At 53.3% G+C, this 115,343-nt stretch carries 110 protein-coding genes, 3 tRNA genes and 1 pseudogene (2 of these 114 cut by a window edge); 37 read left to right on the top strand and 77 right to left on the bottom strand.

Going from position 1 to position 115,343, the window contains the following annotated elements; genetic code table 11:
* The 6 genes from AC2IBB_RS12855 to AC2IBB_RS12830 form a co-directional block, all read left to right on the top strand.
* On the top strand, positions 1-865 hold the 3' end of the coding sequence (locus AC2IBB_RS12855; protein ID WP_486333236.1) for a TonB-dependent receptor family protein. It extends 1,220 nt beyond the left edge of the window; 865 of the gene's 2,085 nt are visible here — the last part of the coding sequence; its start codon lies beyond the left edge, outside the window; it ends in the stop codon at positions 863-865.
* 148 nt (positions 866-1,013) lie between these two features.
* Entirely contained in the window at positions 1,014-2,228 is a 1,215-nt protein-coding gene (locus AC2IBB_RS12850) for an ATP-grasp domain-containing protein (protein ID WP_486333235.1), read from the top strand.
* Entirely contained in the window at positions 2,225-4,102 is a 1,878-nt protein-coding gene (locus AC2IBB_RS12845) for an IucA/IucC family protein (RefSeq protein ID WP_486333234.1), read from the top strand. The genes AC2IBB_RS12850 and AC2IBB_RS12845 overlap by 4 nt, the downstream gene beginning before the upstream one ends.
* Before the next feature lies 1 nt (position 4,103).
* Positions 4,104-5,342, top strand: coding sequence for an MFS transporter (locus AC2IBB_RS12840; protein WP_486333233.1), 1,239 nt, complete (start codon positions 4,104-4,106; stop codon positions 5,340-5,342).
* Positions 5,343-5,366: 24 nt separating this feature from the next.
* A complete protein-coding gene (locus AC2IBB_RS12835; RefSeq protein ID WP_486333232.1) occupies positions 5,367-7,205 on the top strand; it encodes an IucA/IucC family protein in 1,839 nt (612 codons plus the stop codon).
* Between the two features lie 20 nt (positions 7,206-7,225).
* Positions 7,226-8,440: a type III PLP-dependent enzyme gene (locus tag AC2IBB_RS12830; protein ID WP_486333231.1), complete on the top strand. Its 1,215-nt coding sequence runs from the start codon at positions 7,226-7,228 to the stop codon at positions 8,438-8,440.
* Positions 8,441-8,698: 258 nt separating this feature from the next.
* Here AC2IBB_RS12830 and AC2IBB_RS12825 read toward each other — a convergent pair whose 3' ends face one another.
* Positions 8,699-8,836, bottom strand: coding sequence for a hypothetical protein (locus tag AC2IBB_RS12825; protein WP_486333230.1), 138 nt, complete (start codon positions 8,834-8,836; stop codon positions 8,699-8,701).
* 255 nt (positions 8,837-9,091) lie between these two features.
* Here AC2IBB_RS12825 and pdsR point away from each other — a divergent pair, with 255 nt between their 5' ends.
* Complete coding sequence (gene pdsR, locus AC2IBB_RS12820; protein ID WP_486333229.1) at positions 9,092-9,793, top strand: proteobacterial dedicated sortase system response regulator; 702 nt, start codon at positions 9,092-9,094, stop codon at positions 9,791-9,793.
* An 8-nt stretch (positions 9,794-9,801) separates the two neighbouring features.
* On the top strand, positions 9,802-11,763 hold the full coding sequence (gene pdsS / locus AC2IBB_RS12815; protein WP_486333228.1) for a proteobacterial dedicated sortase system histidine kinase: 1,962 nt from the start codon (positions 9,802-9,804) through the stop codon (positions 11,761-11,763).
* Positions 11,764-11,772: 9 nt separating this feature from the next.
* On the opposite strand, the gene AC2IBB_RS12810 is transcribed toward pdsS, so the two are convergent.
* Complete coding sequence (locus tag AC2IBB_RS12810; RefSeq protein WP_486333227.1) at positions 11,773-13,359, bottom strand: GAF domain-containing sensor histidine kinase; 1,587 nt, start codon at positions 13,357-13,359, stop codon at positions 11,773-11,775.
* A gap of 156 nt (positions 13,360-13,515) precedes the next feature.
* The gene (gene mtnA / locus AC2IBB_RS12805) at positions 13,516-14,541 is read right to left on the bottom strand and encodes an S-methyl-5-thioribose-1-phosphate isomerase (RefSeq protein WP_486333226.1); all 1,026 of its coding nucleotides are present in this window, start codon (positions 14,539-14,541) and stop codon (positions 13,516-13,518) included.
* A 166-nt stretch (positions 14,542-14,707) separates the two neighbouring features.
* Between mtnA and AC2IBB_RS12800 the strand changes: the two genes are divergently transcribed.
* From AC2IBB_RS12800 to AC2IBB_RS12780, 5 genes are all read left to right on the top strand, one after another.
* Positions 14,708-16,042 carry a TRZ/ATZ family hydrolase gene (locus AC2IBB_RS12800; RefSeq protein ID WP_486333225.1) on the top strand — a complete coding sequence of 445 codons (1,335 nt, stop codon included), beginning with the start codon at positions 14,708-14,710 and terminating at the stop codon, positions 16,040-16,042.
* 71 nt (positions 16,043-16,113) lie between these two features.
* Positions 16,114-16,830, top strand: a complete 717-nt coding sequence (ubiG, locus tag AC2IBB_RS12795; RefSeq protein ID WP_127971952.1) for a bifunctional 2-polyprenyl-6-hydroxyphenol methylase/3-demethylubiquinol 3-O-methyltransferase UbiG — start codon at positions 16,114-16,116, stop codon at positions 16,828-16,830.
* The gene (locus AC2IBB_RS12790; RefSeq protein ID WP_486333224.1) at positions 16,830-17,510 is read left to right on the top strand and encodes an HAD family hydrolase; all 681 of its coding nucleotides are present in this window, start codon (positions 16,830-16,832) and stop codon (positions 17,508-17,510) included. The genes ubiG and AC2IBB_RS12790 overlap by 1 nt, the downstream gene beginning before the upstream one ends.
* Before the next feature lie 70 nt (positions 17,511-17,580).
* A complete protein-coding gene (locus AC2IBB_RS12785) occupies positions 17,581-18,330 on the top strand; it encodes a YciK family oxidoreductase (RefSeq protein ID WP_486333223.1) in 750 nt (249 codons plus the stop codon).
* Between the two features lie 62 nt (positions 18,331-18,392).
* Entirely contained in the window at positions 18,393-18,839 is a 447-nt protein-coding gene (locus AC2IBB_RS12780; RefSeq protein WP_486333222.1) for a DUF1499 domain-containing protein, read from the top strand.
* Between the two features lie 14 nt (positions 18,840-18,853).
* Here the strand turns inward: AC2IBB_RS12780 and ccmI are convergent, their stop codons facing one another.
* From ccmI to ccmA, 9 genes are all read right to left on the bottom strand, one after another.
* Complete coding sequence (gene ccmI, locus AC2IBB_RS12775) at positions 18,854-20,104, bottom strand: c-type cytochrome biogenesis protein CcmI (RefSeq protein WP_486333221.1); 1,251 nt, start codon at positions 20,102-20,104, stop codon at positions 18,854-18,856.
* Between the two features lie 12 nt (positions 20,105-20,116).
* Positions 20,117-20,602, bottom strand: a complete 486-nt coding sequence (locus AC2IBB_RS12770; RefSeq protein ID WP_486333220.1) for a cytochrome c-type biogenesis protein — start codon at positions 20,600-20,602, stop codon at positions 20,117-20,119.
* Entirely contained in the window at positions 20,599-21,162 is a 564-nt protein-coding gene (locus AC2IBB_RS12765) for a DsbE family thiol:disulfide interchange protein (RefSeq protein ID WP_486333958.1), read from the bottom strand. Before AC2IBB_RS12765 ends, AC2IBB_RS12770 begins: the two co-directional genes overlap by 4 nt.
* A complete protein-coding gene (locus tag AC2IBB_RS12760; RefSeq protein WP_486333219.1) occupies positions 21,162-23,183 on the bottom strand; it encodes a heme lyase CcmF/NrfE family subunit in 2,022 nt (673 codons plus the stop codon). The genes AC2IBB_RS12765 and AC2IBB_RS12760 overlap by 1 nt, the downstream gene beginning before the upstream one ends.
* 11 nt (positions 23,184-23,194) lie before the next feature.
* On the bottom strand, positions 23,195-23,644 hold the full coding sequence (ccmE, locus tag AC2IBB_RS12755) for a cytochrome c maturation protein CcmE (protein ID WP_486333218.1): 450 nt from the start codon (positions 23,642-23,644) through the stop codon (positions 23,195-23,197).
* Entirely contained in the window at positions 23,641-23,820 is a 180-nt protein-coding gene (ccmD, locus tag AC2IBB_RS12750) for a heme exporter protein CcmD (RefSeq protein ID WP_486333217.1), read from the bottom strand. Before ccmD ends, ccmE begins: the two co-directional genes overlap by 4 nt.
* Entirely contained in the window at positions 23,817-24,575 is a 759-nt protein-coding gene (locus AC2IBB_RS12745; RefSeq protein ID WP_486333216.1) for a heme ABC transporter permease, read from the bottom strand. The genes ccmD and AC2IBB_RS12745 overlap by 4 nt, the downstream gene beginning before the upstream one ends.
* An 89-nt stretch (positions 24,576-24,664) precedes the next feature.
* The gene (gene ccmB / locus AC2IBB_RS12740; protein WP_486333215.1) at positions 24,665-25,297 is read right to left on the bottom strand and encodes a heme exporter protein CcmB; all 633 of its coding nucleotides are present in this window, start codon (positions 25,295-25,297) and stop codon (positions 24,665-24,667) included.
* A 50-nt stretch (positions 25,298-25,347) separates the two neighbouring features.
* Complete coding sequence (gene ccmA / locus AC2IBB_RS12735; protein ID WP_486333214.1) at positions 25,348-25,983, bottom strand: cytochrome c biogenesis heme-transporting ATPase CcmA; 636 nt, start codon at positions 25,981-25,983, stop codon at positions 25,348-25,350.
* A 257-nt stretch (positions 25,984-26,240) separates the two neighbouring features.
* On the opposite strand from ccmA, the gene fliK reads away from it, so the two are divergent.
* The 5 genes from fliK (at position 26,241) to AC2IBB_RS12710 (ending at position 30,397) form a co-directional block, all read left to right on the top strand.
* Positions 26,241-27,626: a flagellar hook-length control protein FliK gene (gene fliK / locus AC2IBB_RS12730; RefSeq protein ID WP_486333213.1), complete on the top strand. Its 1,386-nt coding sequence runs from the start codon at positions 26,241-26,243 to the stop codon at positions 27,624-27,626.
* A complete protein-coding gene (locus tag AC2IBB_RS12725) occupies positions 27,623-27,973 on the top strand; it encodes an EscU/YscU/HrcU family type III secretion system export apparatus switch protein (RefSeq protein ID WP_486333212.1) in 351 nt (116 codons plus the stop codon). The genes fliK and AC2IBB_RS12725 overlap by 4 nt, the downstream gene beginning before the upstream one ends.
* Before the next feature lie 250 nt (positions 27,974-28,223).
* Complete coding sequence (locus tag AC2IBB_RS12720; protein WP_279503073.1) at positions 28,224-28,517, top strand: DUF1244 domain-containing protein; 294 nt, start codon at positions 28,224-28,226, stop codon at positions 28,515-28,517.
* Between the two features lie 240 nt (positions 28,518-28,757).
* Positions 28,758-29,261: a Dps family protein gene (locus tag AC2IBB_RS12715; RefSeq protein WP_486333211.1), complete on the top strand. Its 504-nt coding sequence runs from the start codon at positions 28,758-28,760 to the stop codon at positions 29,259-29,261.
* 215 nt (positions 29,262-29,476) lie between these two features.
* Positions 29,477-30,397 (top strand): mechanosensitive ion channel family protein, encoded by a 921-nt coding sequence (locus tag AC2IBB_RS12710; RefSeq protein ID WP_486333210.1) that lies wholly within the window; start codon positions 29,477-29,479, stop codon positions 30,395-30,397.
* 148 nt (positions 30,398-30,545) lie between these two features.
* On the opposite strand, the gene AC2IBB_RS12705 is transcribed toward AC2IBB_RS12710, so the two are convergent.
* A complete protein-coding gene (locus AC2IBB_RS12705) occupies positions 30,546-31,199 on the bottom strand; it encodes an endonuclease/exonuclease/phosphatase family protein (RefSeq protein WP_486333209.1) in 654 nt (217 codons plus the stop codon).
* Between the two features lie 359 nt (positions 31,200-31,558).
* On the bottom strand, positions 31,559-32,398 hold the full coding sequence (locus tag AC2IBB_RS12700; RefSeq protein ID WP_486333208.1) for a substrate-binding periplasmic protein: 840 nt from the start codon (positions 32,396-32,398) through the stop codon (positions 31,559-31,561).
* 381 nt (positions 32,399-32,779) lie between these two features.
* Between AC2IBB_RS12700 and AC2IBB_RS12695 the strand changes: the two genes are divergently transcribed.
* The gene (locus AC2IBB_RS12695) at positions 32,780-33,418 is read left to right on the top strand and encodes a BON domain-containing protein (protein WP_486333207.1); all 639 of its coding nucleotides are present in this window, start codon (positions 32,780-32,782) and stop codon (positions 33,416-33,418) included.
* A gap of 134 nt (positions 33,419-33,552) precedes the next feature.
* Here AC2IBB_RS12695 and AC2IBB_RS12690 read toward each other — a convergent pair whose 3' ends face one another.
* The 7 genes from AC2IBB_RS12690 to AC2IBB_RS12660 form a co-directional block, all read right to left on the bottom strand.
* Positions 33,553-34,482 (bottom strand): hypothetical protein, encoded by a 930-nt coding sequence (locus tag AC2IBB_RS12690; protein WP_486333206.1) that lies wholly within the window; start codon positions 34,480-34,482, stop codon positions 33,553-33,555.
* Positions 34,467-35,963: a L,D-transpeptidase family protein gene (locus AC2IBB_RS12685; RefSeq protein WP_486333205.1), complete on the bottom strand. Its 1,497-nt coding sequence runs from the start codon at positions 35,961-35,963 to the stop codon at positions 34,467-34,469. The genes AC2IBB_RS12690 and AC2IBB_RS12685 overlap by 16 nt, the downstream gene beginning before the upstream one ends.
* Positions 35,964-36,253: 290 nt before the next feature.
* Positions 36,254-37,090: a metallophosphoesterase family protein gene (locus tag AC2IBB_RS12680; protein ID WP_486333204.1), complete on the bottom strand. Its 837-nt coding sequence runs from the start codon at positions 37,088-37,090 to the stop codon at positions 36,254-36,256.
* 9 nt (positions 37,091-37,099) lie between these two features.
* Positions 37,100-38,065 carry a diacylglycerol/lipid kinase family protein gene (locus AC2IBB_RS12675; protein WP_486333203.1) on the bottom strand — a complete coding sequence of 322 codons (966 nt, stop codon included), beginning with the start codon at positions 38,063-38,065 and terminating at the stop codon, positions 37,100-37,102.
* 156 nt (positions 38,066-38,221) lie between these two features.
* Positions 38,222-38,425, bottom strand: a complete 204-nt coding sequence (locus AC2IBB_RS12670; RefSeq protein ID WP_486333202.1) for a hypothetical protein — start codon at positions 38,423-38,425, stop codon at positions 38,222-38,224.
* Between the two features lie 83 nt (positions 38,426-38,508).
* Positions 38,509-38,679 (bottom strand): DUF1328 domain-containing protein, encoded by a 171-nt coding sequence (locus AC2IBB_RS12665; RefSeq protein WP_011398159.1) that lies wholly within the window; start codon positions 38,677-38,679, stop codon positions 38,509-38,511.
* 418 nt (positions 38,680-39,097) lie between these two features.
* Positions 39,098-39,874, bottom strand: coding sequence for a ferredoxin--NADP reductase (locus tag AC2IBB_RS12660; protein WP_486333201.1), 777 nt, complete (start codon positions 39,872-39,874; stop codon positions 39,098-39,100).
* A gap of 115 nt (positions 39,875-39,989) precedes the next feature.
* On the opposite strand from AC2IBB_RS12660, the gene AC2IBB_RS12655 reads away from it, so the two are divergent.
* Positions 39,990-40,871 (top strand): LysR family transcriptional regulator, encoded by an 882-nt coding sequence (locus AC2IBB_RS12655; protein ID WP_486333200.1) that lies wholly within the window; start codon positions 39,990-39,992, stop codon positions 40,869-40,871.
* A 24-nt stretch (positions 40,872-40,895) separates the two neighbouring features.
* On the opposite strand, the gene AC2IBB_RS12650 is transcribed toward AC2IBB_RS12655, so the two are convergent.
* The 3 genes from AC2IBB_RS12650 to AC2IBB_RS12640 form a co-directional block, all read right to left on the bottom strand.
* Positions 40,896-41,408 (bottom strand): GNAT family N-acetyltransferase, encoded by a 513-nt coding sequence (locus AC2IBB_RS12650; protein ID WP_486333199.1) that lies wholly within the window; start codon positions 41,406-41,408, stop codon positions 40,896-40,898.
* Positions 41,409-41,510: 102 nt separating this feature from the next.
* Complete coding sequence (locus AC2IBB_RS12645; RefSeq protein WP_486333198.1) at positions 41,511-41,960, bottom strand: hypothetical protein; 450 nt, start codon at positions 41,958-41,960, stop codon at positions 41,511-41,513.
* 1 nt (position 41,961) lies between these two features.
* Positions 41,962-42,828 carry an AraC family transcriptional regulator gene (locus AC2IBB_RS12640; protein WP_486333197.1) on the bottom strand — a complete coding sequence of 289 codons (867 nt, stop codon included), beginning with the start codon at positions 42,826-42,828 and terminating at the stop codon, positions 41,962-41,964.
* Positions 42,829-43,030: 202 nt separating this feature from the next.
* Between AC2IBB_RS12640 and AC2IBB_RS12635 the strand changes: the two genes are divergently transcribed.
* Positions 43,031-43,996: a phytanoyl-CoA dioxygenase family protein gene (locus AC2IBB_RS12635; RefSeq protein WP_486333196.1), complete on the top strand. Its 966-nt coding sequence runs from the start codon at positions 43,031-43,033 to the stop codon at positions 43,994-43,996.
* Here AC2IBB_RS12635 and AC2IBB_RS12630 read toward each other — a convergent pair.
* The 10 genes and pseudogenes from AC2IBB_RS12630 to AC2IBB_RS12585 all read right to left on the bottom strand — a co-directional run bounded on the left by AC2IBB_RS12630 (position 43,993) and on the right by AC2IBB_RS12585 (position 51,860).
* Positions 43,993-44,463, bottom strand: coding sequence for a lipocalin-like domain-containing protein (locus AC2IBB_RS12630; RefSeq protein ID WP_486333195.1), 471 nt, complete (start codon positions 44,461-44,463; stop codon positions 43,993-43,995). The two genes, AC2IBB_RS12635 and AC2IBB_RS12630, sit on opposite strands and share 4 nt — an antisense overlap.
* Before the next feature lie 227 nt (positions 44,464-44,690).
* Positions 44,691-45,008, bottom strand: a complete 318-nt coding sequence (locus AC2IBB_RS12625) for a hypothetical protein (protein ID WP_486333194.1) — start codon at positions 45,006-45,008, stop codon at positions 44,691-44,693.
* A gap of 302 nt (positions 45,009-45,310) precedes the next feature.
* On the bottom strand, positions 45,311-46,039 hold the full coding sequence (locus tag AC2IBB_RS12620; RefSeq protein ID WP_486333193.1) for a hypothetical protein: 729 nt from the start codon (positions 46,037-46,039) through the stop codon (positions 45,311-45,313).
* 239 nt (positions 46,040-46,278) lie between these two features.
* Positions 46,279-46,563, bottom strand: coding sequence for a hypothetical protein (locus AC2IBB_RS12615; RefSeq protein ID WP_486333192.1), 285 nt, complete (start codon positions 46,561-46,563; stop codon positions 46,279-46,281).
* A gap of 136 nt (positions 46,564-46,699) precedes the next feature.
* Positions 46,700-47,630 (bottom strand): annotated as a pseudogene (locus AC2IBB_RS12610) (IS3 family transposase).
* A 77-nt stretch (positions 47,631-47,707) separates the two neighbouring features.
* Positions 47,708-48,106 (bottom strand): hypothetical protein, encoded by a 399-nt coding sequence (locus AC2IBB_RS12605; RefSeq protein ID WP_486333191.1) that lies wholly within the window; start codon positions 48,104-48,106, stop codon positions 47,708-47,710.
* A gap of 13 nt (positions 48,107-48,119) precedes the next feature.
* Positions 48,120-49,775: a hypothetical protein gene (locus AC2IBB_RS12600; RefSeq protein ID WP_486333190.1), complete on the bottom strand. Its 1,656-nt coding sequence runs from the start codon at positions 49,773-49,775 to the stop codon at positions 48,120-48,122.
* The gene (locus tag AC2IBB_RS12595) at positions 49,772-50,308 is read right to left on the bottom strand and encodes a hypothetical protein (protein ID WP_486333189.1); all 537 of its coding nucleotides are present in this window, start codon (positions 50,306-50,308) and stop codon (positions 49,772-49,774) included. Before AC2IBB_RS12595 ends, AC2IBB_RS12600 begins: the two co-directional genes overlap by 4 nt.
* A complete protein-coding gene (locus AC2IBB_RS12590) occupies positions 50,309-50,746 on the bottom strand; it encodes a DUF4123 domain-containing protein (RefSeq protein WP_486333188.1) in 438 nt (145 codons plus the stop codon).
* A 253-nt stretch (positions 50,747-50,999) separates the two neighbouring features.
* A complete protein-coding gene (locus AC2IBB_RS12585; RefSeq protein WP_486333187.1) occupies positions 51,000-51,860 on the bottom strand; it encodes an MBL fold metallo-hydrolase in 861 nt (286 codons plus the stop codon).
* A 214-nt stretch (positions 51,861-52,074) separates the two neighbouring features.
* On the opposite strand from AC2IBB_RS12585, the gene AC2IBB_RS12580 reads away from it, so the two are divergent.
* Together AC2IBB_RS12580 and AC2IBB_RS12575 are read left to right on the top strand one after the other, a co-directional pair.
* Positions 52,075-52,356: a peptidylprolyl isomerase gene (locus AC2IBB_RS12580; RefSeq protein ID WP_011398176.1), complete on the top strand. Its 282-nt coding sequence runs from the start codon at positions 52,075-52,077 to the stop codon at positions 52,354-52,356.
* A gap of 159 nt (positions 52,357-52,515) precedes the next feature.
* Positions 52,516-54,300 (top strand): ABC transporter transmembrane domain-containing protein, encoded by a 1,785-nt coding sequence (locus AC2IBB_RS12575; RefSeq protein ID WP_486333186.1) that lies wholly within the window; start codon positions 52,516-52,518, stop codon positions 54,298-54,300.
* 11 nt (positions 54,301-54,311) lie between these two features.
* On the opposite strand, the gene AC2IBB_RS12570 is transcribed toward AC2IBB_RS12575, so the two are convergent.
* Positions 54,312-54,716 carry a YbaN family protein gene (locus AC2IBB_RS12570; protein ID WP_486333185.1) on the bottom strand — a complete coding sequence of 135 codons (405 nt, stop codon included), beginning with the start codon at positions 54,714-54,716 and terminating at the stop codon, positions 54,312-54,314.
* 281 nt (positions 54,717-54,997) lie between these two features.
* Between AC2IBB_RS12570 and AC2IBB_RS12565 the strand changes: the two genes are divergently transcribed.
* Positions 54,998-56,272, top strand: a complete 1,275-nt coding sequence (locus tag AC2IBB_RS12565; protein WP_216737447.1) for an O-acetylhomoserine aminocarboxypropyltransferase/cysteine synthase family protein — start codon at positions 54,998-55,000, stop codon at positions 56,270-56,272.
* Positions 56,273-56,342: 70 nt separating this feature from the next.
* Here the strand turns inward: AC2IBB_RS12565 and AC2IBB_RS12560 are convergent, their stop codons facing one another.
* Positions 56,343-56,780, bottom strand: coding sequence for an SMI1/KNR4 family protein (locus AC2IBB_RS12560; protein WP_486333184.1), 438 nt, complete (start codon positions 56,778-56,780; stop codon positions 56,343-56,345).
* Positions 56,781-56,962: 182 nt separating this feature from the next.
* Here AC2IBB_RS12560 and AC2IBB_RS12555 point away from each other — a divergent pair, with 182 nt between their 5' ends.
* The gene (locus AC2IBB_RS12555; protein ID WP_486333183.1) at positions 56,963-57,328 is read left to right on the top strand and encodes a cupin domain-containing protein; all 366 of its coding nucleotides are present in this window, start codon (positions 56,963-56,965) and stop codon (positions 57,326-57,328) included.
* Between the two features lie 58 nt (positions 57,329-57,386).
* Positions 57,387-58,271 (top strand): DUF2971 domain-containing protein, encoded by an 885-nt coding sequence (locus AC2IBB_RS12550; RefSeq protein ID WP_486333182.1) that lies wholly within the window; start codon positions 57,387-57,389, stop codon positions 58,269-58,271.
* An 8-nt stretch (positions 58,272-58,279) separates the two neighbouring features.
* Here the strand turns inward: AC2IBB_RS12550 and AC2IBB_RS12545 are convergent, their stop codons facing one another.
* Both AC2IBB_RS12545 and AC2IBB_RS12540 read right to left on the bottom strand, forming a co-directional pair.
* Positions 58,280-58,930, bottom strand: a complete 651-nt coding sequence (locus AC2IBB_RS12545; protein ID WP_486333181.1) for a hypothetical protein — start codon at positions 58,928-58,930, stop codon at positions 58,280-58,282.
* Positions 58,931-59,087: 157 nt separating this feature from the next.
* Positions 59,088-61,517 carry an acyl-CoA dehydrogenase gene (locus AC2IBB_RS12540; RefSeq protein WP_486333180.1) on the bottom strand — a complete coding sequence of 810 codons (2,430 nt, stop codon included), beginning with the start codon at positions 61,515-61,517 and terminating at the stop codon, positions 59,088-59,090.
* 322 nt (positions 61,518-61,839) lie between these two features.
* Here AC2IBB_RS12540 and AC2IBB_RS12535 point away from each other — a divergent pair, with 322 nt between their 5' ends.
* The gene (locus AC2IBB_RS12535; RefSeq protein WP_486333179.1) at positions 61,840-62,631 is read left to right on the top strand and encodes an alpha/beta fold hydrolase; all 792 of its coding nucleotides are present in this window, start codon (positions 61,840-61,842) and stop codon (positions 62,629-62,631) included.
* Positions 62,632-62,899: 268 nt separating this feature from the next.
* On the opposite strand, the gene AC2IBB_RS12530 is transcribed toward AC2IBB_RS12535, so the two are convergent.
* Entirely contained in the window at positions 62,900-64,120 is a 1,221-nt protein-coding gene (locus tag AC2IBB_RS12530) for an RICIN domain-containing protein (RefSeq protein WP_486333178.1), read from the bottom strand.
* A gap of 372 nt (positions 64,121-64,492) precedes the next feature.
* Between AC2IBB_RS12530 and AC2IBB_RS12525 the strand changes: the two genes are divergently transcribed.
* Positions 64,493-64,660: a hypothetical protein gene (locus AC2IBB_RS12525; RefSeq protein ID WP_486333177.1), complete on the top strand. Its 168-nt coding sequence runs from the start codon at positions 64,493-64,495 to the stop codon at positions 64,658-64,660.
* A 246-nt stretch (positions 64,661-64,906) separates the two neighbouring features.
* On the opposite strand, the gene AC2IBB_RS12520 is transcribed toward AC2IBB_RS12525, so the two are convergent.
* From AC2IBB_RS12520 to AC2IBB_RS12505, 4 genes are all read right to left on the bottom strand, one after another.
* On the bottom strand, positions 64,907-66,358 hold the full coding sequence (locus tag AC2IBB_RS12520; protein ID WP_486333176.1) for an RICIN domain-containing protein: 1,452 nt from the start codon (positions 66,356-66,358) through the stop codon (positions 64,907-64,909).
* A 104-nt stretch (positions 66,359-66,462) separates the two neighbouring features.
* The gene (locus AC2IBB_RS12515; protein WP_486333175.1) at positions 66,463-67,287 is read right to left on the bottom strand and encodes a hypothetical protein; all 825 of its coding nucleotides are present in this window, start codon (positions 67,285-67,287) and stop codon (positions 66,463-66,465) included.
* A gap of 595 nt (positions 67,288-67,882) precedes the next feature.
* Positions 67,883-67,958 (bottom strand) — tRNA-Glu (locus AC2IBB_RS12510).
* Between the two features lie 337 nt (positions 67,959-68,295).
* Positions 68,296-68,371, bottom strand: a tRNA-Glu gene (locus AC2IBB_RS12505).
* 282 nt (positions 68,372-68,653) lie between these two features.
* Between AC2IBB_RS12505 and AC2IBB_RS12500 the strand changes: the two genes are divergently transcribed.
* Together AC2IBB_RS12500 and AC2IBB_RS12495 are read left to right on the top strand one after the other, a co-directional pair.
* A complete protein-coding gene (locus AC2IBB_RS12500) occupies positions 68,654-69,865 on the top strand; it encodes an EAL and HDOD domain-containing protein (RefSeq protein ID WP_486333174.1) in 1,212 nt (403 codons plus the stop codon).
* An 89-nt stretch (positions 69,866-69,954) separates the two neighbouring features.
* Positions 69,955-70,737: a TatD family hydrolase gene (locus tag AC2IBB_RS12495; protein ID WP_486333173.1), complete on the top strand. Its 783-nt coding sequence runs from the start codon at positions 69,955-69,957 to the stop codon at positions 70,735-70,737.
* Between the two features lie 47 nt (positions 70,738-70,784).
* On the opposite strand, the gene AC2IBB_RS12490 is transcribed toward AC2IBB_RS12495, so the two are convergent.
* Positions 70,785-71,159 carry a hypothetical protein gene (locus AC2IBB_RS12490; RefSeq protein ID WP_486333172.1) on the bottom strand — a complete coding sequence of 125 codons (375 nt, stop codon included), beginning with the start codon at positions 71,157-71,159 and terminating at the stop codon, positions 70,785-70,787.
* A 232-nt stretch (positions 71,160-71,391) separates the two neighbouring features.
* Here AC2IBB_RS12490 and AC2IBB_RS12485 point away from each other — a divergent pair, with 232 nt between their 5' ends.
* The 3 genes from AC2IBB_RS12485 to pta all read left to right on the top strand — a co-directional run bounded on the left by AC2IBB_RS12485 (position 71,392) and on the right by pta (position 77,328).
* Positions 71,392-73,812 carry a bifunctional diguanylate cyclase/phosphodiesterase gene (locus tag AC2IBB_RS12485; protein WP_486333171.1) on the top strand — a complete coding sequence of 807 codons (2,421 nt, stop codon included), beginning with the start codon at positions 71,392-71,394 and terminating at the stop codon, positions 73,810-73,812.
* A gap of 105 nt (positions 73,813-73,917) precedes the next feature.
* Positions 73,918-75,120, top strand: coding sequence for an acetate/propionate family kinase (locus AC2IBB_RS12480; protein ID WP_486333170.1), 1,203 nt, complete (start codon positions 73,918-73,920; stop codon positions 75,118-75,120).
* Between the two features lie 60 nt (positions 75,121-75,180).
* Entirely contained in the window at positions 75,181-77,328 is a 2,148-nt protein-coding gene (pta, locus tag AC2IBB_RS12475) for a phosphate acetyltransferase (RefSeq protein ID WP_486333169.1), read from the top strand.
* Positions 77,329-77,376: 48 nt separating this feature from the next.
* Here the strand turns inward: pta and der are convergent, their stop codons facing one another.
* The 13 genes from der to trmJ all read right to left on the bottom strand — a co-directional run bounded on the left by der (position 77,377) and on the right by trmJ (position 90,361).
* Entirely contained in the window at positions 77,377-78,795 is a 1,419-nt protein-coding gene (gene der, locus AC2IBB_RS12470) for a ribosome biogenesis GTPase Der (protein ID WP_486333168.1), read from the bottom strand.
* Between the two features lie 74 nt (positions 78,796-78,869).
* Entirely contained in the window at positions 78,870-79,976 is a 1,107-nt protein-coding gene (gene bamB, locus AC2IBB_RS12465) for an outer membrane protein assembly factor BamB (RefSeq protein WP_486333167.1), read from the bottom strand.
* A 55-nt stretch (positions 79,977-80,031) separates the two neighbouring features.
* The gene (locus AC2IBB_RS12460; protein WP_486333166.1) at positions 80,032-80,685 is read right to left on the bottom strand and encodes a YfgM family protein; all 654 of its coding nucleotides are present in this window, start codon (positions 80,683-80,685) and stop codon (positions 80,032-80,034) included.
* 37 nt (positions 80,686-80,722) lie between these two features.
* Positions 80,723-81,970: a histidine--tRNA ligase gene (gene hisS / locus AC2IBB_RS12455; RefSeq protein ID WP_486333165.1), complete on the bottom strand. Its 1,248-nt coding sequence runs from the start codon at positions 81,968-81,970 to the stop codon at positions 80,723-80,725.
* A 147-nt stretch (positions 81,971-82,117) separates the two neighbouring features.
* Positions 82,118-83,230, bottom strand: coding sequence for a flavodoxin-dependent (E)-4-hydroxy-3-methylbut-2-enyl-diphosphate synthase (gene ispG / locus AC2IBB_RS12450; protein WP_486333164.1), 1,113 nt, complete (start codon positions 83,228-83,230; stop codon positions 82,118-82,120).
* A 12-nt stretch (positions 83,231-83,242) separates the two neighbouring features.
* The gene (locus tag AC2IBB_RS12445) at positions 83,243-84,226 is read right to left on the bottom strand and encodes a RodZ domain-containing protein (protein ID WP_486333163.1); all 984 of its coding nucleotides are present in this window, start codon (positions 84,224-84,226) and stop codon (positions 83,243-83,245) included.
* Between the two features lies 1 nt (position 84,227).
* Positions 84,228-85,016 (bottom strand): type IV pilus biogenesis/stability protein PilW, encoded by a 789-nt coding sequence (gene pilW, locus AC2IBB_RS12440; RefSeq protein ID WP_486333162.1) that lies wholly within the window; start codon positions 85,014-85,016, stop codon positions 84,228-84,230.
* Positions 85,017-85,114: 98 nt separating this feature from the next.
* Positions 85,115-86,251: a dual-specificity RNA methyltransferase RlmN gene (rlmN, locus tag AC2IBB_RS12435; protein WP_486333161.1), complete on the bottom strand. Its 1,137-nt coding sequence runs from the start codon at positions 86,249-86,251 to the stop codon at positions 85,115-85,117.
* Positions 86,252-86,321: 70 nt separating this feature from the next.
* A complete protein-coding gene (gene ndk, locus AC2IBB_RS12430) occupies positions 86,322-86,750 on the bottom strand; it encodes a nucleoside-diphosphate kinase (RefSeq protein WP_011398231.1) in 429 nt (142 codons plus the stop codon).
* A gap of 250 nt (positions 86,751-87,000) precedes the next feature.
* A complete protein-coding gene (locus tag AC2IBB_RS12425; RefSeq protein WP_486333160.1) occupies positions 87,001-88,182 on the bottom strand; it encodes an IscS subfamily cysteine desulfurase in 1,182 nt (393 codons plus the stop codon).
* A 73-nt stretch (positions 88,183-88,255) separates the two neighbouring features.
* Positions 88,256-88,735, bottom strand: a complete 480-nt coding sequence (gene iscR / locus AC2IBB_RS12420; RefSeq protein ID WP_486333159.1) for a Fe-S cluster assembly transcriptional regulator IscR — start codon at positions 88,733-88,735, stop codon at positions 88,256-88,258.
* A gap of 78 nt (positions 88,736-88,813) precedes the next feature.
* Positions 88,814-89,575, bottom strand: coding sequence for a serine O-acetyltransferase (cysE, locus tag AC2IBB_RS12415; RefSeq protein ID WP_486333158.1), 762 nt, complete (start codon positions 89,573-89,575; stop codon positions 88,814-88,816).
* Positions 89,576-89,587: 12 nt separating this feature from the next.
* Entirely contained in the window at positions 89,588-90,361 is a 774-nt protein-coding gene (gene trmJ, locus AC2IBB_RS12410; RefSeq protein WP_486333157.1) for a tRNA (cytosine(32)/uridine(32)-2'-O)-methyltransferase TrmJ, read from the bottom strand.
* A gap of 218 nt (positions 90,362-90,579) precedes the next feature.
* Here trmJ and AC2IBB_RS12405 point away from each other — a divergent pair, with 218 nt between their 5' ends.
* On the top strand, positions 90,580-91,377 hold the full coding sequence (locus tag AC2IBB_RS12405; protein WP_486333156.1) for an inositol monophosphatase family protein: 798 nt from the start codon (positions 90,580-90,582) through the stop codon (positions 91,375-91,377).
* 85 nt (positions 91,378-91,462) lie between these two features.
* On the opposite strand, the gene secF is transcribed toward AC2IBB_RS12405, so the two are convergent.
* From secF to queA, 5 genes are all read right to left on the bottom strand, one after another.
* Positions 91,463-92,380 (bottom strand): protein translocase subunit SecF, encoded by a 918-nt coding sequence (secF, locus tag AC2IBB_RS12400; protein ID WP_486333155.1) that lies wholly within the window; start codon positions 92,378-92,380, stop codon positions 91,463-91,465.
* Between the two features lie 12 nt (positions 92,381-92,392).
* A complete protein-coding gene (gene secD, locus AC2IBB_RS12395) occupies positions 92,393-94,258 on the bottom strand; it encodes a protein translocase subunit SecD (RefSeq protein WP_486333154.1) in 1,866 nt (621 codons plus the stop codon).
* 110 nt (positions 94,259-94,368) lie between these two features.
* Complete coding sequence (yajC, locus tag AC2IBB_RS12390) at positions 94,369-94,737, bottom strand: preprotein translocase subunit YajC (RefSeq protein ID WP_127972116.1); 369 nt, start codon at positions 94,735-94,737, stop codon at positions 94,369-94,371.
* Between the two features lie 36 nt (positions 94,738-94,773).
* Positions 94,774-95,883, bottom strand: a complete 1,110-nt coding sequence (gene tgt / locus AC2IBB_RS12385; protein WP_486333957.1) for a tRNA guanosine(34) transglycosylase Tgt — start codon at positions 95,881-95,883, stop codon at positions 94,774-94,776.
* Between the two features lie 51 nt (positions 95,884-95,934).
* Positions 95,935-96,990: a tRNA preQ1(34) S-adenosylmethionine ribosyltransferase-isomerase QueA gene (gene queA / locus AC2IBB_RS12380; RefSeq protein ID WP_486333153.1), complete on the bottom strand. Its 1,056-nt coding sequence runs from the start codon at positions 96,988-96,990 to the stop codon at positions 95,935-95,937.
* A 187-nt stretch (positions 96,991-97,177) separates the two neighbouring features.
* On the opposite strand from queA, the gene AC2IBB_RS12375 reads away from it, so the two are divergent.
* Positions 97,178-97,262 (top strand) — tRNA-Leu (locus tag AC2IBB_RS12375).
* 75 nt (positions 97,263-97,337) lie between these two features.
* Here the strand turns inward: AC2IBB_RS12375 and AC2IBB_RS12370 are convergent.
* From AC2IBB_RS12370 to AC2IBB_RS12310, 13 genes are all read right to left on the bottom strand, one after another.
* Positions 97,338-97,664, bottom strand: coding sequence for a hypothetical protein (locus tag AC2IBB_RS12370; RefSeq protein ID WP_486333152.1), 327 nt, complete (start codon positions 97,662-97,664; stop codon positions 97,338-97,340).
* Positions 97,665-97,750: 86 nt separating this feature from the next.
* Positions 97,751-98,989, bottom strand: a complete 1,239-nt coding sequence (gene flgL / locus AC2IBB_RS12365) for a flagellar hook-associated protein FlgL (protein WP_486333151.1) — start codon at positions 98,987-98,989, stop codon at positions 97,751-97,753.
* A 25-nt stretch (positions 98,990-99,014) separates the two neighbouring features.
* Positions 99,015-101,693 carry a flagellar hook-associated protein FlgK gene (gene flgK / locus AC2IBB_RS12360; protein ID WP_486333150.1) on the bottom strand — a complete coding sequence of 893 codons (2,679 nt, stop codon included), beginning with the start codon at positions 101,691-101,693 and terminating at the stop codon, positions 99,015-99,017.
* A gap of 11 nt (positions 101,694-101,704) precedes the next feature.
* Complete coding sequence (gene flgJ / locus AC2IBB_RS12355; RefSeq protein ID WP_486333149.1) at positions 101,705-102,793, bottom strand: flagellar assembly peptidoglycan hydrolase FlgJ; 1,089 nt, start codon at positions 102,791-102,793, stop codon at positions 101,705-101,707.
* A 28-nt stretch (positions 102,794-102,821) separates the two neighbouring features.
* Positions 102,822-103,958 (bottom strand): flagellar basal body P-ring protein FlgI, encoded by a 1,137-nt coding sequence (locus AC2IBB_RS12350; RefSeq protein WP_486333956.1) that lies wholly within the window; start codon positions 103,956-103,958, stop codon positions 102,822-102,824.
* 50 nt (positions 103,959-104,008) lie between these two features.
* Positions 104,009-104,692, bottom strand: coding sequence for a flagellar basal body L-ring protein FlgH (flgH, locus tag AC2IBB_RS12345; protein WP_486333148.1), 684 nt, complete (start codon positions 104,690-104,692; stop codon positions 104,009-104,011).
* A 36-nt stretch (positions 104,693-104,728) separates the two neighbouring features.
* Positions 104,729-105,514 (bottom strand): flagellar basal-body rod protein FlgG, encoded by a 786-nt coding sequence (gene flgG / locus AC2IBB_RS12340; protein WP_486333147.1) that lies wholly within the window; start codon positions 105,512-105,514, stop codon positions 104,729-104,731.
* A 105-nt stretch (positions 105,515-105,619) separates the two neighbouring features.
* Positions 105,620-106,366: a flagellar basal body rod protein FlgF gene (locus AC2IBB_RS12335; RefSeq protein WP_486333146.1), complete on the bottom strand. Its 747-nt coding sequence runs from the start codon at positions 106,364-106,366 to the stop codon at positions 105,620-105,622.
* A gap of 81 nt (positions 106,367-106,447) precedes the next feature.
* On the bottom strand, positions 106,448-108,403 hold the full coding sequence (locus AC2IBB_RS12330; RefSeq protein WP_486333145.1) for a flagellar hook protein FlgE: 1,956 nt from the start codon (positions 108,401-108,403) through the stop codon (positions 106,448-106,450).
* A 17-nt stretch (positions 108,404-108,420) separates the two neighbouring features.
* Complete coding sequence (locus AC2IBB_RS12325; RefSeq protein ID WP_486333144.1) at positions 108,421-109,098, bottom strand: flagellar hook assembly protein FlgD; 678 nt, start codon at positions 109,096-109,098, stop codon at positions 108,421-108,423.
* 24 nt (positions 109,099-109,122) lie between these two features.
* Positions 109,123-109,560: a flagellar basal body rod protein FlgC gene (gene flgC, locus AC2IBB_RS12320; RefSeq protein ID WP_486333955.1), complete on the bottom strand. Its 438-nt coding sequence runs from the start codon at positions 109,558-109,560 to the stop codon at positions 109,123-109,125.
* Positions 109,561-109,562: 2 nt separating this feature from the next.
* The gene (flgB, locus tag AC2IBB_RS12315; RefSeq protein WP_486333143.1) at positions 109,563-109,958 is read right to left on the bottom strand and encodes a flagellar basal body rod protein FlgB; all 396 of its coding nucleotides are present in this window, start codon (positions 109,956-109,958) and stop codon (positions 109,563-109,565) included.
* A 274-nt stretch (positions 109,959-110,232) separates the two neighbouring features.
* Positions 110,233-110,799, bottom strand: coding sequence for a nitroreductase family protein (locus AC2IBB_RS12310; protein WP_486333142.1), 567 nt, complete (start codon positions 110,797-110,799; stop codon positions 110,233-110,235).
* 590 nt (positions 110,800-111,389) lie between these two features.
* On the opposite strand from AC2IBB_RS12310, the gene AC2IBB_RS12305 reads away from it, so the two are divergent.
* Together AC2IBB_RS12305 and AC2IBB_RS12300 are read left to right on the top strand one after the other, a co-directional pair.
* Positions 111,390-112,793: an adenylate/guanylate cyclase domain-containing protein gene (locus AC2IBB_RS12305; RefSeq protein WP_486333141.1), complete on the top strand. Its 1,404-nt coding sequence runs from the start codon at positions 111,390-111,392 to the stop codon at positions 112,791-112,793.
* A gap of 226 nt (positions 112,794-113,019) precedes the next feature.
* The gene (locus AC2IBB_RS12300) at positions 113,020-113,646 is read left to right on the top strand and encodes a hypothetical protein (RefSeq protein WP_486333140.1); all 627 of its coding nucleotides are present in this window, start codon (positions 113,020-113,022) and stop codon (positions 113,644-113,646) included.
* A 123-nt stretch (positions 113,647-113,769) separates the two neighbouring features.
* Here AC2IBB_RS12300 and queF read toward each other — a convergent pair whose 3' ends face one another.
* Both queF and AC2IBB_RS12290 read right to left on the bottom strand, forming a co-directional pair.
* A complete protein-coding gene (gene queF / locus AC2IBB_RS12295) occupies positions 113,770-114,594 on the bottom strand; it encodes an NADPH-dependent 7-cyano-7-deazaguanine reductase QueF (protein ID WP_486333954.1) in 825 nt (274 codons plus the stop codon).
* A gap of 19 nt (positions 114,595-114,613) precedes the next feature.
* A protein-coding gene (locus tag AC2IBB_RS12290) for an ABC transporter permease (protein WP_486333139.1) crosses the window boundary here: on the bottom strand, positions 114,614-115,343 show its 3' portion. It continues 41 nt past the right edge of the window; 730 of the gene's 771 nt are visible here — the last part of the coding sequence; the start codon falls outside the window, past its right edge; it ends in the stop codon at positions 114,614-114,616.

Here is a 115,343-nt window from a genome sequence, read left to right as displayed (position 1 = left end):
AGTATACGCCAGCGATAGCATTCGTCTGATGGATAATCGCCTCATTATTACTCCCGGACTGCGTTACGAGCATGTGGATATGGACTTCAAAGACATCCGTAGCGACAGCAGTGAAGACAACTTGGCGAAAGAGTGGCTTCCTGGTTTGACTGTGGGCTATCAAGCCACGGATGCGATATATCTTTTCGCCAACACGCAACGCTCCCTGACGCCTGTGCAAATTGCTCAAGCAACAAGGAAAAACGATGTAGCAAACGAAACAGCCTGGAACCATGAACTAGGGGGCCGTTTTCAAGTCACTGAATCTTGGCGGACATCCGCTACCTTGTTCCGGATCGACTACAGCGACCAGATACAGTTCAACAAAGCCGCCGACATCTACGAAAACCTGGGGAAGACGCGCCATCAGGGCTTTGAGCTTGAGAATCGCTGGCAGGCAGCCCCCAACTTCAGCGTCGGCCTTTCATACAGCTACCTGGAGACGAAACAGCTTGCCGGTGACAACCAGGGCAAACATCTCCCAAACGCGCCACGTCACCACCTGAGTGGCGACATGGCCTATCAGAATGGCCCCTGGAGCGGTAGCCTGGCCCTGCACTATGCCGGCGCCAGCTATAGCGACGCCGCCAATACCGAAGATGAAACAGATAATGGCGCTGCTGGCAAGCTGCCCTCTTACATGCTGTCACACATGAGAATCGCCAGAGACATTGCAATGGGACCCGACGCCGCACTCAATCTGGCGTTCAGCGTAAACAATATGTTTGACGAAGATTATTACTTCCGCGGAGTCGATGTCAGCCCGGTCGGCAGACTACCTGGAGCGGGCAGATCTTATCGCCTGACGGCGCAGGTCGATTTTTAGCTTCCCCATCTCTTCCAATAAAAATTTCGCTTTGCGATAAAGCAAAGCTTCCTCAGCTGTGGATAGCTGATTCAACACTAACGAGACCCATGCTCAGCATCGGTCTCCAGAGACGCTATGCGTCAAGAAAAGTGAAGAAAGGACCCTTATGCTCAACGAAATTATGATATTAACTCATGTATCCACCGATGCCGTTAATATTGGATTCATCCCTGCAGCGAAAAAGCTGGGACTACGGGTCGTCATCGTGACTGACGAACCTGAGTCTCATAATCGCTATTTTAGCCAGCCCGGACTGGAAGCCTATCCAGACGAAGTATTGGGCTGCGACGTCTTCAACCCGCTGGCTGTATTGCAACTACTTGAGCGCCGCCCTAAACCCAAAGCGATATTTAGCAACAGCGATCATCTACAGACAGTGGCGGCGATTTCAGCGGAATACTGTGGGCTGCCCGGCAAAGACTGGAAGGTTTGCTACCGCGCGAAAAATAAAGCGGCGATGCGCAGACACTGCTCAGAGAACGGAATTGAAACACCTTGGTATCAGGAAGCCGTCAGTGCCGAGGATATCGCGCAAGCCGCAAGAAACGCTGTTTTTCCACTGGTAGCCAAACCTAGAGAAGGCGTCGCCAGCATGAATGTTGGTCTGGTTCGCACCGCACAAGAGCTGGAGGCGTACAGTGAAGCCTTCTGGCGAACACGTCATGGTGACAGCCTGCTTCTGGAAAGTTATCTGGAAGGCCCGTTGGTGACACTGGAAACCCTGGGCGACGGCGAACAAATGAGTGTGCTTGGAGGATTCAGGGTAGAGCTGTCACAGCCGCCATACTTCCTTGAAACGGCCGCGGAGTGGGACCCGTCGCCAGATTCCGAACTACTTGATGAAATGCTCCGCCAGATCAAGGCGTTTGGCGTCAATTTTGGCGCCTGCCATACAGAGTTCGTACTGACTGAACAGGGCCCCAGGCTCATTGAAATCAACTACCGCAGCATTGGCGACGGTCGCGAGCTGATGCTCAACAACATGATTGGTTTCCCCCTGTTTGAGACGATTATCCGTCTGTATCTGGGAGAGCCCCTCCCTTCCCTGCCTCTGTCAAAGAAGCATGCCGTAATCAAATATCTGATTGCGCAGGAGAGCGGCGCCGTGATTTCAGCGCCACCTTCTTTCCGCAAAGAAACGGAGAGCGCCTGCGTTGAGTTTCACCCCATCCAGAAAGCTGGATCGACCATCCGAATCAGCCATTCAAATAAAGACTATCTGGGCGTCTTGAAAGTGTATGGCGAAAGTCGATCCCTACTGGATGACCTGATATTAGAGCACAGCCGTGAACTAGGTAATGCATGGGAGGTGCGCCCATGATTACAAGCAGCGCAACCAAAGCAGTCAATGCGACTCGCTCCGACCGCTCACTGGAGGAGTGTGAACGCTATCTGCTAATTCGAGTTCTCGACGCAATGCTGCGGGAGAACGTAGACGGGTTAGCGGATAACAATGAGTTGACTGATTTTTACCAGGCTCCGGAAGAGTTAATCTTGCAGGTTCGCAATACCAACGTAAGCAGGGATGCTTCCTGGATTAGCCATCCCTGCGGCGATAACGGAGTATTGTGGTTACTAGTACGGGACGCTGTTTTTATGCAGTGTAAACGTAGCGAGTCCGGCGTCATCTTTCACCAAGCTGGCGTCGGGGAATTCAGGAGCGTTTCGGGCTGTGGAGAATTACTTCATATTCTAGCCTCAAGCCTCAGCGAAGAAGCCTCGCATCTCTATCAGCAATATTCTGAGGAATGTGATACCGCCATTGAACATCGGAGGTTATGCGAGCAGGAGAAATCCAGATGGTTTGCGAATCTCAAGCATGAGGGAGAGGCTTGGCCCCATTTTGAAGGCTGGGGGGACCGCTTACTCTTTATGGATCGAGTCGCGGCGTTTCTTGACCACCCATTTTACCCTAGCGCCCGGGCCAAAACCGGCCTGACGCCACAACATCTTCACGCCTATGCGCCTGAGTTTCAACCAGAGTTTGAGCTGCGATGGGTCGCCGTTGAAAGGCAAAAGATGTATAACCTGAAAAATGAAGCGCCTGACTTTTGGCCGAGTTTTTCTGATGTAGGTCTATCTTCCGAACTGGCTGGGACTCATCAGCTGGCGCCAGTTCACCCACTTATGTGGGAATCCCAGCTGGATGTCTATCTCTCTCAATCCGGCCTTGGTGAAAAAGTCATTCGAGCGCCGAAACCTTGGCTTAACGTACGCCCTACTCTCTCTGTCAGAACTCTGGTTATTTCCTCCCATCCGTCATGTCATATCAAGCTGCCAATGCCAATGCGAACATTGGGCGGTCGAAATATTCGTACAGTGAAACCCAGTACGATTCATGATGGCGCGCTCATGCAGCGCATCCTGGCTGCTCTTATCGCTGGGGAAAGCGGAGTAAATAATGACGTCCTGTTTACCGATGAATCCTCTGGAGGATGCTTTGCTGGCTCGTCCGACCTTGGCTACATACTACGTAGCTTCCCAATACAGGCCCAGCGAGGAACTTTATCCAGCGTAGCCGCTCTGGCGGGTGCAGGCGCTGACGGACTCACCGTGATGGAAGTGCTGGCTCGCCAGATGAAACTAACAACGGAAGACTTCTTTAAAGCCTATGCCCGGCTTACACTGGCGCTTCACCTCCCTCTTTGGTTGAAGTATGGGGTGGCTCTGGAATCCAATCAGCAAAACAGCATGGTGCTGGTTGAAACTGGCCAGCCTTTGCGTCTACTGCTCAAGGACAACGATGCGCCTCGCATCATGCTCCAGCGGCTACAATCCGCCTCTCCTTCTCTGGCTGGCGCCGCAGAGCAACTGCAGGACCAGCGTATCATCGCCGCGGACGACAACGCATTAGCGCAGATGTTCGTGACCATCACCCTGCAACTTAATCTGGCCGTGTTAATCGAAGCACTGGTAGACCGAGGCTTGGGCAATCGCCCGGACTACTATGGCTTTCTACGTGAAGAGATTTTGATGCGCCTGGATACGCTTGAGGCGGAAGGGGTTGAGGTAACGTTCGCTCGCAGAATATTGTTAGAGGAAACCTGTCTGCCAGTGAAGTATCTGCTAAGGGCCGGAAGCCTTGAAAGCAAGGAAAGCACCGGCGCCAGCGATATCAATAAGTTTTACGGGTGCAGCGCCCCTAACTTTTTGTTGACCTCAAGGGAACCACGCAGCAACGCTGGCGAACATTGAAATGGGGCCATTGACTGCAACACAACGAACCCGCATAGCAGTGGTGCTGGGTTGCCACTTCACCGCTTCCCTGGCGGCGCTGGGAATGCCGCCTTTTTTCGGTTTGATTCTGGCGGACAGCCTGCAGGTAGACGCGGGCTATCTGATTGGCTGGCTTTATATTACTCCCACATTGTGCACTGCACTGGCGGCCCCCTGGTGGGGAAGGTTCGCCGACCGTTGGGGGAAAAAACTTTCCCTCCAGCGCGCGCAATTAGGGCTGGCAGTTGGCTTCCTTATGGCCGGAACGGCCGACTCAATCGCCTGGTTTGTGGCCGCGCTGATTGTTCAAGGAGCCTTGGGAGGGGCTTTTGCCGCCTCCAATGCCTATCTCAGCACCATTGCGACAGGAGAAACCTTCGCGCGCTGCCTGACATTAATGCAGGCGTCCGCAAGGACATCAATGGTCGTGGCGCCAGTACTTTTCGGCTTTCTGATGACGCAGGTCGATCCTCTAAAAATGTACCTGTACCTGACGCCGCTGCCATTAGTTGCAGCATTGGCGTTGTGGCTGGCTTCAGAACCCCTCACCACCTCGGACCGTTCTGAAAAAGGAGACCGCCCTGCAGTGACCAGCGACGGCGAGAGTCCGTGTGAGCGACAGAGTTCCATCAGCCGCAATCGCTTGTATCTCCTGCAATTCAGCTTTGCATTCTGCACTGTTGTAACTTTTCCCTACTTCATCCCGTTCAGCCAGTCCCTGGATATTTCCGTGTTCTGGTCTGGAGTGATGTTCAGCCTGCCTCACCTGGCTTACCTACTGGCGGCATGGCCTTTAAGCAGGATGACGCCGCAAAGCAGTCCCGTCCCTACGCTGATCCAGGCGCTGCTACTTCTGAGTATCGCGCTTCCACTACAAGCGCTATGCACGGAATGGCCCTGGCTGGCGGCAGGCAGGCTCATTATGGGGATCGCGATGACTCTGGGCTTTATCAGCTTGCACCGACTCATGAGTATGGCGACCTGTGAAGACAGTAGCGGCCGCTTTTTCGGCTCTATGGACAGCGCCTCCAAATGGGCGGGAGTAACCGCAGGTTTGGCGGCGGGGATTGTGATGGCGCCCTTAGGTCTTACCGCCCCGTTTTGGATTGGAGCCCTCGGTGCAACCGTTACACTTGGATTTATCCTTCTCACCACTGTCTCTATGCGCCAATTACCGGCGATCAAAAATACGGATGATCATATAAAAAATTCCGAATAAACAACCCTTTATGGAGTCCTCTTAATGGAACTTGCCTTACCTGAACCAAACACTTTTACCCGCCACTTCTACTCGCAAACCAATCGCGAGCTGGCCCAGCAGCGTTCTATCCACGCCCTGCTCAATTGTTACTGCCGGGAAGTGGCCGCTCCGGCTGGCGAGATACGACTTTTATCTCTGAAAGACGATCACTGGCCTCATGGATTATCCCAACGCGCAACCACCCAGGAAACCCCTGAACTAAAAGTACTGGAGATCAGCGCACCCGAAATCAGCGGCCGTATTGCCATCCTGGTGGCGAATGCTTCTATCACCCTGAACTTCAAGTATCTGTCCGCCCCTTTCGGAAAATTCAGAGGACAGGCATGGGCCCCGCTGGACCACGTGACTCTGGCCTCCCGGCTCCTTGACTTGTTCGCAAAACGATACTCCCAACCTTACAACGTCGAACTTTACCGGCAGATTCGAAACAGTGCAGAAACCATTGAGAGACTGCTGGAACACTCACCCAGGAAACCAAACTGGGGGAGCGGCGCTGATGGATACATCGTTTCAGAACAGGCGCTAACATTCGGGCACCCCTATCATCCAACGCCCAAAAGCCGAATCGGATTCACAGAAGATGAGATAGGGCGATACTCTCCGGAAACAGGGGCGGCCTTCCAGCTGGAGTACTTTGCCGTCAGACGTGAGGACGTCATTGCAGATGCCGTTTTTGATGGCGATTTTGAAAACTGGTTCGAAAAACTCTCTCCACAAGTCATTGCCGCCCCGGAAGGCTACGTTGTCTTACCGACTCACCCCTGGCAAGCTCGATACCTACGCACACTGCCAGCCATGCAGAAGATGCTCACAGACACACGCATCAAGCCGCTCGGCTTACAGGGACCTGTCTACTTTCCTACAGCATCGGTCAGAACGCTTTACCACCCCGAACATCCATATTTTCTGAAGTTTTCCCTCAATGTGAGACTAACCAATTGCATCCGCAAAAACGCTTATTACGAGTTGGAAAGCGCAGTAGGTTTAACCCGCTTCCTGCAGCCCGTGTTAGCAGACCTGCCAGAGCGGTTTCCAGGATCGGGCTTTTTATGGGAGCCTGCCTATGTCTCCGTCAAGCCTGCAGACCTGACGGAGGAAGATCAAATTCAACTCACCGAAGGTTTTGGTCTGCTGTTCCGCGACAGTGTACACAGCTATGTGGATCAGGGGCTGACGCCAGTCGTCGCCGCATCGCTGTTTCAGTTGGACTGGTCTGGTGAATACCCAGTTCGCCGATTTGTACAAGAGTTAGCCGCACGTACAGGCCTCACGACAATCAACGCCACCCTGGCGTGGTTCGACGCCTATCTGCAACGGTTACTGCAACCCGTTCTGTACAGCTATTTCCACCATGGCGTTGTGTTTGAGCCGCATTTACAAAACGTCACCGTAGCGTTAGACGGAGGCCTGCCAGCCGAAGTCATGATTCGAGATCTTGAAGGAACCAAACTAGTCGATGAAAAATGGGAGAGCGTTTCTATTATCGGGATGAGTGAACGTGCGATGTCCTCTGTATTTTATAATGCTGAAAAGGGATGGTCGCGGGTGGCTTATTGCCTGCTGGCCAACAACCTCTATCAGGCTATTCATTGCCTGAGCGTCGGGGACTCGCACCTGGAGAAAGGCCTGTGGCAACAGCTACGCACCTACCTCGTTTCATACCTCGCCCGTTATGGCTGCTCAGAATCCTGGATCTACCTTAACCGGTTACTGTCTGGCGAGCCTCAGCCTTATAAGACCAACCTGCTGACCAGAGCTTTCAAGCGTGCGGATAAAGAGTCTCAATATGTAGAGTTAGCGCACCCTTTGGGTAGCCTTTGATAAATAGAGGAAGCATCCTAATGAGTATGATCAATGAGTTAACCCAATCCAGTCTCACCAGAATCGAAAACGCGGCTACGACTTTAAGAGCTAACCAAAGCGACCCATTATGCGCTTACATTTTCGACCTTGAGGCGCTTCGCAACCATGTTCTCAACCTACGCGAAACACTTCCCTCTCAGTGTGAACTATTTTATGCAATTAAGGCCAATGCCGAATTGCCGATCCTTCAAGCCCTGGCAGGTCTGGTGCATGGCTTCGAAGCGGCATCCGGCGGCGAAGTTGATTGGATCAGGGAGCATTTTCCCGACATGCCTCTGATATTTGGGGGCCCAGGGAAGCTGGAGTCCGAATTAACCGCCGCTCTGGAGAAGAACGTCGAGCTGGTGCACGTAGAGAGTCGCCTTGAGTTGGAGCGACTTGCCGCCATCGCAGAGCAACGTGGGCAAGTCGCCGACATACTTCTGAGAATTAATCTGTCGCTCAAAGAGTTGCCGCAAACCACGTTGACGATGGGCGGCCGCCCCACTCCCTTCGGATTAGACGAAAACGAGCTGGATGAGGTATTAGCGCGGATCAGGTCTCTTCGCTCCATCAATCTCAGGGGATTCCACTTTCACCTTATATCTCACCAATTAGACGCCGCTGCGCACCTGGCGCTGCTGGGAGCTTACTTCCGAAAAATACACACATGGAAGCAGTGCTTTGGACTGGACATCCAACATGTGAATGTTGGCGGGGGCATTGGAGTTAACTATCGCAACCCAGAGAAACAATTCGACTGGCGAGCCTTTACTCATGGGCTTGCGCCACTGATAGCAAAGGAGGGTATGGAGGAGTTCACTATTCGCTTTGAGTTCGGTCGCTATATCGCCGCAGCCTGTGGGTTCTATGTATCAGAAGTCATCGACATCAAACAGAATCTGGGTGAGTTTTTCGCCATTTCCCGTGGCGGCACACACCACTTCCGAACTCCGGCGGCCCAAGGACACGATCACCCAGCGACGGTATTAAAAGGAACTGCTCGCCGCCTCGATACAGAGCTGATTAATGAGCAGATAAACCTGGTTGGGCAGCTCTGCACGCCTAAAGACGTTTTTTCCAGACAGGCGGAGTTGAAATCCCTTGCGGTTGGGGACTTACTGCTCTTTTCCTATGCTGGAGCCTATGCCTGGAACATATCACACCAGAACTTCCTCCGGCATCCTGCGCCCAGGTTTCTCTACCTGCCTTAAAAGCCGTCACAGGTTGTAGAGCATCCACCTGCGTCTTACAGTAATAGTTGTTATCAGACAGACGAATAATTTCCTTTTATTTGTCTGCAACGACAGGGCCTGCACATGTCAGGCCCTGTCTCACGGGGCCAGCCGCGCAGGCGTGGGACACAAATCCCCCAGAATTGGAACAGCTCAGGAAGGGAGGTAACTCAACCGCAATGACCTGGGCGCGGTTGAGTTCCAGGAAAGCGTTCGTGCATCTTGTCGCAGTATTAATCAGATCATTTGGTTGTCGATCATGAAACAAAGGTTTTGTGCGCAGACAATCGCGGCGAAGGTTAGCAGCGCCAAGCCATAACGCATGGCTTTCGATTGTGATGGCGGGTTAGAGGCGTTTTGAAGTTTCTCGCTCATAGCGTATCTCCTCTTGGGTACAGCAGTGATGTTCCGGTTAAGCGACTGCGGGACACTCAGACTGTTTCTGTCAGTTTAGTAACCGTTTTGTTGCAGTCGTTTTACATTTCACTCAAGAATTAAGCGGTTTATCTGCTAAAAAACCGTCAAAGCATCGATCAAAAAATGACGAATTGTGGCAATGCGTCCCGCATCTCTTGAGCAGAGAAATTCAGCCGTGCTCTAATAGCGCCATTCTTTGTCGACAGGTGTGAAATGACCCGCAGAATTGCCTTAGTAGAAGACGAGCCTCTGATCCGCGCCAATTACAGTGAAGCGTTGAAAAAACACGGCTACCAGGTGGAAACCTATGATTCACGCCCCTCCGCCATGGAGCGCTTTCGCGTGCAACTGCCGGATCTGGTGATTATTGATGTGGGTCTGGGTTCTGATGTAGAAGGCGGATTTGAATTATGTCGGGAGGTGCGGTCTCTATCTTCACAGGTGCCAATCATTTTTCTGACTGCCCGCGACAGCGAATTCGATCAGATATCCGGACTGCGCCTGGGCGCCGACGATTATCTGACTAAAGACATCAGCATCCCCTACCTGCTTACCCGCATCGTCGCCCTGTTCCGTCGCCTTGACGCATTACAGGCCGCCAATCAGAAGCAGGACGAATTGATTACCCGTGGGCAGCTTAAGCTCAACATCGACCGTATGCAGGCGTTCTGGAACGATGAACCCATCATGCTGACGGTCACCGAGTTCTGGATCGTGCATGCGTTGTCCCGTCACCCCGGGCACGTCAAAAACCGCACTCAATTGATGGACGCCGCCAACGCCGTTCTCGACGACAGCACCATCACCTCGCATATCAAACGCATCCGCAAAAAATTCCAGGCGGTGGACCCGGACTTCCGGGCGATCAATACCGCCTACGGCATGGGATACCGCTGGGATTCCACACAACCTTAGGCTGACGCATGAAACTACGTCGCCAGCTTATCCTGATCGCCTGCGTCATGCTGTTGCTGCCGTGGGCGGTCGTTCAGTTCGCCAAGCAGATAGAACAGAGTTTGCGGGACTCCCAGCAGCAGAATCATATCCAGCTGGCGGGTTTTATCGCCTCCCTGTTGCGTCCGGAATGGCCGACGCCAGCGTCGATAGGCGGACGCATTCTCAACGTGCGCCAATACGATACGCCTGTTTATCTGGACGGCTATCAGGACGACTGGGCGGAAATTCCTGCATTGTCAGTCCCCAAGCCGGACGCCATTCGCACAGTCAAGGCCGCCACTGACGGGCAAGACCTGTATCTCCTGGTCGCCGCCAATGACGATTCGATTCAGTACCGCCAACCGAGCGCCCGCAGCCAGCCGGCGGACCATTTCGAACTGATCACTGGCTATCTTGCGGACGGCAAAGCCGTAACGATGCTGGAAACCGAAGGACCGGGGCAAATCAAGGCCCGTCTGGCGGGATCATGGAACAGCGTGTATGGAATGTGGCAGGAGGACGGCGCCGGTTTTATTCTGGAGTTGCGCATCCCTCTCCCCTCCTTGCATGACGGCTTCAGTCTGCGCTGGGTCGACATAGACAAGTCCGCCGCCTGGGTGTTCAATCGCCATACGCTGAATGTGCTTGGCTCTGACGAGGAGCCCATGCTGTTGAATTTCGCCCCGCCGGCTTTGATTGACAAAGCGCAGGAGCTGACCCCTGAGTTCACGCGCTTGCGACTGTCCGACGCACAAGGCGCGACGCTGCTGGAATACGACAATGATTTGATGCGCGACATTGTCATGCAGGATGATGTCTGGCGAGTGGCCATGCGACGCCTGCTGCGCTGGGCTGTGGACGGCGTCTCCCAAGCGTCCGAAGCACAGCCGCCAGCCGAAGAGGCTCCCCGCTCCACCTGGGACGCCAGCGCCGCATCCGAACTCGCCAACTTGGTTACCCGCTATCCCGTTAGAAGCGAAACTGGAAAGCTACTGGGCTGGGTGCAGTTGGAGCAGCGCACGCCGCAAATCGCCGCCGTGGCCAACGACGCCCTATTCGCCGCTGTCGGCGGCTCCGTAGCGCTACTGCTTGTCATTATGCTCATCTTGTTCGGCTATGCATCCTGGCTATCCTGGCGCATTACTCAATTGAGTAAAGGCATAGTCTCCGCCCTGGACACGGAGACCAAGTTCAGCGGGCGTTTCCAGGCTTCACGCCTGCCGGATGAGCTGGGAGACCTGTCGCGCAGCTTCAGCGAAATGCTGACCCAGTTACGCAGCTATTCCGATTATATGGAGTCTTTCGCCAGCAAGCTGACCCACGAATGCCGCACGCCTCTGGCTATCGTCAGCTCCTCTTTGCAGTTGCTGGAGAGCGCCGACAATGAGCAGGAAAAGCAAGAGTACCTGGGGCGGGCCCGCGCTGGCGCTGAACGCATCAGCGCCTTGCTCACCGCCATGCGGCAGGCGTCGCGTCTGGAAGCCACCATTCAGTCACAAAGCCTTGAAACGTTCGATTTGAGTGAGCTTATCAGTGAGCTGCAGCAGTCTTACCGGCCCCTTGTGGAGCCGCGCCGACTGGAGCTTGAGCTGCCGGAAACGCCTATCGTGGCGGAGGTATCCGCCGAGCTGATCGCCCAGGCGGTGGACAAATTACTGGAGAACGCCAGAGACTTTACTGCACCGGATGGCGCGATTTACATCGGCGTCGAAGAAACTAAACAGGAGCGCTGGATCTACGTTGAAAACGAAGGCGACCCCATTCCGGAAGACCTTAAGGAAAAGCTGTTTACGCCATTTATGAGCGTACGCCAGGACGGTGGACAGGAATTGCATCTGGGATTGGGGCTGGTCATCGTTAAACTGATCGCCGAGTTCCATCAGGCGCGCATCAAGGTGGACAACACTCCCCGCGGCGTTCGCTTCGCGATTGGACTGCCACGGGCTTAAAAGCCGGTTTCAAGCCCGGGCTTGCCGACGCCGGGCGGGCAGGCGAATGGTGAAGCAGCTACCTTGATGCAATTGCGATTTCACGCTCACTCCGCCCCCCATCTGCTCCATCAGAGCCCGCACAATACTGAGCCCCAACCCTGTGCCCGCCACCGTCTGCCGGCCGGAAGGCTGCGCCTGAAAAAACTTATCAAAGATGCGGGCCTGATCTATTTCGCTAATCCCCACGCCTTCGTCCACAACATCTATTAACACCTCTCCGCCACCGGACAGACGGCTGCGAACTCTTACCTGTCCTTGCGCTGGAGAGAACTTCGCCGCATTCGAAATCAGGTTGCTCATCACTTGCTGAAATCGACGCCTGTCGACCTCAACAATCACGTTCCTTGCGTCGTGTTCCAGGTGCAATGTTACGTTACGGGCTCTCGCATAGGGTCCATTGAGACTCATCGCCTGCTCCAGCTCCACCAGCAACTCCGTCTCTTCCAGCGCCATGTCCACATGGCCCGCCTCCAGCTTCTCGACATCGAGAATATCGTTCACCAGCGCCAGCAGACGTTCACTGTTATTCGAGGCGATCGTCAGCAACTTCGCCGACTGGTCGTTCAACTCCGGCCCCAATGTCGCGGAAAGCAACCCCAAAGCGCCCTTGATGGATGTCAGCGGCGTGCGCAGTTCATGACTAACCACTGACACGAACTCTTTTTTCATGACTTCCGCGCGCTTACGGTCAGAAATATCCGCCACGCTGCTAACCCATTTCGTCTCCCCATCCATTTCCACCTGGCGAAAGCTGAGCTGGGCGGGAAAGGACTCGCCGCTGCTTCGCACCAGCTCCACCTCCAGGCGATGGACGCCATCCCTGACATCAGCGTCCTCGTCCCGCCCCCGCTGTAATAAGTCCAACAGCGGACCGTCATTCTTTAGCCAACGAGAGATATGGGCGCCTTTCAGCGGTTCGCTGGCGACCCGCAGCATCTCCTTCATCGATTGATTGGCGGCTTCAATGACGCCTTCAGCGTTCACCGTCACGATGCCTTCGACAACCGCCTGCAGAATGGAAGTGAGATAGGCCTCCTGATGGGCGTTCAGGTGCGAGAGTTCCGCCAGACGCAGCATATGCAGCTCTCTTTCCACCCAGCCGGCCAAATCCTGCAAACGCTGCAATTGCTCCCTACTGAAACGGCGCGGACGAAAATCAATCAGGCAAAGCGTACCAAGACGATGCGTCTCATCCAGACTTAACGGGACGCCAGCGTAAAAACGAATATGAGGAGGACCGCTGACCAGTGGGTTATCGAAAAAACGGGGGTCTTTCAGGGCGTTCGGCACATAGAGCACCTCCCGCTGCAGGATGGCGTGGCCGCAGAAAGAGATGTTGCGCCCAGTTTCCGTCGCGTCCAGCCCTACTCTCGACTTGAACCACTGCCGCTCGGCGTCCACCAGCGACACCAGCGCGATGGGCGTATTGAACAGCGAGGCCGCCAGTTTGGTGATGCGGTCAAAACGCTGCTCCGGCTCCGTATCCAGAATGCACAATGAATGCAAACAGGCGAGCCGTTGCGCTTCATTTTCAGGGATGATGGGTTCCTGCATAGATAAACACTCGCCACTGGCGATGAAAAACGCTGCTCTCGCGGTTTTACATTCTGCTGTAAACCGCCCTCCCCTGATAAAGATAGCAGCCCGGGAGGGAATATCATCCCTCCCTTATTCGCCGACGCTTGCACCGTGGAGCGCGCGGGTGCGCCGTTACTGCAGTTTACGCATTTTCTCCGCGTTCGGACGCAACACCACGCCCCGCTCAGTCACGATGGCGTCAATCAATTCCGCCGGCGTGACGTCAAACACGGGATTAAACGCGTTGGCTTTTTCTGGCGCTAACGGCGTTCCCTGCACGAACTTCAGCTCATCGGACGTACGTTCTTCAATGGGGATATCCGCACCGCTGAACAGCTCAAAATCGATGGTGCTGGACGGCGCCGCCACCATAAACTTGACCCCATGATGACGCGCCAGAACCGCCAGCCCATAGGTGCCGATCTTATTGGCCACATCGCCGTGCGCAGTGATGCGGTCAGCGCCGACGATCACCCATTTCACCGCACAGGTTTTCATGACATGCGCCGCCGCGGAGTCCGCAATCAGTTTGACGGGAATATCGTCCTGGCAAAGCTCCCAGGCGGTTAATCGGGCGCCCTGCAACCAGGGACGGGTCTCATCCGCAAACACTTCCGTCACCAGATCACGCCGATAAGCGGAGCGAATCACCCCCAGAGCGGTGCCGTAACCACCGGTAGCCAGGCTGCCGGTGTTGCAGTGAGTCAGTAAGGCGCCGCGACCGCTTTCCGCGATCAGATCAGCGCCCAGCTCGCCCATGGTCAGGTTGGCTTGCAGGTCTTCTTCATGAATACGCGTCGCCTCTTCCACCAGCAGTGGAAACAGATCCGCAACGGAAGAACCGTCGATCAGATCCCGCATACGACGCAGAGCCCAGAACAGATTCACCGCCGTCGGCCGCGAATCAGCCAGAGTCTCCAAAGCGCGGTGAATGCGATCCCGGTCGGAGCTGTATTCCGCCGCCGCCAACGCCACCCCATACGCCGCCGCAATGCCTATTGCAGGCGCTCCGCGCACTACCATTTGTTTAATAGCGTCAGCCACTTCGACATGAGTGGAGCAGTGAACGTAAGCTTCCTGCAGCGGCAGTGTGCGTTGGTCTAGCAGAATAAGTTGATTGTTCGCCCAGCGAATGGCGGAAACGGAAGATTGCGACATGTGGCGCGCCCCAATAAGTTGATCAAGTGGTCAGAAAACAGGACCGGGCGAATATCTGCTGGTCCGGGCCGGCATTATACGCCATTTAAGCCCTGCGCCCTACTTATCCCCTTGTATTATAGGTATACTTGGCCGCTGATTTTGAATAGATATAGGAAGTGTAGCTGTGGCTCAAGAAAGCGTTGATTTATTGATAAATGCGCGTTGGGTTATCCCCGTCAGACCAGCGGGAGTCGTACTTGAAAACGCATCCGTCGCCGTCGCTGAAGGCAAAATTGTCGGCGTCTGCGAAGCCGCCGAGGCCAAGACGCGTTATGTCGCCAAAGAAACCGTCGACCTGCCGAACCATGTTGTGGCGCCCGGTCTGATCAACACCCACGGCCACCTGGCCATGTCTCTGTTCCGCGGCATGGCGGACGACCTGCCTTTGATGGAATGGTTGAGCCACCACATCTGGCCCGCTGAAGGCAAATGGGTCAGCGACGTGTTCGTACGCGACGGCTCCAAACTGGCCATGGCGGAGATGCTGCTGGGCGGCACCACCACTTTCAGCGACATGTATTTCTATCCAGACGCCGTGGCCGAAGAAGCCACCCGTCTCGGCATGCGTTGCCAGATCGTATTCCCGGTCATCGACTTCCCAGTTCCTGGCGCCGCCACTGCTGAAGAGTCCATCCACAAGGGCCTGGCGCTGCATGATGAGTACAAGCACAGCGACCTGGTGCGAATCGGCTTTGGTCCACACGCCCCCTATACCGTGTCCGACGACAAGTTTGAGAAAATTGTAACCCTGGCTAATCAGCTGGACATGCCAGTGCAGGTTCACCTCCATGAAACGGCTGGCGAAGTGCAGGAAGGCCTGGAGAAAACCGGTAAACGTCCTACCGAGCGTCTGCATGAGCTGGGACTGTTGACGTCCAACACTCAGTGCGTGCACATGACCCAGATTAACGACCGCGACCTGGAAATCCTGCAGGAAACCGGAGCGCATGTCGTTCACTGTCCGGAATCCAACCTGAAACTGGCCAGCGGCTTTTGCCCTCTGGACCGTCTTCTGAAAGCCGGTGTGAACGTGGCCCTTGGCACCGACGGCGCGGCCAGCAACAACGATCTGGACATGCTGGGCGAGCTGCAAACCGCTGCGATGCTGGCGAAAGCCGTGGCGCAGGACGCCGCCGCCGTCAGCGCATTCCAGGCTCTGGAAATCGCCACCATCAACGGGGCCAAGGCGCTGGGCATGGAGTCCGTCACCGGCTCTTTGGAAGCTGGCAAGTGGGCGGACATCATGGCGGTAGACCTGAGCGGCATCGAAGTACAACCGGTGTATCACGTCGCTTCGCATTTGGCTTATTCCACCAAATCCAGCCAGGTCAGCCATGTCTGGACTTCCGGTGTGGCGCAAGTGAGAGAACAGAAGCTGCTCAATATGGACGTCCGCGAGCTACGGACAAAGGTTGACGCCTGGCGCGAGAGAATCGCCAACACCGCCGAAGCCAATTAAAATAGCCCGCCGAAGCGAACGCGTGGGGCCGCATCACGGCCCCTTCCGACCAATTCAGAGGAAACGGATACATGACTCCCGTTGAGAACGTCGATCTGAGTGAAGTGAAAAAGTTTGAGGATCTCGCCCATCGCTGGTGGGATGCGGAAAGCGAATTCAAACCCCTGCATGAGATCAACCCGCTGCGACTCGACTTTATTGACGAGCGCGCCGCCCTGCCCGGCAAAAGAGTGTTGGACGTAGGCTGCGGCGGCGGCATTCTCAGCGAGAGCATGGCGCGTCGCGGCGCACATGTGGTCGGCATCGATATGGGCGAAGCGCCGCTGTCCGTGGCGCGTCTGCATGGACTGGAATCTGGCGTCAGTGTGGATTATCGCCGCACCACTATCGAGGAGCTGGCGGAAGCCGAAGCAGAGTCTTTCGATGTGGTGACCTGCATGGAAATGCTGGAACATGTTCCCGACCCCGCATCGGTGATCGCCGCCTGTGCGCGCGTCGCCAAACCCGGCGCCGACCTGTTCTTTTCCACTATTAATCGCAATCCCAAGTCCTTTCTGTTCGCAATCGTCGGCGCTGAATATGTGCTGAAGATGCTGCCGCGCGGGACGCACGAATGGAAAAAGTTCATCAAGCCCAGCGAATTGGCGGCCTGGTTGCGGCGCACTGATCTCGATCTGTGCGAAATGCGAGGCATGACCTACAATCCGTTGCTGAAAGAATACAAGCTGGGCGACGACGTGGACGTCAACTATCTCATGCACGCGGTCAAACCGCTCAAGGACGCCTGATGACGGATACGCGACTTTACCGTCCAGAGGCCGTGTTCTTCGATCTCGACGGCACCCTGATCGACACCGCCCCCGACTTCTTTCGGGTGATGAACATGCAGCGCAGTCAGCGCGGCATGCCTGACATGGCGTACGAAACCGTGCGTAAAACGGTGTCCGATGGAGCCCGCGCCATGGTGAAGCTGTCTTTCGCCATGGAAGAGACAGACGCCGACTTTGAACCGTTGCGCCAGGAGCTGCTGGACCTGTATCTGCGCCACATCGCCGTCGACAGCCGCCTGTTCGCAGGCTTTGAAGCGCTGCTCACGTTAATGGAAGGCCAAGGCGTTCGCTGGGGCGTCATCACCAACAAACCCAGACTGTACAGCGAAGCGCTGCTGGAAGCGCTGGGCTTGAGCTCCCGCATGGCGGCGCTGGTCTGCCCTGACGACGTCTCCCGCACCAAACCGGACCCCGAGCCCATGTTGCTGGCTTCGCGTCTGGCGGACTGCGACCCACAGAAATGCTGGTATGTCGGCGATCATATACGCGACATTCAGGCCGGCGCCAATGCAGGCATGCTCACCATCGCCGCCGCTTACGGCTATCTGGATGAACCCGAGGCGGCCCTGGCTTGGAATGCGGACCACGTGGCGCACTCTGTGGAGGATGTCGCCGCCCTGCTGAAACAAGTGCTTTGATTTCCCCTCGGGTTATAATCAAAAGTCACCGCACTTTAAAGACAGACCACGACGAGAGAAAACACGCATTATGTATTCTTACCAAGCCCCCGCCGACCTCCTGCGCGATCGCGTCATCCTGATCACAGGCGCAGGCGCGGGAATTGGGCGCGCGGCGGCGAAGACCTTCGCCCGTCACGGCGCCACCATTATTCTCAGCGGCCGCACCACTAAAAAGCTGGAAGACGTTTACGATGAAATCGAGGCCGATGGCGGCCCTAAGCCCGCCATCTTTCCGGTAAACCTGGAAGGGGCCGTAGCGAAGGATTACGACGATCTGGCCAACGCCATACATGAAGAGTTCGGTCGTCTCGACGGACTGCTGCATAATGCCGCTCTGCTGGGACACCGCACCCCACTTGAACACTATGACCCGGATAGTTGGACCCGCGTCATGCAAGTGAACGCCATGGCGCCCTTCCTGCTGACCCGGTCATTGATGCCGATGATCCGCAAGTCTGAGGACGCCTCCATTGTTTTCACGTCATCCAGCGTCGGCCGCAAAGGCAAAGCCTACTGGGGCGCTTACGCCGTCTCCAAATTCGCCGTTGAAGGCATGATGCAGGTGCTGGCGGACGAACTGGATGACGCCGACAAACGTATTCGCGTCAACAGCGTCAACCCCGGCGCCACCCGCACCGCTATGCGGGCGCTGGCCTATCCGGCGGAAGACGCCACGAATAACCCAACGCCTGAAGAGATCATGAACGTCTATCTTTATCTGATGGGTAAAGACAGCATTGGCGTCACCGGTCAGGCGTTCAACGCACAAGGCGACTGATTTCCACGCTGTACTTCACGCCGGGATCGATGTCTGCGCTTCGGCGCAGCGGAGAACAAGTGATGAGCAACACAGCAAAATGGGCGGTCTTTGTTATCGCCGCAGGACTCAGCGCCTGCGGCAGCAACCCTCCCGCCGGCCTGGGAACCCATGAGGGACGCCTGGCCTCGTGCCCTGAAAGCCCCAACTGCGTCAGCAGCTTCAGCGACCCCAGCGACGCTGAACACTTCATAACTCCCATATACAATGACAAGGCGCAGTCGATGTGGCTCAGGCTCCCAGCGGCGCTGGAGCGCATTGGCAATATCCGCATCACCCAGCAGAACGACGACTATATCCGCGCGGAAGCCACTTCATTCGTGTTTCGTTTTGTGGATGATGTCGAGTTTTTACTGGACAGGGATACTAACGTGATACATCTGCGCTCCGCCTCCCGTCTGGGTTATCGGGATTTCGGCGTCAATCGGGAGCGGATGGAGGAAGTTAAAGCGGCGCTACTCAGCGAGTAACGCCGCCGGCGCGTTTACTGCACCTGCTGATCGATCACCAGATTAAGCGGTTCGCTACTCTGGGCGCGCAGTTCGATAGGGCCGACAACGCCCTGCAAATCTCCCGGCTGTGGCTGGGGCGAGCCGGATTTAGATACCCGCGCCACCACTTCGACGGTTTCAGCGGAAGACAGTTTCGCCATCGGCCCCATGGCCATGGAGTCATCCAGGGTTACGCTGACTGGCAGCTCGCTGACAGTTTTACGCACCACCGCTAATGGCATACGCGTACCGTCTGCAGGTCGCGCAAGAATAAACACAGTATCGCCGGGCGCGGCTTTGGCGCTCAAGCTTTCCCCCAGACTGACTTGCAGTTGCAGGCTGGCTCCGCCCGCCGCCGGTTGCTGAGCCTTCTGCTCTGCCGCCAGCTGCTCCGCTCGCGCCACGCCATTGCGAATCGCCGTCGCGTTAGGATCATTCGGATTCAGTTCAATGATTCGACGCCAGAATTTAGCTGCCTCGGCGTAACGCTGCTCTTGAAAAGCCGCCACCCCTAGAATGCTCAGTGAGCTGCCTTCATTCGGATCCATTTTCAAAGCCTGCTCCAACGCGGCCCTGACAGGCGCACTCAAACGACCTTCCTTGAAAAACAAAGCCTGGGCGCGCAGACCATGCGCCGCAGCCGCATTTTCGCCTTCCTCCGTCAGCAGGTCCGCCAGCCGCCGAAATGCGTCTTCCGCCTCGACATATCGCTGCATCGTCATCAAGGAACGGCCCAGCAACGCCCAGCCTTCGACATTATCAGGCTGTTCCGCCAGGCGATCGCGCAGTCGGCGCAAAATCTCTTCAGGATCATTGCCAGCCAGGGCCAGTTGCAAGCGGGTTTCTTTCATCCACTCCACTTGGCGCAATCCCTTATAGTCGCCAAATTGCTGATACATCAGCAGCGCCGCAATGGGAACGCCCACAACCACCAGCGCTAATATCAGCAACTGACGGGCGCGACTGCTGCGATAAGCTTTGCCCTGTGAGCCCGGTTCCGCATCGTTAAGCAGCGACTTTTCCAGCTCAACATGCAGATCATGAAACTCCGCGTCGCTGATTTGACCCGCCTGCAACTCTGCACGCAGTTCAGTGAGACGGTCTTCGAACAACGCCACATTGGCGGTGTCTCGACGCGCGCCCGCGTTCTGGGAACCGGATTTCAGGATGGACAACAAAGGAACGGCGATGATCGCTATCGCCATAACCGCCAGAAGGACGATAGCCAGCCAGAATACTGTCATTCGGAGTGCCTGTTATTTCTGCTCAGATTCTTCGGAAGAGGTTTGCTGCAATAGTGTGCGCAGACGCGCTTGTTCATCATCGCTTAGCTCAGTCGTCTCTCCCAGCGAACGTCGCCTGCGACGGGCGATATACAGGAGAATAGACAAACCAAGGGTCACCACGGTGACCGGCCCCAGCCACAATATGGCGGTCTGCGCGTTCAGGCGCGGCCGGTAAAGCACAAAGTCGCCATAACGGGCCACCATGAAATCGACGATATCCTCGTCACTCTTCCCCTCTTCGATCATGCGATGGACTTCCCGGCGCAGATCCTTAGCGATCGGCGCAGAGGAGTCTGAGATATTCTGGTTCTGACATAAAGGACAGCGCAGCTCGTAGGTCAGCGTCTGATAGCGTTCGCGTCCTTCTTCGGAAGTGAACTTATAGTCGTCTATCGCCCAAACGGAAACTGAAGTCCACAACGCCGCCAGACATAGAGCCAGTCTTAATGGGTTCATGATCCTGGCTCCTCTACGACGTTTGCGCCCGCCATTTTCAAATTGCGCAGCATAGGAGCCAGGGTTTCCGTCCATACTTTTTCATCCACGACGCCAACATGGCGATAGCGAATCACGCCGGCGGCGTCTATTACATAGGTCTCGGGCGCGCCATATACTCCCAGGTCCAGCCCGAGACGGCCTTCCGGGTCGAAAATCACAAAACGATAAGGGTCCTGCAGCGCCTCCAGCCATTTCTTCGCTGCATCACGATCATCCTTGTAGTTCAGACCAATCACCGGCACGTTGTATTCTTTCGCCAGTTTCAGCAGATAGGGATGCTCTACCCGACAAGAGGGACACCAGGTCGCCCAGACATTCAGCAGCATTGGCTCGCCCTTCAAGTCCGCCGGCGTCATCTCCCGATCTGGATTGTATAGTTCGCCCAGCTTAAAGTCCGGCACCGGTTGATCCTTGCGCGCCAAGTCCAACTTGGAGGGGTCGTTATCTATGTTCTGGTTGAACAGAATAACGACCGCCACAAACGCCAGCAGCGGAACAAACAAGAAAAACCGCTTCATCACGCTTGCTGCCCTCCCAGTGCGTCAGCGTCGACTTTGGACGCCGCTTTCTCGCTACTGTCCATAGCTTCCGCCGCCGTCAACTTGCGCTTCAATTTAAGCCGATAACGCCGGTCCGCCACCGCCAGGAAGCCGCCCCAGGCCATAAAAATGGCGCCTAACCATAACCAGCGCACAAATGGTTTGTACTGCACACGCATGGTCCAGGAATCATCTCCAAGTGATTCCCCCAAGGACACATACAGATCCCGGAACAACCCTGGATTTATCCCCGCCTCCGTCATGACATTGCCGGAAACCTGATAGCGACGCTTCTCCGGATGTAAAACAGAAAAGACCTCGCCATCACTATCGCGGATGGAAACCGTCGCGCGATCGCTCACATAGTTGGGACCGCGACGTTGGGTTTCTTCTTCAAAGTGGAATATGAACCCCGCCAGTTCAACCGATTGCCCAGGAGCCATGCGTACATCGCGCTCCTGGGTATACTGAGACACGATCGTGGCGCCCATGATGGTCACCGCCAGCCCAACATGGCCCAGCACCATGCCTTTATAACTGCGAGAGGTGCGCAACCAGCCTCGCAGCCGGCCCTGTGAAGACGCGCTTTTTATCCAGGCGTCACACAATGTAGCCGCCAGCAGCCAGACAGCAATAAAGACACCCACCACCGCCATCAGGTGAATTTCGCCGTACATCCAGGGGATCAACACGGATAAAGGCGCGCTAATCAGCAAAAACGTTGGAGCCTTCCCCAGCAGCCGCCCCACTTTGGTGTCCTTCCAATGGCTGTACATGCCCACGCCCATCACGATGGCTAACAGGGGAACCAATAACGAAAACATCAGGTTGAAATAAGGCGCGCCGACGGATATTTCTTTGTCCATCCACTCCGCGACCAGCGGAGCCAGAGTGCCGATCAACACCGTCAGCATCGCGACGACCAGAATGATATTGTTCACTAGCAGGAAGACTTCACGAGAAGTCTCACTGAAGCCAATGCGGCTTTTCACCACCGGCGCCCGCAGCGCGTATAACAACAGGGAGCCGCCAATCACCACTCCAAGCATCATCAACACGAAACGACCTCGCTCTGGGTCCGCAGCGAAGGCGTGCACGGAAGTGAGGATGCCGGAGCGAACCAGGAAAGTGCCCAGCAGGCTCAGCGAGAAGGCGAATATCGCCAGCAAGACTGTCCAGCTTTTGAATACGCCGCGCTTTTCCGTCGCCGCCAGGGAGTGCATCAACGCCGTGCCCGCCAACCAGGGCATAAAGGATGCGTTCTCAACCGGGTCCCAGAACCACCAGCCGCCCCAGCCAAGCTCGTAATAAGCCCACCAGCTGCCAAGCGCTATGCCCAGCGTCAGAAACGCCCAGGCCACGGTAGTCCAGGGGCGCGACCAACGCGCCCAGGCGGCGTCCAGGCGTCCGCCCATCAGCGCTGCTACGGCGAATGCGAAAGCGACGGAAAAACCGACATAGCCCATATACAACATTGGGGGATGAACGATCAGACCGAAGTCCTGCAGCAACGGATTGAGGTCCGCGCCATCCTGCGGCGAATTAGGCAGGTAGCGCGTAAACGGATTGGAGGTGATCAGAATAAACAGCATGAAGCCAATGCTGATCATACCCATGACGCCTAATACACGGGCCACCATTTCCAGCGGCAATTGTTTGCTGAATTTGGCCACGGCGGCGGTCCAGCCAGTGAGAATCAGCGCCCACAGCAATAATGAGCCTTCATGGCCGCCCCATACGGCGCTGAACTTGTAATACCAGGGCAACAGGCTGTTGGAGTGTCCCGCCACATAGCGGACGCTGAAATCATCCCGCAGGAAACAAGCGGTCAGCGCGGCGAACGCCACGATGGCCATCAGAAACTGGGCGCCCGCCAGAGGACGGGAAAGGCGCATCCACAGCCGGTCGCCGACCCAGGCCCCCGCGATCGGCACAATCGCCAGCAGCACAGAGAAACAAAAACTTAAGATCAGTGCGAAGTGACCCAGCTCAGCAATCATACGTCATTCCCTCAGTAAGTCTGTGCGGGCGCGGCGTCCTGCGCTTTATCAAGCGCGCGCTGCACTTCCGGCGGCATGTACTTCTCATCGTGCTTGGCCAGCACCTCCTCCGCCTGAAATACGCCCTGGGCGTCCAGCTTGCCAGTGGCGACAATGCCCTGCCCTTCACGGAACAGATCAGGCAGGATGCCGGTATACCTGATGTTGACGTTGTTGCTGTAATCCGTGACGGCAAAAGCGACCGCCAAAGATTGCGCATCTCTGTTAACGCTGCCGTCAACCACCATTCCGCCGACGCGAATGCTCTTTTCCACCGGCGCAGCGCCTTGCGCCACTTCGGTGGGATTATAAAAATGATTCACATTGCTACTGAGTGCGGTCAGGATCAACGCAACCGTCGCGCAGACGCCAACCACCAGAAAGGACACGATAATTAAACGCTGTTTGCGCTTGGGATTCATTGGGACGCCTTCTCCCTTCTATACTGCTGGGACAATCTTTTGACGAGGCCGCCACGTTTCAACATCGGCGCCGCCAGGTTATACAAGAACACCAGTCCACCGGCGCCATAGGCCAACCAAACATACAGACCGTGGCCGCCCATCGCGAAAAAGTCACTGAGGCTTTCGAAGTTCATGCTTTCCCCTCTTTCGCCAAGAGATCGCGGACCCATAGGGTACGGCGTTCGCGTTCGATTATCTCATTACGACTTCGTAAGAAAAGGGAATAGCCGAAGAAGCAGTAAACCCCTATCACCATCACTAACAGAGGCGCCCACATTTCCACCGGCATCTCGGGTTTTTCCGTCAGTTTAAACGTGGCGGGCTGATGCAACGTACGCCACCACTCTACGGAATACTTAATGATCGGAATGTTGACTACGCCCACCAGACTTAACACCGCCGCCGCTCTGCCCGCAGTGATTTTGTCTTCGATGGCCGCCTCCAGCGCGATAATGCCGAAATACAGGAACAACAGAATAAGCATGGCGGTAAGACGGGCGTCCCACTCCCACCAGGTCCCCCAGGTGGGTTTGCCCCACACGGCGCCCGTGAATAACGCCAGAAAGCAGAAAGATGCGCCAATCGGAGCTGCGCATTTCAGCACCACATCCGCCATTTTCATCCGCCAGACCAGGCTGACGAAACCGGCGACCGCCATGATCATGTAACAGGACTGGGCCAATATGGCGGCGGGAACATGCAGATATATGATGCGAAAGCTATTGCCCTGCTGATAATCCTGAGGCGCAAACGCCAATCCCCAGACAATGCCGACAGGCAGCAGGATCAATGCGCCCCATCCAAGCCAGAACGACCACACAAGGCTCCGCTCATAAAACCACTTCGGCGAGCCCCACCGGTGAAACCACTGTTTAAATGCTTCCCACATAATCGCTTCTGTTATCTGTATTCAAGCTATTCGATCCACCGGCGCATGACGCCCAAGTGCAGTCCCTGCGCCGGCTTGTTTATATTGTCTCAGTTGGAGACGCTGATTTTAAGGGCCGCCGCAGCAGCAAAGGGCGCCAATGTCAGCGACATCGCCAGTATCGCGCCCAGCATGGCCAGCGTGGCGGTGTAATCCATACCGGCGGCTGCGCTCTGCACCATCCCGGTTCCGAAGATCAGCACGGGAATATACAGGGGCAGCACCAACAATGAAATCAAAACCCCGCCTACACGCAGCCCGACTGTCAAGGCGGCGCCGATGGCGCCAATCAGGCTGAGCACAGGGGTGCCCACCAGCAATGACAGCATCAGAACGCCTATCAGGGCCTCGTCCACGTGCAGCATCAAGGCCAATACTGGACTCAGCAGCAGCAAAGGCAGCCCCGTCGTCAGCCAGTGCGCAAACACCTTCGCCAGAACAAGAACAAACAGCGGCTGCGGCGCCAGCGTCAACTGCTCCAAGGAACCGTCTTCATGGTCCGCTCGAAACAGCGCATCGAGAGACAACAGTGTCGCCAGCAACGACGCCACCCAGACCACTCCCGCCGCAGCCGGCGCAAGAAAGCTTTTCTCTGGCGACACGCCCAGTGGAAACAGGCTTACCGCCATCACGAAAAACACCAGCGGGTTAGCCAGTTCCTGTGGACGTCGAAAAGCAAGCATCAGATCTCGCCTCGCCACAGCGGCGAACCCCGCCCACACGCCCATTTGCCTCAAGACGCAGCCCCCAATTGAACTCGGCGCACTTCGCCGGATAGATGAAGACTGTGATGTGTGGTCAAAATAACCGCCCCCCCGTTATTGGCTTTATCGCGCAATAACGTCTCCAGCTGCGCCACGCCTTTTTTATCAATGGCGGTGAACGCTTCGTCCAATACCCACAAGGGGGCCGAGGACACATGCAAGCGCGCCAGGGCGGCCCTGCGTTGCTGCCCCGCGGACAAACTGTTGCAGGGCGAATATTCATACCCTGTCAGGCCAACCGTCTCCAGCGCAGATATCATTCGCTCTTCATCAACGACTTCTCGCTGAGCGCACCATGCGCGCAGGTTCTCCAAAGGAGTAAGCAGCGCCTTAACGCCGGTTTTGTGTCCCAGATACAGCAGGGAGGAAAGAAACTCGGGACGCGCCTGCGCCATCCGTTCGCCACGCCAGAACAACTCGCCTTGCCGTAACGGGGCCAGTCCGCATAAAAGCTTGAGTAAAGTGGTTTTGCCGGCCCCGTTGGGGCCTTCGATCTGCACTATGTCGCCGGGGTGGACAGCGAAGGAAAGGTTCTCGAACAGGATACGGTCATCTCGCTCACACTGGAGATTCTTGGCCTCTAGCAGAGGAGTTTGACCTGTCATAGTTACTAAAGCAGCCTCTTGTATGCGCCCCTGTGAAACAGCGCGACGCGGAACAACCGGAAATAAAGCGGCGCAAGGATAACAAACTGGCGCTTTTCCCGACAAAGTGGTTAACAATACAGGAAAAGAGTTAGAAAAGTGGCCCGCTCGCGCTTAAGCTTTGTAAAAACGGGCGCATTATAGCCCAGCTTTCCCCGGATGGTCAGTGCATAGCTCTGATTAAGATCATTTTATTGTGGGAGAAATGTTAAAAAGCGATGAAAGTTCAGCCTGACGCAGCCTCAGCGCCTACTCGCACTAACTCGCTTCCACCGAAGATACAGGCGGAACTAGCGGCTATCGTGCAGAAAGTCGGCAATTTATTCTCCGCCCGCATTACCGATATCGCACCCTCTCCCAGCACAGGAACACCCAACCCCAGCCTCAGCGCGCAAACTTCCGCCACGCCGTCCTGGCGTTTGATTTTGAGCGCCGAAGGACTACCGCAACCACTGCAAACTGACATTCGTACAACGCAACTGCCTCAGGACTGGCTGATCGGCAAGATCCTGCAACTGCAAGTCACTGCATTAGGCTTAAAAGTCGTCGATTCGTTAGCGCCGCCACAAACAGAGCCTACACAGGCGCTCCTCGCCACAACACTACAGGCGTTATCCAAGTGGCTGCCATTACAGGGAGATCTTCGCCGCAACCTGGAGGCGTTAGTCAGATTATCCTCTGATACACGATTGCCCAGAGATTTAGCGCAAACGCTCGACAAATTGAACCAGGCGCTGCCAACGCCGCCGCGAGTCAGCGAAGCAGGGGGGCTGAAGCAGGCGATCCAGCAATCCGGGGCGAGACTGGAGCGTCATTTACTGAGAACATTAGCTGAGAATCCCGCAGCGACTCCAGATAAGCCCGCTACGCCCTCTGGCGCCGAGTCGCGCCTGCTGATCGCCGCGCCGCAGGATATAAAAGCGTTGCTGACCGTAGCGCTGGGCGCCACGCTGGCGCAGCTTAAGCATCTTCCTAATAGCACGCTTCCCGCCAACTGGGAGCAACTGGTCAGCTGGTTAACCCGACAGACAGCAGAGCAGCCGGGCATGGCGACCGGTGGACATCCACTGCAATTTCCGCCACCGATGGGACGCGAAGGCGGACGGCCTCCGCTGCCCGCCAACCTGGACGCAGGCGAAATGTTGCGCGCTCTGGCGCAGGCCACCGCACGCCTGCAAAGCCATCAATTAAACGCCATGCAACAAAATCTCAGCGCAGGCCCCGATCAAACCGGAACCCAAGTGTGGTTTGTAGAGGTGCCTATCGCCGCACCGCGCATGGATAGCATTCAGATGCGCTTTGAAAAGGATCAGCGCAACGAAGCCAAGGACAACAGGAAAAGCCGCTGGAAAATCGTACTCGCCTTCGACCTGGAGGGACTCGGCCCTATGCAAAGCCAGGTCCTGTATACGGAAGGAACAGTGTCCGCCACATTCTGGGCGATGGAGCAAAAGACACTGGGACTGGTCACTGAAGAGCTGCCGCGCCTGCGCAAAGGTCTGCAGGACTGGGGCCTTGAGGTAGGCGATCTGTCGGTGCGTAAAGGCGCGCCGCCAACACCTTCCGCACCGATTTCCCGCCAACTGATCGACGAGCGCGCATGACCAAGAAAGAACCGGACACGCAAAACAATCACTCCCAGGAAACGTCTCAAAGCGACGTCCAACAGGCCATTGCCCTGTTTTACGATGGCAAACAGGCGCCTAAGGTCTCCGCTAAAGGCGAAGCGGATCTGGCGGAGGAGATCATCGCCATCGCCCGGGAGCATGGCGTTCCGTTGTACGAGAACCCAGAGCTGGTGCGCTCTCTGGCGCAACTGGACCTCGGTGATGAAATACCTGAGTTGCTGTATCGCGTTATCGCGGAAATTATCGCCTTCGCCTATCACATTCAGGGAAAAACGCCGGAGGGCTTTCAGCCGCCTCCCCATGCTGATAAAGACCCGCCATAGCACATTGGAGCCGCGATCTTGCGCCTTCCGCTCTCAACGAAGCGAAATCAATCGTTTACACTATCAGTCCAGCGGACAAATCGCTTTCTTCTATTTGTCCGCACATATTTTCTGCAAATCACAGCGTATCTAATGGATGTTGATCTGCGGTTAAACTTGCCAATGACTGACCGAGCCGCCCTATTGAAGGCAGCCCGGTAAATGGAGCGTTGGGAAGTACGTTTTATTTCACTGAGAACAAGGCTGAATTATGGACTCTAAAACCCAAACCGAAATCGAAGCAGCAGTGTTTCGCCGGCTGGTCAAACACCTGCAGGACAACACCGAAGTTCAGAATATCGATTTAATGAACCTCGCCGGCTTCTGTCGCAACTGCCTGAGCAAATGGTATCGCGCCGCAGCGGAAGAACGAGGCGAACAGGTGGAAGACGCTGCGGCCAGGGAGATCGTTTACGGCATGCCTTACGATGAGTGGAAGGCCAAGCATCAGAAGCCCGCAAGCGAAAGTCAGCTCAAACAGTTTGAGCAAAATAAACCCGAATAGTTTTACCTCGATTCAGGCTCAGGGCGACGCCGATGAGCCTGAATCGCCTTCCTCAGGGAAAGTTTTGCAAAGCCATTGCAAAACTTGCAGTCGCAGCGCTATCTCTTCTGAACAAAGCCTACCCTCTCAACTCTCCCGAACACGCATAACCAATTGATATAAAAGTAGTTTAAAAATATTTTTAAAACCTGGCCCGGTTTCTGCCTTATTCAGGGAAAGCAAACAAACCTAGGAGAGGTTATGAACCAGCACGCTAAAAAACTCGACCTGACTGCAACATCCCCGGATATGGGCATTAAAGAGAGCAAGGCGGATTCAGTCGCCGACAAACTGGCGCGCGTGCTCGCCGACACTTACAGCCTGTACCTTTACACCCAATACGCCCACTGGAACGTCCGGGGCATGAGTTTCTTCGCGCTACATGAGCTATTTGAGAAGCAATACAAAGAGCTCGCTGAAACCATTGACGACATTGCGGAGCGAATGCGCGCCATCGGATACAAAGCCCCCGGAACATTAAAGCGCATGGCGGAGTTTTCTACGATTTCTCCCAAAGAGGAACGCACAGCGCCCGCTCTGATCAAAGAACTGATTTCCGCCCATGAGGGAACCGTTGCAAGCTGCAGAAAGTGTATCGACGCGGCGCAAGAAGCTGAGGACTTCGCAACAGAGGACCTGATGGTGAATAGACTGTCTTCCCATGAACAGGCTGTCTGGATGTTGGGCAGCCTTCTCGAGGAGTAATCCTCACCCAATCCCACCCAAACGATACCCGCCACTTTTATCCTACCTTCCTTTTTTGGCCACTTCGGTGGCCTTTTTTATGGGTAAGTTTTGGAGGCGTAAAAATGACGCGAGCACAAACCGGCACGATTTCTGCGTTATTAAACCTGAATTTAAAGTCATCGTGGACCTATCCACTTCTCATATTGTCGTAGAAATAAAATAAGGGCTATGTAATGGACATAATCGAATTTGAAAAAGCCGTCGAGATTGTATGGTCTTCCATTCAAGAGTGGGGAGAAACCGCTCTGGCCAACCTGCCCAGCGCTGTCGTGGCTTTGGTGTTTTTCATTCTGTTTCTGTTCGTGGCGAAAACCGTGGCCAATCTGACCGAAAAAGTACTGATGCGGTCATTGGACTCCTCGGAAGTCGCCCACTTGCTGTCCACAATCGTTCGCATTGTACTGACGGCTGTTGGGGTTTTTGTATCCCTGGGGTTTGTAGGTCTGCAAGGCACCGTCACCTCTCTGCTGGCCGGGGCCGGGATCATCGGACTGGCGTTAGGGTTTGCATTCCAGGATCTTACTGAGAATTTCATCGCAGGCATTTTCATGGGCGTCCGCAAGCCATTCCGGGTCGGAGATATCGTCGCCACGACGGACACCATGGGAACCGTTGAAGCGATTAACCTGCGCAACACGCTCATTCTGACCTTTTCTGGGCAGCGGGTGATCCTCCCCAATAAAGACGTATTCACCAACAAGTTGACCAACTACTCCATCACCCGCCAGCGCCGCCTAGAAATCCCAGTTGGCATTTCCTATGCCGACGACATCGAAAAAGCCGTCAAAGTGATCACCAAAGCCATCGACGCTCTGGAGTTCACCCGCAACGGCACGGAAACCCAGGTTTTCGCCACGGGCTTCGGTGACAGCAGCATCAATCTGGTCGTGTGGTATTGGATCGATTACCCCACCGGGAAAGTAGACTTCATGACCGCCCAACACAAAGGCGTGATCGCTGTGAAGAAAGCACTGGACGAAGCAGACATCCTCATCCCCTTCCCGATCCGCACGCTGGATTTTGCAGCGAAAGGCGGTTTGCAGCTTGATCAGATTATCAGCACTCGTACTGAAGAGGTGGAGTCTGTAGCGTAAAGTTTGCATATATGCTATTCAATTGAATGCTTTAATAATCGGCTTCACAAGAATAACGAATAAGCCCTGTCTGACAAAGAAGACAGGGCTACATTTAAACTTGTGAAACCTCAACTCGATGCGGTGAGTTCGCTGAATTAAGAACTACCTAATACCCTGTATCGAACTCCATAATTACAGGATAGTGATCGCCACCTTGCATTGGATACTTTAAGACATTCTTAACATCAATATTATCACTAACCAAAAAATAATCTAATTCATGAGATGAACTTGGATGAGTTTTCGAGCCGCTTGATGCAATACGTAATTCTTTCCCTCTAGAGCTACTCCCAATCCTTATTATTTTTCGGCGAATAGAAAGGTCAAACGGCTCACAATTAAAGTCTCCTCCTATAATAAAGTCGCCTGCAACTTTCCCTACTGCATGTTGGCCGACTAACTGCACATCCGCCGCACCTCTTCCACCAGCATTAGCGTGAAACGTAAGAACCGTAAACCCTTCATCATAAGTCGCATAGAGGGCGCTACGTCCAGTATCAGTCTGCAAATATAAATAGCCGTGCGCCATAGGTACTTGTTTAGAAATAATACACGTTGTGCAGCGGTTATTGAACGCTCCTGCTTGCTCACGTGTATATAGCCACTTCTGAGTAGACACACAGTCCAATTCGGATTTATTAATACCTCCACACTCTTGGATTAAAACAATATCGCACTCGTTTAGTAAATTACTAAGTATTACTCTTTTACTATCATTGGAAATCGGGTTTCCCTGAGAATTCCATGTTGCTACTTTCACTCAAGACTCCTAATAATCTACTTTAAACTGATGTAGCTTTTGCCTTTCACCCGTGACCACCACTGCCAGGCTCCACCTTCCCGCTCAATATTCATTCAATAAGACTAAAAATTAGCCCCAAAATGAAAGCGCTTTCATTTCAGATAAAAAAACGCCAGAAGGAAGCATCAACAGTAGGACACTAGCTTTAGATACCAGGCCGCCACAAAATTTGCAGGCGGAGTATACACAACACAGAAAAACAATTCCCTTTAATAACAAAACATTACAGCTCCCTTCCCAAAATATCTCACAAGTAGCTAATCCATCCTTCAACCAGTACAGGCTTTTAGGCTCACAGCTCTAGCCAGCTCTTTATCTCACTTAACTTTCGACTTCCCCCACAGTGTTCGATGCCTGGAAATAATCGCCTCAATCCTACCTTCCTGCGCGAGTTGCTTTAAACCTCGATTGAAGTCCTGAGAGACTTTCAAGAAATTCTTCGCCTTCCTGGAGAACATCAGGTATTGATTCTCCACCTTGACCGGAGGGTCGAGCCAAATGAACTTGTGGGCGAAGTCGGGAAATTCCGTGTTGATAATATACTGCCCCATAAACTTATCGATCAGAACAAGGTCAATCCAGCCGCGGGATAGACTGAGTATGTTTTGGCGGTCTTCCGTGACTTCGATGGTGTCCAGTCTGGCCTGCTCAAATTCAGGGGGATTCACATAGCCGCGCACCACGCCGATTTTATATGGCTGCAAATCATTCAGTGCGGCATAGGAAATACGACGCTCCTTCAAAGCATAAAACCCGAGTTCATTAGCTGGTAGCGGGTCCGAAAACTCGAACCACTGCTCCCGGCTCTTTCGGTACCAACCAGTGTAAACCCCATCATAATCGCCAGCCTGAGCCATGCCATAGGCCCTTTTCCAGGGTAAAAACTTTACCTCCACTTCATACCCGACCCGCTGAAAGGCGGTGAAGATGATCTCAGAGATAAACCCCTTGCTCTCTAACTGCTCACCGTAATAAGGAGGGTACTCGGTTGCGGCCAGTATCACCTGGCGCTCCGCGGCCTCTACCTTCTGTTGCAGGAGGCAAAGCGCGACAAGCAATAACAAGAGCTCCAGGAGCAGTCTATCGCCTCCATCTTCCTTAGAGCCGCACTTCAAGCAATGGTCTCGTGAGTATGAGAGGGTTTTGAAGTTTTGCATTATTGTTCACTTGCCGGAGGGAGCATACTTAAGTGCGTATTCGCTTGTGGCTACCACCACCAAATATAGCATCGGTGACAATTTTCCGTGCGCCAAAGGAAAAAAGAGGAACAGGACAATCCTCGTTGGTCATAGGAGGAGACTCAACTCCGCCCACCAAACCCAACACTTTGTAAGTTCTGCAAGCTTAATTGCCAAGATTACCAGACAAAGGGCGAAACTGCGCAAAATTCAGCCATATTGCACACAAAAAGCGCTAAATTCGATGAAAATAACTTGGCACGCTTCTAGCTATCTCTTAAGTGACAACGAGGCATAGAGTCCTCTTACCTGGATTCTGAAAGAGAACCGGGACTTTAAAAGATAGAAAAGGAGATCGTTATGAAAACGCCAAAAACTTTTATTAAGAAGCCTGCTTACACTGCGCTGATCGCTGCAACTCTGGCTGGAGCCATGACTATCGCTCCCGCTTACGCTGCTGGCGATAAAGTTAAGAAGGAAGAGACGGTTGGTCAGAAAGCAGAAGAGATGACTCAGGACGCGAAGAAATACTTCAAAGACGGTTGGACTGAAGGAAAAATTGAGACTGCCATTTTGTTCAACGAGAACCTGAGCGCTTTCGAGATCGACGCCGCCGTCAATGGCTCCAACGCCACTCTGACAGGTACGGTAAGCTCAGAGGTCGAGAAAGAGCTGGCTGAGCAGATTGCACTGAGCGTGGAAGGCGTCAAAGACGTAGATAACCAGTTGAAGGTTGCCTCCACTCCCGCCAAAAAGGAAAACGCCGACAACGAAAGCTTCAGAAGCTCAGTGGCTGACGCCACTATTACCGCTAAGGTAAAAATGAAGCTGTTGGCTAATGAGTCAGTTGCGGGATTGGATATTGACGTGGATACGGAAGGCCGCGTGGTAACGTTGAATGGCGCAGTGGAGTCAGAAGCGGAGAAAGATCTTGCTGAGAAACTCGCGAGTAACGTAGACGATGTGGACTCTGTTAAAAACAAGTTGATGGTCAACTAGTCGACAGCGCCCCATGCGCAGATGCATCAACAGGGCCCGAAGCCTCAAGGCTTCGGGCCATTTCCCGCTGCAAAACCGGAAGTCAGCAGCTCATTTCAGAACCGCTCAGCAGACTACGTCTCTGATAGCCCGGATTACCACCGGACCATTGCCCCCCGCACATCCACATGAATAAAAGGGCCACGGAAACTATTGGCGGAATAGACGCCCAGCCCGCCAATATAAGATTTGTATTCGGGCGACTCAGCAAACTGCTCAATCAACTGAGCCAGATACTCTGCATCATGTTTGTCGATCTTGCCGTCTTTGTTCAGATCGTCCATTTTGCCGTCCTTAGGGTCTTCATCGATAAAGACATCCGCCGCGCCTCCCCATTGGTGACGACTATAGGTAGCGTTGCGAATCGAGGCATTATAAAAAGGCGTACGAAAGCCGCTCATGATAACGAAAGATGAAACCGGCAAACCCGCCATATTCACTTGCTCTGTCAAATATTCCAACTTGAGCAACAGCTTTTCCCTGAGCACGACAAACTTGGGGAATTCCGAAGGCTGCCGACACAAAAACTGCTCCAACCGATAATGGGGAGACAGCTCTATATCCAACATGTCCTTGGTCACCTCAAGATATCCTGCAGGCGGCAGGTAAATCGCCTGGTTGAGGTACGTTTCGCTGGGATAATGACCTATCTGAAAGCCATTCAGCATTCCTTCATCGACCTGACTCGCCGGAACCAGTACAAACAGGTTCAGCGTCATTTCCGCCCCCGTGACAGGCCTGCGGATGGTCAGGCGCGTCAAGCCGGGCTGGGCTGGCGCACTCAAACGATAGCGGTGCCCCTTCTCCTTGACGATATTCTCCTGACCACTTATTTCTATCTGTTCGTTTTCCAGCAGATTAACTGAAAACGCGAATTCTTCCGAAGCCTGCAGAAATGCGGACATGACTCGATAGTCACTGTTTTCACCTTTAAAACTGATACTGAAGTCGACTTTACCGGGTTCAAATCCAAAAGCACGGGTCATCAGCAAACAGAGCGCGACGACCGTCAGTGCTCTAACCATGTATTATCCTCCGGCGTCAGCGTTTTTCCTTCAAACGCCATCTGTAGTCGGGCGTCTCTTCCGTATATGTCATTACGGAATTGCGCCACGCCGGATTCATCCATCCAGGCGGTCCAGTATTGCAAATGCACTGGGACCGGCTTGGGTAGTCGCAGTGTTGTCGGCTCTCCCGACTTGAGTATTTTATCCAGCTCGATGCCCGTTTTTCTCTTACTGCCGATCAACGCTGCGGCCAATTCCAGAGGGCGCTCAAGGCGTATGCAGCCAGAGCTGAAAGCGCGCTGGGATTTGTAAAACAGGCTTCTGCTCGGCGTATCGTGCAGATATACATTAAACTCATTTGGAAACATAAACTTAATACGTCCTAACGCATTCATAGGCCCAGCCGCTTGCTGTAAGCGATAGGGAAACTTTCCATCTTTGACTTCTTCCCAATTAATGGTTTCCGGGTCCAGAGCCGTCTCTTCACGACCCCAGCCCTTATAAATTCTAAAGCCCATTTTGCTGATAAATTCCGGATCGTCTCTAAAACGCTCCAGCATATCCTCTTCAGCAATCTGGGTTGGGACTTCCCATTGCGGGTTCACCACCAGATAAGTCATCAGACTGCTGAACGCTGGAGTGCGCCGATAGGGTTTGCCCACCACCACGCGCATGCTGAGCTCTGAGCGGCCATGATCTATCAAATCCAGACGATAGTCGGCGATATTCACCAGCACGTATCGCTCCCCCAGGTTGGTGGGCGTCCAGCGACGACGCTCCAGATTACTACGAACCTGCTCAATACGCTCAGAAATCGGCGTATTCAGCATCGCCAGGGTCTCTTTCCCTACGACAGCATCCGTTTTTAACCCATGACGGGCCTGGAAAAACCGAACGGCTTTCGCCAGCTCTTCGTCATACAAGGTCTCATCATCGCCGGCGGACGTATCAATGACCGGCCGTTCCATGTCGCCGCTGGCGATCAGTCGACGACGTAGTTCAATCACGCGGGCATCTGACTTTCCAGGCCTCAAGGCAGAGCCGTGGGAAATCATTGGCCACCCGCCTTGCGCTTCCGTTTCTCGCAAATCAATCAGCAGCTTTGACAGCCCGTTATACACCTCTGGCGTGGGCACCATAGCGCTCATGTCTTCCATCAGACGACCTTCGGCAAGCGCTTGATACAGCCGAGGAGCCAACTCGCCGGGGGAACGTTCATCACGCCAGACAGAGTCTATTGATCTCGGGTCGAAACGGCCTGTCAGTCGATCACTGGACAGTGCGACCATTGCATCTGTCAGCAACAATTCCAGCTCGAAGGCGCGCTCAAAGGTTTCTGGCGCAGCCTGGTATTGATCCAGCAATTCCAACAAAGTCGCAGTGTGGTATCTTTGCGAAGGCAAACCTTCCTGATCCGTATGCTCCAGCACACTCACCAACGCATAGGCGCGCTCCGCCAAAGACTCCTCAGCGAACCACACAGGTTTGTAAAGACTCATATCATATATCCGCCGGACCTCGACGGGATGCAACATTGTTTGCTTAGAAGAAAAAGATATCGGTTGGCCGGAGGCCCACTCCAGCAACTGCGACGGCAAGCCTGCGATCGGGCTCGCCTGGGTTATCGTCACCCACAGGGACAAGATACAACACCATGTCCAGCGTGGTAATACAGACGTCACTTGGTTCTACTCCTTAAGATTCAGCGGTCTTACCAGATAAATATTAAAACCGGGAGCCCGGCTTATAACGGGCGCCATTATAAGCGGTTGTATGAATAGTATCTATATTAGCTGATTCGGCAGGAGGTCGCCTGCATCTGACGGCAGGGTTCGATCGCCCAGGGAGAAAATTTCAATGCAACGCGAAAACGACCTGTCGCTGAGTCGTAATCCCAGCGTTCAAGCAGCGTTAGACGACGGTCTTTCCTAACGACGACACGATTGAAAGAATTAGGTTTTCCACTACGCACCCGCGTGGACATAGCAGTGCCAGCCTGCATGACGAATACACTCGAAGGCGCTTCCGGCAAGCTCTCTCGCAAGGGCAAAATGAAAGGATAATGGATGTGGCCGCCAAGAATCAGGTCCACACCGGCGTCAATCCAGGCGCGCAGCGCATACTCGCGACCGATGAGAAGGTTTTTCTCATCTGAAGGCAGCACAACCTGACAAGGGTGATGGGCGACCACAACCTTCAGTTTATCGCCGGCTGCAGCCAGACGACGGGCCACGGCGTCCGCCCTTTCAGGGCTTATTTTTCCATCTACGCGGCGATATTTATGTGTCGTATTTACACCGACTACCAACGCCAGATCATTCTCAAATTGCGGCTCTAAGTCCGCCCCGAAGATTTCACAATATTTTTCATAGGGAGCGGTTAAACGACTCCAGAGATTGAACAATGGAATGTCATGATTCCCCGGCACGGCCAACACCTCACCTGAATCAATTCTCTCCAGAAAAGCTCGCGCAGCGGCGAACTGGGGACGAGTGGCGCGCTGGGTGATATCCCCCGAAAAAAGAAGCAACTCAGGAGCCATCTCATTGAGCGCCTCCACCAAAGCTTCCTGTACACTCCAGTCCTCCGTTCCGAAGTGGGGATCAGACAGTTGAATAATCTCCATAACAATAAATTAATTGGCGTTTTTCTCTGGGTCTAAGGGCGCGACGAACTTGGCCGCCCCTGGCAGCGCTCGCATTCGCACCGGCGTCGACACTTTACGAATCTCACCATCCACCACTACTCGCAATGACTTACGGTGAGAATTTATCTCAAGCTCCCGACAGACCATGTGCTCGTAGTACTCAGGGCTTTCCGGCATGCTTAACGCCATACGGCCCAACAGTGTTATTAACTGCAATCGCTCACGAGCTTTTAGCACAATGGCGACAAAGCCAGGATCATCTGCCGATTTGGAATCCTGTAAATTTAATAGTTCCAACTGCATGCGGCTGATTGTACTGAACAGCAAGGGCGTATCGATGGCTCTGGAAAAGCCTCCCGAGGTCAACCTCATACGCTGCGGCCTGGCCTGGGTCAGACAAGTCCAGACGCCGGACAGAAACGCCACCCAACGAAAGCGGCCAAACCGTTTCTGATGTGACTCCCTGGCTTGAATAAGCCGTGGATAAAGCCCCAGGCTGGCGTTCACCGCAAAGAGTATGTCATTAACTTGATACAAGGGAATCGCCTTGACGACGCCATTAAGCGCCACATCCAAGGCCTCCGCAAAACTCTCAGGTAGCCTGTGCTCCTTGGCGAACAGGTTGAATGTCCCCCCTGGAATGACGGCGAACGTCACCCCCGTCTCCAGAATATGGGGCAAGGCGGCGTTAATCGTACCGTCCCCTCCGACTACAACCAATACCGCTTGATTATCCTTGGCCTCCCGCGCCGCCCGGCGAATAGTTTCCTGCAAACCAATGCCTTGACGAATACTGTGCGTAGATAGAATCCGCTCCTTCACACTGGCCGGAGCCGTTTCCAATTGCGCCATGGAGTCGCCGAAACGTCCCTTACCGGACCCAAGGTTCACCAGCATCACTAGCTTACGTTCCGCAGTGTGAACGTCTTTTCTCTTGAATTCAGCTACTTGCATAGTGGTTACCATTTAAAGCGCGAAAGTGCGCCTCCTGAAAACTCCGCTATTTCAATCCGTTTTACAGACATAAAAAAGGGCCGCCGATCAGCTCGCTTACGAGTTCATCGGCGGCCCCACTCCGCCAGGACTCTACTACTACAGCTTCAATGGGTCTCAGCAATCCTGGTCTCTCGCGTTGACTCCTTCTTTGACACTCTCACAAGCGTCTTCCAGTCGGTTACCCGCATCGGTCAAAGCTCTATCTACCTCTTCGCCGATTTGCTCCGCCTCGCCATCGCCCGCATCACATGCAGTCAGTGAGAACGCCAATGGGGCGGCTATAACCATCGCTTTCAATAGGTCGGTGAATGTAGTCATCGTTATCTCCTCGTTTCCTAACAGTTGTTTTATTTCATTGGCGGCGTCCTACCGCTGCCTTTCATTTGATTCTCAACACAGATCTATAATCGGTTTCTGCGGAATCCCCCGGCGATGATGCTGATTACGAAAAGCACCAGGAAGATAACGAACAGAATCTGTGCAATATCGGCAGTCGCTGCTGCAATGCCTGTGAATCCAAGTACGCCTGCTACCAGCGCTACAACAAAAAATACAATTGACCAGTACAACATATCCTTTCTCCTTACTTGTTTCCGAACTCAACCAGATACAATCAGAAGTTGGGCCAACTTAATTTTTTATATTATTTATCAATAATTTAATGATAAAACAGGGCACTAATTGAGGAAGTGAGCCGAGGCGATTACATGTAAAGCTTACAAACTCACTGCAATTATGGGTGAAGCGTGAGAATCCCATGAGCATGGGCGTGAGAAAGCATAGCTAAACGCGCGCAATCACATTCGTAGGCGGACGTACGGCTCTAAGCAGCGAAGATTGAAGTGTAGGAAGGAAAATATACCATGCAGAAAAAGGCGGGACCGCCTGCGGTCACTAACAGGCGGCCCCTATAGCAGACCCGGACAATATGTACGGACCGACTAATAAGGCGCAGCCCGAAGGCTGCGAAATCACTTTCTAAGGGGAAAATCAGCTTTCGACGAACGCCCGCTCGATCACATAGTGGCCCAGGTCGCCTTGGCGCGCTTCGGTGAAGCCGCGGGAATCAAGGATGGCGCAGGTGTCTTTCAGCATGCTGGGGCTGCCGCACACCATGAAGCGGTCATGTTCGGGGTCCATTTCAGGCAGACCCAGATCAGAGAACAGCTTGCCGCTCTCCATCGAGTCAGTGATCCGCCCTTGCGTGGGATAATCTTCACGAGTGACGGTAGGGTAATAAATCAGTTTCTCTTGCACCAATTCCCCAAAAAATTCATTCTGCGGCAGCTCATCGCGAATCAGGTCCTGATAAGCCAGCTCGGAAACATAACGCACGCCATGGGTCAAAATGACTTTATCAAAGCGCTCATAGGTTTCCGGGTCTTTGATAATGCTCATGAAAGGCGCCAGGCCGGTGCCGGTGCTGATCAGATATAAATTACGCCCTGGCAGCAGATGGTCCACGACCAGAGTGCCAGTGGGCTTGCGGCTCATGATGATCTCATCCCCGACGCTGATTTTCTGCAAACGGGAAGTCAAAGGACCGTCTGGCACTTTGATGCTGAAGAATTCCAGTTCTTCTTCGTAGTTGGCGCTGGCGATGCTGTAGGCGCGCATCAGCGGACGACCGCTGTCTTGCTCCAGGCCAATCATAATAAAATGTCCGTTTTTAAAACGGAAAGACGGATCGCGACTGGTGGTAAAGCTAAACAGAGTGTCGTTCCAATGACGCACGCTGGTGACCGTTTCTTTACGCATTCCTGACATAATCTGCATTGACTCCTGATAAAGGCGCTAAAGTTTTCATTGATCGATATTTAACCCGAGTATAATCTATCTGTAAAACAGGATTATTCAATAACTCTTATCGGATTTATCGATAATGCACTACACCCTGCGACAATTGGAAATATTTCTGGCCGCAGCGCACTTTGAGAACATCACCCAGGCCGCTAAAAGCCTGTCTATGTCTCAGTCCGCCGCCAGTGACGCGCTGCGTAATCTGGAGTCCCAATTCAATATTCAACTGTTTGACCGCATCGGTAAAAGCCTCCAGCTCAACGAACTGGGGCGCATGCTGCGTCCCCGGGTGGAAGCGCTGATAGAGCGCGCTCGCGACCTAGAGCTGGACTTTCAACAGCATACGGATATCGGATCACTGAAAGTGGGCGCCACGCTGTCCATCGGTAATTATCTGGCGGTCAGCATCATGGCGGATTTCATGCAGCAACATCCCGGCGCCAAGGTATCCCTGGAGGTAGCCAACACCACCACTATCGCAGGCAAGGTGCTTAATTTTGAATTAGATGTGGGTCTGGTGGAAGGGGAAATCAATCACAATGAGTTGGAAGTAATTCCCTGGCGCGACGATGAGCTGAAAGTCTTCTGTGCTCCAGACCACCCACTGGCGCAGAAAAAAGTGCTCACAGACAAAGATCTGGTGCGCGCCCACTGGATATTGAGAGAACGCGGCTCCGGCACGCGACAGGCTTTCGAATGGGCCATGCACGGCATTCTTCCAGACCTCAAAGTCTCCATCGAGTTGCAGCACACAGAGGCGATAAAACGCGCCGTGGAGGCGAAGCTTGGGATCGGTTGCCTGTCGCGAGTGACCCTGGTGGACGCCTTCAAGCGCGGCAGCCTGGCCCCCCTGGAAGCGCCGCATAGGAACTTCCAGAGACGTTTCTACTTTATCCTGCATAAAGAAAAGTATCGTAGCGCCGGTATCGAAAACTGGCTGGAGTTATGTCGCCAGCTTACCTGAGACGGGCAGGAAGCACTGGACGCTTCAGGCAAAGTTAACCCCATATAAAAATAAATCGACATCGTCATTGGGAAGTCGGGTGGTCTTCTCCCTCGCCATGCCGATTTTCTCCAACAGCCGAATTGAGCTGACGTTGCTCTGATCCACAATGCCGACAATGCGGCTCATTCCCAGTCTGGTTGCGCCAAAATCCAGCACCGCCTTGGCCGCCTCATAGGCGTATCCTAGCGAACGGAATTGCGGCATGAATGCGAATCCGATATCGACGTCATCCAGCCCTTCCCGTTTGATCAATCCGCACATGCCCACTGGAGCGCAGTCCTCCTTAAGCTCAACCAGATAGAGCCCGAACCCTGCCTTTTCATACATCGCCAACGGACCATTTTGGATATATTGACGCGCCCCCTCCAGCGTTCTTACCCCACGGTCGCCGATAAAACGTATCCATGAAGGATCGTTCAACAGCGCCAGAATGAAATGGTCATCCTCCAGCCGCAGCCAGCGGAGCGTTAAACGCTCAGTCTCCAATACCTTCATAGTAATAACCGCCTGTTTATTATTCTATCCAGGTTCTTTCAACGCCGAGCCAATAACGTCCTCCGCAGTCAAGTGAGTCTATCTGCACGCCGCTCAATGACACTATTGGACACTGCCCAGAACCTTTTCCACCCACTCCGGATCGTCAGGAGTCACAATAACGGAACGACATCCCTGACGCTCACATTCCATTCCCACACCGGGCAAATCGTCAATCATCAGATCAATGCCAAACAGCCTGGGGGCCTTACTGAAGCGCGAATAACACTGATTGGCGGCGACCGCTTCACGATGATCATCCTGGTTGACTACCTCCCCTATTCTCACGCCCCACAAACGAAACCAGGCCTTAACGAACCAAGGTTTACGCAGAGAGGTGGTATATATCCAGATTTCATGATCTTTGGCCAGAGTCTGCATGAGCGTCGGCGCGCCTGTGCGCAAGGCTTCACGGAACCATAGTCCTGCTGGCGGCTCAAGTCGACGCTCCCCAACCGCAAAGGAACCCGTAGAGGGGATCAAGGTGTCATCCAGATCAAATGCTATACGCACGTCATTGCCCCGCTGCAATAAAACGTTTGCGAAACCCTTGCGGGGTCACGCCTTTATGCTTCTTGAACAGACGATTGAAGTTGGAAAGATTATTAAACCCGGTCTGTTCCGCGATGAGCGCTATTGGCGCTTCGCTGTTGATCAGTTTTGAACAAGCCTGCCCCAGGCGAATCTGGGTTAAATACTGATTAAAGCTTTGATTCATATGCTTGCTGAAAAAACGACTGAACTTACTGACGCTCATGTTGTGCCGTCGCGCCATGTCTTCGACCGTCAGCTTATCGGCGAACGTCTGATGGGCGACTTCCAGAATGCCGTCCAGAATATCCTGCTCACGCCGATTGGTGACGCCAGAATAAAAGTTCGCCGACGCCAGTGGACAACAAGGCGTTTGCGCCAGATCTCCCAACAATGAAAGCAATGTAAGCAGCCGGCGCCGAGGGCCCTGCTCTGGAAGTCCTGTAAACAATCGATCTACCGCACTGTAGTCCGCCGGCCGAAATCGTAATCCACGTCGACTTTGTCTGAGTATTTCGCCCAGATCGCTATACTCGGGAAAACTCTCCAACAAGCGATCCACCCATTGCTGATTGAACCACAACACGTAAACCGTATGCGGCGCTTTTTCATCAGGCCGTCGCGAGGAGCGCCAGCTATGTGGCAGATTGGGCCCGATCAGTACCAGATCGCCGGATTCATAGCGGTCCACATGATCGCCCACATAACGTTGACCCGCGCTGTTCAGGGTGTAGGTAAGTTCATATTCTGGATGGTAGTGCCATTGAAAAGGCAGCTCGTCCAGCTGACGCAGAAAAAAACGCCAGGACGCGTCTTCCGGGTATCTGACTTTTTCATAGAGCGCTTTCATAGCCTTTCGCCTCACCGCCGAACTGTTTGGCCGTCATCGCAAAACACCCATCGGAGTCATACTATTCAGGCTACAGAGTCATTAAGAATGACCGAAAAGTATCACTCTCCGCCCTATTTCCACAACCTGCCCCTGGTTACGCCAAGCAGAATAATCCTGTTCACAATCAGCATCAGCGCAGGCAAGAACAGGAGATAACAATATGAATCAGCGTTATGAATATAAAGCTCCCGGCAATCGCAGCGTTTCCGATCCCGGCGGCGTGCAGTTGAAAAACATCCGCAAACAGCTTCCTTTACGCGTGCTCAGCGAATCCGATTTTGAATTCTGGCGCGCCTGGGGCTACATCGTCGTACCCAACGCCATCACCAGCCAACAGGTGGAGGCAGTCAAGTCGCTGCTTTGGGAATTCACGGAAATGGACCCACTGGATTTATCCACCTGGGGCAAACCGCAACTGCGCGACCATGACATGCAAGAACTCAATAACAGCGGAATGGTGGAGTGCTACCATCATCAGACGCTCTGGGATAATCGTCAGACCCCACGCGTCTATGACGCCTTCGTGGATATCTGGGACCGGGAAGACTTATGGGTCACCATTGACCGCGCCAACCTGAATACCCCCAATCGCGACGGACGCCAATTCAGTGGGTTTATTCACTGGGATGCGGACACTACACTGGAGCCGCCGACTATCGGCGTACAGGGAGTGTTGGCTTTGACCGATACGGACGCGGACTGCGGCGGTTTTCAGTGCGTGCCGCAATTATTTCATGAGTTTGAGTATTGGAAACTGCGTCAGCCTAAGGACCGTGATCCCTGGGTCCCCGACTTAACGGGTTACGAGCCTCAATTTATCCCCATGCGAGCAGGGGACCTTCTCATCTTCAACAGCCTGCTCGCACATGGCATCCGTCCCAATCAGTCCGATCGGGTGCGTATGGCGCAGTATATCTCCATGGCGCCGGCCAATGAGTCAAATGAAGAGATCACACAGTGGCGCGTCACTTCCTGGCGCGAGCGCACGCCACCTCAAGGATTCGCCTTTCCTGGCGACCCAAGAGAATGGGAGAAGACGCGTTATCCGCAAGCCCGACTCACACCGCTTGGTGAAAAGCTGCTGGGCTTAAAACCCTGGTGTGAAGCAAGCGAAGGGGAGATTTAGTCCGCTTTGGCGAACTCCGGCGGCGGCTTGATCAACTCAAACTCGCTGTCGGCTTTGCCTTCTTCAATAAAGAAATCATCGTTGTCCTGCGGAAAGTTATACTGAAAGGTGTCCTCGGTGATGGATATCACCCGGAATGAGCTGGAACGCCCGTCGTCATGCGTTTCCATGTACATCCCCCCCTGGTAATCCCACGCGCCTTTTTCCAAGGCTAGCCTGTACTTCTTCGCCGACATATCCATAGACAGATATTCCTGCTCAAAGCGACCGTCCGCTGTCCGCGTTATTTTCCAGTACTCCTCCAGTCCCGAATAGTTACCCTCGTCATCCGCGCTACCGTCGCCCTGCCAAACGCCAACCAGCGCAGCTTTGGCCTTGGTCGCATCTTGCTTCAATTCAACATCCGCCTCACAAGCGCTCAACGCCATAGAAGCCACCAGACAAAAAATGATATAGACCCGTTTCATAAGGGAAAGCCAATCTCTTTGTGATGTGTTCTTGTCATAACCGAGGCCGTCGCCATCATCCTGAACGACCACGCATGCTTACGCACACCCTAATTCTTAGATGGCGATTGGGGGAAAAGCAAATTAGCCCAGCAATTAGTCTCTCTGCAGCGGGCATGTCATATTCAAGAGAACGGGGATGCTCAAAACTCTGAAGATTCACCAGCAATTACAAACTTAACGTTCCATTATAATTTACTATCTTTTATAAGCACCTCTTTAGCTTTCTCCAAAATAATATCCACTGCATAAAACTCATCAGGCAAATCAGCCAAAAAATCCATGCTTATAGCTTTGTCTGGATTACACTTTGCTATATCACGCAATAGCTCCACATTCTCTTGCCCTTTAATCCCATATAGGTTCAGTATATTCCAATATCTTGCCGACTCACTCGAGTGCGGATTATAACCATTAATACTTAAAAAATGGCTTCTTTCGCTTTCATTCAAACTATCAATAAAAGCTACCACTGCCTCATCAAATTTTTTCGGCCAGTATTTCATACAGCTTCCTTATATCAGGGGAGCCAAACTCTTTGTGATGTATTATTGTCATAACCGAGACCGTCGCCATCATCCTGAGCGACCACGCATGCTTACGCACACCCTATTCTTAGATGGTCATTGGGGAAAAGCAATTAGACCAGCTATTAGTCTCTCACAGCGGGTCTGTCAGATTCAGATTAGACAACCCTATGCGCTAAAAGGCTTTTTCGAACAACTTCCAGGCCATCTCAGAGCTCATCCCAGCCTAATCCGTGAGGGGATTAAAAGCTTGGAGCGCCAAACTCACACCTTAAACAGGATTACCTATATTGAGCGTCCGTCGCAGTGAAACCAGCAATATCATTTGCTCCCAGACCTTCACGAATCTCAGTCATTAATCCGTTGGAGGCCTTTACTGCATCAATAGAGAATGCCCTGTCGTCTATGCCAGGAAATGAAAATCTGAGTAAATCCAAACCGGTAAGCACTTTATCAAAAGAACCAGATCCAGAAATCTTATTGTACAGCCGAGCCGCAAGGTTTCTTCGGTAGGCTATATTTATGTCCGATACAGGCTCAACAGCTTTATCACCAACTATTACAAGCCCTTTCGGTGGAAGCTCGCGATAATCATGGTCTTTTTTTGTATAAATCAGAGCTCCACCTGAAGAAACAGGACTATAAATTCGAGCTTTTTTAGGTGATACACGTACAATATCAGAGACATTTCCATCACCCACTAATAACTCAACAATCTCATCACTGCCTATTGTAACGAGCTTATCTAGTGGAAGATCGACTGCTAAATTTACTATATTCCCCCATACCTTATGATCTTTACCTTCACAGATAACATCCTCAACAAATTCTTCTAAATGAATTAACTGAGATTGATCACAAAAGCGCCTCAAATACTTGCATATGGTAACAACAGAGGTATTCTTGGAAATCAGGCGTAAATCGCCAACAATATCATCTGGGAGTAACCTTAAGTCAGATATACAAGGCAACCCTCTCATTTCTTCAAGAATTTTTTCGACTTTCAACATATTCTATGATTACCTAAGAATTGACACCAAAATGAATCATAACCAGGTCAGCACCACATCCATCTATCGAGTTCCTTCTCAAAACGATTCTACTGCCTGCCCCTTTTATAATTACGACTTACTTTTTAAAATCAGATCTTTGGGTTTCTAAAAAGTGAAACCCGCCTCTCATTTAATATTCTTAATGCCATTCGCGACAATGAAAAAGCATTCTCGTTTTCTCTATATTTACATTTAGTTTAAATTTTAAGCCACCCAGATCTTTCCTTTTCCCATTCTCCTATATTTTGCCCTTTACACACAACACACTCTATGAAATCGAGTATTACGCTTATGTTATACCCAATAAACTTTCGCTTAAGGAAATATACCGCCAGTGTTTTATTAACCTCCACCAATCTTAATACTCCCTCATAATCATTCAAGTCCAACTCCCTAAAGTCACCGTACCTATCCGCCTCTTCAATTGGAAACGTCACCCCTATTATTTCTTCTATATTTTCCTCAATATTATAGTCACTCACACTTTCACCTATTGCTTTTTCGCCTTAATCTCAACCTTAGATGGAATATTAGGAACTTTCACTACACCCTCACTTCCTTTAAGCTTAACATCCATATCCTTATGACTGATCCTACCCACAAAGATTAGACACGTCATTAAGCGACTTTCGATGCCTCATAACTCTCTGGGCTGAGATAGCCTGCGCTATGAAGGCGGGTTCGATTGTAATCCACTTCGATATACTCAAACACGGCTTCACGCATTTCTTGTCGGGTTACGTACTGCTCTCCGTGAATCGCTTCTACTTTCAGGGAGTGAAAGAAGCTTTCCACACAGGCATTGTCATAGCAATTGCCTTTGCCGCTCATGCTGCAACGAAGCCCGTGCGCCTGAATCAACGTCTGATAGGCTTCTGAGCAATATTGGGAGCCTCGATCTGAATGGACGATCGCCCCTTTGGGCTGGAGTTATAACTGAATCTGGTGTTCGGCAAGTTTGAAAAGAAGCGGCGTATCTGGTTGATTTGTTGTCGCCAAACAAGTCAATCAACACATAAGACACACCGCTATGAACAAGAATACCGTTGTCGAGTTTTCCCGTCGAGATGAAACGAGCGACCCGTTGTCAGAGCTGTTGCGCCAAGGTGCGTGTGAGCTAATCTTGGGCTGACGTCGACGCCACAACGCCACGCGCAAGGCGTCGCAGAGAAGGGGCTTTCTGCCGATGGTGCCAAACGTAATAGCCGCTCCTTGAGACCTGAAGCGTTCCGCCATGCAAGTGATGCGGAAAGGCCTGTGTGGGAGTGCATAAAGGCGTACCTCACTTCACGCTTTTGGCGAAGTACGCCGCCGCCTTTTTTAACACGGCAAGCTCTTCCGCCTGTTCAGCCAACTGACACTTCAGGCGGGCGTTTTCCTGCGCCAGCCGCGCTTTACTGCGCCAATTGTAAAGTTGTGACTCGTGCAGACTCAATTGCCTTGCGGCGGCGCTCACGCCGATACGTTGAGCTAGCGCCAGGGCTTCCGCCTTGTACTCGTCGGAATAACGTTGGCGAGATTTGGAGTTTGATGTTTTCTGTTTGGTCATAGTTCACCTCTGTAGCGTAGAGTACTCGCTTAGCAGGGTGTCTATCATTGGCGGGTAGGATCAGATCATTCTCTAGCTTAAGATTGCGTCCTAGACTCTATTAAACTTCTAAAGCTATCATATTCCTCCTCGGTCATCCAATCACCATTAGAATCAAATAAAAATGAAAGTCCATTCTGTAACTTAACTGTATTTGATATTTCCTCAAGGTTTCTGGATACCAGCAGTTCATATGGAATGCTCTCAGTAACATATAAGCACTCCCCAGAAAGAAGAGAGTTATCTTTATCATTGCTCTCTCTCAAGGAGTATTCCCTAACTCCATCTTTATTCTCTAATAAAGCTAAAAAATACTCTTTTGATGAGTCTATATCACACACTTTCCATATCTTCTTTCTTTTAGGAGCTGAATTCTTAGCTACCTGAGTTTTCTTCTTTATAGATTCTTTCATTTCTGTTGAAAGTTTCGATTTCATAAGCAGCAGCCCCTTAAAACTTTAATTCTGGAAAATATTTACTAGAACGCCCACCTGATAACCAAGGCCGATGGTCATAGCTATCATCCATATCAGAGAGTACTTGTTTAATCGCCGCCCTATCGATCTTAACTCCTTTACTTCTCAACTCTTCAAGTCTAACTAGCGCCTCTGCTCTTCTAGATCCGCCAACACCCATAGCATGCAACCCCTCATGAAGCCCGATGAGAGCCGTACGCTCCATTCCATCTACAGCTATATCCAACTGATCCCAATAATAACCATTTTCAGTATTTCTCAAAAACACTTTACCAAATCTACCTGCAGTCTGCCCAGCGATATAAGGGCTTTTTACATACTCGTCAGTAAAATCCACAAACACCTCCCTTTTATCTAGGGCCTCCAATAGCTTTTTCCCAGCATCGGTTCTTGACATATAAGAACGGACCGCATCGTATTCATTTTTGTTAAGGTCACCCCAATGCTTATGTACATAATCTGGATCTCCCTTGGCAATAGAGTCGACTACTCGTTGCATCATTCCTTTGGAGGGAGGTGGAAGCATTGATGCCTCCAATGAATCTGAACTATCAACCTCGGACAGCTGTTCCCTTGATAGATTCAGTTCCCTATTTAGTGGCGCAGCAGCTTCGACAGACTCGGGTTTATTAAGCTTAGCTTCGACAGAGCCATTTGTACTGCCTTTCTTTTTAATAAAGCGGTACTTTTTCTTAAGCTGTTTAGCTAGATTACGGAGTAACTCACCAAGCTTGGCGAGTTTTGGCATTAAACGAACTTTACTGACAGCCATCCCTGCCGCCCCGACACCGCCGGTTGCAGAAGCTAATAGAGCGGCCAGTACAATCTCAAACGCGCCCCCTCCAGCGAACTCAGCCAGCTCGGTAATATGTTGTGAAGTGGCGAACTCTTTTGCAAAAGACGCCAAAATGGCCTGTGTTTCTTCATCCTCGTATACAAAGGAAGCTATTTCCTGAGCCTCTGCTATAAGCTCAGGAGTGACCATATTTGGATCAAAGCCTAATGCTTTAACGAAAGCGTCATGATTAGATTTATCAAAATTCTCTATAAAGTCAGACTTCCAGTCATCAGTTTCTGTGTTATAAGACTCCCATGAGGTTTTAATTGCCCGATTGAGCACCTCGGTGGGACTAGCAAGCTCAAGTACGTTGTCAAGGAACTCCAACATTCCAACGCCAGCGTCAAAAATCCCCTTCGCAACACGGTTCTCCAGATCCGTTTTCTTCTGGAGAATATTCAGTTTCGAAAACTCTTCGTCCCTCTTGGCCGCCTCTTCTTTTTCTTCTTTAAGAATTCCCTCAAGCGCTGAAGCAATCTGACCTCTAGCTGCGGATATAGCAGCTTCATCCGGCGCCTCACCAAACTCGGCTTCAACCTCACTGGCAGGCAGGTCTGAGAGCTTAGCTGCGCCATCGCTGCCTAATACGCCTGTATGTACAGAGCCATCTGCAACTACTGTCACTTTATACGGCAGACCAGCAGCAGGCTGTGAGTTTTGCAGTTCGCATAACAAATCGAGAGTATGTTTATCCTCCAAGGCTTTTTGCAAAGGGCAGGCGCCCGCCAAGTCATCCACATTGCCCGACTGGCTCTCCGCCTTGGCATCTATTGCATCGCTCTTTCCACTCATGAAGCCAAGTCCTCTATTTGCATATTTGCGTTGCGCCAGTAGTCATAAAATGCCTTAAATCTATCGCTGATAGAGCCTAATGTTCGTTTTTCCAAAAAATCCCGTGTGATCCACTGGTTGTCTGACTTATCCAGGAAATCCCACCCTAAAAAAACGCAGGTTTTTATGTAGTAATAGGCATCGCGACGCGCTTGCAGACCTAAGCGCTTAAACTGGATAAGGGCGTCGTTTATGCGGGCGCGTAGTTCAGTTTCCGAGTAGTGCTGTAATCTCTGTGGGTAGGCTTCGCGAAAGTCGATTACCAAGGTGCGAATAAACGACTTGTAGACAGAACTACGCAACCTCTCTATCTGGTCCCGCCTGATTTTAAATGTGGGCCCAGAGACATATTCCACATGCCTCCGCTGCAAATTGGTCAGTGTGGGGGTGGAACGCGTGAGCTCTTCATCTTCGGCGACAAGCGCTCGGCTTGTTATGAGGCCAGCGTGATCTCGTTCAAACTTAAGCCAGAAATTCGCGTCTTCGTCTTCCATCTAAAACTCGCCAATCTCGCCCATCAGCTTTTCGAGTTGACCCTCATCGCATGTGGGAAGAAAGTCGCGCAGAATGCGAGGATCGTAATAGCGAAAGTACCAATTCTCATGATTGGGTCCACGCACTTTTGAAACTCGCCGAAAGTGACGGACAACATCTTGCAAGGGCTTATTAGAAGCGAAATAGATACCCCACCCTTTTCCCCATCCTTGTTCAAATACCCATGAAGCGAAGCGGCTGGTTAAATTGACGACATGAGGTGAGGCGGATAACAACGTTTCACCGGCGTGAGGCCAAAACAGGCTGGAATGCTGGCAACCGCTGCGTTGAATAGCTGGATAAAGTCGATTATCGATAGCGCAATCTAGTATCGCGTAGTAGTAACAAAATTGTGGACTGCGCCACCTGAGTTGCTGCAAATAGGGTTTAGCCGTCATCAACGACCACCAATCGTCAAAATCAGACGCAACATAGCGACAAAATGATAAAGCATGCCGGATACATCCCTTGTGATACTTCAATTCCGGGCCAATCTCGGAAATAGCGGCTCTGGGAAGAAAAGTGAGCGGTGTACAAAAAGATACAAACCGCAAAATTGTATTTTATTTAGCCATACAGACAATTCTCTGATTGGACTATGTCTAATGGGCCGGTCACCTAACTATTGCAAAGCTCAATCAAAACCTGGCGTCACCCGCCATGATGAATAGACAGAGCCATACGACGCACATGGGCAGGAAACTCCGTGGCGTAGTTGCTCCAGTCTTTGTATTGGTTCAGTTTCAGTTCTTGCGACCAGCGGTGGATATTGTCCATGACCGCTCCGGGGCCTTTAGTGGTTGTGGTTTTATTAATCTGCGTAGTGACCAGTTGATAGAGATCTTCCACGAAGGTTAGGTTTTCCTGCAGGGCCTGCACGGAGGTGGAGGTTGAGTGTGCGTTGACCGCAATCTGCGGTTTCAGGTCCTGCATCATTCTGAGGGCTTTTCGCACGCCCAGATAGTTGTCGTTGTCCATCCACACGCCGGGAATAATGTACCGGTCCGCGTATAGGTCCGCACTGTAGACAATGCGGTCTTCGGGCAGGTGAATGATGGTGGAGGCGAAGCCGTCCGCAGGCCCGACGTGAATCAGCGTCACTTTGCGTCCGCCAAACTGGAAACTGTGTCGGTCATCGAATACTGCATGCACCTTTTTCGGAGCCGCGCCAGTGACATCCAGATCAAACACGGCTTTACAGGAGATGTGACAGATCACTTCCGCACCGGGAAACGATTCCGTACCGCCGACATGGTCCAAATGCTCATGGGAAAGGACGATGCGGGTCACTGGGCGAGAAGTCAGCTTGGCGATTTCGGCTTGCAGCGTCTTCGCTCTTTCAGGGTTGGCGGGATCAGTGATCAATACGCCGTCCTCGGAGAGCAACACCAAGCTGGTGACGCCGGCCTCGGAAATAGTGTATACATCCTGCTTCAACTTAACGACTTCCGCCGCCTCGACCTCACCGATCATCAGCGTCGCCGCCAAAAACCAAATAATAATACTGTACATTTAAGTTTCCTCATTTCTTGTGGTTTTAATGCTCATGTACGGCAAAAAGTATTCGCCTAAAAAGAGATGGGAAGCCTAGGAATCAATCGGTTAATGGAAGGTTAACGCCAACTCGCATCGGCCATATAGCGCCACTGGCGTTTAGCCTCGCATTCATTCAATTCCTGTGCTTTAATGCGCCCGTTTAAACCCACGTAAATATGAGGAGACTGCCATGGCACGGGCTAGCGCGCGTCACATCCTGGTAAACAGCGAAGATCAGTGCAACGATCTGAAAAAGCAGATCGAAGACGGAGCGGATTTCGCCGCTCTGGCCAAAGAACACTCTCAGTGCCCCTCCGGCCGCAATGGCGGTGAGCTGGGCGAGTTCGGCCCAGGTCAAATGGTTAAAGAATTCGATCAAGTGGTTTTCAGTGCGGAAGTCGGCACTGTTCAGGGTCCAGTCAAGACTCAGTTCGGCTACCACCTGTTGGAAGTTACCAAGCGCACTGACTAAGAGCGCCGAGGGCGATGTTCATAACGTCGCCCTTCTCTCCCCCTTCCCCTTTATTCCGTAATCAGTCCCTCTTTTTCCACTTTCCCTCTTTAAATTTCCCGACTTTCCCTCCATAAATAACTTCAACCTTTTATCCGACCACCCCATAACGGTCCGCCCATGCAGCAAGACGTTTCTCCAGCCCGCATCGGGGCGCTCAAAGCCACGCTTGAGTTTATTCTTCCTTACAAACGACAAATCGTATTCGCACTCTGTGCGCTGTTTTTCACCGCCGGCATCACGCTGTCCATTGGTCAAGGCGTGCGACTGCTCATTGATCAGGGCCTGGCGACGCAGTCTGAGCAGATGCTGTCACGCTATGTGCTTATCTTTCTGGGCCTGATTGTGGCGCTGGCGCTTGGCACCTTCACTCGCTACTACTGGGTGACCTGGCTAGGCGAACGTGTGGTGGCGGACATTCGACGCAAGGTATTCGACCACCTTATCGAACTGCATCCCGGCTTTTTTGAGAGCAATCGCGGACTGGAAATTCAAACCCGCCTCACCGCTGACACCACCCTGCTGCAATCGGTCATCGGCTCCTCCGTCTCGGTGGCGCTGCGCAATATCATCATGATGATCGGCGGTATTATCTGGCTGTTCATCACCAACGCCAAACTAACCGCTATCGTCATGATTTCCGTGCCACTGGTGGTGTCTCCCATTCTGATATTCGGTCGCCGCGTGCGCGGCCTGTCCCGGCGCAGTCAGGATAAAGTAGCGGATGTCGGTTCTTATATCGGCGAAGTGCTGGGGCAGATCAAAACCGTTCACGCCTACAACCATCAACAGTTAGATAAACAACGCTTTTCGGAACACGTTGAAGACGCCTTCAGTGTCGCCAAGGAACGTATCGTGCAACGCGCCATTCTGGTGACGGTTGTCATCGTCCTGGTGCTGGGCGCGGTAGGCGCCATGCTGTGGATCGGCGGCCTGGATGTCATCCAAGGACGCATCAGCGGCGGCGAACTGGCGGCGTTCGTGTTCTACAGCGTGCTGGTGGGAGCGGCGGTGGGCTCCGTCAGTGAAGTGATAGGCGAACTGCAAAGGGCGGCCGGCGCAGCGGAGCGTATCGTGGAGCTGCTGCAGTCGAAGAATGAAATCACAGCGCCGCAATTCGGCGCCAAGCGCCTGCCGGAGCAAATTCCCGGCAACTTGTCGATTCGAGACGTCAGCTTCTCCTACCCAGCGCGTCCGGACGCCAATGCTATTGACCATTTGAACCTGGACGTTGCGCCAGGAGAAACCCTGGCGCTGGTGGGGCCATCCGGCGCAGGCAAGTCCACTCTGTTTGACCTGCTGTTGCGTTTTTTCGATTGCAAGGCTGGAGAAATCCGTCTGGAAGGCGTGGATATTCGCCAGCTTGAACCTTCCGACTTACGCCGCTGTTTCGCCCTGGTGTCGCAAACACCTGCGCTGTTTTTCGGCTCTATTGAAGACAACTTACGCTACGGCAAACCTGACGCCGCCCAGGAAGAAATCGAAGCCGCCGCCAAAGCTGCGAACGCACATGAGTTTATCGCCGCACTCCCACAGGGCTACAAAACCCGTCTGGGGGACGCCGGGCTCGGTTTGTCCGGCGGTCAGAAGCAACGCATCGCCATCGCCCGCGCTATACTCACCGACGCTCCCATTCTGTTGCTGGACGAAGCCACTAGCGCGTTGGACGCACAAAGCGAATATCTGGTGCAGCAGGCTCTGGAGCGCCTGATGGAAGGACGCACGACACTGGTGATCGCTCACCGTCTGGCGACGGTGAAAAATGCGGACCGCATCGCCGTGTTGAATCACGGCCGACTGGAAGCTCTGGGCTCCCACAGCGAGCTGATCCGCGACAGCGAACTCTATGCGCGTCTGGCGGATCTGCAATTCAATACGGAATGGGAAGAGCCGGTCATCGAGTAATTCGGGGCCGGTTAGTTGACCTGTGACTCGGGCTCGCCCGCATCTTCTTCATAAGTCGGCAGACGGCAAAGGTATAAGGTCGTGCAGGCGCCAATGCCGCTGAGCATGATCAGGCTCCACAGCTTGCCGACGATCACCATGGAAATCGTGAGTCCCAGCCACAGACAAATCAACGCGCGCAATCTCACCTTGCGGGTGACGCCGCGCCCTGACTCAAAGTTCTTCACGATCGGCCCCAAATGACGATGGGACACCAGCCAGTGGTGAAATTTCGGTGAAGAGCGCGCGAAACAGGCGGCGGCGAGCAGAATAAAGGGCGTGGTGGGCAGTAACGGCAGCACAATGCCAATAACGCCAAGCACAACGGAAGTCCAGCCAACGACGACCAGCAGTATGTGAAGTGATTGTTTACGCATGTCGCGCCAGTCATCCAAAAATTGAAATTCAGGGAAACTCCGCAAACGTCAGCCAAAACGTTTTCAGGAGGCCCATATGGCCAATGCTAGTTTCAAATACGGACCATAGCAAATTCAGGCGCTCGGCATATTGACCTGCGTCGGCTGGCGGTACACTCTGTTGAGGGCCGTTGTTAATATCAACGATTCTCTAAACGATACAAATAGTTAGCCCGTCTCTACCGGGGCTGACGCGAACAAGCACAGAGCCAAACCACTCCTTACGCGCAGCGGAGAGATCCATGAAACAAGAAACTATCGCCATCCATGGCGGCTTTGCCGGCGACCCGACCACTCATGCCGTCGCGGCGCCGATATACCAGACCACCTCCTATTATTTCGACAACACCCAGCATGGCGCTGATTTGTTCGATCTGAAAGTGGAAGGCAATATTTACAGCCGTATCATGAACCCGACCAACGCCATATTGGAGCAGCGCATGGCGCAGCTGGAAGGCGGCATTGGGGCCTTGGTGATGGCTTCCGGCATGGCGGCGATCACCGCCACGATTCAAACGCTGACCCGCGCCGGCGACAATATTATCAGCGTCAACCAACTATACGGCGGCACTTACAACCTGTTCGCTCATACGCTGCCGCAATCCGGCGTTACCGCGCGCATGTTCAACAGCGACGATCCCGCTTCCATGGAAGCGCTGATCGATGAAAACACCAAAGCCGTATTTTGCGAATCCATCGGCAATCCCGCCGGCAACGTAGCGGATCTGGAAGCGCTCGCCGCTATCGCCCACAAGCACGGCATACCAGTGATCGTCGATAATACCGTCGCTACGCCGGTGCTGTGTCGTCCATTCGATTTCGGCGCGGATATCGTGGTGCATTCGTTGACCAAATACATTGGCGGTCATGGCACCACTATCGGCGGCGTGATCATTGATTCAGGACGCTTTCCCTGGAAGGACAACCCCCGCTTTCCGCAGCTCAACGAGCCTGACCCGTCCTACCACGGCGTGGTGTATACCGAAGCACTGGGCGACGCCGCCTTTATCGGTCGCGCCCGGGTAGCGCCGTTGCGCAACATGGGCGCAGCCCTGTCTCCATTCAACGCGTTCCTGATTCTGCAAGGCGTTGAGACGCTATCTCTACGCATGGAAAGGCACGTGGAAAACGCCATGGCGGTATGTCAGTTCCTGGCCTCCCACCCCAGCGTAAGCTGGGTGAAATATCCCGGACTGGAGAGCAGCCCTTATTACGAGCTGGCGCAAAAGTACATGGGCGGCAAACCTTCCTCCGTACTGAGTTTCGGCATTAAAGGCGGCAAAGAGGCCGGCGGGCGTTTCATTGACGCCTTGCAGATGGTCAAACGGCTGGTGAACATCGGCGACGCCAAAACCCTCGCCTGTCACCCCGCCACCACCACGCACCGGCAGTTGGATGAAAAAGAGCAAGCCGCCGCCGGCGTGTCCCCGGATATGGTTCGACTGTCCATCGGCATTGAGCATAAAGACGACATCATCGCCGACCTGGAGCAGGCATTGGCGCAGGCGACGCTATAGTGGTTTTGTCGTAGTTGGTTTGCAGAAATAGAAGTGCAGGAGGCCAACGCCAGGTTGGCCTTGCCTCGCTTTAGTTGGTGAGAGCCACTTTGCTCAAGTACTCAAATAGATTCGTGTAGCCGCTGCTTTGCCAGCGCTCTTGCGCATGGTCCCAATAACACAGTTCCGACTGACATACGCCATCCCGCACATCGAAGCCGAAGAAGTCCCCGTTGTTATTCTCTGAAATCAACACGCGGCCTGCGCGGAGGTGGGCGAACTCAGCGTTGATATCGATCAGATTCCACTCACTGCCGGCTTCCAGAGAAAAGACATTGCCGAAGGCGAAATAACCGCCGCCGTATTGCAGCAAAAAGTCTTTGTACTCCTGCGGCAGCCTGGCTTTCAACAACTGCTCCGCACGGGCGAGGCTATCCTGATCCGGAGCATCGTCCGGCTCAAAATCAAACCAGAAAGGATGCGCGCTCTTGGCTTCACAGACACACTTTTTAAAATCTTCAAAATTCATTGTTTTTATTCCTTTGAAGTCATGAAAAGAATGCCGCTGATAATATCTCAGGCTTCGCGACAAAGCACCTGGTTGCAGATAACGCCCCCCGCGCCTCAGCCTCCGCTAAACTCCACATTTGACCACACTGTCACATCGACTTAGATTGAAAGATTGTATGACTGTACTCAAGCGTGTGAAAAATGAACCATACCGCCATCAATTTAAAAGAAAAATTCTCCAAGTTCAGTGAGCGTTGGTCGCCGCGGGTGATTGCGGAGATGAATGATTATCAATTCAAGATAGTTAAGATTCAGGGTGAGTTTGTGTGGCATCGCCATGAGGACACGGATGAGGTGTTTATGGTGATCGAAGGTGAAATGAGCATTGAATTTCGAGATGGAAAAGTGAAGCTGGAAGCGGGAGAAATGTTTGTCGTACCGGCAGGCGTGGAACATAAGCCTTTCGCTGAGAGCGAGTGCAGGGCCATGCTGATTGAGCCCAGAGGCGTAGCGAATACCGGCGACGCTGGCGGAGAGCGAACGGCGCAGGATAATGTCTGGGTTTAACCCAGACTGCAACCCCACTTAATCCATTACAACGAAAACAAAGACTAAAGCGAGCGCTATGATTCAGGACATCACCGCCAAGTTGTACTCAGACATTCCGGTCGACACGCTGTACCACTACACCACGTTTTCAGGCCTGCTGGGCATAGTGGAAAGCGGCAAACTGTGGGCCAGCGATATTCGCTATATGAACGACTCCGCCGAGCTGAAGCATACTGCCGACCTGATCAGTGCGGAAGTGGACCGCCGCATTGCCGACAGTCATCCCAAACCGGGCCTGCTGCACCAGTTCCGGGACTGGATCGCTCATCGCATCACTAATGGGCACATGCTATTTGGGGCGTCGTTTCGCTCCAACGGCAATCTGTTGAGTCAGTGGCGCGGTTACAGCTCTATGGGCAAAGGCGTCAGCGTGGGCTTCCCCGCTGCGCATATTCTGGAGTGCGCCAGCCAACAGTCGTTTCAGGTAGGCAAATGCATTTACAGCCATCAGGAACAAACCACTCTCATTCGCCAGGTAATGGATGTGGTGGAGGCGCTGGCTGAGCAGCACGGCGAGCACGCAGGCCCCACCCAGTTTCCGCCATCGCAGTCCTACCATGGCGTGTTTGAGATGATCGAGTCAGACCTGCTACGTATCGCTGCGATATTAAAACATCCATCCTTTCAGGAAGAGGAAGAGTGGCGCATCGTCTCACCCGGCGTCACAGACTACCTGAATTCACCGGTGAAGTTTCGGGAAGGCGCTTCCATGCTGGTGCCCTACTTCGAGTTCAACCTGACCACCCCCAGCAGCGACAACCACTATCTCGAACATATCTACCTGGGACCCACTCCCAACATCAATCTGTCCATGAACTCACTCAATATGTTCCTGACCAAGCACCGCCTGAGACCAAAGCATGGCATAACCTATTGTCAGATTCCCTATCGGCAGCGGTGAACCGCGAGTCAAACAAAGCTTTCAGCGATCACAAGCGGATTCTCGCGATTATTGCGATCAAGATTGAGCAACGTTGTCAGATAATCTCTGTGCCGTTGCTCACGGCAGAGCGCTGGGAGCATTTCCAGCAGGTCTTTCTTAGTAAGTTCCTCGCCATTGTATCGAGGCGCGGACGCGTCGAAGCAAGAGGCTTCGATATCATCGAACACCGTCATTTCCACAGGGTCAGCCAAGGCGATGTTGAGATTAGGCAGTAGTTGTTTGCGTAGTTTTAAGATAGTCAGATACAGGGCGCTGAAGATAATAAATTCATTCATCTCCGCCTGATCGTCGCTGGCGTCGTATTCCTCTTCGAAGGGCTCCCAGTCAATCATTTCGTAGCGGATCATATCCAAGAGTTCATCGCCACGAGTGCGGTCGTTATCAAGGTATTCCGCCACATTGGACAAGTAGCCGCGCACAGAAGTGCGCTCAGCGATGGCGTCGCCGCAGGCGAAATTCAGATACCAGTTCTCCTGCTCCTGGCCTATGGCGATCCAGTCGAGTCTGTCCGGATCGCTCCAAAGCGTTCTCATGCGCTCATTGACAGGAAGCGCTTTGGAAAAGGCCTCGCTGTAAAAGGCGTACATAGCGTCGAGGATATCTTCGTAGGTTTTCACGAGCGGTTCTCTTTCAGGTTAGCGTTCAGCGATAGTATTCATAACAAACCCAGGCGCCACATCCAAGTGGGAATCAATGTAGGGGCAGTAAGACGCCCGAACGTAACAGGCGCCACGGGGCCAGCGCGTAGTGGCTGGCCCCGTCCAAGAGGAAACGTCAATCGGATTGTGTGATCGGTAACTCGCCAGGATTGAAGTGATCCACTTGAATAGCGTCTTCCACCGCTTCCTCCGCTTCACGGTATCGCTCAGCTTCATCCGTGGTGAGAATCTTCTTACTCACCGCCGCCTCCAGCATGTCGTGCAGGCTCTCATCAGGGATATCCCCTGCTTTGACGGCTTTCTTGAGACGCTTCTCAACATTGGCCACGCCCACTTTTTTCAGGAAGGCGTTTTCGATTCTGCCCACAGGATCATCCGGGCGGGTATTCCGGTACACGCCATCCACCAGCCTGTCGCGCGCGTCGGAAGGTTGCAGCAGCATCTCAGCGATCTCACGACAGACCGCATCATCTGGACGTTCATAGTGACGCCCAAGCGGAAACACCAATGGCCTCAACAAGACGCCCAGCGCCTTCACTGGATAATTGCGCAGAACCTCATGTAACGCATTTTGAATTTCGGACTGGCAATAGCGCATCGCCCAATGCATCAGAGGCAGGTCCGACTTCGGACAACCATCGTCATGAAAACGTTTCAGCACGCTGGAGCCTAGATAGAGATAACTCAAACAGTCCCCCAAGCGACCGGAAATCATTTCCCGACGTTTCAGCTCTCCCCCCAGAGTGGCCAGCGTCACATCGCTCACCAGGCCGAATGCCGCCGCCAGACGCGACATATGACGGAAATAGGTTCGGGTCTCCCGCGCCATCTCCGGCGCAGACGCCAGACTGCTTCCAGTCAATCCCAGTACCAAAGACCGGGCCGTGAGCTGCAGGTTGCGCCGAATATGTTTGAAGAAGATGTGATCAAACTCATCCAGCGCCTTCTCTTTGTTCGGATTCTGCGCCGCTTCCATTTCCTGCAGCAGGTAGGGATGGGCGCGAATCGCTCCCTGTCCGAAGATCATCAGGCTGCGAGTCAGAATATTAGCCCCTTCCACTGTGATGCTGATGGGAATCGCCTGATACACCCGCGCGATGTAGTTGCGTGGCCCCTTGATCACGCCTCGCCCTGCGTGCACGTCCATGGCCGCGCCAACCACTGCACGCATTTTTTCCGTATTGTGGTACTTCAAGATCGCTGACGGCACCGCTGGCTTTTCGTGATTATCCAGCAGCCCCGCAGTCATTACTCTCGCGCTGTCCATCAAATAGGTCAGCCCGCCGATCCGCGCCAGTGATTCCTGAACCCCCTCGAAGTAGCCTACCGGAAGGTTGAACTGCTCACGGATGCGAGCATAGGCGCCGCTGGTAAGACTGGAAAGTTTGCCTGCTCCAGCGCTTAACGCAGGCAACGAAATAGCGCGTCCCACAGATAGGCAGTTCATCAACATGGCCCAGCCTTTGCCGATGTATTTTTCGCCGCCGATCAGGAAGTCCATGGGAATAAAAACATCTTCTCCCCAGGTAGGCCCGTTCATAAACACCGTGTTGAGAGGCAAATGGCGCGCGCCGGTTTGCACCCCGGGCGTACTGGTGGGAATCAAAGCACAGGACACGCCCCGATCAACTTCATCGCCAATCAAATGATCCGGGTCATAAACTTTAAAGGCAAGACCCAATACTGTCGCCACCGGAGCCAGAGTGATGTAGCGTTTGTTCCAGCTCAAGCGCAAACCGATGACTTCTTTTCCTTCCCACTCCCCTTTACAGACGACGCCTTTATCCGTAATGGCGCCAGCGTCGGAACCTGCGCGCGGAGACGTCAGGGCGAAACAGGGAATCTCCTCGCCTTTGGCGAGACGCGGTAAATAATAATCTTTCTGCTCGTCCGTTCCGTAATGCAACAACAGCTCTCCAGGCCCCAGCGAGTTGGGGACCATGACAGTCACGGCTCCGGTAATGCTGCGGGTTGCGATTTTCATCACCGCGGTGGAATGCGCCAGCGCTGAGAGCTCCAGGCCTCCATATTTTTTGGGGATAATCATGCCGAAAAAGCCGTTATCCTTGATGAACGTCCAGGCCGCGGGGCTCAGGTCGTAGCGCTGATGGGTGATTTCCCAGTCGTTAAGCATCTCGCATAACTGCTCCACCGGGCCATCGATAAAGGCTTTGTCTTCTTTCGTCAGAGTGGGTTTGCTCATAGTGAGCAGTTTGTTCCAGTCCGGCATGCCTGTGAACAAATCGCCGTCCCAGCTAACCGTGCCCGCCTCAATCGCCTCTTTCTCAGTATCGGAAATACCAGGCAGTGTTTTGCCAACCCAGGCGAGAATGGGCGCCGTGATATAACGCCGCCGGATGGAAGAGGAGTTAAGCAGCACCGCCACAGCAATGAATATTCCCCAAACAACCAATAACCCCGCAAAACCAGGGTCAGTGAATGAGAAAGCCAAAGCGGCGATGGTGAAAAGTACTGTCCAGGACAACGCGCCGGCGCCGAGATAAGCTAGCGCCAACGCCGCCAATAACAGAAGCAATACGGTCATGTTCTCCTCCTTGGAGTGTTGCGAGCTCAACCAAGGACTGAACGCTGACGAGAGGCCGTTATCTCTTCGCCAAAAGAACGATGCTAATGCCGTTCATAGCGCGCTCAACTGCGTCCTCAAACCTGGAAATAATTCAGAAATTCATTTAAAAACCTGCACTTCCGATTAAATCCTATGTATTAATTACCGTAACACGTAATACGCGGGAGATAATGTTTTTCCCTATCAATCTTTGCTTACAGATAGGTAATATACGCGGAAATTCCATGGATAGAACCTGTGAACAAATAAATATAAAACATTGCTGAAATACGAGGTAATTATGCAGTCTTTGACTGGATACACAAATGGCGGCGACGGTCAGCCCATATTGCTACTGCACAGCTCCATGAGCTCCAAGGCGCAATGGAAAATGCTCACCAGCCAGCTGCAGGATAACTATAGAACGCTTGCGATAGATTTGTGGGGATATGGCGAAGCTCCCTATCCTGCGCACTTGGCGGAGCACTTCAGTCTGCAGAATGAAGTTGATCGCGTTGTCGCCGTATTGGCGCAAGCAAAGGCGGACACAGCGCCGTTACACGTGATTGGGCACTCCTACGGAGCGGCGACCGCATTGAGGTTCGCAACGCAGTATCCTGAGCGCGTTCTCAGCCTGACCATCTACGAGCCGGTCGCCTTCCATCTGTTATCCCGCGAGGAACCTGCGTTTCTGGAAATTGCGGAGGTGGTGAAGAAGTTAGAGGATACCATCGCGCAAAACGACGAGATGGGGGCCACTCAGCAGTTTATTGATTATTGGTCTGGTCCGGGCGCATTCAAACGCTACCCTATAGATATTCGCAACGCCCTGAGCGGACAAATCCGAAAGGTGGCGCTGGATTTCAAAGCGCTGATCGAGGAGCCCACTCGGTTGGAGGACTACGTCAACTTTCCCTTCTCCACTTACTTGATGGCGGGAGCGCAGAGCCCCCTGTCCTCTCGACGCATCAGCGAGCGGTTACGGGAATGCCTGCCTAATCTGGAGTTCAAACAAACACCTTGGGGACATATGGCCCCTATCACCCATGTCGCAGACATCAATGAGCTGATTCTCGCGCGTTTTATGAACTAGGCGACTATCAATCAGGCAGACAAATAGCTTCCTTCTATTTGTTTTCAACTACATGTTGTTTGCGACTACAGGGTGTCTGCAACAGCAGAGTCTGCACAGGTCAGGTCCTGTCTCCCGCGGCTAGCCGCTGCGCAAGCGCATACATACGCTTGAGTATTAACAGGCCAATATCACTGCCCTGTTAAAATAAGTCTTGGACTCTTTTGGGGAGACAAAAAAATCCCCGCATCAGCGGGGATTTTTTTAACAAAGCAGAGTCAGGTGAGCCTTATTGGCCTGCGCTAGTGATGATCCAACGCTGGTTGTTCGCCCCGACCCAATCCCACTGACGCAGTCTTGCGCCGTTGTAGGTTCCGCCTGCTGCATCCACATCCAACGCTTTGCCGCTGTGTACGGCAATCAGACGATAAGTTCCATCCGTGTTCTTAAACGCCTGCCACTTCTGGTTGTTGCTGTTGTTGCAAGTCCACTGCCCAGCGTATGCGCCGTTGTACTGGCTCGCGCCAAACAGATCCAGACACTTACCACTGTTGACGGATTTGATCTGATGAACGCCATTGCCCAGGTGAATAAACTGCCAGCGCTGATTGTTGCCGCCGTGGCAGCTCCACTGGATGACAGATGCGCCATCGCGACGTTCGCCGCCATAGACGTCCGCACACTTGCCAGAGTTCTTGGCTTTCATGGTGTAGATATTGGAAGCGCCATTATTATCGCCGCCGTTATTGTTATCTCCACCGTTGTTATCACCCCCGTCAGGGTTGCCTCCGCCTACTTTCGTTGGCATAAAACCGGCCATTTCAGTACGCACATTGTTGATTGCGCGCGCGGCGTCCGCTTCATTGGAATAGCCCGCCGCCACACCACATGGCAAACCGTTGCACTGCAAATTTGGATTGGAGAACTTGGGAGCTTTCGGTGCGTTAAACAGCCACTCATACGTCATAATGGTGCCGAAAACGCCATCAACGCCATGACCAACCCCGTAACGATAACGCGAGCCGCTTTGGTCGCCCTGACGTCGGGAGTGATTCAGGCCCATGGTGTGCCCCAGCTCATGCGCCATAGTCGTCGGTCCGCAGCTCGGCCCCACCACGCCGTACGACCAATTACGGTCCACCGCAACATAGGCCACGCCGCAGGAACCTGTGCGGTGGAGTTGGGTTACATAGTCCGCGCCCACTTCCTGACGCTTCTGATTGACCCAGGAGTCCACTCTCAGGTTGCCCAACACTTCCGTCATGTTGGAGCCGGTTTCTTCGTGAGCGTATGCGCCGACCAGACGCAACTGGACGTCAACCTGGCTGTTGACGAACATGGTGTTCACCTGGCTGACCCAGTTACGGATAGCAGTGTTCGCGTCGCCTTTGAAGTAATTGTAAGTATAAGAGTCATACACCACCATCAAATCGACGGTGACGGCATGGGAAGTAGAAGCGGCGGCCGCGAGGGTGCTTGCGGCCAGAATTCTTTTGAGGCTGTTTTTCATTTTTTATACCAACTTTCCTGCTCCATTGATGGGAGTATTCCGATAACGAAAAGCGTTATTATCCGGATAAGGCTTCCGTTACATGGGAAACGGGAAATTGATCACAGAAAATAGCTCGCCAGAACGTCAACGGCGCGAAAAATTTAACACTGGAAAACTAACTTAACCATCGCCTAAAGCAGCTAGTACTTAGTGCCTACATAAAACACAATCAATTGATTTATAAAACAATTATAAATGTCACATCATATAGGCCAATTACCCATGGCGTTACAAAAAAATATGGGTAATCGTTAAACTGAGCGGGCAGTCACAAATAATAAGTATTCAACGCTTTCCGGCTAAAACTTTGAGTTTTATCGCCAAGCTAATATGTTGTTTGATAATTGGCTCCAGAAGCCTCTATCGCAGATCAATGGCGGCGACCTGTTTACTTCTCTATGGATAAACGGCGGCAATCCATTTAATGCGCCAATTCTGGATATCCGTTGCATCACTTTAAACATCTTCGCCACCACCAAAGAGAAGTGGATCGCGTAGAACTATGTCGCCAGCCGATCTGACAACGGCGCGCAGTACATTGATCAAGAAATCCATGGAAGCCAAGAAATTCCTTGTGATATTCACTACTCTCATGGCGGCGAGAAACTGGAAGGGGCCATCACGAAAGCTGAGACCATGGATGGGAAATGGCGATATGCATTAGAGTCAGTCTGTCACCAACATCCCCCGGCCGCTCGCCAGAGCGCACCGGGGAACAGGTTCAACATCTGGAAAGAATGGCGCTTATTTCACGCGCTTCAAATACCAGCGCTGGTTGCCTCCGCCGATCCAATCCCACTGATGGATAGCCATGCCGCTGGCGGTTGAGATTTCTTTTACGTCAAACACTTTTCCGCTTACGCCAGACACCATACGGAAGGTGCCGTCGCCGTTGTCCACGGCTTTCCATTGCTGAGCTGCGCTGCCATTACAGGACCATTGTTGCACCGTGGCGCCGTTGCTTCTGCTTGAGTTGGAGACATCCAGACATTTGCCGCTATGCGTCGCTTTGACTTCATAGTACCCATCTTTGATGTGGGTGAAGTTCCAACGCTGGTTGTTCCCCTGGTGACAGCTCCACTGAATGACAGGGACGCCGGCCTCCTGCTTGCCGCCATAGACGTCCGCACATTTGCCGGAGTGTTTGGCTTGCAACATGTATACGCCGTTATCAACCGGTTGTGCGTCATTCTGACCTCCGCCGCCGCTCTTCTTGACGATAATCGAAGACGTGGAGTCATTCACGCCGGATAGCGGGAACCCAGATACATCTGAGGTATACACCGTTTTGGCCCCGCTGAAGTTATCGTGCTGAAACAGCTCTAACACCATGCCGGAAGGCACGCGAGCGGAAGACAGGTCGTCATTGCGCACGCCTCGGGCGGTCAAATCACTCAGCCGATACTGCCCCTCCGCCAAGGCTGCGCTGTAGCCTGCGTAATTGTAATGCTGGAACACAGACACTTTATCGCCGGAAGTGTTGCCGCCATCTGTTTTGGTTGGTTTAAACGCCGCAATCTCATGGCGTACATTATTGACGGCCTGAGCTGCATCCGCTTCTTGCGCCTGGCCCGCGGGCACGCCGCAGGGAAGCCCGTTACACTGGACTCTGGGGTTGGAGAATTTAGCCACTTTCGGCGCATTGAACAGCCATTCATAAGTCATAATGGTCCCAAATGCGCCATCAACGCCATGACCAAGTCCGTAACGATAACGCGACCCGCTTTGATCTCCCTGACGGCGAGAGTGGTTGAGCCCCATGGTATGACCGACTTCATGAGCGAAAACCTGAGGACCGCAATCCGGGCCCGTGACGCTAAACGCCCAATCCTTATGCACAGCGACGTAAGCAACGCCGCAGGAGCCGGTTTTGTGCACTTGCGTCACGTAGTCCGCACCGACTTCCTCACGCTTCTGAATGACCCAACTGTCCACACGAAGATTGCCCAGCACTTCACCCATGCTGGAGCCGCTTTCTTCATGGGGGAAAGCCCCAACCAAACGCAACTGTACGTCAATCTGGCTGTTTTGATACATGGCGTTAACCTGGTCCACCCAGCTACGAATGGCCGTTGTCGGCTCGCCGCCAAAGCGTCCTGCGGAATAGGCGTCGTACACCACCATAATATCAACTGTCACAGCCTGCGCGCCCAGGGGAGCAGCCGCCAGAGTCAAGCAGGACAACCATTTAGACATACTTCCGGTTAATTTCCTTTTCATCGTTATAACTCTCTCTGTCTGTTTTTATTAGCCAGCCACTGTGCGACCTGGCCTCCTACCCCGGGCGCTAATGCTTATCCTTACTGAGCAATAGGCCCGTCGGCGCTCTGATCTGGAGCCGCCGATCCTTCATCAACTTTATTGGCGTCCGCCAGTTCGGGAACCTCTATGTGCAGGTCCTCGCCTTTGAACAGCGTTCCGCTGTTGACGATCCAACCCTTGTCGCCGCGCGCTTCCACCACATACAACCCTTCAGGCGTAGTGACGCCCCCGTATGTGAGGTTCTCGCCGCGGGTAAAAGAAACCTGGTTGTCCTGTTCAAAATCCTTCAAATGCCCATACCAAGTGACATTGCCGTCGCCATGGGATTCCACCCGTTCCACCACCATCTGATAGGTTGCATTCTGGGGCAGCACAGGGACTTCCATTTCATCGCCTGGCATCAGGGACTCCAGCTTCATCGGATTGAAACGAATAAACTCCCTGCCATCGAAACGGTCCGCGTCGCTAAGCTCAAGTTGATCGGCAATGCTGTCATCCCCCTTCCAGGCGGAAGGCTCCCACATGGCGCGCACGACTTCTTCCTGATCAAAAGCACGACCATCACGACGCGCTTCAATTTCTGTCATGCGGAACTCAATTGAGGGATATTCTTCGTTGTTCATGGCGTAATCAGGGAGTTCAGGTTCAGATTCCTTTGTCATCCCTTGCACCGATTTAGAAACGCTTTGTTGTGGGGATTGAACGGACTGAGCGGGTTCCACCGTAGAAGAGCTCTGAGCGCCAGCGGCGGCCTGTCGCTCCTGCGCCGTTATCCCGCTATCACCGCCTGGCATGAACTGGTAGGTCACCGCGCATAAACCGCCGATCACCGCGCCCCAAACTAATAGTTGTGTTTTTTTCATAGTCGATTGACTCCTGATCAGTGCGCACAGCCTGTAACCGAAATGACGACGCCTCCCCGTCGAGAGGCTTGGCGGCACAGGATAAAAACCATTTAAATCAAAAATTTGCGACGCATATCACACCCACATAATGAAAGCGCTTTCATAACATGATTCAAGTCAGGCAGTTGACCTTAGTGAACGAATAATGCACTCGGAAATCTGCCGCAAGAACACATCACTACACTCGCGCAGTCGGGATGCCGTCGTGATACGTAAAAACTTATCACTCGTCAGAGTGGATGAATATCACCCAAATAAGCTAGTACTTGCAGGCGAACCTCTTCGGACTAGACCGTTTGAGCGCAGGCGGTTTTGATCAAAGCCTGATCTCAGGCTGCCAGGATGAGCCAGAGGGTGAACATAATGGCCTTGCCCGCATTCGCCGCCATGTACAAGAAGGCCCTATGATGCTGAGACCCTGCCTTACTCCTATTAAAAACATCAATACAGCGTACGGCTGTTTTACTCGGACAGGTATAGAGAAGAGTGTGACGAAGACTTTTGAAAAGGCATAAAAAAAGCTCTGCATCCTAAGATGCAGAGCTTTTAGATTTGGCGTCCCCTAGGGGATTCGAACCCCTGTTACCGCCGTGAAAGGGCGGTGTCCTAGGCCTCTAGACGAAGGGGACGGAACACCATCTCGGTGAGATGGCGCGCATTCTATGGAAGCGGCCCGCACATGTCAAACACTTATCTGCCGGGAAACAATTAATCAGGCAGACTAATAACTTCCTCCTATTTGTCTGCAACGTCAGGGCCTTCACAGATCAGGCTCTGCCTCCCGCGGCTCTCCGCTACGCAGGCGCACCCATGCGCCTGATTATTAACAGGGTAATATCATTGCCATGTTATAAAAGAATGGGTTACATGCATTCTGATCGTTGTGAAAAAGAAAGGTGACGGGGAGCGGACTTAGAATGCAAATACAAAAAAGCCCTGCATCGTTCGATGCAGGGCTTTAGGATTTGGCGTCCCCTAGGGGATTCGAACCCCTGTTACCGCCGTGAAAGGGCGGTGTCCTAGGCCTCTAGACGAAGGGGACGGAACACCATCTCGGTGATATGGCGCGCATTCTATGGAAGCGGTTCATACCTGTCAAACACTAATTTATAATTTTTTATCGTGGGGGCGATATTGCTCCATTTTATAGCCCAACCCCACCCCCCCAGTGTCGCCGCGCTGGCGCATCCATGCGTCGTATCAATATGCGAACATTCTCCCAACGCAGAACGACTGCGCTTAAAATTACTTAGTCACAGCGGCATTTAGTCTACACTTCAAGTAGGTTTCCCATTTTCTGACGTACCCGCTTTGGGAGCGATGAATGACCGCTGAGCAGATTCTTCTGGCGCGCCAGCCGATTGTTAACGCCACAAAAGAGATAGTAGGTTATGAGCTGTTGTTTCGCTCAAACGAACAGCCTGCACAGTTCGACGGCAACGCCGCCACTTCTCAGGTTTTGCTCAATGCCTTTACGGAAACCTCTATTGAAGAGGTAACCGGCGGATCGAAAGCGTTTGTGAATTTCACAGAAACACTGCTGTTACAGCCACCGCCTTTCTCTAAAGAAGTCCTGGTAATTGAAATACTTGAGACCATAGAACTGACCGATGAGATCGTTGCGGCGATCATTCGCCTCGGCAAAAACGGCTTCACCCTTGCCCTGGACGACTATATTCCGGGCACGAAATATGATGACCTGTTGCCCTACGTTTCTATCGTTAAGCTTGAAATCCCCGCTATACCCAAGGAAAGACTGGAGCAGACGGTAACTCATCTGAAAGGGTTGAATATCACCCTGCTGGCGGAAAAAGTGGAAACTCATGAGGAGTTCGAATACTGCCGGGACCTGGGATGCGACCTCTTCCAGGGCTACTTTTTCAGCAAACCGGAAATCGTCACAGGGCGTAAACTGGCTCATAACCGTATGGCGGTGATGGAGTTGATCGCCAAAGTGCAAAACCCGGCACTATCCATAGATCAGATCATCAAAACCATCACCAGCGATCCTTCTCTCAGCGTCAAACTGCTGCAACTGGTTAATTCAGCCGCCTATCGACGTCCGCGAACGATAGAGTCCATTCATATGGCGGTTATGTTGCTGGGCATCAGCCGTATTAAATCCTGGGCGACGCTGCTGGCGCTCTCCAATATAGAAGATAAACCCAAAGCGCTGATCACCATCGCATTGATCCGCGCCCGCATGTGCGAACTGATCGCCCAGACCATGGAGCCCAAAGCCGCAGACCTTTACTTTACTGTCGGTCTGTTTTCCTGTCTGGAGGCCTTTTTCGACATGCCGATGGAAGAGATTCTCAACAAGCTCCCTCTCTCCGAGAGAGTGAGTGACGCGCTGGTCAAGATGAAAGGTAAGCCAGGATTGGCGTTACACACCACTTTACAATACGAACGCTGTAAGCTGGACATTATCCATTGGAACCTGCTGGAAAAGATGAATCTCACCGGCGGAGAAATCAGCGGCTCCTATCGGCAGGCGATCCTGTGGGCCAACGAGCAATCTGTCTTCCGTTCCTGAACACCTCCCGCCCTATTCCATTTTCACACATGGAAAAATACTCCTTCGGCGCTTAATATGGACGCTTTCAGTTGAAGGACTTCATTAACATGTTTGATATCGGCGTCAACCTGACCAATGGCCGCTATAAAGGAAAGTTACAGCAATTGCTGGACGACAGCCGTGACCATGGGGTTCATGGAATGGTCGCCATTGGAACCAGTGTCAAAGAAAGTCTCGCCTCAGCAAAGATCGCCGAAGAGCACCCAGGTTATGTCTTCGCCACCGCAGGCGTACACCCTCACGACGCCAAGACTTTAAATCAAGAGGGCCTGCAAACCCTGAAGTCCCTGCTTCAGCAACCTCATGTAGTCGCCATGGGTGAGATGGGGCTGGACTTTAATCGCAATTTTTCCACTCCCGAAGATCAGGAATGGGCGTTCATGGCTCAGCTTGAATTGAATCGCGATATCCAGAAACCGCTTTACCTCCACGAAAGAGACGCATATTCGCGACAAATGGAAATACTCAAAGCGCACCGGAATTATTTCGAACATGGCGTCACCCATTGCTTCACAGGGACCCGAGAGGCGCTCTTTGGCTATCTCGACCTGGGATTACACATTGGCGTAACGGGCTGGATATGCGACGAACGCAGAGCTGGCGACCTGGTAAACCTGGTGAAAGAGATTCCCCGCGACAGACTTCTGGTGGAAACTGACAGCCCCTTTCTTATGCCAAGAAGTATTAAACCGCGCCCACGCAATAACACCAATTTCCCATGGTTTGTGCGTGAAGTGATTCGTATAGTGGCGTTATATCGTGGAGAGGCGGAAGAAGACGTGCGCGAATATACTGCAGAAAACGCCCGCCGCCTGTTCCGAATCGACTAAGCGGCGGCGAGTTATCCGCAATGTGGCTCCGCGTCAGCAGGCGCTCATCAGGATCGGATATCGATAACGGTGCCCAACGCCTCGTTAGCAGTCCGATCAAATTGTCGGGTGGTCTGCGCTGCGCTTTCCCGGGGAGGCGGTGATTGATCCTCCTCCGTTTCCGCCAAAGCTTCCGACGAAGCGGCGTTTTCGGCGGCGCCCTGAGTCCGCTCCAACTCAGTCGCAGCGTTAACCTGCTGACTGTTGGCCAGACTCAATTCCCGGCCCTCTTGAGAAAGCTCCACCTCCACGGCGGGCGTCTCCCGAGCCTGGGTTTGCGCATTATCGACATTCTGACGATTTTGCTCACGTTCTCGCGTCCGCCCTGCATCAAGTTGCTGCAAGGAACCGGTCGCCAAGCTGTTTACAGTATTATCAACCATAGAACGCACCTCCGTTCCTAAGTATTGCACAAAGTGGTTATATTTTGAACAGGACAATTACAACCTGGACCAATAATCCGATTTTGCCTTGTTTGACGCTTTGCGTGAGGTGGAAAGCTGGGCTAAGTTTATAATGTTTAATATATTCCAATGCTGCCGGTCTGTTGCGCCATGAAAAGACTTTGAGCTGCTTTTTTACCTACATGAAAGAAAAAAAGAGCACCCGCGAATAATGAGTAACCTGTTTCGCAAAGTCTGGAATTTTCGCGAGACCTCTCCGCTTTCTTTTCGCATGTTGGGCTACATCCTGGTATGTAGCTCCCTGTTTACACTGTTCGCCACAGGCATCCAGGTGTATGCGGACTATCGGAAAGACGTTTCGTTGGTCGATCAGCGCATGAATCTGATCGAAACCAGTTACCAGTCATCTCTGGCGCGCAGCCTGTGGTCACTCGACCAGAAATTGCTGCGCGTGCAAATGCAGGGCATATTGAACCTGCCCGATATCGTGCATCTTCACCTGCAGATTTATCCAGACTCGGAAATTGAGATGGGCGAGATCCCGCCGCGGATTCCAACCATCAAGCATAAAATCAAGCTGCAGCATTCCTCCGATGATCTATACGAACTGGGAGAGCTGACTATCACCGCCAGTCTGGACGACATTTATCGGCAACTACGGCAGCGCATCTTCGTCATCATGACCACCCAGGCGTTCAAGACGTTTTTCATTTCCGTGCTGATTTTATGGATATTCCAATATCTAGTGACTCGCCACCTGTCGAAAATGGCGAACTACGCACGGGGACTCAATATCCATCAATTGGATACGCCCTTAGCCCTGGACCGCACACACAGGAGCGGGCAGCCGCCGGATGAACTGCAGCGTGTTACGGACGCCATCAATGAAATGCGCCTGACCCTTCTCAACGACATTGAGAAGCAAAAACTGGACGCAGCGGAAATTCGCAAGCTATCGCTGGCCATTGAGCAAAGCCCCTCCTCTGTGCTGATCTGCGACAAGCGCTGGAAAATCACCTACGCCAACCAGAAGTTCAGCCAGCTGACCGGGCACAACTTGAACTCGATTATTGGCAAGCATCCAAAAACTCTGACGCACATCAGTCCAGACGAGTCTCAAAATGAACAGCTCTGGCACAACATTGAGATACAGGTGGAGCGCGCCGGCATGTGGCAGGGGGAAATGCACAGCACTCGCCATGGCGGTGAAAAATTCTGGGAACAGGTGGTGATCACCCCCATCCGCGACACCGATGGCGAGTCATCCCAGTACCTAATTCTGGGCGAGGACATCAGCGTCCGGAAGCGTTACGAGCAACAGTTGCTGCGTCAAGCCAATTACGACTTGTTAACCGGGCTGCCAAACCGCATGCTGGCGCTGGATCGCCTCAAGCTGGCGCTGGCGCAATCGCGCAGAGACAAGTCCCAAGTTGGGCTTATGTTCCTGGACCTGGATAACTTCAAGCATATCAACGACACGCTCGGCCATGATAACGGCGACACCTTGCTGATCGAGGCCTCGCGCCGCATCGCCTCTTCTCTACGCGGCAACAGCACCGTGGCCCGTCTCGGAGGCGACGAGTTTCTGATTATTCTTCCGTCGCTGGAGTCGCCAGAAGATTCCGAGCTGGTCGCCGCTCGCATTCTGCAGGCATTCTCCTCCCCTTTCCTGCTCAATAACCAGGAAATATTCGTCAGCACCAGCATCGGCATCGCCATTTACCCAACAGACAGCGAAAACTCCAGTACGCTGCTGCAGCAGGCCGATGCGGCCATGTATCAGGCCAAACACAAGGGCAAGAGCGCTTACCACCGTTTTACGCCAGATCTCAACCAGCAGTCCAGGGAGCGTCTCAAGCTGGAGACGCAACTGCGCAAAGCGATTGAGCAGGATGAGTTACTGCTTTACTACCAGCCCATCGTAGAAACCGCCAGCGGACAATTGGTTGGCGCAGAAGCGTTGATTCGTTGGGACAATCCCTTGCTGGGGTTGGTGGCGCCGGACAAGTTCATACCATTGGCGGAGGAGACCGGCTTAATTACCTCCATCGGCGAATGGGTGCTGCATACAGCCTGCCGCGACGTCAAGAAGTGGCATGAAGACACCGGCTTGAAGCTGACGATCGCCGTAAACGTGTCGCCACGCCAATTCCGCGACGTCAAGTTCATCGATACCGTGCAGAAAGCGCTGGAGGTCAACGGTTTGGCTGGCGAATATCTGGAGCTGGAGATCACGGAAAGGTTATTGCTGGATGACTCCATCGAGACTTTTGAAATACTGCACAAGTTGGACGCCATGGGGGTTAAGCTGTCCGTTGACGACTTCGGCACCGGCTACTCAGCGCTCAGTTACCTGAAGAGCTACCCATTCGATTCGCTTAAAATCGACCGCTCCTTCGTCAAGGACGTAAACACTGAGGCGGAAGACGCCGCGCTGGTGACGGCGATCATCACCATGGCGCATAGCCTGGGGCTCAAAGTCATCGGAGAAGGCGTAGAAGATGTGGCGCAAATGCAATTCCTGCGCTCCAAAGGTTGCGATTACGCGCAGGGCTATTATTACAATCGTCCCGTGGCGGAAACCGACTTCTGCAATTGGATATCGGAAAATCGACGCGCTTACGCCACTTAAACGCCCTTGCGCTCACCGGCGCCAGTCGTCATCATGAGCCATACTTGAGGGGCGCATCATTACCCCGGCTTATTAGTCACCGGAAACCAAGCATCCAAGGCAGGCATGACAGGAAACCTTATTCTGGTGTTGAACAGTGGAAGTTCCTCACTCAAGTTCGCCATTATCGATCCCGAGCAAGACGCTCCTCTACTCACTGGCCTCGCTGAACGCCTGGGCTCCAACGAGGCCAACTTTCGGCTGCGCTGGCGGCTCCAGGAAGATCATCATCAGCCCTGCCCAAACGCAGACCATGCCCGCGTCATCGATCAGTTGTTTGAACGCATGAGCGATCATGGCGTCAGTCCCGAAGACCTGACCGGCGTGGGACATAGAGTGGTGCATGGCGGTGAAAGTTTCCGCGACTCCGCCATCATTAATAACCAGGTGATCGCCAAAATTGAACAATGCGCCAAGCTTGCGCCATTGCATAATCCTGTAAACCTGCTGGGCATTAAAGCAATTGCAGAAAAGTACCCGGGTTTACAGCAAGTGGCGGTATTTGATACGGCATTCCATCAGACCCTGCCGGACTATGCTTACACCTACGCATTGCCTTACAGCCTTTACCGTAAGCACGGGCTCCGGCGATATGGCTTTCACGGCTCCAGCCACCGTTTTGTCGCGGACCGCGCCGCCAACTTACTGGGCAAACCATTACGTGACTGTAACTTCATCAGCGCCCACCTAGGCAATGGGTGCAGCGCCACCGCTATTAAAGGCGGCGTATCGGTGGACACCAGCATGGGCTTAACGCCCCTGGAGGGCTTAGTGATGGGCTCCCGCTGCGGCGATCTCGACCCTGGTCTGGTTCTACATCTGACGCAAACGCTCGACTACGCCCCAGATCAGTTGTCGCAGTTGCTCAACAAAGAAAGCGGACTGCTTGGCGTTTCAGAGTCCAGCAATGATATGCGAGAGCTGTTGCGTCTCCACGAAGAGGGCCACCATCAGGCGTCCCTCGCCATAGAGATTTTCTGCTACCGACTGGCGAAAACGATCGCCGGGTATTATTTATCGACGGCGCCGCTCGACGCCGTCATCTTTACTGGAGGCATCGGCGAAAACGCCGCGCCAGTGCGCGCAAAGGTATGCGGCTGGCTCAGGCCTCTGGGCGTACACCTGGACGAAGAGGCCAACCGCCTGCACGGCAGGGAGCGCCACGGACGCATTTCCAAGGATGACTCGCTAACTATCATGGTCGTCCCCACCAACGAGGAACTTCTTATCGCCCGGGACACCCTGGCGTTGATTAGGCGCCGCAAGTAATCGTAGCTGGCGTCCTCCTACGCTATTTTGTTCTCATCGCCCTAACCAAGAGGAATCATCGTGGCCAAAGTTCTCTTTATCGCCCCCGCCTCAGTCGCAGTCGGCCTGACCTCCGTCTGCCTTGGCTTGCTCAGGGCCTATGACAGTGTCGGTTTGCGCGTAGCATTCTTCAAACCGTTCGCACAGCCTCGCGATAACCACCATGAAATGGACCGCTCAATCGTATTCACCCGGGAGAAAATGGGCCTATCTGTCCCCGACCCCATGTCCCTGCGTCATGCGCACAACCTGATGAGCCAGCAGCAAACGCCCCTGCTGATGGAGCAGGCCATCGGTCTGTTCCATAAAGTGGATACGGAAGCTGATGTCATCATAGTGGAAGGCGTAGCGCCTCCCCCCGGTGACGATTATTCCGCCCGTCTGAATGTTGAAGTGGCGCGAAATCTGGACGCAGAAGTCATCCTGGTCGCCGCCCCTGACGGCATGCCGCCTCAGGAGCTGGATGATCACTTGTCCCTCGCCGCCCGGCTGTTTGCAGACCCTTCAGACCCTGATGTGGTCGGCTGTGTGCTCAACAAAGTGCACGCGCCTCATGGCGATGAACCGCCCTTCAGCGACGATACGAACGCAGACGCCCCCCAGACTGAAAAGCATGATTATGCAAAAGAGTGTAAGGTGTTCCGCCAATCTCATTTCCGACTGATCGCCAGTATCCCCTGGCGCGCGGATCTGGTAGCGCCCAGAACCTCAGACATTGTCGAGGAACTGGAAGCGGAGTATTTGAACGAAGGCAAGTCCGCGTATCGTAGAGTGCTTCACACCACTGTATGCGCCCGCACCATTCCCAATATGGTCAGTCGCCTGAAGCCTGGCGCATTGATCATCACGCCAGGAGATCGCGAAGACATATTTGTCACCAGTTGCGCCGCCGCCCTGACTGGCGTCCCCCTGGCTGGATTGCTGTTGACTGGTGGGCTAAAGCCGGACCCTCGCACATTGAAGCTATGCCAGCCCGCACTGGATACCGGCCTCCCGGTTCTGAGCACCCGCAAAGATACCTATGTCACTGCGAGCATGGTATCGCGCATGGACACCGAAGTACCGTTGGACGATATGGAGCGCATTGAGTCAGTCATCGCCAGCGTGTCCGGCCATATTGATCCAGAGTGGCTCAAGCAATCGGTGAGCCTGCCGCGTAAACCCCGTATGTCGCCCGCCGCATTCCGCTATCAGCTATCGAAACGAGCCAAGGAAGCCAATAAAACCATTATCCTGCCCGAAGGGAACGAGCCGCGAACCATACAGGCCGCCACTATCTGCCATGAGCGTGGCTTTGCAAAATGTATTCTGGTGGGAAAACGGCAGGAGATACTTGCGGTGGCGGAGGCGCAGGGCGTGCAGTTACCCGAAGCTATTCAAATCATCGAACCGGATCAAGTCAGGGAAAAGTATGTTTCTCCCATGGTGGAGCTGCGGAAGCACAAAGGACTGACGCCGCAAATGGCTGAAGCGCAGTTAGAAGACAATGTCGTACTCGCCACCATGATGCTGGCGCTTGGCGAAGTGGACGGACTGGTGTCTGGCGCCGTGCATACTACGGCCAACACCGTGCGTCCCGCCCTGCAACTTATCAAGGCTCGCAAGGGGTGTCGCATAGTTTCCTCGGTTTTCTTCATGTGCCTGCCGGAGCAAGTGTTGGTATATGGCGATTGCGCCATCAACCCGGACCCGGATGCAGAAGAGCTCGCAGACATTGCGCTCCAGTGCGCGGATTCTGCAGTTCTCTTCGGGATCGAGCCCCGTGTGGCGATGCTGAGCTACAGCACTGGCGACTCCGGCGCTGGCAGCGATGTAGACAAGGTGCGGGCGGCGACCAAACTCGCCCATGAGAAGCGCCCAGACTTACTGCTGGATGGACCATTGCAGTATGACGCCGCCGCCATCGAAGATGTGGCGAAAACCAAAGCGCCCAATAGCAAAGTGGCCGGAAAGGCGACAGTGTTTGTGTTCCCTGATCTGAATACTGGCAACACCACCTACAAGGCAGTGCAGCGTAGCGCTAATGTGATCAGCATGGGCCCAATGCTGCAAGGTTTGAAAAAACCGGTGAATGATCTGTCTCGCGGCGCCCTGGTGGAAGACATTGTCTACACCATCGCGTTAACTGCGGTGCAAGCGACCCAGAATACGGAAGTGCTGGAAAGCTGAAGATATCGCCGCCGGGGTCCCGGCGGCGTTTTTACGCAACAGGCTCTGTTAACGAGATTTCTTGCGTTTCTGCTTATGCTTAAGCTTCTTGACGTGCTTCATCAAGCGCACTTTTTTCTTCTGCTGTCGCGGCGAAAGCTTATTCTTTCTGCCAGCAAAGGGGTTTTCGCCACTACGAAACTCGAAGCGAATCGGCGTGCCGACCACTTTTAACACCTTACGGAACGTGTTCTCAAGAAAGCGTTTGTAGCTGTTAGGCAGCGCGTCGGTCTGGTTGCCATGCACGATAATCAACGGCGGGTTCGAGCCTCCCTGGTGCGCATAACGCAACTTGATGCGACGCCCGTTAACCATTGGCGGCTGGTGTTGGGAAACCGCATCCTCCAGCAATGTCGTCAACTGATTCGTGGACCACTTCGCCATGGCGCTATCAAAACACTCATGCACGGATTCATACAAATGCCCAACGCCAGTGCCGTGCAGCGCGGAAATAAAGTGAATCTGCGCATATTCCACAAACCCCATGCGCCGATCGATTTCGCGACGCACGTCATCCTTGTCGTCCTGTGACATGCCGTCCCACTTATTGATCGCCAGAACCAGTGCGCGTCCAGCTTCAATAGCGAAACCAAGCAAATGCAAATCCTGGTCTACAATGCCTTCACGAGCGTCTAACACCAGCACAACCACATGCGCATCTTTGATCGCCTGCAGCGTCTTCACGATGGAGAACTTCTCCACGGCTTCGCTGACGTTTTTACGTCGCCGTACGCCTGCCGTATCAATCAGGGTGTAACGCTCACCAAGCCGCTCGTAGGGAATGTAGACAGAATCCCGGGTCGTACCGGGCTGGTCGAACACCACGACTCGGTCTTCACCCAGCAAACGGTTCACCAGTGTCGACTTACCAACGTTGGGGCGCCCAATGATGCCAATGCGAATGCCGGATTCTTCATCGCTTTCCTGCGGCTCTTGTTCCGGAAACGGCTCCAGCGCCCTTTCCAACAAAGAACGAACGCCGCGGTTATGCGCAGCCGCGGTATACATGTACTCCTGAAAGCCAAGCGCGAAAAAGTCCGCAGCAGCCACTTCCGGCTGCATGCCATCCACCTTGTTCACCACCAGAATGGCGGGCTTCCCGCGCACGCGCAGCTCCTTGGCGATCATTTCGTCTGCGGGAGTCATGCCCGCTTGCGCGTCCACGACAAACAACACGACGTCCGCCTCATTCATGGCGGTGAATGACTGCCCCGCCATGGCCGCGTCGATGCCCTGCTCTTCGCCGGTAATCCCTCCGGTGTCAACGACAATATAGTGTTTGCCTTCCAACTCGCCTTCGCCGTATTTACGGTCACGGGTCAGGCCCGGCAAGTTAGCGACGATAGCGTCACGGCTGCGGGTCATGCGATTAAACAGCGTGGACTTGCCAACATTTGGCCGCCCCACGAGGGCGATTACCGGTTTCATGATCGCGGATATCTCTAAATAAAACGGTTACAACATATACAAGAAGCGCAACTGGAAACAGCTGCGCGTCAAAATTACTTAATATCCCAAACGCTCAAGTCGCCGTCGCTGCCCAAAATAATCAGATGATTACCATAAATCAGCGGGGCGGCATGAATGGGATCGCCAGCAGGATGAATTCTCGCCATCATGCGGCCGTCCACTTGGGACAATATGTGCACATAGCCTTCCAAGTCGCCTACCGCCAGATAGTTACCCCACACTACGGGAGAAGACAATTCACGGTAGGACAAATCAGTCTGTCTCCAGACTTCCTTCTTGCTGTTTCTGTCTACAGCGACCACATCTCCTTCAGTCGTGGAAATATAAATATTGGTGAATCCAATTCCCGGCGTCACATAGCTGGACATAGGCATGGACCACTCTTCTTTGCCGTTCATCGGGCTCAATCGCGCCAATTGCCCCTGATATGAAACGGCAAACAACGCCCCGTCCTGAACTAAGACATCTCCGTCTACATCCACCAGACGCTCCAGCTCCGTACGGCCTTTCGGCGTCGCCACGCGTTGCTCCCAGTATAGCTGACCATCATTGACGCTGACGGCGACAACCGATCCATTAGCCAAACCGGATATTACCCCATCCTGTAACAGCACTGGCTTGGAGGAGCCGCGCAGGGTTAAGGCGGGTTCATTACTGGCGAATTCCCAAAGCTTCTTGCCATCTTCTACATCATACGCCGCCAACTTACCGTCCAGAGTCTGTACAATGGCTTTGCCCGAGCCAGATACAGCAGGGGCCAGCACCTCACTGGATGTGGGCGAGCGCCACAGAACTTCGCCGCTCTCTCTGTCCAACGCGACCAGCTCACCATCCAGTGTGGCGACATAAAGCCTGCGATAATCCCCACCCACGCCTCCAACCAAAGGCTCGTCAAGGTCAACGTCCCAAAGGCGCTTACCGCTCTCCAGGTCAATCGCGTAAATTTCACCTTCAATGTCGTTGGCGTATATCTTGTCATCAACAACAAAAGGCGCGAACTTCAAAAACTGGTCATCCTGTCCATCCCCGATGGAGCGGGACCATAAGCGCTTCAATTCCACTTCTGGAGTGAAAGATTTCAGCTCAGCAGGATCAGGGCGCACATCGTCACTTCCACACCCGCTCAGTAACCCTGCCATAACGAAAAAAAGCGCCCCTAACGGGCGCCATTGAGTTCGGAACTTCATGATAAATTTATACGTCCGCCAAATCGTTCAACTTAATCTGCAGCAGCTCAGTCGGCAACTCGTGTTCTTTCGCATCAGCCAGTGCCTGCTCATAGGCTGCTTTAGCTTCCGCGCGGCTTCCTTTCATCTTCAGAATGTCCCCGGCGAGCTCTTGAAAATGAGAGTAAAACGCATCCCCCTTCTGAACCTTCAGGGCCGCCAGCGCATCGTCAAACTTCTGTTGCGCCGCCAATACACGCGCCAAACGCAAAGATACTACGCGCTTCAGCGCCTCGTCTTCAGTTTCTGAAGCCGCCGCTTTCAATACTGTTTCAGCCCCCGCAAAGTCTTTCTTCTCTACCGCTTGCTGAGCTTCAAACAGCTTTGCATAGAGTGCGTAGGTAGTACCCGGAAACTTGGACTGCAGTTCTGTGGCTAGAAAAGTAATGTTAGCCTGAGCCTTTTCGTCATCAGCCATTTGCGCAGCGCCAGCGGCTTGCACCAGCTCCTGATACATCTGAGACGCCTCTTCTTTCTTTTGCAGTTCGTTCTGCTGATAGGCCTTCCAGCCAAAAATTGCAGCCAAAGCCAAGCCGATACCAATCAAAAGCGCATTGCCGTTTTCCTTCCACCAATTTTTAATGGCGGCGATTTGTTCTTCTTCTGTGCGCAATGAATCCACTTGTTTTCTCCTCAACAATAAGCATCAATAACTGTTATTAAATCATTTGCGGCGCGCGCTGGATAAACTCCTCCAGCGACAACGTTTTTTGCGCCTGATCGGTACGCAGAGGTTTAACCGTCACTTCCCGCTGGCTGACTTCGTTCTCCCCCAACAGCAACGCAAACGCCGCCGAGCTTTTATCAGCCTTCTTCATCTGAGCTTTAAAACTCCCCCCACCGCAATTCATCACGACTCGGATATTATGCTGCAGATCCCTCAGCTGTTCCGCCACATCAAAAGCATAAGCTTCCGCCTGCTCGCCAAGCGCGGCGATAAAGAAGTCTGCACGGTCCTGTAAACTGGCTGGAATCAAACCCAGAGTCTCAAGCATCAACACCAAGCGCTCGACACCCATAGCGAATCCTACCCCTGGGGTTCCTTTACCGCCCAGCTGCGCAACCAGCCCATCATAACGGCCGCCGGCGCAGACAGTGCCTTGCGCGCCTAAAGAGTCAGTAATCCATTCAAAAACGGTCTTACCATAATAATCCAACCCGCGAACCAGCTTCGGGTTCACGGTATAACTCAATCCGGCTTTATCGAGAAACGCCCTGAGCCCGGAAAAGTGCTGTGCCGACTCAGCATCTAAAAAGTCATTGAACAACGGAGCGTTAAGGAGAATTTCCTGAGTCCTGACGTCTTTACTATCCAGTATCCGCAGCGGGTTGCTGGAAAGTCTGCGGCGACTGTCCTCGTCCAGTTGGTCCTCGTATTGCCCCAAGTAATCAACCAAGGCCTGCCGGTACTTCGCCCTCGCGTCAGCACTGCCGATGGAATTAATATGCAGCTGGACATGTTCAGAAAGCCCAAGCTTCTTCCATAAGCGCGCAGTCATGATAATCAGCTCCGCATCAATATCCGGGCCGTTAAAGCCAAAACACTCCACCCCAATCTGGTGAAACTGACGATAACGGCCTTTTTGCGGCCTTTCATGACGGAACATGGGGCCGCTATACCAGAGGCGACGAGTCTGGTTGAACAGCAAACCATGCTCTTCACCAGCACGCACGCACCCGGCGGTCCCTTCAGGACGTAAGGTCAGGCTGTCGCCGTTGCGATCCTCAAAGGTATACATCTCTTTTTCGACGATATCCGTCACTTCACCGATGGAGCGTTTAAATAAGTCTGTCTGCTCCACAATGGGCATTCTGATTTCTTCAATGCCATATTGCTCAAACAAGCAACGTGCGGTGTCTTCCAGATAACGCCAGACTGGCGTTTGATCCGGCAGCACATCGTTCATGCCCCGGATTGCCTGAATACGCGCCAAAGTATTACCTCTAACTTAATTGATTCCTGATCGCCGGATATTAGCGCTCCGGCAATGTGCAAACTTGTGTCGCTGGCTTAGTTGTCGTTCTAACTACCGCCCCAAACTATCCGCCGAGATTTAACCTTTTGCGATCAACGCATCCAGCTCTTCCTGCTTGGCCGCCGCTTTATTGCGGATCAATGTCTCAAAACGCTCAACCAGTTCATCATTATTCAACTTATGATCTGGTTTGCCGCCGACATAAATCAGGTTCGACGGCGAGCCTCCGGTTAAACCTATATCTGCTTCTTTCGCTTCGCCCGGCCCATTCACCACACAACCGATAACGGCCACGTCCAATGGGGTATTGATATCCTCCAGACGACGCTCAAGCTCGTTCATGGTCTTGATCACGTCAAAATTCTGCCTGGAGCAGCTGGGACAAGCTATGAAGTTAATTCCTTTGGAGCGTAGCTTAAGACTTTTGAGGATATCGTACCCCACCCGGATTTCCTCCACCGGGTCCGCCGCCAATGACACCCGAATCGTGTCGCCTATGCCATCCATTAAAAGCATACCTAACCCAATAGCGGACTTGACCGCTCCAGAGCGAAACCCTCCCGCTTCGGTGATACCAAGATGAAGCGGCTGCTCAATCTGGTTTGCAATTTGGCGATAGGCTGCAACCGTCATAAAAACATCAGACGCTTTCAAACTCACCTTAAAATTCTGAAAGTCATGACGATCAAGTATATCTATGTGTCGCATCGCAGATTCAACCAGCGCCTCTGGTGTGGGCTCGCCGTATTTTTTCTGCAACTCTTTCTCTAATGACCCTGCGTTGACGCCAATTCGAATAGGAATACCTTTGTCTCTGGCGGCGCTGATAACCGCCTTAACGCGGTCCTCACGCCCTATATTGCCAGGATTGATACGAAGACAATCCACGCCAACTTCTGCGACGCGAAGAGCAATCTTATAATCAAAATGTATGTCCGCCACCAACGGCAAGGTGACTCTTTGCTTGATGGCGGCGAAAGCCTCCGCCGCCTCCATAGACGGAACCGAAACCCTGACAATATCAGCCCCGGCCTGCTGCAACTTTTCAATTTGCGCTACGGTGGCATTTACATCGCAGGTTTCAGTGTTCGTCATTGACTGTACTGCGATAGGCGCATCTCCACCAACCGGCACAGCGCCGACCATAATCTGGCGCGAACGTCGCCTTTTTATCGGTGACTCAAAATGCATAAGAACAGAACCTCAACGTTCCAAGGTCATTTCAACACGATTGTTGCGCACGCGGTACTGTCCGAAATCCAGAGGCTTACCATTAACCTCCAGCTTCACGGCATCCACTGCGCCAATAATAAAACGCAAAGGGTACTCCCCTTGAAAATCAACCACATCGCCTTGACGGTATAAGCCAACAACACGATTGTTGCTCTTGTCTCTCAAATCAAACCAGCAATCCCCTATGAATGTCGCCCGCACAGCCACTTTTCCTATAGCTGTTTGAGAAACCGCCTCAGGCTCTGTTGCGGTCTCAGGCTCTACTGATGAGGGCGCATCAACCACTGCAATAGGGGGCGCAGTTTCAACAAGGTCTGAGGGACTACTATCTTCTGGCTGCAAAAAGTCTTCTGGGGACGGTTCTTGATCATCTTCTTCGCGGCCGGCGCCATCCAATATAAGCGGGTCTGATTCAGTCGCAAGTTGCTCTTGCTCAACGACTGGAGCAAGCGGCTCACTTTCATCTAGATTGGGCTGCGCGGATACAGCCTCTTCACTCAAACTTCCCTGAATAGTCGCTTCAGATTTCTCTTCTGGAGCCAGCTCGCGCCCTGACAGCAAGAAATAAACGAGGCCCGCCGCTAACGCCAGAGCCAACAATATCAACCACAGCCCTCCACCACTTTTAGGCTTCTCCTCAAAAGAGGGCGACGAAGCTGGTCGCTCCTCGGTAAATCCACCATCCTCTAGAGAGAGCTCCTGCTCCAGCTCTTCAATCACCCTGTCTTCAGACAGATTGACCAAGCGAGCGTAGGCCCTGACATAACCTTTCAGGAATACCAACCCAGGCAACTGGTTATGCTCGCCATCTTCGATAGCTTTCACATAGCGGGGAATAACATGCAGCCGTTCGGCTGTTTCCGGGATGCTCCAGCCCAACTTCTCCCGGGCCTGACGCAATCGGCTGCCCGGTCGATCATTAGCGGCGGGGTTGGATGCGGCCTCGGACGACATATCAACTACTTCCTTTCATCGATTTATATTCAGCGGAGTTGGGAAACAAGTTCTTCAGTAACAACATCAAAGAGGCTTCCTCATTCAAGTCCTTCTTCTCCCTGGCGATTTTTATTCCCAACGCCAAGCTGGAGGGCGAATGCGCAGCCCCTCCTCTGCGCACTGTTTCCCAGTATGCGCTGTAAAATTTATTTGCTTTCGTTAATTCGTTTTTATCGTAATACAAGGAAGCTAAAGCCAGCACTACAGTAGGCTGGCCATGCTTTAATGTCAGCGACTTTTCATACGCCTTTATTGCCTGCTCAGACTCAGCCAGACGTAACCGAATCAATCCAATATTGCTAAAAATCTGGGCCCTGCTCTCGTAGTTAACATCGCTAGACGCTTTATCAAGCTGTTCCACAGCCTCCCTGTAGCGGCCCTGCTCATACAAATAGGCCGCATAGTAGGTGCGTCCACGTGTAAAACCAGGATCAGAACGAAGTGCAGACTTAAATTGCTTTTCCGCCAATAATAATTCTTCTTGTCGTTGGTACACCAAACCTAGAGCAGCCTGAGCTTCAGCGTTATCTGGCTTGATCTGTAGCGCCCGCTGTAACTTCAGCAAGGCGTTTTCCAAGTCGCCTTGTTGGTAGTAAGCTAAACCCAGTTGAACATATTGTTGAACAGCCTTATCTTCGGAAGCCTTGTTAGTATAGGGCCCAGTAACAGTCGTAACGCATCCTGCATGCAGGCCTCCTAACACCACCGCCAATACTATAGTTTTAATAGTGCGCTTGAGGTTTTCCATCTTTCTCAACTTAGTTATCAATGTCAGCGTTGCTTTCAATTTGAGAAACGGCCTTGTTTTATTTATGAATCTAAAGATTAGCGCCACTAGTACAATTACTAAATAGATGGGCGACCGTCAGTGGGAGTATTAATATTCTGTAAAGGAATATACTTCTGGCTTCTCCGCGTCCTATCTTCAACGCGCCCCACCAACTGACCGCATGCCGCATCAATATCATCCCCTCTTGTCGTGCGGACAGTGGCGACATAGCCTGCATCACTGAGCACCTTTTGAAACTTCAGCGTCGCATTTCGCGACGGGCGCTCATAGCCGCTGTTAGGGAATGGATTAAAGGGGATCAGATTAATTTTGCACGGCAAATCGCGCAATAGGTCGCGCAACTCGCGTGCATGCGCTTCGCTGTCATTTACGCCGGCAATCAAGGTGTATTCCACAGTAATGCGGCGCTTATCGGAGAGTTTATTCAAATAGCGATGACAAGCCGCCAACAGATCCTCTATCGGATATTTTTTATTTACTGGAACCAATACATCGCGCAAAGGATTATTCGGCGCATGCAGAGAAATTGCGAGGGAGACATCCGTCACATCGCCCAGCTTATCAAGGGCGGGAACAAGTCCAGAGGTGCTGACAGTCAGACGACGCTTGGAAATACCGAAGCCAAAATCGTCCATCATGACATTGCAGGCGCGCACGACATTGTCGAAATTCAGTAAGGGTTCGCCCATCCCCATAAAAACAATATTTGTAACGTAACGCTCTTTGGATAAATCATAATCGCCAAACGATCTGGCCGCGATCCACAGTTGGCCGATAATCTCAGCGGAACTGAGATTACGATTGAACCCTTGCTTTCCAGTTGAACAAAAACTGCAGTCCAGAGAACAACCTATCTGCGAGGAAACACACAGTGTGCCTCGTCCATTATCTGGAATATAAACAGTTTCAATGCTGTTGCCGCCGGCCAGACGCATGACCCATTTACGGGTGCCGTCGGCGGAAATATCTTCATATATAACTTCAGGCACGGAAACTTCAGCTACTTCTTTCAGCTTTTCCCGTAACGCCTTACTCATATTCGTCATGAGGTCAAAGTCAGACACGCCAAGATGATACATCCACTTCATCAACTGAGTGGCGCGGAATTTTTTCTCTCCCAACGACTCGAAGAAAGATTCGAGGTCGGAACGATTCATTCCTAATAAGTTAGTTTTTGCGTTGGCGCCTGACATGCTTTACCTCTTAAAAAGAGTGCAGCGATAGTGCTGCACTCGATTAATTGCCTCGACTGATAGTTTAATATCAGCTGCGGGGGCAGATTTCGTTCTCGCTGAAGAAATAAGCTACTTCACGCTCAGCAGACGCCGCAGAGTCAGAACCGTGAACCGCGTTTGCGTCAATTGAAGAAGCGAAGTCTGCGCGAATAGTTCCTGGCTCAGCTTCTTTGGGATTGGTTGCGCCCATCAGTTGACGATTCAGAGCAATAGCGTTCTCGCCTTCCAGCGCCTGAACGACAACAGGGCCAGAAGTCATGAAAGCTACCAGGTCGGGGAAAAATCCACGTTCTTTGTGCTCAGCATAAAAGCCTTCAGCTTGCTCTTGTGACAGATGCAGCATTTTTGCCGCCACAATACGCAGACCGGCTTTCTCAAAACGCGAATAAATTTCGCCGATTACATTTTTCGCCACTGCGTCGGGCTTAATGATAGACAGCGTACGTTCTACGGCCATCGATATGCTCTCCAAAATGAGGGTTATAACAACTTTAGGTTTATATTCTGAACAGGCGATTATACGCATGTTCCAGGGAAAGTTACACTCTGCGCCTATTACGAAAACGAAGCCCGCGGCGAGAGAGTCGCGCGGACGGAAATCGCTCCAGCGGACGTCTGACGCAACTCATCTAACAGTGCGCCAAACACAGACTAAATTTTTGTTAACGAGAGCCAGAAAAACGCCCTCCGCATTGGTTAACTCGACACTAACTTCCAGACTTCGCCTTCCATGCCGGCGATAACTCCCGCAGTTTATTGACTGCCGTAATTATCACATCAGCCGCCACGTCGACATCCTCCTCCTGAGTATAGCGTCCCATGGAAATACGCAGGGAACTAAGCGCCAGCTCATCTGAAACGCCAATGCCCTTTAAGACATAAGAGGGTTCTAGCGAGGCGGATGTACAAGCCGAACCGGTTGAAACAGCAAGGTCACGCATCGCCATCAATAGCGATTCGCCATCTACATATCCGAAGCTGATATTCAAGGTTCCTGGTAAACGGCTAACTTCCGAGCCGTTCAAATAAATATCCGGCAAAACAGACAGCGCTCCCCACAGCTTGTCACGCAGACCCGATAACCGCCCCGCCTCTTCAGCCATACTCAGGCCAGCCAACTCGAAAGCCGCCCCCATGCCTGCAATTTGATGGGTTGGGAGCGTACCGGAACGCATTCCACGCTCGTGGCCGCCGCCATGAATCTGTGCGTCCACACCAACAAACGGATTCCTTCGCACGTACAGCGCCCCAATTCCCTTAGGCCCATATATTTTATGCGCGCAACATGACAGCAGATCAACAGGCATGGTTTTCATATCAACCGCCAGCTTGCCCACCGACTGCGCCGCATCCACATGGAAAAAAGCCTGATGTCCACGCAATATTTCACCAATCGTTTGAATGTCAGTGACGCTACCTAACTCATTGTTGGCGTGCATAAGCGAAACAAGAATCGTATCCTTGCGCAGGGCGTCCTCGACAGCCTGAGGACTAACCACCCCATCCTTTTCAGGCTTCAGATAAGTGACTTCATACCCCTGTTTTTCAAGGTAAGCGCAAGGATCAAGAACAGCTTTGTGCTCTATTGCGCTAGTAATGATATGTCGTCCTTTGTCAGCATAGCGACCAGCAACACCTTTAATGGCAAGGTTATCTGCTTCAGTGGCGCCAGAAGTCCATACTATTTCCCGAGGGTCAGCGCCAATGAGGTCCGCCACTTGACGACGCCCCTTTTCCACCACTTCCTCCGCACGCCAGCCGTATATGTGCGAACGAGACGCAGGATTAGCGAACACGCCATCCAACGTCAGGCAACCACTCATCACCTCAGCGACTCTGGGGTCCACCGGCGTGGTAGCGGCGTAATCGAGATACACAGGTTTCTTCATTATTTCAATTATCCATATCCAAGTGCTTCAGCGCTCCCCGCGCCTGCTTTTTCTATGAAACGGGAAAAACAGATCAGCCGATATCGACCAAAGAAATACCTGCCTCGCCCGCCCGTTTTCTTTCAGTCTGTCTCTCAGCGATTTCCTGCACCGCCCGACTGGAGACAAGCTCTGCAAGACTGATGCCACTAAGATAGTCGTGAATACGCTCACTAAGATCCTGCCATAAGTGATGCGTCAAACAAATTTCACCACCCTGGCAGTCACCTTTACGCCCACATCGGGTAGCATCGATGGACTCGTTGACCGCCTCTATGATTTCCGCCACAGCCGTTTCATTAAGCGGACGCGCCAGTCTATAGCCGCCGCCAGGCCCTCTGACGCTGGACACAAGCCTGCCACGCCTCAACTTGGCGAACAATTGTTCAAGATATGAAAGTGAAATGCCCTGACGCGCTGAGATATCCGCCAGACTGACAGGGCCGCCGTCACCATGCAACGCCAGATCCAGCATGGCGGTCACCGCGTAGCGGCCTTTGGTGGTCAAGCGCATGTTTAAACCCCTAAATAATTTAGGGCATTATGAAATGACCCTGTAAGCTGATCAAGTATTATGGGTCATCACATCAAGCTACTTTTCTTCGCGAACGCACTCAAAGTCTTCGCTCTTTAAAGGCGGCAGGTCGCCATTGCGATACTCCACGTCCAGTTTGTGCAGACATTTGCACATTGACTCCAAACGGTCATCGACTGCCTGCATGTGATCCAGCATAGCTCGAATAGAACGGGCCACGGGATCAGGCATCTCCTCACTGAGCCCATAGGCGTCAAAGCCCATTTTTTCTTCCATCGCCTTGCGCCGATCCGCCTCCGGCTCCTCCTTCTTCACGATTACGCGGCCTGGAATGCCCACCACTGTCGCGTTGGCCGGCACCTCTTTAGTGACCACCGCATTGGAACCCACTTTCGAATTATCTCCCACTGTAAACGGCCCCAAGATCTTTGCGCCGGCGCCAACGACCACGCCATTTCCCAGCGTAGGATGACGTTTTCCTGCATTCCAACTGGTCCCCCCCAGAGTCACCCCCTGATAAAGAGTGACGTCGTCGCCAATTTCAGCAGTTTCTCCAATCACCACCCCCATACCGTGATCTATAAAAAAACGGCGGCCAATCTTAGCGCCCGGATGTATTTCAATTCCCGTCATCCAGCGACTAAAGGTAGAGAGGAACCGCGCCAGCCACTTTAAACCTCTGCTCCATAGCCAGTGGCTGATACGATGCGCCAGCAAGGCGTGCAAACCGGGATAACATGTCAGCACCTCAAAGGCGTTTCTGGCCGCTGGGTCCCGGTGAAAGACACTTCTTACGTCCTCTTTTAATTGCGCTAACATGATTCGCCCCAATTATTTCTTTTGCCAAGTTCCAGCCATTTTCTGCGTGGACCTTAAGATACCTCGCAGAATATTAATTTCCATTTTATCCAGACGCGCACGCTGATAAAGACGCCGCAAACGCGACATCAATTGCCTTGGGTTTTCCGGGTCATGAAATTCGATATCGATTAAGGTCTGCTCCAGATGAGCCATATAGCGCTCAACTTCCTCCGCCGTCGCGGCCTCGACGTCCCATCCCGCATCTCCCGGGCCATCCAACCTTTGGATATATGACTGATTCTCCTCGTTTTCAAGCAGCCAGCGCATATGAAGCTCATAGCAAATCACTTGAACCGCCATCGCGACATTCAAAGAGGAGTAGTCAGGATTTGAAGGAATGTGGACATGCAAGTGGCAGCGCTGCAACTCTTCATTAGTGAGCCCTCGCTCTTCACGCCCAAATACGATCGCCACATCACCTTTGGTCGCGACGGCGCAATCGTGAACGTCGTCAGCCAGATCCCGCGGATTTCTAACAGGCCAAGGAATGCTCCGCCCCCTGGCGCTCGTTCCCACTATGAGAGAGCAGTCGGCGACAGCTTCATCTAAAGTGGCGACCACTTGCGCACCATCCAAAACATCCAAAGCGCCAGAAGCGCGACTTACCGCCTCATGATCGGGGTACCGATCCGGCTCGACCAAAACCAAGCGAGACAGTCGCATGTTTTTCATAACACGCGCCGTAGCGCCTATATTGCCAGGATGAGAGGTGTTGACCAGCACAATACGGATGTTTTCCAGCATTTCCACACCTTTTTAAAAGTGCGCAATGGTAGCAGAATTGCACGCAATTGCCTCCCCCTGCAAAAGCTAAAACATCACCGCCGCCCCGCTTTCTGGCGCGCCCTGAGACCTTTTCTATAATTTAAACCGTAAGTAGATTTCTGGGTGTCTTTACACTACGGAGTTGCTATTATTAGCGCCCTTTTTAAAACCGTTCTTTACAAAGTAGTGATCAAACCATGCAGCCAATGATTAATATTGCCTTGCGCGCCATTCGCTCGTCCAATGAGCAAATCAACATGATTCTTGAGCGTGAAGAGTTGTCTTTTACCGATCCGGAAAAGCTGAAGAGAGTCATTGCCCGTGTTGACGCCGCTTTCTACGATAACCTATCCCGCGCCCTGCAACGGGCTTATCCTACGCACCAAATCAACAAGAAAGGCGACCTGAAGGGGAACCCGAAAGGCGTCAGCTGGCACATCATGCCGGCGCACAACCCCGCCAGTCTTGTACGCGGACTGTCTGACTGGTGCTTTTCTTTGGTTTGCAAAAAGAATGATCAGACCGAGCACGCCATCATTACTTTCCCAGTCACCGGCGATGAGTATACGGCAAGCCGCGGCGGCGGAGCCTCCTTAAACGGAAAACGGATTCGCGTCTCCGCCACCAAAGAGCTCGAGCTATCCATGCTGTCCACAAATATCCTGGAAGGCATTGGCAAAAGAGAGGAGCCGGCTTCACTACTGGAAGCCTACGCCGAGCTTGACAAGAGCTGCTTTGGCGTCAGAAGCGCGCACTGCATCCCCCAAGAGCTGGCTTACTTAGCATCAGGGAAAACTGACGTCGCCATATTGAACAACATCAGCCCACTTGAAACGGCAGCCGGACTGCTTATCGCCAAAGAAGCCGGAGCCTTGAACAGCGACGTTCGCGGCAATCCGCTCAATGAAAGAAGCCGTTCACTCATTTGCTGCAACCCTAAAATGCTTAAGCCCGTCTCTCAAAAGGCCCACAAATTGGCTGAGCTATTGAAGTAGCCGCACTCCGAAAGCTTTTAATCATAAAAAAGCCGGTCATATGACCGGCTTTTTTGACTGAACAGCAACCCAGAAAATGAACGCCTCAGGGGCGCTCATCCAGTTCCGCCCCCTCTTTAACAGGGATCATGAGATCTTCATTACTGATATTCATGACCAGCAGCAGATTACTCGCCACGTAAATTGAAGAGTAGGTACCCACTATGATGCCGATAATCAATGCCGTCGAGAATCCTTTTAGAGCCGGCCCGCCAAACAGGAACAGCGCCACCAGCACCAACAGAGTAGTCAGTCCAGTAACAATGGTTCGAGACAATGTTTGCGTCAGCGATATATTAATGATCGCAATTGGCGTCTCATCCCGCAGGCGACGAAAATTCTCACGAACACGGTCGCTAACCACAATAGTATCGTTTAGCGAGTAACCTATAACCGCCAACACCGCCGCCAACACGTTCAAGTCGAAGTCCCACTGAAACAGCGAGAACAACCCTAGGGTAATGATGACATCATGCACCAAGGCCAACACCGCACCAACAGAGAACTTAAACTGAAAGCGGAAAGCGATGTAGAGCATAATGACGCCCAGCGCCAACAGTAAGCCCAAGCCACCCTGCTCACGCAACTCCTCGCCAACCTGAGAGCCAACAAACTCAGAACGACTCAGACTTACCTTCGCACCGTCCGCAGATAAAGCGCTCACCACCTCCGTACCGATGGACTCACTGTGCTCCTGCTGGAGGCGCACCAGAATACTGGTGTCAGAACCAAACTTCTGCACCACGAAGTTTTCATACTGGTGTGTTTCAAGCTGATGCCGCACATCATTAATTTGCGGCGCCTTCGCATACTCCACTTCAACCAGCGTCCCGCCAGTAAAATCCAGCCCGAACGACAAGCCGCGGGTAGCAATGGACACGATAGATACAATGATCATTATCACAGACAAAGCCAGGGCAGGCTTCGCTATGCCCATAAAGTTATAAACTTTTTCATCAGACATAGTTATGCCTCCTTAACCTTGCTTGACGCCGCCGCCAATGGACAAACTGCCAACATTGCGACCGCCGTATATCATATTGACCACTGCGCGAGTCACGGTAATGGCAGTGAACATGGAGGTCAAAATCCCGATGGACAGCGTAACGGCGAAACCCTTGACAGGCCCGGTGCCAATTGCAAACAAGATCAGCGCCGCAATCAATGTCGTCACGTTGGCGTCAAAAATGGAAACAAATGCGCGATCATAACCCGCATGAATCGCCGACTGGGGCGGCAAGCCGTTACGCAACTCCTCGCGTATGCGCTCATAGATCAGCACGTTGGCGTCAACCGCCATCCCGACTGTCAATACGATACCGGCGATGCCAGGGAGAGTCAGCGTCGCTGATAGCAACGACATCACCGCGATCAGGATAAAGACGTTAGCCGCCAGAGCGATGTTGGCGACAATGCCGAAGACACGGTAATAAGCAATCATAAAGAGCATAACCAGCACAAAGCCGATTGCTACGGAAGTCGCGCCGTCTTTGATGTTCTCAAGCCCCAGACTAGGACCGACCGTGCGCTCCTCCACAAAGTAGATAGGAGCCGCCAGGGCGCCGGAGCGCAGCAATAACGCCAACTCTTTTGCTTCAAATACTGAGTCCAGCCCCGTTATACGGAAACTGTTTCCTAACGGCGACTGTATAGTGGCGAGACTGATGATTTTCTTTTCTACATAGCGCCGCTTCTTGGGCTTGCCAGTTGTGGACTTAGTATCCACCTCTTCTTTGAACTCTACAAAGAGCACGCCCATGTTGCGCTGCACGGCATCCTTGGTGACATGAAACATCTTATTGCCACCCAGGGAATCCAGCTTGATATTGACCTCAGGACGGCCATTCTCATCAAAAGATTGCTGCGCATTGGCGACGCTGCCGCCAGTGATGATAATGTCGCGCTCCAGGCTGGCGGTGCGAGGCTCTGAGCGAAATTCAAACGATTCAATCGAACCTGCGGAAGCATCCGGACGCGCCTCTAACCGAAATTCAAGGTTAGCGGTTGAACCCAGAATACGCTTCGCTTCAGCGGTGTCCTGCACACCTGGCAGCTCCACAACAATACGCCCACGCCCCTGACGCTGAACCAAAGGCTCCGCAACGCCCAATTCGTTAACCCGGTTACGTAATGTGCTCAGGTTCTGGGAAATGGCGTAGTCTTCTATTTCTTTCACCCGACTTTCAAGCAGGGTCAATTTGACCATAAACAGGCCACCCTCTTCGGCGCTCTCCGCCAGAAAGTCGCCAAATTCGCGACGCGCCAGAGACAGCGCATTGTCACGATCCTCTTCATCACGGAAACCAACGGAAATCTGCTTGGACTGAAGAATATCCACAGACTTGTAGCGCAACCCCGCCTCTCTCAGCTGGTTCTTAATATCGCCCTGGGTGATTTCCATAGTAGTGGCGACCGCTTTCGGCAGATCCACCTCCATCAGAAAGTGAACGCCGCCACGCAGGTCGAGACCCAGCTTCATTGGCGCCGCGCCAAGGTTAGACAACCAGGCGGGAGTGGTTGGAGCAAGATTCAACGCCACCACATAGTCGTTGCCAAGAATGCCTTTCACATGAGGCTGGGCGTCCAACTGGGTGTCGTTGTCAGCAAAGCGAATGATGATATTCTTCTCGCCGACTTTAGCTTCGCCGTAAGCAATGCCCGCTTCATCCAAGGCGTCCGTCGCCTTCTTCAGCACACTCTCATCAACCCCAATGGAGCCGCGAGATCCGCTTATCTGCAAAGCGTAGTCATCTGGATACAAATTCGGTAAGGCGTAAATAAAGCCCATCATCAGCACTATGACAACGAGCAGATTTTTCCAAAGTGGGTATTTATTGAGCATGCCGTAAAAGGCTCCCTATTGTTTATCTCTATGCCGGGAGGAGTGGCGCGCCATGCAGGCGTTCGCTTAAGGAACGCCCGACTCAGACCCGGCGCGCATGCACGGCCGTATCAGATATCTTTCAAAGTGCCTTTGGGCAACGCTGCGGTCACCGCCATTTTCTGCACCTTGATTTCCACTTTGTCCGCAATCTCAACGACCAGGAAATCGTCCTTCACACGCACGATTTTTCCAGCAATGCCACCGTTGACCAGCACTTCGTCGTTTTTATTCAAACCACCAAGAAGTTCTCTGTGCTCTTTGGCCCGCTTGCTCTGTGGACGCCAAACCAAAAAGTAAAAGATCAGCACAAAACCGCCGAGGAAAAGGATCTGCATCACCGCACTCGGCCCCTGTGGACCTGGAGCCGGCTCAGCCGCAGCAATAGCAGGCATCAGCAGGGCGAACAGCGTGCCTAACAGCACATGTAGCTTACGCATAAGAAATAACTCCAAAATATGCTTATAACACTTTGACTAGGCTGGAATACCTTGCTCCTGCCTATGATAAAAGTCGGCGACGAAGTCGCACAATTTACTCTGTTCAATCGCATGACGCAAACCAGACATCAGGTTTTGGTAGTAGCGCAGATTGTGAATGGTGTTCAACTGCGCCCCTAACATCTCGCCGCAACGGTCAAGGTGATGCAGGTAGCTGCGACTGAAATTGCGACAGGTATAACAGTCGCAGTTTTCATCCAGCGGACGCGTGTCTGACCGGTACCGGCTGTTGCGCAACTTGAGCACCCCATATGAGGTAAACAAGTGCGCATTGCGCGCGTTCCGGGTCGGCATAACGCAGTCAAACATGTCCACTCCGCGCAGCACCGCTTCCACAATATCCTCCGGCTTGCCCACGCCCATCAAATACCTGGGCTTGTCTTCAGGCATCACAGGAGGCAGGTAGTCCAGCACCTTTATCATTTCTTCCTTGGGCTCGCCTACCGACAAACCGCCGATAGCGTAGCCGTCGAAGCCGATTTCAGTCAGCCCCGCCAGCGATTCTTCCCTTAAATGGGGATACATTCCCCCTTGTACAATACCAAATAACGCAGAAGAGCTATTTCCGTGCGCCAGTTTGCTTCTTTTAGCCCAGCGCAGGGACAAACGCATGGAGTCCGCCGCCTCGGTTTCAGTGGCGGGGTAAGGCGTACACTCATCGAAGATCATGACGATATCCGACCCCAGGTCACGCTGAACCTGCATAGAGCGCTCGGGGTCCATGAAAATCGGCGAGCCATCGATGGGAGACTTAAATTTCACGCCTTCTTCCGTGATTTTACGCAGATCTCCCAGACTGAAAACCTGGAATCCCCCGGAGTCCGTCAAAATCGGGCCATCCCACTGCATAAAATCATGCAGGTCGCCATGCTGCCGAATAATTTCCGTGCCTGGCCGTAACATCAGGTGGAAAGTATTACCCAGAATGATATGCGCGCCGATATCTTTAATGTCCCGGGGCGTCATGCTTTTTACAGTGCCGTATGTGCCCACCGGCATAAAGGCGGGGGTTTCCACCACCCCACACGGAAACTTCAGCCTTCCGCGACGGGCTTTGCCGTCGGCATTGTCGATTTCGAACTGCATGTGGCAAGTACGCGACAAGGTTGTTCTCCTACTCAGATCTGACAGTGATATTTAGTTCGCTACGGCGTCTTCACAACCGGTCTGACGGCGGTGCAAAAACATGGCGTCGCCGTAGCTGAAAAAGCGGTAACGTTGCTCGATGGCCTCTTGATAGGCGGCGAGGATATGCTCTCTGCCGGCGAAGGCCGACACCAGCATCAATAGTGTAGATTTAGGCAAATGAAAATTGGTCACCAAGGCGTCGACCGTAACAAATTCATACCCGGGATAGATAAATATACTGGTGTCGCCGGCGTATGGCTCAATAGCGCCGGAACGACTCGCTGTCTCCAGCGCCCTCACCGCCGTAGTGCCGACCGCGACGACTCGTCTTCCGGCGGCCTTTGCCTTACGCACCCGCTCGCATACGTCCGCAGTGACCTCCAAGTATTCCGAGTGCATCTGATGGTCCTGCACCACATCTACCCGCACTGGTTGAAACGTACCCGCTCCAACATGCAGCGTGACAAAAGCGGTCTCTACCCCTTTTGCAGCCAACTCCTGTAACAGCGCCTCATCAAAATGCAGTCCTGCGGTCGGAGCCGCCACCGCGCCGGGTTGGCGACTGTAAACAGTTTGATAGCGTTCGCGATCGCTCAGGTCGTCCTCGCGGTCTATATAAGGAGGTAGCGGCATATGTCCGCAAGCCTCCAGTAATTCGCTGACGCTTTTCCCCTCGCTTACCCGCAAACGAAACAAGTCGCCTTCCCGCTCCACCATCGTCAGCACATATTGTTCGTCTATCAATATGTCAACGCCGGGCTTAGGCGCCTTGCTGGCCCTGACATGGGCCAGCATTTCCGTCATGGACACGACCCGCTCGACCATCACTTCGACTTTGCCGCCGCTGCGTTTCTGGCCAAACAAACGGGCAGGGATAACACGAGTATCGTTGAAAACCAATAAGTCGCCGGGATGAATCATTTCCAGCAAATCTTTGAAGCCGCGATGGTTTATCTCTCCGGTATCTGCTTCCAGACACAATAAGCGACTGGAGGAACGTTCCGCCAACGGACGCCGGGCAATCAGCTCCGGCGGCAGATCAAAATCAAAATCATCAACGCGCATCAAGGAATTCTGCTTCAGTTTTGGGGGCGCATAGGTTAGCTGAAATGCCTGTCAGTCTCCAGCTTCCACCGTTTCGATAAAACCGCCTCGGAACCATGCGAAAAACCAGTTAATAAAAACTGTTGACGAGCAAACAAAAGTCCGTATAATCGCGGCCCTAGTTAGCCACTCACAGGCTGACATGGTTGCCGGGATGGCGGAACTGGTAGACGCGCACGACTCAAACTCGTGTTCCTTCGGGAGTGAGAGTTCGATTCTCTCTCCCGGCACCAACTTTCTTTTCTTATCTATGTTTTTTCTTACTTCTCATTAATTTATCTTCACTTGCAGCGTTATTAGCCCTCCTGCTACTGACTCTCTCCACACGCCTGTATTGCGCTAATAATCGCCTCTGTATGTGAGCCGTTTGGTCTGCCCTGTTCTGCGAAATATCGAATGTCGTCCAGCGTCAGATCCTGATCGACCCGCTTCACGACGCAGGAGCAATACTCCGCTACAGCTTCAGTCCCCTGCCCCTGTCCGCTATGGGCGCTGATACAGCCATTGGACATATTGGCGATATAGTTTCTTTTCATTTCCTGCAAAGGCGGCGCGCCGCCATCTACAGCTATTGCAGATACTGCGCTGTTATAGAGAAGCGCGCCGCATAAAACCAGAAAGGGAGTCATTCTCATAGTCGAGCCTCTTCACTGCGATCAACCCTGACTATAAGAATAGACGTGTTTGAGGGGATGCGACGGCGAAACAATCCCCGTCTGGATTAAAGCAGATCGAACAGCGACAGGCTGGTGACTCGGGAATAGGATTGCTGGGCCGCCTGCAATACAAAGTTCTGTAAAGTGAGATTACTGACCGCCTCCGCGTAGTCGAGGTCCTGCAGCTCGGATAATACCTCCTTAGTCAGAACTTCCACATCTTCCTGCAATTGCCTGGTATCGTCGATCGTGTTCAGTCGAGCGCCTAATCGCGAACGGGTCTCCAAAAGCTTGGTTTCCGCATTGGTAAGATTCGCCAAGGTGGAGTCCAGGAGATCCGTCAACGTCTGCCTGCCCGCCGGCGAATCCTGATAATCCTCCAATCCCGCCGCCAATCGTTCCACAGTGGTAAGAAGCCCCTGTTTCTCTGACGACTGCACAAAGAATGTGTCGCCAGGTTGAGGCGAACCGATAATTTCAAACTGTACGCCTTGCGCCTGAATGGGTTGCCCGGTGGCGAAACGCTGATTACTTAGGATGGGCCTGCCATCGGATCGCTGCACAATAGTGTAGTTGGGCGCAGGCGGAACCACATCCGCTTCGTCATTGAACACCACGACCATGTCTTCCGGATAAAAAGCGTCATATAACTCCTGGTCGATCATCTGTCCCTGGGTGATGATCGCCGGCGGCTCAGACGTATTGCGTGGACTCGCCTGCGTAAAGAAGGTTTTATTGGCGCTCTTGATGTTGACGAACACTTCCTTGCCGTTATCTCCCGCCGCCACGGACACATTGGCGTCAATCTGCATGAAGCGGCGCCCTTCATCCCCGACATACCGATAGGCCCCCGCCGCGTTCAACTGAAACGGCTCCTGCTTTCCTTGAAACCCGGCAAAAATATATTCTCCACTGGGGTCCTTGGTGTTAAGCATACCGACAAGCTGACTGAGCCGCTGCCGCACTTCCGCCGCGATAAAAGTTTTGTCGTCCGCATTCTGCGAGCCGTCCCCCGCCTGCACCGTCAATTCGCGCAAGCGCTGAATCACCTCGCTAACGCCATTCAGAAGTCCGTCTTCCAGACTCAGGCGATTCTCCGCCAGGTTGATATTGCTCTTGTACTGATCAATCAGCGACAACTCCTGGTTTATCTGCAGGATTCGCGTCGACGCCACGGGATCATCCGCTGGCGTCAGTACGCGGCGCCCACTGGATATCTGCAGTTGGGTCTTCTGCAGTTGGCTGGTCACATCAAGGATATTGTCCAGCCCGCGATTAAACAGTTGTTGGGTTGAAATACGCATAGTCACATCATCCTCGGGTCATCCGTCAGGCGAAGGTGTTCAACAGGGTGTCGAACAACTGCCGGGCGATGGACACCACTTGCGCAGACGCATTGTAGGCCGCCTGATACTGAATCAGACGACCCGCCTCTTCATCCAGACTTACGCCGGAGACTTCCTGCCAGCGATTTTCCGACTGCCGCAGCAGCGACTGGGCCGACTCTGTATCCAGTTGCGCCTGACTGGCAGTGGAGCCGACCACTTCCACCAGCTGGGAGTACGCCTCGTTGTAGGTGCTGACCTTGCCGCCGATAGTTCCCTCGGTTTCCAGCCCCGTCATTTTCAACGCATTGCGGTTGTCGGAAACACCGTTTTCGTTGTACTCGACGGTGAAAGTGTCCCCCTGTCTGGGCGTACCGGTAATACTGGCCTGATAGCCGCGAAACGAACTTTGCGCCACAGGCGCCGGTAAAAATACATTGTTGTTGTCCGCAGTCAGACGCACGCCGTCACCCAACTGCACGTCCACGAAACCGCCAACACTGGTTCCGCTGCCGCCGGCGATGGTGGTCGCAACAGTGTCATTGGCGGTGGCGATATCCACTGAGTCCGTAGCGTCGCCCGTCACCTCAACCGTAATGTCCTTGCCAGTCAGGGCGCGAACCGTCAATGCGCCGCCGTCGCTCCAGGCCACGATTCCGGCATCCTGCAGGTTGGAATTGCCATTGATCAGGTCCACGTAATCGTCGGGCGTAAAGGAGCCCCCGATTGGCAATGTCAGCGTCTCCCCGTTAATGATCAGTCCCGGCGCCGCACCGCCGCCATCATCCACAAAGTTGGATAGCTCCACCTCGGTATACGCGCTGGCGGACACGCCGTTGCGGCTGTTGAGAGCCGAAGCGATTTCCTCTGCGCTGGCGTTGGCTGCGATATTGAGCGGCGACTGCGTGGTGACGATGCCCGTCTCCGGGTCGCGATTTTTAATCGTCACCGTCTGAGCCCCGTAGCCATTCGCATAGGGGCCGGGAGACGCCACTGGAGCCGGAACCTGCGCGACACCAGTCCCTTCCGCGCTAACTGCGGTTTGCCCTTCATCCGCCGTAAAAATTGTGTTAGACACGCCAGCGATATATTTCTGGTTATTGAGAGGCGGATCAAGGGGGACAGGGTTGCCCGGATCGCTGTTATCCAGCACTTCGTAATAGGTATCAGTAATAAAGCGAATGAGTATCGGCGGGGTCAGCTCACCAGGAACGGCAAAGGTAGGCAACAGCGCATCATTGGAGCTGCGCTTAACCGCCAGCAATTCCCCAGGGCTGATCACCGCATTGCCTACGTTACCCAGATCCGCCTCAGTGCGAACCGGAGACGCCAACGCAATCTCCTCCACCCGGCTCACAGACATGTTCATATCTCTGGCGCCATAGCGTGTGGGAGTCACCAAAAAACTGTCGCCGGTCTGAAAGCTGCCTGACTCAAAATTAACCCGCAACCCATCAAACTCGAAAGTGGCGGGGAACAATCCCGGCAGGCGGCCGCGGGTGACCGTGGCCCCAGTCAGCGCGTCCACCACCAGAATGTCGTTATCGGAAGGGCCAGTGAACTGAATTTGGTAGTCTTTGGTAGTCAGTTCGGACGTGTCGATAATCTCAACACTGATTTCCCGGTCATTGGGCAAAGCATTGCCTTCGTGCGCGGTGACCCGCTGACGCGCATTGTTTTCAGAGTTGATGTCTTCGAAAAAATTACCGCCAAGACGGTTTTCCAAATCCATCCCCAATTGATGCTGCTCGTTGATAGTGTCCGCCATCACTACCGCGATTCTCCCCAGCGCGTTAAAGGAGGGTTGCAGAATCTCATCGCGAAACAATAATGAGCCGCCCAGCTCGCCGCCAGTTATTTCCGAAGTAATGATATTGGTTCCCGAGCCGCCCCTTTCCGTCAACACCACTTCCTGGTGCGTCGGATCGGCGTTGCTGACCTGCAGCCCCATTGAGTTAGCGTGAGAGCCGATAACCAGAGACTGCCCCTTGCCCACCAGGATATTGAGCTGGCCGTCAGTCTGTTCGACCACTGTCACTGACACAATTTCCGATAGCTCGCGAATCATCTGATCGCGCTTATCCAGCAAATCATTGACGTCCTTTCCCTGGGCTGATCCGCGAGCGGAAACGATAGCCTGGTTAACCTGGGCGATACCTCTGGCCAGGCTGTTGGCCTCAGTGATAAGCGCGCGCATATCCTGGTCAATATTGCCCAGCTGCGAGTCGAGGCGGTTGAACAACACATTGAAACGATTGATCAGTCCTTCCGCCTGAGTCAACACCAGCTGCCGTTCTGGTATGGATGATGGGTCGTCCGCTGCGCCCTGCAATGCCTGAAAGAATGCGCTCATGCCTGGCGACAGGCCGGTCGTCGGGTCCGCCAACAAGCTGTCGATCTGGCTGACGTTGGCGCGGATCTTATCGATTTCACTGAACATGGACGTGTCTGAGCGCAGCTGCGAAACCAGAAACTGGTTCGTCATACGGGAAATATCCGCGACCCCCACCCCAGTCCCCAGATAACCCGCCCCGATGTATTGGGACGGCGTCGCTTCAAACTCCACCCGCTGACGGCTATAGCCTTCGGTATTGGCGTTGGAGACGTTGTTGCCGGTGGTGGCCAGCGCAGTCTGGCTGGCTTTGAGTCCGGTGAGTCCTATGTTGATGACGTTAGTGCTCATGACAGGAGTCCTCAGCCTTGATCATCCGAGCGAACGTTTTGCAGATACGCGCCGTTCATAATGCGCTGAATCTTTGACGCATAATTCGGGTCTGTGGCGTATCCGGCTTTTTGCAACTCCCGCAGGTACTGTTCCGGTTCCGCCACCTGCTTCAACGCCTGTTGATACCGGGGCTGCTTCTGCAAGAAATTGAGATAATCTGTGAAGCTTTCTTCATAGGAACCATAAACGCGGAACGACGCCCGCTCTTTCACCATGGTTCCCTCGCGGTATTCGGTGGTCGTCACCCAGGCGACCGGCCCTTTCCAGCGCGTGTCCGCCTTGATGCCAAACAGGTTATAACTGGGCTCGCCCTCTTCGGTAAGAATCATGCGCCGCCCCCAGCCTGTCTCCAGAGCCGACTGCGCAAGCAGGACGCCCGGCTCCACGCCCAGCCCGGCGGCGGCTTTACGCGCCGACGTCAACAGGCTGTTAATAAAATGCTGCGGACTCTCAAAAGAAACCGGCGCCGCTTCCTGCGGGTCCTGCAAATCCTCCTCAGGCTTCGCCCGCGACGCTTCCGCCGCTGCGATATCCGCCTTCACCTCTGAGTCTACAAACGCAGAGCGCGACATTTGCTCCGAATAATAGGCAACCTGCTCCAGCGCCTGAGTCTCTTCTTCCGTCAACTCCGGCGCTAACGCGAGGCTTTCTTCCGCTTGTGCGTAGTTCAGCGACTTTGCTTCCAGCGAGCGAGGGTATTCAGTGATGTCTTTGTAGCCGCCCGGCCTCGGTTCGCCGCTTTCCCTGGCCAGCAGTTGCTTGGTCAGCGCGTCCGCCAGCCCGAAGCTCTTATGTTTGGACAGCGTCAAACTGAGCTGATGATCGAACATATCCTGATACACACCAGAGGCGGAGTCATGAAATGGATTGCCTTGCTCAAACACCGCGTTCACCTGCCGCATGGACTTCAGCATCAGGTTGACCATGATGGACTCAAACTGCTTCGACACCGCACGGATGGCTTCCGATTTGTCCATGCTGGGCGACTTAAGTCGCTGCAGCGCGTTCAGATCGGTGTAGACATGGGCTTGCTCGAGTGCGCGATTGTTCATGGTCATGTTTCTGTCTCAACTCATCATTGACGCCTTAAATCACAATAAGGTCCGCTTTCAGCGCGCCAGCTTGTTTTAACGCCTCCAATACCGCCATCACATCTCCCGGCGCCGCGCCGACCTGATTCACCGCACGCACTATGTCGTTCAGTGTCGCCGCTGGCCCAAACTTGAACATACGGCTGGGCTCCTGCTCCACGTCCACATCTGTCTGGGGAACCACAACCGTGTCGCCGCCCGCCAACGCATTGGGCTGACTGACGCCGAAGTCCTCAGTGATGGTGACGGTCAGATTGCCGTGGGTCACCGCCGCCGGCAGCACTTTCACGTTCTGTCCCACTACAATGGTGCCAGTGCGTGAGTTGATCACGACTTTGGCCGCTTCCTGTCCGGGCTCCACTTCCAGGTTTTCCAGGATGGACAAAAAACCGACTCGCTGTGAAATATCCCGGGGCGCCAGCACGCGAATGCTCGCGGCGTCTATCGCTTGCGCCAAACCGGGGCCTAACAGATCGTTGATGCGATCCTGCACGCGCTTAGCGGTGGTAAAGTCCGGAGAACTCAGATTCAGCGTCAAGGTATCGCCGTGGCCGAAACTACTGGGAACGGCGCGCTCAACCGTCGCGCCGTTGGGAATACGCCCAACGCTGGGCACGTTCACGGTGATGCTGGAGCCGTCAGCGCCATCTGCGCCAAAACCGCCAACCACCAGATTGCCTTGCGCCACAGCGTATGTTTTACCGTCCGCGCCTTTCAGATTTGTCATCAGTAAGCTGCCGCCGCGCAGACTCTTCGCATTGCCGACAGACGAAACAGTAATATCAATTTTCTGCCCGGGTTTTGAGAAAGCCGGCAAGTCCGCATGTACGGAGACCGCCGCCACATTTTTCAGCTTGGGGTCAGTCCCGGCCGGGATGGTGATGCCAAAACGGTTCATCATGTTACGGAACGTCTGATCAGTGAACGGCGCCTTATCGCCGGAGCCGTCCAGCCCCACCACCAAACCGTATCCCACAATCTGGTTGCTGCGCACGCCTTCCACCGCAGCGATGTCTTTAATCCTTTCCGCGCCGGCTGTCGCCGTGAAACACAACAACCCAAGCGTCAACAGCGCGAGCCATACTTGCTGCAAGGGACGGGGCGCTATCGTTCTGTCGGATACTTCATACATAGTCGGATACCACTGGTTAAAGACAGACTTCATCATTTCCAATTCAAGCGTTATAGAGGGAACCATTCGCTGTTGAAAAAGCGCTGCAGCCAGCCGGCGCGATTCACGTCGCCAAAGGCGCCGGTGCCGCTGTATGCGAAGCGGGCGTCCGCTATCTTGCTGGATAAGATCGTGTTATCCACCCCGATATCCTGAGGGCGCACCAGCCCGCTGAGGCGGATATACTCATCCCCTTCCGTCAGGGTCAGCCATTTTTCTCCACGAATCCGCAAAACGCCGTTGGGCAATACCCCCGAGATTGTGACGCTGATACTGCCGGTCAGACTGTTGCTTTGATCAGCGTCCGCCGACCCCGAGAAGTCCCGTTCAAAGTTCGAATCCGTCAACAGACTGAGATTGTGGGCGGATACCGCAGTTCCAAGAATCGTCGCTTCATTGAACGAGTTCTCAGAGTCCTTTTTCAAGTTAGTGCCTGTGCTTTTGGAGGACTGCGTGCTCTCCTGCAACACCACGGTCAACACATCACCCACTTGATGCGCGGTGCGATCACCGAACAGGGAAAAGTTCTGCGCGCTGGAATAAATAGAGCCATCCACCTGCGCGGGCTGCATCAGGGTTTGCGGTGGAACCGGCGCGAAAGCCGGGTCGCCCGGGCGCACCTGCTCTCGGCTCATCGGACTGCATCCGCTCAGCAGGGTAAACATTATCAGTGAGATCAGCGTTAGAGTTTTCACGCGTGGCCCTCCCCGTCTAAATCGACGACACATCAATTAAAGATTCTGAGTGATGTACTGCAGCATCTGATCCGCCGTGGTCACCACTTTCGCATTCATCTCGTAGGCGCGCTGGGTGGTGATCATGTTCACCATTTCCTCAACGATCTCTACATTGGAGGTTTCCACCATGCCCTGCTCTACGGTTCCTAATCCCGCCAGACCGGGGGCGCCTTCCTGAGGGTCGCCACTGGCGGCGGTTTCGCGGAACAGGTTGTTGCCGATAGCCTCCAGCCCGGCGGGGTTAATAAAGTCCACCGTGTTGATATTGCCGACCTGGGTTGGCGTGGCGGTGCCGGCCACAGTGACGCTGACCACGCCATCGGTACTGATGGTGAGGTGCAAGGCGCCGTCCGGCACGGTAATGCCAGGCTCAAGAGGAAAGCCATTGGCGGTGACCACATCGCCATCGGAGTTCAGATGAAACTGGCCGTCCCGCGTATAGGAAATGGTTCCGTCCGGCATCAGAATCTGAAAGAAGCCACGCCCGTTAATGGCGATGTCCAATGGCTGCTCGGTGACCTCAAGGTTACCTTCGCTGAAGACTTTCTGAGTGCCCACCACGCGCACCCCTGTCCCCAGTTGCAGACCCGAGGGCAACTGGGTGTCCTGCGAACTCTGACCGCCCGGCTGTCGCTTGATCTGATACAGCAAATCCTGAAACACAGCGCGATCACGCTTGAAGCCGGTTGTATTAACGTTCGCCAGATTATTGGAAATGGTTTTTAGAGCAGTATCCTGAGCCGCAAGCCCGGTTTTACTCACCCACAACGCACCATGCATGACAAATTCTCCTATGCAGGTCGGACAACACAATAAATGGGTTTCAACCTATACCCGGATAGACTCCGGGCCGCATGGCGGAAAATTGCCGCTCATGCGGGATTACTAGGATATTTGCAATAAGCGTGCCGCAGCTTCGGAATTATCATCCGCAGCGCGCATTACTTTGACTTGAAGCTCGAATTGGCGGGACAGAGAGAGGATTTCCGTCATCTCTTCGACGGCGTTGACGTTGGAAGACTCCAGATAGCCGGACTCCAGGCGTACGAGTCCATCAGCGAGAGCCGGGCCAGGAACGTCCGGCTTGAGGCGGATCAGCCCATCAACGCCTTTTTCAATGTCTTCAGCGGGTGGATTGACCAGGCGGATGCGGTCCACTTCCTGAATTTCATCCGGATTGCCGCCCAACGGCACGATAGAAATCGTGCCGTCGCCCCCGATGTTGAGCCTGGCTGCAGGCGGCACGGCGACAGGTCCGCCGTTGCCGAGCACCGGCAATCCCGAACCGGTGCGCAACATGCCGTTCACATCCACCAGCAGCTCTCCTTCTCTGGTGAAAGCCTCACTGCCGTCCGGCGCTTGCACGGCGATCCAGCCTTTACCGGCGACCGCGACATCCAGGTCGCGCCCGGTCTGCATTAACGACCCCATTTCAAAATCCGTCGCCGGCCTTTCCGTCATGGCGTAGGCGCGGCTGGGGTAATGTTCGCCGAACACCGGCATGCTTCGCGCCTGCATAAAGTCAGACTTGAAGCCTGTGGTGTTGGCGTTAGCCAGGTTGTTAGCGTGGCCACGCTGAGACAGCATGTTCTGCTTGGCCCCGCTCATGGCGATATATAAGGCTTTATCCATGAGCACCTCTCGAATGCCGCCTGCTTGCTTTACTCATCATGATCATCAACTCTTCTCATTTATTGATTAGCGCAAGTGGGGTTAACGCAGGTTGATGATGGTCTGAGTGATGGCGTTGGCGGTCTCAATGGTTTTCGCATTGGCCTGATAGTTACGCTGGGCGATGATCAACCCCACCAGCTGCTCGGACAAGTCCACATTGGAATCTTCCAAAGAGCTGGAGCGAATAGCCCCCAGCGAGGCGGTTCCAGGAGCCCCGATCACAGGGTTGCCGGAATTGAATGTCTCCACCCAGGTGGTTTCCCCCACGGGCGCCAACCCCTGAATATCATTGAAGTTGGCCAATGCGACCTGCCCCAGCACCTTAGACTCCCCATTGGTGTAACGGGCGAAAATCACGCCCCCGTCATCCACGTCCAAACCAATCAAACGCCCAGTGGTGAAGCCATCTTGCTGCAGGTCGTTGACCGCAAACGCGCTGCCATACTGAGTCGTGGTCCCTAGATCTATAAAAAAGTTGGAACTGGTGGGCGGATCAGGGATCGGCAAGGTTCCGCCATCCACCACATTCAGGGGGCCATCTGCGCCGTTTGGCGTACCGTCAGGCGCCAGCGGCGTCCAGTTGGAAATCAGCACATCATCAGACAGCACTTCATTGATCGAGCCATCCTGATCGAATACCAGACTGTATGAAGCGCGGGATGGCGTACCGCCGGTCACCAGCGGGTCGCCGATATCCTGTCCATCGATCAACGCATACATGGTCCACAGATTGTCCGGCGTCGTCGCCGAGGGCGGCTCTTTCACGAAAAACGTCGTCAGAACGTGGGAGTTGCCCAGGCTGTCGTAGATCGTTGTCGAAGTTGCATGGTTATAAGTGTTTTCATCCGCCGGGTCGAACACGTTATTGACGAAAGGCGTGCCAGTGAAAGTCGCGAACAAATCCGCCGTGCCGCTTGTTAGAGTAACGCCATCCTGCATGGTCAGGTTGACGCTGCCGCCTACAACCACATCCGTCAATGCCGTGCTAAGGGTTTGTGTTGATGCCGCCGCATCGTTGCCCTGCACGACAAACTGATCTCCAGCAGCGCCGCTGAACCCAAAGCGCAGGTCATTACCACGATTATTGATAATCGCCAGGTCCGCGCCGTCCAAGACGGCGCGAACGCCAGTTAGCTCTGAGGAGGAGTTGATCGCATTGCCCAAGTCAGTCAGGTTGGTGTAACCGTCAAACAGCACGCCGTCTATAAATACCTGCATGGTGCCGGATGCATTGTTGAAACCCGCAGCAGTAATCGTAGCCCGTGTGCTGGCGGCGGCGTCAATGTTATCCAGATTATTGAACAGGCCTGCTATTTCGGCAGCGGAACTATTCGCGGGAATAGTCACTGTTGAAGTTGAGCCGTCAGCCTGAGTCACGGTAATCGTCTGCGCCGCGTAGCCATTATTGCCGTTCGTGCCGGCAGCGGTAGCGTCCACCGCTTGCCCGATCAGCAGCCCATCCGAAGACAGTGAGTCGCCCCGCTCCAGCAGCACCGGCTCGGACGCGTCCAGGTTCAGGTTAGCGTCCACCCTTGTGGTTCTATCTGGCGCGAGGCTAGTGTCATCTATCAACAGATCCCCGAGAACGCCGCTGACAACGCCGCTGTCATTAGCGACGAAACCTTGCAGACGCATGCCGGAGCTGTTCACCACATAACCTTCTTTGTTGATGCCGAAAGCGCCGGCGCGACTGTAACGGCGATCGCCACTGTTAGTATCGAGAATAAAAAAGCCTTCGCCATTAATGGCGAGGTCCAGCCCATTCTCAGTAAAGGAAAGATTGCCCTGCGCAAATTCCTGCCGCACTTTTTGCACCCGCACGCCATCCCCAACCGGGTTGGAGCCCAGGCTCAAAAAGCTGTTGGCGTATAGGTCGCCAAACTCCGCACGGGATCGCTTGAAGCCAGTCGTGCTGGCGTTGGCGATATTATTACCGGTCACCTCCAGGTCGACCGATGCTGCTCTGATTCCTGTTAACGCGATATTAAACGGCATACCACACCTCGCACATGCTAACTGATCTGTTTGATATCGCTTAATCCGACCGATCCAAGTCCGGCCAGATTCAATGTGACGCTGCCGTCACGAGCGATTGATACACTATCCACATTGGCCGCCAAATAAGAGCCGACCTGCATTTGCTCGCCGCTATAACGAGCACGCGCCACCACTTCATACCGCCCGGCCGGCAAAGTTTCGCCCTTGCTGTTTTTGCCGTCCCAGCTGAAATTAACGTCACCGCCAGGCTGATAACCTTTATCAATAGTCGTGATGAGCTCGCCAGCCTCGTTATAAACGCTAATGGCCAGTTGCGAGGTTCCGGCAGGCAACTCCACCACCCCGTTAATGGACCCATCCGCAGTCTTGATGGCGCTCTCCATCGGCGCCAGCACATCCCGCCCCACCATCGCTGAAGCCTGCAGCGCCTGGGCGCTGCGGAACTGTGAGGCCATGGTGTCTACGGTCGAATTTAATGACTGAATGCCTTCCACCGAGCTGAACTGGGCCAACTGCGCGACAAACGCCGTGTTGTCCTGGGGATCGAGCGGACTCTGGTTATTCAACTGGGCGATCATAAGATCCATGAATTCGTTTTTACCCAGCTCGTTTTTCCTGTTGGCGGACTTCTGCTGAAGCGCGTATTGACTCAGCGCATCACTAGTCTGATTCGTCGTATTGATATCGCTCATCACGCTGTCCTCACGAAAAGTTCATCACTGGCCAATCGTCAGCAGGCGCTGCATCATGGTTTTCGCTGAATTCAGCACTTCCACGTTGGTCTGGAAGCTGCGGGAAGCGGACATCATATCCGCCATTTCCTCCACCACGTTGACGTTGGGGTAGAACACATAGCCGTCCTCGTCCGCCATGGGATGGTCCGGCTGATAGCGGCGCTCCAGAGACGCATCGCTTTCCACAATGGCCCGCACTTCAACGCCGCGGGAAGCGTCATCGTTGATTGAGGGAGGAATCGCCGCATTCAGGGCGTCTTGATGAACCGCCGCAAAAATTGGTTTGCGTGCGCGATAGGTCTGATCGATGCTGGAGCTGGCGGTGTCCGCGTTGGCCAGATTGCTCGCTGTCGTGTTCAGTCGCACGGACTGTGCGGTCATACCAGAGCCGGCAATGTCGAAAATGTTGTTAATCGCCATCATTATTCTCCTTTAATCGCGCTGACAATACCTTTCAGCCGGCTATTGAGAAATTCGAAACTGGCCTGGAAGTCCAGCGCGTTCTTGGAGTACTGAACTATTTCCGTCTGCGTATCCACTGTATTGCCATCAATAGAGGGCTGCAGCGGCTGTCGGTACAACAAAGCGCCTTCCGCCGGCGTTTTAATCGCCATATGCGCATCGTGAGTCGTAACCACCTCCAGCGAATCGTCCATGCTTTTGGCTTGCTTGAGCACGGCTTTAAAATCAATATCCCGGGCGCGGAATCCCGGCGTGTCCGCATTGGCAATGTTGTTCGCCAGCACTTCCGCCCGTCTGGCGCGGACGTTCAGCGCCTGCTCATGGATACCCAGCGCTTTGTCGAATGATATGGCCATCTAACACCTCTGCAGTTGCCTGACTGCGACAATCGTCATTTGCAACAATGTCAGCAAGTCCCGCGCCAGATATTTTTTTGTTTTATTTTTCAGATAGATAGTGTTTTCAGGCAGGCGGAAGGCGGCAAAGGGATACCGCCCGGAAGGAAAGCGCGCCCACACCAGGCGGCAAGAGGAAAACCATCGCCACAAACTGCGGTGGACACAATCTCAAATATACGGACCGGTATGAAGAGAAGCGGCCTCTGCCTGAGCATGCAGCGCCGCAGAAAAATCAGCTCGTTTCGCCAGCAAAGAAACTGACGCGCTCTTCGAAAGCCGGCGGTTCGGGAACTTTTTTGTCTTTGCTGGCCGGCGTCCCCACATACAGATAACCCACAACATGTTCATTAGCGGCCAAACCAAGGCGCTGTTTGACACGCTCGTCATAGGCCACCCATCCGGTGCGCCACATAGCGCCATAGCCCAGCTCCCCCAAACCCAGCATCAAGGCGTATGCGCTGCAGCCGGCGGAAATCAGCTGTTCCGACTCCGGCGCCTTGGGATGCTCTTGCACAGTGGCGACCACGACAATCACCATCGGCGCGCGACTGGGCGCTTTGGCCAGTTTTTGCCTGGCCGCATCGTCCTGACCGTCCTGCTCCGCCACTTCGCAATATATGCGACCCAGGGCTTCAAGCCCTTCACCTTCGACGATTATCAACCGACAAGGCCGTAAGCGGCCATGATCCGGCGCGCGCATGGTAACTGGATACAGTTGTCGCAATTCTTCATGACTGGGGGCGGGGGCCTGCAATAAAGGCGTAGAGGTTCGATTTGCAAGAATGTCTAATACCGCCATGGCGTTATACGATGCTCCTGTTGTTGATAGATGTGACCGCCTTGTTTATAGATATGACCGCCGGCCATGCCAATAGAATATCGACGGATGATTCGACTCAGATTATAAATAGGAATGATTCTTAAATATATGCAACCCAAAGGCAGAAAACACTTGTCTTATCGCGCCACATTTCCAGCCTTTTACGCCAACTCAAAAGGTTAAAGATTGTCTAACGAGGGACAGAACCGCCTAACAGATTGTCGGACAACCCCATTACTGCTAACCTAAGACGCGATCGTAGCGCTGGTGGACTATACTACCAGAAGAGGGCGGCAGTTATGGCGGATGGTTTACGCCGGTCCAAAGGCTTTTTGCATGGCAATCCCGCATTCAACCAATGCGTCGCACTACGCCTGCTGAACAGGCGCCTCCTGCTTTCCACCCGGAAAACCTTCTATTCCTGTCCTTTTTAGGGTATATCCGTGCTAGGACAGGACGTTTTATTGATAACAGCAAACCGGCGAGCCGCTTTCTAAGCCCGCAAGCTCGCAGGGACATTTGGTTAGGTTGAAAAATATGCTGACGGGACAATACCGGTATTTGCGGTTATGACACAAATGATGCCGATACCACCACATCTCGCCAATGCGCCGCACTCCCCGACTCAGGTGACAATCCCACCCATGCCGGACTATAACGCCCGAGTGCTCGGCTACCTGGTATGCGCCGCAATTATCGTCGCTGGCATTCTGGAAGGGCATTTCGACGAATACCTCATCTGGATCATTCCCGGCGCCATGCTATGGCCGCATATTCTGTATTTCGCTCTGCGCTTCTTCGATAAACAGAAGAACACCAAGGTCCGCCAGGGCATGATGGTGGTGGACGGTTTCCTGTGCGGCGTGATTCTGGTTTTGATCAAATTCAGCGTCACCCCCACCCTGTTTTTTCTGCTGATGCTGAACTTCAGCTTCATAATCGTTGGCGGTATGAAAAGCTGGCTGTATGGCAATATCGCCTTTCTCGCCGGCTTTACCGTGGCGTCCATCTATTTTGGTCTGAGCTTTGCGCCGCCCACCCCCATGGTGGTCAGCATCATCGGCGGCGTCACCTGTTCGCTGTATGTCGGCGTCACTGCTTACTACACGCACCAACAGGCCCGCGCCCTGGTGCAGGCAAAGTCACAGATTCAGTTTCAGCGCGAGCAATCCATCGCCCTGTCTCACAAGCTGGCCAAATACCTGTCACCGCAGGTGTGGCAGTCCATCTTCACCGGCGAGCGCGACGTTCGTCTGGAAACCCAGCGTAAGCGGTTAGCGGTGTTTTTCTCCGACATCAAAGGATTCACCGAGCTGGCGGAGGAAATGGAGCCGGAGAGCCTGACCGAGTTGCTCAACACCTACTTTAATGAAATGTCCCAGATCGCGCTTAAATACGGCGGCACTATCGACAAGTTCGTCGGCGACAGCATCATGATCTTCTTCGGCGACCCCAGCAGCCGCGGCGCCAAGGAAGACACCTGCGCCTGCGTCATGATGGCGATCGAAATGCGCAAACACATGAAAATTCTAAGGCAGAAGTGGCGCAGCCAGGGCGTCCGCACGCCGCTGGAAATTCGCATGGGGATCAGCACCGGCTACTGCACCGTGGGTAACTTCGGTGCGGAAAACCGTATGGATTACACCATCATAGGCAAGGAAGTGAACCTCGCCAGCCGCCTGGAGTCCATGGCGGCCCCGGGAGAAATTCTGGTATCCTACGAAACTTTCGCGCTGATCAAGGACACCATCATGTGCCGGGATAAGGGCGAGATAACGGTGAAGGGCTTCGCCAAGCCGGTGCCAATTTATTCTGTTGTGGATTTGCGTCGCGATATTGGCGGCAACCAAAGCTTTATCGAACATGAGACCGAAGGATTCGCCATGTATCTGGATGCAGGCAAAGTCAGCGCCCAGGCCAAGGAACGCATCTTGAAGTCCCTCGAAAGCGCAGCGGAAAAATTACGCAACTAATCGCGCTCTTCTAGATTCCATACGGTTAATCGCCAGCCCCAATGCGTTGGACACGCAGGGGTATGCGGTATTGAGACATTCAAGCACACGGGGTTGGGTTGGCTTCGCCATGACCTGACAAAGTCGCGTCATCCAGCGACGCATCCCCCATCCTCACTGCCGTCACGCCCCCCCCAAAGCACCAATGCGGCCGCGCATGATATTCCGCTATACGTATCAGGTTGTTATGCCACACAAGAAAACGCTATACAGCGTCTCCCTGCTTATTTTTCTGGGGGCGCTGGAGAAAACCATTGTCACCACCCCCCTTCCCGTCATAGGGGCGGAACTCAACGCCATGAGAGACATCGCCTGGGTAGTCACCGCTTACCTGTTGACCGCCAGCGGTTACAACATGCTGTTATTCACGCTCGGGGTCTGCGTCAGCGCCTATTTTTCCGGCAAACACATTGCGGCGACAGGCGCTTACAAAACTCATATATTGCTTGGTTTCATACTGCTCGCCATCGCCTTCTTTCTGATGCTGATGAAAGTCGCGTTCGTGTCGCTGTTTCCGATAATCGGTTTAGGAGTAGGCTTCACGCTGCCGGGACTGGCCTGCGCTGTACAAAATGTACTGCCGGCGGCGGACCGAGGCGTCGGCATTGCGTTCTTTGGTTACGTGCGGGAGTTGAGCGGCGCCGCCGGCGTCATCATCTGCTCGACATTATTTCACGGGAGAGGCGCCCTGCAACAAGCTTACAGCCCCTTCGGCGCGGTATACCTCGCCATGTGTTTATTCGCCAGTCTGGCGTTCATCATCGTGGCGGGATTCATCGCAGAGAAAGAATTAATGACGCAAGTGGCGGAGTAGCATTGCAAAAATGCCGCAATAATTGGGAATAACCGCCGCGCAGGCGCTTCCATGCGCCTCTTTATTAATACGCCAATATCACCGCCATATTAATAATAAGAATGGACCAAAGCGACGCCTGAGCTATTGGCGCGGCAGCTTGAAGTTATCCGCCGCCAACGGATAGTTAGAACGCAAAGGGTTGATGTCCAGACCTCCACGCCGGGTGTAACGCGCATAGACCGCCAATTTCTCCGGCTGATATCGTTGCATCAGCGCCAGATAGACCGACTCTACGCAATGCTCATGAAAATCCTGGTGGGAACGCATGGAAACGATGTATTTCAACAGCGCAGCCTTATCCAGCGGTTTCCCGCGGTAATGGATATACAGGGTGGCCCAGTCCGGTTGCCCGGTGACCGGACAATTACTTTTCAACAAATCCGAACTCAGCGTCTCCTCCACCACCGCATCGCCCACAGGATCAGGCAGCAATGAGGCATCGGGGGTATACACCTCCACCTCTACATCCAAGCCGTCCAGATTTTCCGCCGCCAGCCAGAAAGAGGGCTCATCGCGCCAGTCAGTCGCCGACAATAATGTCACCGACACCCCGCCTTCCGCCGCCGCAGCCAGATCTTTCTGCATCACCGCCTCGACCTCTTCACGGGAAGCAAAACGACTTTGGTTAAACGAGTTGAGATACAGCTTGAAAGACTTAGACTCAATAATATTGAGACTATCACAGCGAATACGAAATACGCCAAGCGCCACTTCCGGCTTGCCTTTGCTGTTGAGCCAGGACAGCTCATAGCCGTTCCATAAATCTTCGCCGGCAAAATCCGGCTCCCCGCTCAAACCCAGTGTCGCCCGGGATTTGGCCCTGGGAATCGGGGTCAGCCAGGACGGAGAGTACTCTTCAGGGTATTCCGTCGCTTTCCCCAAGTGTGTATGTTTTTCCAGTTCCACCATTACTTCTCCAAACCGGTTAGGTGCGAATGCCAACGCCTTTATTCAACAAGCGCATGCTGAAAGTGAACAACGCAACGATAAATAAGAGAATCATGCCGTAGGCCGCGCCCAAATTAATATCGCTGACGCCCAGCAGACCATAACGAAACGCGTTGACCATATATAAAATAGGGTTAATTAATGACACATTCTGCCAAAACTCCGGCAAGAGCGTGATGGAGTAAAAGACCCCGCCCAAGTAGGTCAGCGGCGTTAGAATAAAGGTCGGCACGATGGAGATATCGTCAAACTTGTTGGCGTATACCGCATTGATAAAGCCCCCCAGAGAAAACAGCACTGCCGTCATGAAAACGACGCTGACCACCACCGGCAGGCTGTGGATCTGCAAATCCGTAAAATACAGGGAGATCGCGGTGACAATGACGCCTACCGCCAACCCGCGAGCGACGCCGCCGCCGACATACCCCAATAGAATCACGTAGTTCGGTACGGGAGCCACCAGCAGTTCTTCAATGCTGTGCTGAAATTTCATTCCAAAAAAAGAAGACACTACGTTGGCGTAGGAATTAGTAATGACCGACATCATGATCAGTCCGGGCACGATGAAATCCATGTAGGAATAACCGCCCATTTCTCCAATTCTCGGCCCGATAAGATTGCCGAAAATCACAAAATACAGTGTCATGGTGATCGCTGGCGGCAGCAGTGTCTGCGTCCAAATACGAGTGAAGCGGCGCACCTCTTTA

Source organism: Hahella sp. NS-SX17 (assembly GCF_057367735.1).
Note: the sequence above shows the minus strand (reverse complement) of the source record. Positions and strands in the feature narration are given on the sequence as shown.

Bases quoted from the DNA above. Each gene is read 5' to 3' on its own strand.
- iscR (WP_486333159.1), bottom strand. From the start codon at position 88,735: ATGCGCTTGACCACCAAAGGCCGCTACGCGGTGACCGCCATGCTGGAT.
- AC2IBB_RS12630 (WP_486333195.1), bottom strand. From the start codon at position 44,463: ATGAAACGGGTCTATATCATTTTTTGTCTGGTGGCTTCTATGGCGTTG.
- AC2IBB_RS12810 (WP_486333227.1), bottom strand. From the start codon at position 13,359: ATGCAGGAACCCATCATCCCTGAAAATGAAGCGCAACGGCTCGCCTGT.
- AC2IBB_RS12600 (WP_486333190.1), bottom strand. From the start codon at position 49,775: ATGAGTGGAAAGAGCGATGCAATAGATGCCAAGGCGGAGAGCCAGTCG.
- AC2IBB_RS12525 (WP_486333177.1), top strand. From the start codon at position 64,493: ATGTTGTTTGATAATTGGCTCCAGAAGCCTCTATCGCAGATCAATGGC.
- AC2IBB_RS12560 (WP_486333184.1), bottom strand. From the start codon at position 56,780: ATGAATTTTGAAGATTTTAAAAAGTGTGTCTGTGAAGCCAAGAGCGCG.
- AC2IBB_RS12535 (WP_486333179.1), top strand. From the start codon at position 61,840: ATGCAGTCTTTGACTGGATACACAAATGGCGGCGACGGTCAGCCCATA.
- hisS (WP_486333165.1), bottom strand. From the start codon at position 81,970: ATGAACGATGTGCTGCCGGATCAAACGCCAGTCTGGCGTTATCTGGAA.
- pilW (WP_486333162.1), bottom strand. From the start codon at position 85,016: ATGGAAAACCTCAAGCGCACTATTAAAACTATAGTATTGGCGGTGGTG.
- tgt (WP_486333957.1), bottom strand. From the start codon at position 95,883: ATGCAGTTCGAAATCGACAATGCCGACGGCAAAGCCCGTCGCGGAAGG.
- AC2IBB_RS12620 (WP_486333193.1), bottom strand. From the start codon at position 46,039: ATGTTGAAAGTCGAAAAAATTCTTGAAGAAATGAGAGGGTTGCCTTGT.
- AC2IBB_RS12710 (WP_486333210.1), top strand. From the start codon at position 29,477: ATGGACATAATCGAATTTGAAAAAGCCGTCGAGATTGTATGGTCTTCC.
- AC2IBB_RS12640 (WP_486333197.1), bottom strand. From the start codon at position 42,828: ATGAAAGCGCTCTATGAAAAAGTCAGATACCCGGAAGACGCGTCCTGG.
- ubiG (WP_127971952.1), top strand. From the start codon at position 16,114: ATGACTCCCGTTGAGAACGTCGATCTGAGTGAAGTGAAAAAGTTTGAG.
- AC2IBB_RS12635 (WP_486333196.1), top strand. From the start codon at position 43,031: ATGAATCAGCGTTATGAATATAAAGCTCCCGGCAATCGCAGCGTTTCC.
- queA (WP_486333153.1), bottom strand. From the start codon at position 96,990: ATGCGCGTTGATGATTTTGATTTTGATCTGCCGCCGGAGCTGATTGCC.
- AC2IBB_RS12715 (WP_486333211.1), top strand. From the start codon at position 28,758: ATGAACCAGCACGCTAAAAAACTCGACCTGACTGCAACATCCCCGGAT.
- AC2IBB_RS12590 (WP_486333188.1), bottom strand. From the start codon at position 50,746: ATGACGGCTAAACCCTATTTGCAGCAACTCAGGTGGCGCAGTCCACAA.
- AC2IBB_RS12690 (WP_486333206.1), bottom strand. From the start codon at position 34,482: ATGGTTAGAGCACTGACGGTCGTCGCGCTCTGTTTGCTGATGACCCGT.
- ccmD (WP_486333217.1), bottom strand. From the start codon at position 23,820: ATGAACTTCGAAAGCCTCAGTGACTTTTTCGCGATGGGCGGCCACGGT.
- AC2IBB_RS12625 (WP_486333194.1), bottom strand. From the start codon at position 45,008: ATGAAATACTGGCCGAAAAAATTTGATGAGGCAGTGGTAGCTTTTATT.
- mtnA (WP_486333226.1), bottom strand. From the start codon at position 14,541: ATGTCGCAATCTTCCGTTTCCGCCATTCGCTGGGCGAACAATCAACTT.
- ispG (WP_486333164.1), bottom strand. From the start codon at position 83,230: ATGCATTTTGAGTCACCGATAAAAAGGCGACGTTCGCGCCAGATTATG.
- AC2IBB_RS12500 (WP_486333174.1), top strand. From the start codon at position 68,654: ATGACCGCTGAGCAGATTCTTCTGGCGCGCCAGCCGATTGTTAACGCC.
- AC2IBB_RS12770 (WP_486333220.1), bottom strand. From the start codon at position 20,602: ATGAACCCATTAAGACTGGCTCTATGTCTGGCGGCGTTGTGGACTTCA.
- AC2IBB_RS12830 (WP_486333231.1), top strand. From the start codon at position 7,226: ATGAGTATGATCAATGAGTTAACCCAATCCAGTCTCACCAGAATCGAA.
- AC2IBB_RS12335 (WP_486333146.1), bottom strand. From the start codon at position 106,366: ATGGATAAAGCCTTATATATCGCCATGAGCGGGGCCAAGCAGAACATG.
- AC2IBB_RS12540 (WP_486333180.1), bottom strand. From the start codon at position 61,517: ATGACCGTATTGCTTCTGTTATTGGCGGCGTTGGCGCTAGCTTATCTC.
- AC2IBB_RS12700 (WP_486333208.1), bottom strand. From the start codon at position 32,398: ATGCAAAACTTCAAAACCCTCTCATACTCACGAGACCATTGCTTGAAG.
- ccmA (WP_486333214.1), bottom strand. From the start codon at position 25,983: ATGACAGGTCAAACTCCTCTGCTAGAGGCCAAGAATCTCCAGTGTGAG.
- AC2IBB_RS12370 (WP_486333152.1), bottom strand. From the start codon at position 97,664: ATGAGAATGACTCCCTTTCTGGTTTTATGCGGCGCGCTTCTCTATAAC.
- AC2IBB_RS12515 (WP_486333175.1), bottom strand. From the start codon at position 67,287: ATGAAAAAAACACAACTATTAGTTTGGGGCGCGGTGATCGGCGGTTTA.
- AC2IBB_RS12480 (WP_486333170.1), top strand. From the start codon at position 73,918: ATGACAGGAAACCTTATTCTGGTGTTGAACAGTGGAAGTTCCTCACTC.
- trmJ (WP_486333157.1), bottom strand. From the start codon at position 90,361: ATGCTGGAAAACATCCGTATTGTGCTGGTCAACACCTCTCATCCTGGC.
- AC2IBB_RS12790 (WP_486333224.1), top strand. From the start codon at position 16,830: ATGACGGATACGCGACTTTACCGTCCAGAGGCCGTGTTCTTCGATCTC.
- AC2IBB_RS12550 (WP_486333182.1), top strand. From the start codon at position 57,387: ATGATTCAGGACATCACCGCCAAGTTGTACTCAGACATTCCGGTCGAC.
- der (WP_486333168.1), bottom strand. From the start codon at position 78,795: ATGAAACCGGTAATCGCCCTCGTGGGGCGGCCAAATGTTGGCAAGTCC.
- AC2IBB_RS12585 (WP_486333187.1), bottom strand. From the start codon at position 51,860: ATGTACAGTATTATTATTTGGTTTTTGGCGGCGACGCTGATGATCGGT.
- AC2IBB_RS12530 (WP_486333178.1), bottom strand. From the start codon at position 64,120: ATGAAAAACAGCCTCAAAAGAATTCTGGCCGCAAGCACCCTCGCGGCC.
- AC2IBB_RS12655 (WP_486333200.1), top strand. From the start codon at position 39,990: ATGCACTACACCCTGCGACAATTGGAAATATTTCTGGCCGCAGCGCAC.
- AC2IBB_RS12720 (WP_279503073.1), top strand. From the start codon at position 28,224: ATGGACTCTAAAACCCAAACCGAAATCGAAGCAGCAGTGTTTCGCCGG.
- AC2IBB_RS12565 (WP_216737447.1), top strand. From the start codon at position 54,998: ATGAAACAAGAAACTATCGCCATCCATGGCGGCTTTGCCGGCGACCCG.
- flgB (WP_486333143.1), bottom strand. From the start codon at position 109,958: ATGGCCATATCATTCGACAAAGCGCTGGGTATCCATGAGCAGGCGCTG.
- AC2IBB_RS12650 (WP_486333199.1), bottom strand. From the start codon at position 41,408: ATGAAGGTATTGGAGACTGAGCGTTTAACGCTCCGCTGGCTGCGGCTG.
- ndk (WP_011398231.1), bottom strand. From the start codon at position 86,750: ATGGCCGTAGAACGTACGCTGTCTATCATTAAGCCCGACGCAGTGGCG.
- AC2IBB_RS12350 (WP_486333956.1), bottom strand. From the start codon at position 103,958: ATGTATGAAGTATCCGACAGAACGATAGCGCCCCGTCCCTTGCAGCAA.
- AC2IBB_RS12485 (WP_486333171.1), top strand. From the start codon at position 71,392: ATGAGTAACCTGTTTCGCAAAGTCTGGAATTTTCGCGAGACCTCTCCG.
- AC2IBB_RS12325 (WP_486333144.1), bottom strand. From the start codon at position 109,098: ATGAGCGATATCAATACGACGAATCAGACTAGTGATGCGCTGAGTCAA.
- AC2IBB_RS12695 (WP_486333207.1), top strand. From the start codon at position 32,780: ATGAAAACGCCAAAAACTTTTATTAAGAAGCCTGCTTACACTGCGCTG.
- AC2IBB_RS12305 (WP_486333141.1), top strand. From the start codon at position 111,390: ATGACACAAATGATGCCGATACCACCACATCTCGCCAATGCGCCGCAC.
- AC2IBB_RS12570 (WP_486333185.1), bottom strand. From the start codon at position 54,716: ATGCGTAAACAATCACTTCACATACTGCTGGTCGTCGTTGGCTGGACT.
- AC2IBB_RS12330 (WP_486333145.1), bottom strand. From the start codon at position 108,403: ATGCCGTTTAATATCGCGTTAACAGGAATCAGAGCAGCATCGGTCGAC.
- AC2IBB_RS12580 (WP_011398176.1), top strand. From the start codon at position 52,075: ATGGCACGGGCTAGCGCGCGTCACATCCTGGTAAACAGCGAAGATCAG.
- AC2IBB_RS12670 (WP_486333202.1), bottom strand. From the start codon at position 38,425: ATGACTACATTCACCGACCTATTGAAAGCGATGGTTATAGCCGCCCCA.
- AC2IBB_RS12495 (WP_486333173.1), top strand. From the start codon at position 69,955: ATGTTTGATATCGGCGTCAACCTGACCAATGGCCGCTATAAAGGAAAG.
- AC2IBB_RS12840 (WP_486333233.1), top strand. From the start codon at position 4,104: ATGGGGCCATTGACTGCAACACAACGAACCCGCATAGCAGTGGTGCTG.
- AC2IBB_RS12520 (WP_486333176.1), bottom strand. From the start codon at position 66,358: ATGTCTAAATGGTTGTCCTGCTTGACTCTGGCGGCTGCTCCCCTGGGC.
- flgC (WP_486333955.1), bottom strand. From the start codon at position 109,560: ATGGCGATTAACAACATTTTCGACATTGCCGGCTCTGGTATGACCGCA.
- flgG (WP_486333147.1), bottom strand. From the start codon at position 105,514: ATGCATGGTGCGTTGTGGGTGAGTAAAACCGGGCTTGCGGCTCAGGAT.
- AC2IBB_RS12835 (WP_486333232.1), top strand. From the start codon at position 5,367: ATGGAACTTGCCTTACCTGAACCAAACACTTTTACCCGCCACTTCTAC.
- AC2IBB_RS12685 (WP_486333205.1), bottom strand. From the start codon at position 35,963: ATGAGTCTTTACAAACCTGTGTGGTTCGCTGAGGAGTCTTTGGCGGAG.
- secD (WP_486333154.1), bottom strand. From the start codon at position 94,258: ATGCTCAATAAATACCCACTTTGGAAAAATCTGCTCGTTGTCATAGTG.
- AC2IBB_RS12405 (WP_486333156.1), top strand. From the start codon at position 90,580: ATGCAGCCAATGATTAATATTGCCTTGCGCGCCATTCGCTCGTCCAAT.
- fliK (WP_486333213.1), top strand. From the start codon at position 26,241: ATGAAAGTTCAGCCTGACGCAGCCTCAGCGCCTACTCGCACTAACTCG.
- AC2IBB_RS12595 (WP_486333189.1), bottom strand. From the start codon at position 50,308: ATGGAAGACGAAGACGCGAATTTCTGGCTTAAGTTTGAACGAGATCAC.
- AC2IBB_RS12310 (WP_486333142.1), bottom strand. From the start codon at position 110,799: ATGGCGGTATTAGACATTCTTGCAAATCGAACCTCTACGCCTTTATTG.
- AC2IBB_RS12845 (WP_486333234.1), top strand. From the start codon at position 2,225: ATGATTACAAGCAGCGCAACCAAAGCAGTCAATGCGACTCGCTCCGAC.
- AC2IBB_RS12745 (WP_486333216.1), bottom strand. From the start codon at position 24,575: ATGTGGGAAGCATTTAAACAGTGGTTTCACCGGTGGGGCTCGCCGAAG.
- ccmE (WP_486333218.1), bottom strand. From the start codon at position 23,644: ATGAATCCCAAGCGCAAACAGCGTTTAATTATCGTGTCCTTTCTGGTG.
- flgK (WP_486333150.1), bottom strand. From the start codon at position 101,693: ATGAGCACTAACGTCATCAACATAGGACTCACCGGACTCAAAGCCAGC.
- cysE (WP_486333158.1), bottom strand. From the start codon at position 89,575: ATGTTAGCGCAATTAAAAGAGGACGTAAGAAGTGTCTTTCACCGGGAC.
- rlmN (WP_486333161.1), bottom strand. From the start codon at position 86,251: ATGTCAGGCGCCAACGCAAAAACTAACTTATTAGGAATGAATCGTTCC.
- AC2IBB_RS12760 (WP_486333219.1), bottom strand. From the start codon at position 23,183: ATGATTGCTGAGCTGGGTCACTTCGCACTGATCTTAAGTTTTTGTTTC.
- AC2IBB_RS12825 (WP_486333230.1), bottom strand. From the start codon at position 8,836: ATGAGCGAGAAACTTCAAAACGCCTCTAACCCGCCATCACAATCGAAA.
- AC2IBB_RS12605 (WP_486333191.1), bottom strand. From the start codon at position 48,106: ATGAAATCGAAACTTTCAACAGAAATGAAAGAATCTATAAAGAAGAAA.
- AC2IBB_RS12665 (WP_011398159.1), bottom strand. From the start codon at position 38,679: ATGTTGTACTGGTCAATTGTATTTTTTGTTGTAGCGCTGGTAGCAGGC.
- yajC (WP_127972116.1), bottom strand. From the start codon at position 94,737: ATGCGTAAGCTACATGTGCTGTTAGGCACGCTGTTCGCCCTGCTGATG.
- AC2IBB_RS12765 (WP_486333958.1), bottom strand. From the start codon at position 21,162: ATGAAGCGGTTTTTCTTGTTTGTTCCGCTGCTGGCGTTTGTGGCGGTC.
- AC2IBB_RS12850 (WP_486333235.1), top strand. From the start codon at position 1,014: ATGCTCAACGAAATTATGATATTAACTCATGTATCCACCGATGCCGTT.
- AC2IBB_RS12660 (WP_486333201.1), bottom strand. From the start codon at position 39,874: ATGTCAGGAATGCGTAAAGAAACGGTCACCAGCGTGCGTCATTGGAAC.
- AC2IBB_RS12425 (WP_486333160.1), bottom strand. From the start codon at position 88,182: ATGAAGAAACCTGTGTATCTCGATTACGCCGCTACCACGCCGGTGGAC.
- AC2IBB_RS12555 (WP_486333183.1), top strand. From the start codon at position 56,963: ATGAACCATACCGCCATCAATTTAAAAGAAAAATTCTCCAAGTTCAGT.
- flgL (WP_486333151.1), bottom strand. From the start codon at position 98,989: ATGCGTATTTCAACCCAACAACTGTTTAATCGCGGGCTGGACAATATC.
- AC2IBB_RS12680 (WP_486333204.1), bottom strand. From the start codon at position 37,090: ATGGAGATTATTCAACTGTCTGATCCCCACTTCGGAACGGAGGACTGG.
- AC2IBB_RS12445 (WP_486333163.1), bottom strand. From the start codon at position 84,226: ATGTCGTCCGAGGCCGCATCCAACCCCGCCGCTAATGATCGACCGGGC.
- AC2IBB_RS12490 (WP_486333172.1), bottom strand. From the start codon at position 71,159: ATGGTTGATAATACTGTAAACAGCTTGGCGACCGGTTCCTTGCAGCAA.
- AC2IBB_RS12785 (WP_486333223.1), top strand. From the start codon at position 17,581: ATGTATTCTTACCAAGCCCCCGCCGACCTCCTGCGCGATCGCGTCATC.
- flgJ (WP_486333149.1), bottom strand. From the start codon at position 102,793: ATGACCATGAACAATCGCGCACTCGAGCAAGCCCATGTCTACACCGAT.
- AC2IBB_RS12725 (WP_486333212.1), top strand. From the start codon at position 27,623: ATGACCAAGAAAGAACCGGACACGCAAAACAATCACTCCCAGGAAACG.
- AC2IBB_RS12675 (WP_486333203.1), bottom strand. From the start codon at position 38,065: ATGCAAGTAGCTGAATTCAAGAGAAAAGACGTTCACACTGCGGAACGT.
- bamB (WP_486333167.1), bottom strand. From the start codon at position 79,976: ATGGCAGGGTTACTGAGCGGGTGTGGAAGTGACGATGTGCGCCCTGAT.
- AC2IBB_RS12575 (WP_486333186.1), top strand. From the start codon at position 52,516: ATGCAGCAAGACGTTTCTCCAGCCCGCATCGGGGCGCTCAAAGCCACG.
- ccmB (WP_486333215.1), bottom strand. From the start codon at position 25,297: ATGCTTGCTTTTCGACGTCCACAGGAACTGGCTAACCCGCTGGTGTTT.
- ccmI (WP_486333221.1), bottom strand. From the start codon at position 20,104: ATGACAGTATTCTGGCTGGCTATCGTCCTTCTGGCGGTTATGGCGATA.
- AC2IBB_RS12780 (WP_486333222.1), top strand. From the start codon at position 18,393: ATGAGCAACACAGCAAAATGGGCGGTCTTTGTTATCGCCGCAGGACTC.
- AC2IBB_RS12300 (WP_486333140.1), top strand. From the start codon at position 113,020: ATGCCACACAAGAAAACGCTATACAGCGTCTCCCTGCTTATTTTTCTG.
- secF (WP_486333155.1), bottom strand. From the start codon at position 92,380: ATGTCTGATGAAAAAGTTTATAACTTTATGGGCATAGCGAAGCCTGCC.
- pdsR (WP_486333229.1), top strand. From the start codon at position 9,092: ATGACCCGCAGAATTGCCTTAGTAGAAGACGAGCCTCTGATCCGCGCC.
- pdsS (WP_486333228.1), top strand. From the start codon at position 9,802: ATGAAACTACGTCGCCAGCTTATCCTGATCGCCTGCGTCATGCTGTTG.